106 protein-coding genes (1 of these 106 running past the window's edge) are annotated in these 112403 nt (G+C 73.1%); 64 read left to right on the forward strand and 42 right to left on the reverse strand.

Features of this window, described 5'->3' with window-relative positions; all coding sequences use genetic code 11:
- Positions 1-101 precede the first annotated feature (101 nt).
- The 3 genes from AB0O21_RS14860 to AB0O21_RS14870 all read right to left on the reverse strand — a co-directional run bounded on the left by AB0O21_RS14860 (position 102) and on the right by AB0O21_RS14870 (position 2587).
- Positions 102-596 carry a hypothetical protein gene (locus AB0O21_RS14860; RefSeq protein ID WP_365171010.1) on the reverse strand — a complete coding sequence of 165 codons (495 nt, stop codon included), beginning with the start codon at positions 594-596 and terminating at the stop codon, positions 102-104.
- A 117-nt stretch (positions 597-713) separates the two neighbouring features.
- Entirely contained in the window at positions 714-1343 is a 630-nt protein-coding gene (locus tag AB0O21_RS14865) for a response regulator transcription factor (RefSeq protein ID WP_365171012.1), read from the reverse strand.
- The gene (locus AB0O21_RS14870) at positions 1340-2587 is read right to left on the reverse strand and encodes a sensor histidine kinase (RefSeq protein WP_365171014.1); all 1248 of its coding nucleotides are present in this window, start codon (positions 2585-2587) and stop codon (positions 1340-1342) included. The genes AB0O21_RS14865 and AB0O21_RS14870 overlap by 4 nt, the downstream gene beginning before the upstream one ends.
- 134 nt (positions 2588-2721) lie before the next feature.
- Between AB0O21_RS14870 and AB0O21_RS14875 the strand changes: the two genes are divergently transcribed.
- Both AB0O21_RS14875 and AB0O21_RS14880 read left to right on the forward strand, forming a co-directional pair.
- Positions 2722-3810 carry an ABC transporter permease gene (locus tag AB0O21_RS14875; protein WP_365171016.1) on the forward strand — a complete coding sequence of 363 codons (1089 nt, stop codon included), beginning with the start codon at positions 2722-2724 and terminating at the stop codon, positions 3808-3810.
- Positions 3807-4499 carry an ABC transporter ATP-binding protein gene (locus AB0O21_RS14880; protein ID WP_365171018.1) on the forward strand — a complete coding sequence of 231 codons (693 nt, stop codon included), beginning with the start codon at positions 3807-3809 and terminating at the stop codon, positions 4497-4499. The genes AB0O21_RS14875 and AB0O21_RS14880 overlap by 4 nt, the downstream gene beginning before the upstream one ends.
- Before the next feature lie 98 nt (positions 4500-4597).
- On the opposite strand, the gene AB0O21_RS14885 is transcribed toward AB0O21_RS14880, so the two are convergent.
- Complete coding sequence (locus AB0O21_RS14885; protein WP_365171020.1) at positions 4598-5401, reverse strand: IclR family transcriptional regulator; 804 nt, start codon at positions 5399-5401, stop codon at positions 4598-4600.
- A 326-nt stretch (positions 5402-5727) separates the two neighbouring features.
- On the opposite strand from AB0O21_RS14885, the gene allB reads away from it, so the two are divergent.
- The 3 genes from allB to AB0O21_RS14900 all read left to right on the forward strand — a co-directional run bounded on the left by allB (position 5728) and on the right by AB0O21_RS14900 (position 8917).
- Positions 5728-7071 carry an allantoinase AllB gene (gene allB / locus AB0O21_RS14890; RefSeq protein WP_365171022.1) on the forward strand — a complete coding sequence of 448 codons (1344 nt, stop codon included), beginning with the start codon at positions 5728-5730 and terminating at the stop codon, positions 7069-7071.
- Positions 7072-7073: 2 nt separating this feature from the next.
- A complete protein-coding gene (alc, locus tag AB0O21_RS14895) occupies positions 7074-8192 on the forward strand; it encodes an allantoicase (protein ID WP_365171024.1) in 1119 nt (372 codons plus the stop codon).
- Between the two features lie 191 nt (positions 8193-8383).
- Positions 8384-8917, forward strand: a complete 534-nt coding sequence (locus AB0O21_RS14900; protein ID WP_365171026.1) for a pyridoxamine 5'-phosphate oxidase family protein — start codon at positions 8384-8386, stop codon at positions 8915-8917.
- A 26-nt stretch (positions 8918-8943) separates the two neighbouring features.
- On the opposite strand, the gene AB0O21_RS14905 is transcribed toward AB0O21_RS14900, so the two are convergent.
- A complete protein-coding gene (locus AB0O21_RS14905) occupies positions 8944-10455 on the reverse strand; it encodes an MFS transporter (RefSeq protein WP_365171028.1) in 1512 nt (503 codons plus the stop codon).
- 56 nt (positions 10456-10511) lie between these two features.
- Between AB0O21_RS14905 and AB0O21_RS14910 the strand changes: the two genes are divergently transcribed.
- From AB0O21_RS14910 to AB0O21_RS14920, 3 genes are all read left to right on the forward strand, one after another.
- Positions 10512-11489 (forward strand): MarR family transcriptional regulator, encoded by a 978-nt coding sequence (locus AB0O21_RS14910; protein ID WP_365171030.1) that lies wholly within the window; start codon positions 10512-10514, stop codon positions 11487-11489.
- Between the two features lie 4 nt (positions 11490-11493).
- Positions 11494-12090, forward strand: a complete 597-nt coding sequence (locus tag AB0O21_RS14915) for an HD domain-containing protein (protein ID WP_365171032.1) — start codon at positions 11494-11496, stop codon at positions 12088-12090.
- 126 nt (positions 12091-12216) lie between these two features.
- Positions 12217-12834: a dihydrofolate reductase family protein gene (locus AB0O21_RS14920; protein ID WP_365171034.1), complete on the forward strand. Its 618-nt coding sequence runs from the start codon at positions 12217-12219 to the stop codon at positions 12832-12834.
- A gap of 8 nt (positions 12835-12842) precedes the next feature.
- On the opposite strand, the gene AB0O21_RS14925 is transcribed toward AB0O21_RS14920, so the two are convergent.
- Positions 12843-13211: a hypothetical protein gene (locus tag AB0O21_RS14925; RefSeq protein WP_365171036.1), complete on the reverse strand. Its 369-nt coding sequence runs from the start codon at positions 13209-13211 to the stop codon at positions 12843-12845.
- A 167-nt stretch (positions 13212-13378) separates the two neighbouring features.
- Here AB0O21_RS14925 and AB0O21_RS14930 point away from each other — a divergent pair, with 167 nt between their 5' ends.
- Positions 13379-14290, forward strand: coding sequence for a DMT family transporter (locus AB0O21_RS14930; RefSeq protein ID WP_365171038.1), 912 nt, complete (start codon positions 13379-13381; stop codon positions 14288-14290).
- A gap of 67 nt (positions 14291-14357) precedes the next feature.
- The gene (locus AB0O21_RS14935; protein WP_365171040.1) at positions 14358-15551 is read left to right on the forward strand and encodes a cytochrome P450; all 1194 of its coding nucleotides are present in this window, start codon (positions 14358-14360) and stop codon (positions 15549-15551) included.
- Positions 15552-15572: 21 nt separating this feature from the next.
- On the opposite strand, the gene AB0O21_RS14940 is transcribed toward AB0O21_RS14935, so the two are convergent.
- Entirely contained in the window at positions 15573-16577 is a 1005-nt protein-coding gene (locus AB0O21_RS14940) for a Gfo/Idh/MocA family oxidoreductase (RefSeq protein WP_365171042.1), read from the reverse strand.
- Positions 16578-16728: 151 nt separating this feature from the next.
- Here AB0O21_RS14940 and AB0O21_RS14945 point away from each other — a divergent pair, with 151 nt between their 5' ends.
- The 9 genes from AB0O21_RS14945 to AB0O21_RS14985 all read left to right on the forward strand — a co-directional run bounded on the left by AB0O21_RS14945 (position 16729) and on the right by AB0O21_RS14985 (position 24123).
- Positions 16729-17739, forward strand: a complete 1011-nt coding sequence (locus tag AB0O21_RS14945) for a substrate-binding domain-containing protein (RefSeq protein WP_365171044.1) — start codon at positions 16729-16731, stop codon at positions 17737-17739.
- Entirely contained in the window at positions 17736-18770 is a 1035-nt protein-coding gene (locus AB0O21_RS14950; RefSeq protein WP_365171046.1) for an ABC transporter permease, read from the forward strand. Before AB0O21_RS14945 ends, AB0O21_RS14950 begins: the two co-directional genes overlap by 4 nt.
- Positions 18767-19603, forward strand: a complete 837-nt coding sequence (locus tag AB0O21_RS14955) for an ATP-binding cassette domain-containing protein (RefSeq protein WP_365171048.1) — start codon at positions 18767-18769, stop codon at positions 19601-19603. The genes AB0O21_RS14950 and AB0O21_RS14955 overlap by 4 nt, the downstream gene beginning before the upstream one ends.
- Entirely contained in the window at positions 19600-20817 is a 1218-nt protein-coding gene (locus AB0O21_RS14960; RefSeq protein WP_365171050.1) for an ROK family glucokinase, read from the forward strand. The genes AB0O21_RS14955 and AB0O21_RS14960 overlap by 4 nt, the downstream gene beginning before the upstream one ends.
- Positions 20814-21404 (forward strand): hypothetical protein, encoded by a 591-nt coding sequence (locus tag AB0O21_RS14965; protein ID WP_365171052.1) that lies wholly within the window; start codon positions 20814-20816, stop codon positions 21402-21404. The genes AB0O21_RS14960 and AB0O21_RS14965 overlap by 4 nt, the downstream gene beginning before the upstream one ends.
- A 9-nt stretch (positions 21405-21413) precedes the next feature.
- On the forward strand, positions 21414-22046 hold the full coding sequence (locus tag AB0O21_RS14970; RefSeq protein ID WP_365171054.1) for an MBL fold metallo-hydrolase: 633 nt from the start codon (positions 21414-21416) through the stop codon (positions 22044-22046).
- 29 nt (positions 22047-22075) lie between these two features.
- Positions 22076-22855, forward strand: coding sequence for an exodeoxyribonuclease III (locus AB0O21_RS14975; protein ID WP_365171056.1), 780 nt, complete (start codon positions 22076-22078; stop codon positions 22853-22855).
- Between the two features lie 78 nt (positions 22856-22933).
- The gene (locus AB0O21_RS14980; protein WP_365171058.1) at positions 22934-23374 is read left to right on the forward strand and encodes a DUF6278 family protein; all 441 of its coding nucleotides are present in this window, start codon (positions 22934-22936) and stop codon (positions 23372-23374) included.
- 5 nt (positions 23375-23379) lie between these two features.
- The gene (locus AB0O21_RS14985) at positions 23380-24123 is read left to right on the forward strand and encodes an amino acid ABC transporter ATP-binding protein (RefSeq protein ID WP_365171060.1); all 744 of its coding nucleotides are present in this window, start codon (positions 23380-23382) and stop codon (positions 24121-24123) included.
- A 9-nt stretch (positions 24124-24132) separates the two neighbouring features.
- Here the strand turns inward: AB0O21_RS14985 and AB0O21_RS14990 are convergent, their stop codons facing one another.
- Both AB0O21_RS14990 and AB0O21_RS14995 read right to left on the reverse strand, forming a co-directional pair.
- Positions 24133-25731, reverse strand: a complete 1599-nt coding sequence (locus AB0O21_RS14990; protein WP_365171062.1) for a CocE/NonD family hydrolase — start codon at positions 25729-25731, stop codon at positions 24133-24135.
- A 132-nt stretch (positions 25732-25863) separates the two neighbouring features.
- The gene (locus tag AB0O21_RS14995) at positions 25864-27036 is read right to left on the reverse strand and encodes an Ig-like domain-containing protein (RefSeq protein WP_365171349.1); all 1173 of its coding nucleotides are present in this window, start codon (positions 27034-27036) and stop codon (positions 25864-25866) included.
- A gap of 242 nt (positions 27037-27278) precedes the next feature.
- Here AB0O21_RS14995 and AB0O21_RS15000 point away from each other — a divergent pair, with 242 nt between their 5' ends.
- From AB0O21_RS15000 to AB0O21_RS15025, 6 genes are all read left to right on the forward strand, one after another.
- The gene (locus tag AB0O21_RS15000; RefSeq protein ID WP_365171064.1) at positions 27279-28442 is read left to right on the forward strand and encodes a peptidoglycan bridge formation glycyltransferase FemA/FemB family protein; all 1164 of its coding nucleotides are present in this window, start codon (positions 27279-27281) and stop codon (positions 28440-28442) included.
- Positions 28443-28456: 14 nt separating this feature from the next.
- Entirely contained in the window at positions 28457-30121 is a 1665-nt protein-coding gene (gene murJ, locus AB0O21_RS15005; protein WP_365171351.1) for a murein biosynthesis integral membrane protein MurJ, read from the forward strand.
- A 39-nt stretch (positions 30122-30160) separates the two neighbouring features.
- Entirely contained in the window at positions 30161-30844 is a 684-nt protein-coding gene (locus tag AB0O21_RS15010) for a response regulator transcription factor (RefSeq protein ID WP_365171066.1), read from the forward strand.
- Between the two features lie 9 nt (positions 30845-30853).
- Positions 30854-32311 (forward strand): HAMP domain-containing sensor histidine kinase, encoded by a 1458-nt coding sequence (locus tag AB0O21_RS15015; protein WP_365171068.1) that lies wholly within the window; start codon positions 30854-30856, stop codon positions 32309-32311.
- Entirely contained in the window at positions 32308-32832 is a 525-nt protein-coding gene (locus AB0O21_RS15020; protein WP_365171070.1) for a hypothetical protein, read from the forward strand. Before AB0O21_RS15015 ends, AB0O21_RS15020 begins: the two co-directional genes overlap by 4 nt.
- 200 nt (positions 32833-33032) lie before the next feature.
- On the forward strand, positions 33033-34292 hold the full coding sequence (locus AB0O21_RS15025; protein ID WP_365171072.1) for a cytochrome P450: 1260 nt from the start codon (positions 33033-33035) through the stop codon (positions 34290-34292).
- Here the strand turns inward: AB0O21_RS15025 and AB0O21_RS15030 are convergent.
- Positions 34252-34977, reverse strand: a complete 726-nt coding sequence (locus tag AB0O21_RS15030) for a hypothetical protein (RefSeq protein WP_365171074.1) — start codon at positions 34975-34977, stop codon at positions 34252-34254. The genes AB0O21_RS15025 and AB0O21_RS15030 overlap by 41 nt on opposite strands.
- Positions 34978-35204: 227 nt before the next feature.
- Here AB0O21_RS15030 and ggt point away from each other — a divergent pair, with 227 nt between their 5' ends.
- On the forward strand, positions 35205-37001 hold the full coding sequence (gene ggt, locus AB0O21_RS15035; RefSeq protein ID WP_365171076.1) for a gamma-glutamyltransferase: 1797 nt from the start codon (positions 35205-35207) through the stop codon (positions 36999-37001).
- Positions 37002-37013: 12 nt separating this feature from the next.
- On the opposite strand, the gene map is transcribed toward ggt, so the two are convergent.
- Positions 37014-37781, reverse strand: coding sequence for a type I methionyl aminopeptidase (gene map, locus AB0O21_RS15040; protein ID WP_365171078.1), 768 nt, complete (start codon positions 37779-37781; stop codon positions 37014-37016).
- Between the two features lie 65 nt (positions 37782-37846).
- Between map and AB0O21_RS15045 the strand changes: the two genes are divergently transcribed.
- The 7 genes from AB0O21_RS15045 (at position 37847) to AB0O21_RS15075 (ending at position 45201) form a co-directional block, all read left to right on the forward strand.
- Entirely contained in the window at positions 37847-38098 is a 252-nt protein-coding gene (locus tag AB0O21_RS15045) for a helix-turn-helix transcriptional regulator (protein ID WP_365171080.1), read from the forward strand.
- A gap of 38 nt (positions 38099-38136) precedes the next feature.
- A complete protein-coding gene (locus AB0O21_RS15050) occupies positions 38137-38517 on the forward strand; it encodes a PPOX class F420-dependent oxidoreductase (RefSeq protein WP_365171353.1) in 381 nt (126 codons plus the stop codon).
- 45 nt (positions 38518-38562) lie between these two features.
- Positions 38563-40437 (forward strand): hypothetical protein, encoded by a 1875-nt coding sequence (locus AB0O21_RS15055; protein WP_365171082.1) that lies wholly within the window; start codon positions 38563-38565, stop codon positions 40435-40437.
- A 198-nt stretch (positions 40438-40635) separates the two neighbouring features.
- Entirely contained in the window at positions 40636-41478 is an 843-nt protein-coding gene (locus AB0O21_RS15060) for a nitrilase-related carbon-nitrogen hydrolase (RefSeq protein WP_365171084.1), read from the forward strand.
- A 38-nt stretch (positions 41479-41516) separates the two neighbouring features.
- Positions 41517-42770, forward strand: a complete 1254-nt coding sequence (locus tag AB0O21_RS15065) for an aspartate aminotransferase family protein (RefSeq protein WP_365171355.1) — start codon at positions 41517-41519, stop codon at positions 42768-42770.
- 10 nt (positions 42771-42780) lie between these two features.
- A complete protein-coding gene (gene hydA, locus AB0O21_RS15070) occupies positions 42781-44181 on the forward strand; it encodes a dihydropyrimidinase (protein ID WP_365171086.1) in 1401 nt (466 codons plus the stop codon).
- A gap of 21 nt (positions 44182-44202) precedes the next feature.
- On the forward strand, positions 44203-45201 hold the full coding sequence (locus AB0O21_RS15075) for a TIGR03842 family LLM class F420-dependent oxidoreductase (protein WP_365171088.1): 999 nt from the start codon (positions 44203-44205) through the stop codon (positions 45199-45201).
- Here AB0O21_RS15075 and AB0O21_RS15080 read toward each other — a convergent pair whose 3' ends face one another.
- Genes AB0O21_RS15080 through AB0O21_RS15095 form a run of 4 tightly spaced genes read right to left on the reverse strand, consistent with a single transcriptional unit; the run spans position 45202 to position 49086 of the window.
- Positions 45202-46611 (reverse strand): FAD-dependent oxidoreductase, encoded by a 1410-nt coding sequence (locus tag AB0O21_RS15080; protein ID WP_365171090.1) that lies wholly within the window; start codon positions 46609-46611, stop codon positions 45202-45204. It lies immediately after the preceding gene.
- Positions 46604-47794: an MAB_1171c family putative transporter gene (locus AB0O21_RS15085; RefSeq protein ID WP_365171092.1), complete on the reverse strand. Its 1191-nt coding sequence runs from the start codon at positions 47792-47794 to the stop codon at positions 46604-46606. The genes AB0O21_RS15080 and AB0O21_RS15085 overlap by 8 nt, the downstream gene beginning before the upstream one ends.
- A 54-nt stretch (positions 47795-47848) precedes the next feature.
- Positions 47849-48436, reverse strand: coding sequence for a toxin-antitoxin system, toxin component (locus AB0O21_RS15090; RefSeq protein ID WP_365171094.1), 588 nt, complete (start codon positions 48434-48436; stop codon positions 47849-47851).
- Positions 48437-48453: 17 nt separating this feature from the next.
- Positions 48454-49086 (reverse strand): hypothetical protein, encoded by a 633-nt coding sequence (locus tag AB0O21_RS15095; RefSeq protein WP_365171096.1) that lies wholly within the window; start codon positions 49084-49086, stop codon positions 48454-48456.
- Between the two features lie 260 nt (positions 49087-49346).
- On the opposite strand from AB0O21_RS15095, the gene AB0O21_RS15100 reads away from it, so the two are divergent.
- The 4 genes from AB0O21_RS15100 (at position 49347) to AB0O21_RS15115 (ending at position 53211) form a co-directional block, all read left to right on the forward strand.
- Positions 49347-50195, forward strand: coding sequence for a TfuA-like protein (locus AB0O21_RS15100; RefSeq protein WP_365171098.1), 849 nt, complete (start codon positions 49347-49349; stop codon positions 50193-50195).
- Between the two features lie 123 nt (positions 50196-50318).
- Entirely contained in the window at positions 50319-51143 is an 825-nt protein-coding gene (locus tag AB0O21_RS15105) for an inositol monophosphatase (RefSeq protein ID WP_365171100.1), read from the forward strand.
- Positions 51144-51243: 100 nt separating this feature from the next.
- The gene (locus tag AB0O21_RS15110; protein ID WP_365171102.1) at positions 51244-52662 is read left to right on the forward strand and encodes an NAD(P)/FAD-dependent oxidoreductase; all 1419 of its coding nucleotides are present in this window, start codon (positions 51244-51246) and stop codon (positions 52660-52662) included.
- A gap of 39 nt (positions 52663-52701) precedes the next feature.
- Positions 52702-53211, forward strand: a complete 510-nt coding sequence (locus AB0O21_RS15115; protein ID WP_365171104.1) for an O-acetyl-ADP-ribose deacetylase — start codon at positions 52702-52704, stop codon at positions 53209-53211.
- Between the two features lie 649 nt (positions 53212-53860).
- Here AB0O21_RS15115 and AB0O21_RS15120 read toward each other — a convergent pair.
- Positions 53861-54190, reverse strand: a complete 330-nt coding sequence (locus AB0O21_RS15120) for a TfoX/Sxy family protein (RefSeq protein WP_365171105.1) — start codon at positions 54188-54190, stop codon at positions 53861-53863.
- A 177-nt stretch (positions 54191-54367) separates the two neighbouring features.
- Between AB0O21_RS15120 and AB0O21_RS15125 the strand changes: the two genes are divergently transcribed.
- On the forward strand, positions 54368-55438 hold the full coding sequence (locus AB0O21_RS15125) for an NAD-dependent epimerase/dehydratase family protein (RefSeq protein WP_365171107.1): 1071 nt from the start codon (positions 54368-54370) through the stop codon (positions 55436-55438).
- 180 nt (positions 55439-55618) lie between these two features.
- On the opposite strand, the gene AB0O21_RS15130 is transcribed toward AB0O21_RS15125, so the two are convergent.
- The gene (locus AB0O21_RS15130; protein ID WP_365171109.1) at positions 55619-56728 is read right to left on the reverse strand and encodes a HAMP domain-containing sensor histidine kinase; all 1110 of its coding nucleotides are present in this window, start codon (positions 56726-56728) and stop codon (positions 55619-55621) included.
- Entirely contained in the window at positions 56725-57441 is a 717-nt protein-coding gene (locus AB0O21_RS15135; RefSeq protein WP_365171111.1) for a response regulator transcription factor, read from the reverse strand. The genes AB0O21_RS15130 and AB0O21_RS15135 overlap by 4 nt, the downstream gene beginning before the upstream one ends.
- Before the next feature lie 124 nt (positions 57442-57565).
- Here AB0O21_RS15135 and AB0O21_RS15140 point away from each other — a divergent pair, with 124 nt between their 5' ends.
- The 3 genes from AB0O21_RS15140 to AB0O21_RS15150 are packed head-to-tail and all read left to right on the forward strand — an operon-like array spanning position 57566 to position 59582.
- Positions 57566-58285 (forward strand): glycosyltransferase family 2 protein, encoded by a 720-nt coding sequence (locus AB0O21_RS15140; RefSeq protein ID WP_365171113.1) that lies wholly within the window; start codon positions 57566-57568, stop codon positions 58283-58285.
- Entirely contained in the window at positions 58282-58908 is a 627-nt protein-coding gene (locus tag AB0O21_RS15145) for a DUF2064 domain-containing protein (RefSeq protein ID WP_365171115.1), read from the forward strand. Before AB0O21_RS15140 ends, AB0O21_RS15145 begins: the two co-directional genes overlap by 4 nt.
- Positions 58905-59582, forward strand: coding sequence for a methyltransferase domain-containing protein (locus AB0O21_RS15150; RefSeq protein WP_365171117.1), 678 nt, complete (start codon positions 58905-58907; stop codon positions 59580-59582). The genes AB0O21_RS15145 and AB0O21_RS15150 overlap by 4 nt, the downstream gene beginning before the upstream one ends.
- Here the strand turns inward: AB0O21_RS15150 and AB0O21_RS15155 are convergent.
- Together AB0O21_RS15155 and AB0O21_RS15160 are read right to left on the reverse strand one after the other, a co-directional pair.
- Complete coding sequence (locus tag AB0O21_RS15155; protein WP_365171119.1) at positions 59570-60001, reverse strand: hypothetical protein; 432 nt, start codon at positions 59999-60001, stop codon at positions 59570-59572. The two genes, AB0O21_RS15150 and AB0O21_RS15155, sit on opposite strands and share 13 nt — an antisense overlap.
- A complete protein-coding gene (locus AB0O21_RS15160; protein ID WP_365171121.1) occupies positions 59998-61170 on the reverse strand; it encodes a molybdopterin-dependent oxidoreductase in 1173 nt (390 codons plus the stop codon). The genes AB0O21_RS15155 and AB0O21_RS15160 overlap by 4 nt, the downstream gene beginning before the upstream one ends.
- Positions 61171-61283: 113 nt before the next feature.
- Between AB0O21_RS15160 and AB0O21_RS15165 the strand changes: the two genes are divergently transcribed.
- Positions 61284-62720, forward strand: a complete 1437-nt coding sequence (locus tag AB0O21_RS15165; RefSeq protein WP_365171123.1) for a glycosyltransferase 87 family protein — start codon at positions 61284-61286, stop codon at positions 62718-62720.
- Here the strand turns inward: AB0O21_RS15165 and AB0O21_RS15170 are convergent.
- The gene (locus AB0O21_RS15170; RefSeq protein WP_365171125.1) at positions 62678-63160 is read right to left on the reverse strand and encodes an Lrp/AsnC family transcriptional regulator; all 483 of its coding nucleotides are present in this window, start codon (positions 63158-63160) and stop codon (positions 62678-62680) included. The two genes, AB0O21_RS15165 and AB0O21_RS15170, sit on opposite strands and share 43 nt — an antisense overlap.
- A 168-nt stretch (positions 63161-63328) precedes the next feature.
- Between AB0O21_RS15170 and AB0O21_RS15175 the strand changes: the two genes are divergently transcribed.
- From AB0O21_RS15175 to AB0O21_RS15195, 5 genes are all read left to right on the forward strand, one after another.
- A complete protein-coding gene (locus tag AB0O21_RS15175) occupies positions 63329-64285 on the forward strand; it encodes a DMT family transporter (RefSeq protein WP_365171127.1) in 957 nt (318 codons plus the stop codon).
- Complete coding sequence (locus tag AB0O21_RS15180; protein WP_365171129.1) at positions 64278-65459, forward strand: aromatic amino acid transaminase; 1182 nt, start codon at positions 64278-64280, stop codon at positions 65457-65459. Before AB0O21_RS15175 ends, AB0O21_RS15180 begins: the two co-directional genes overlap by 8 nt.
- A 299-nt stretch (positions 65460-65758) precedes the next feature.
- Positions 65759-66880: a sulfite oxidase gene (locus AB0O21_RS15185; RefSeq protein WP_365171131.1), complete on the forward strand. Its 1122-nt coding sequence runs from the start codon at positions 65759-65761 to the stop codon at positions 66878-66880.
- A 64-nt stretch (positions 66881-66944) separates the two neighbouring features.
- Positions 66945-68306: an MBL fold metallo-hydrolase gene (locus tag AB0O21_RS15190; RefSeq protein ID WP_365171133.1), complete on the forward strand. Its 1362-nt coding sequence runs from the start codon at positions 66945-66947 to the stop codon at positions 68304-68306.
- 21 nt (positions 68307-68327) lie between these two features.
- Positions 68328-69179: a sulfurtransferase gene (locus tag AB0O21_RS15195; protein WP_365171135.1), complete on the forward strand. Its 852-nt coding sequence runs from the start codon at positions 68328-68330 to the stop codon at positions 69177-69179.
- A gap of 21 nt (positions 69180-69200) precedes the next feature.
- Here AB0O21_RS15195 and AB0O21_RS15200 read toward each other — a convergent pair whose 3' ends face one another.
- Both AB0O21_RS15200 and AB0O21_RS15205 read right to left on the reverse strand, forming a co-directional pair.
- The gene (locus AB0O21_RS15200) at positions 69201-70283 is read right to left on the reverse strand and encodes a serine protease (RefSeq protein WP_365171137.1); all 1083 of its coding nucleotides are present in this window, start codon (positions 70281-70283) and stop codon (positions 69201-69203) included.
- Positions 70284-70328: 45 nt separating this feature from the next.
- Positions 70329-71294 carry a hypothetical protein gene (locus tag AB0O21_RS15205; RefSeq protein WP_365171139.1) on the reverse strand — a complete coding sequence of 322 codons (966 nt, stop codon included), beginning with the start codon at positions 71292-71294 and terminating at the stop codon, positions 70329-70331.
- A gap of 164 nt (positions 71295-71458) precedes the next feature.
- Here AB0O21_RS15205 and AB0O21_RS15210 point away from each other — a divergent pair, with 164 nt between their 5' ends.
- Positions 71459-73546 carry a SpoIIE family protein phosphatase gene (locus AB0O21_RS15210; RefSeq protein WP_365171141.1) on the forward strand — a complete coding sequence of 696 codons (2088 nt, stop codon included), beginning with the start codon at positions 71459-71461 and terminating at the stop codon, positions 73544-73546.
- A 43-nt stretch (positions 73547-73589) separates the two neighbouring features.
- On the opposite strand, the gene AB0O21_RS15215 is transcribed toward AB0O21_RS15210, so the two are convergent.
- Both AB0O21_RS15215 and AB0O21_RS15220 read right to left on the reverse strand, forming a co-directional pair.
- Positions 73590-76400 (reverse strand): SpoIIE family protein phosphatase, encoded by a 2811-nt coding sequence (locus AB0O21_RS15215; RefSeq protein WP_365171143.1) that lies wholly within the window; start codon positions 76398-76400, stop codon positions 73590-73592.
- 166 nt (positions 76401-76566) lie between these two features.
- Positions 76567-77715, reverse strand: coding sequence for a glycerate kinase (locus AB0O21_RS15220; RefSeq protein ID WP_365171145.1), 1149 nt, complete (start codon positions 77713-77715; stop codon positions 76567-76569).
- Between the two features lie 144 nt (positions 77716-77859).
- Between AB0O21_RS15220 and AB0O21_RS15225 the strand changes: the two genes are divergently transcribed.
- The 3 genes from AB0O21_RS15225 to AB0O21_RS15235 are packed head-to-tail and all read left to right on the forward strand — an operon-like array spanning position 77860 to position 80576.
- The gene (locus AB0O21_RS15225; RefSeq protein ID WP_365171147.1) at positions 77860-79587 is read left to right on the forward strand and encodes a BCCT family transporter; all 1728 of its coding nucleotides are present in this window, start codon (positions 77860-77862) and stop codon (positions 79585-79587) included.
- 24 nt (positions 79588-79611) lie between these two features.
- Positions 79612-80112: an NUDIX hydrolase gene (locus AB0O21_RS15230; RefSeq protein WP_365171149.1), complete on the forward strand. Its 501-nt coding sequence runs from the start codon at positions 79612-79614 to the stop codon at positions 80110-80112.
- A gap of 35 nt (positions 80113-80147) precedes the next feature.
- The gene (locus tag AB0O21_RS15235; protein ID WP_365171151.1) at positions 80148-80576 is read left to right on the forward strand and encodes a hypothetical protein; all 429 of its coding nucleotides are present in this window, start codon (positions 80148-80150) and stop codon (positions 80574-80576) included.
- Here the strand turns inward: AB0O21_RS15235 and AB0O21_RS15240 are convergent.
- From AB0O21_RS15240 to AB0O21_RS15295, 12 genes are all read right to left on the reverse strand, one after another.
- A complete protein-coding gene (locus tag AB0O21_RS15240) occupies positions 80519-81097 on the reverse strand; it encodes a methylated-DNA--[protein]-cysteine S-methyltransferase (protein ID WP_365171153.1) in 579 nt (192 codons plus the stop codon). The two genes, AB0O21_RS15235 and AB0O21_RS15240, sit on opposite strands and share 58 nt — an antisense overlap.
- A 14-nt stretch (positions 81098-81111) precedes the next feature.
- The gene (locus AB0O21_RS15245) at positions 81112-82587 is read right to left on the reverse strand and encodes an AlkA N-terminal domain-containing protein (RefSeq protein ID WP_365171155.1); all 1476 of its coding nucleotides are present in this window, start codon (positions 82585-82587) and stop codon (positions 81112-81114) included.
- 368 nt (positions 82588-82955) lie between these two features.
- The gene (pssA, locus tag AB0O21_RS15250; RefSeq protein WP_365171157.1) at positions 82956-83813 is read right to left on the reverse strand and encodes a CDP-diacylglycerol--serine O-phosphatidyltransferase; all 858 of its coding nucleotides are present in this window, start codon (positions 83811-83813) and stop codon (positions 82956-82958) included.
- Entirely contained in the window at positions 83806-84462 is a 657-nt protein-coding gene (locus AB0O21_RS15255; protein WP_030010161.1) for a phosphatidylserine decarboxylase, read from the reverse strand. Before AB0O21_RS15255 ends, pssA begins: the two co-directional genes overlap by 8 nt.
- A gap of 186 nt (positions 84463-84648) precedes the next feature.
- On the reverse strand, positions 84649-85854 hold the full coding sequence (locus AB0O21_RS15260) for an acyl-CoA dehydrogenase family protein (protein WP_328928615.1): 1206 nt from the start codon (positions 85852-85854) through the stop codon (positions 84649-84651).
- 2 nt (positions 85855-85856) lie between these two features.
- Positions 85857-86369: a MaoC family dehydratase gene (locus AB0O21_RS15265; RefSeq protein ID WP_030155134.1), complete on the reverse strand. Its 513-nt coding sequence runs from the start codon at positions 86367-86369 to the stop codon at positions 85857-85859.
- A 5-nt stretch (positions 86370-86374) separates the two neighbouring features.
- A complete protein-coding gene (locus AB0O21_RS15270) occupies positions 86375-87349 on the reverse strand; it encodes a CoA ester lyase (RefSeq protein WP_249768874.1) in 975 nt (324 codons plus the stop codon).
- On the reverse strand, positions 87346-89415 hold the full coding sequence (locus AB0O21_RS15275; protein WP_365171161.1) for a protein meaA: 2070 nt from the start codon (positions 89413-89415) through the stop codon (positions 87346-87348). Before AB0O21_RS15275 ends, AB0O21_RS15270 begins: the two co-directional genes overlap by 4 nt.
- A 38-nt stretch (positions 89416-89453) precedes the next feature.
- On the reverse strand, positions 89454-90791 hold the full coding sequence (gene ccrA, locus AB0O21_RS15280; RefSeq protein ID WP_365171163.1) for a crotonyl-CoA carboxylase/reductase: 1338 nt from the start codon (positions 90789-90791) through the stop codon (positions 89454-89456).
- A gap of 396 nt (positions 90792-91187) precedes the next feature.
- Positions 91188-92000, reverse strand: a complete 813-nt coding sequence (locus tag AB0O21_RS15285) for a TetR family transcriptional regulator (protein WP_365171165.1) — start codon at positions 91998-92000, stop codon at positions 91188-91190.
- 166 nt (positions 92001-92166) lie between these two features.
- A complete protein-coding gene (locus tag AB0O21_RS15290) occupies positions 92167-93963 on the reverse strand; it encodes a 3-hydroxyacyl-CoA dehydrogenase family protein (RefSeq protein WP_365171167.1) in 1797 nt (598 codons plus the stop codon).
- A gap of 424 nt (positions 93964-94387) precedes the next feature.
- Positions 94388-95734, reverse strand: a complete 1347-nt coding sequence (locus AB0O21_RS15295; RefSeq protein WP_365171169.1) for a hypothetical protein — start codon at positions 95732-95734, stop codon at positions 94388-94390.
- Positions 95735-95897: 163 nt separating this feature from the next.
- On the opposite strand from AB0O21_RS15295, the gene AB0O21_RS15300 reads away from it, so the two are divergent.
- From AB0O21_RS15300 to AB0O21_RS15310, 3 genes are all read left to right on the forward strand, one after another.
- On the forward strand, positions 95898-96449 hold the full coding sequence (locus AB0O21_RS15300) for an adenylosuccinate lyase (RefSeq protein WP_365171171.1): 552 nt from the start codon (positions 95898-95900) through the stop codon (positions 96447-96449).
- Between the two features lie 13 nt (positions 96450-96462).
- Positions 96463-96882: a RidA family protein gene (locus AB0O21_RS15305; protein WP_365171173.1), complete on the forward strand. Its 420-nt coding sequence runs from the start codon at positions 96463-96465 to the stop codon at positions 96880-96882.
- Between the two features lie 80 nt (positions 96883-96962).
- Entirely contained in the window at positions 96963-97376 is a 414-nt protein-coding gene (locus AB0O21_RS15310) for a hypothetical protein (RefSeq protein WP_365171175.1), read from the forward strand.
- 88 nt (positions 97377-97464) lie between these two features.
- On the opposite strand, the gene AB0O21_RS15315 is transcribed toward AB0O21_RS15310, so the two are convergent.
- Positions 97465-97833 carry a hypothetical protein gene (locus AB0O21_RS15315; RefSeq protein WP_365171177.1) on the reverse strand — a complete coding sequence of 123 codons (369 nt, stop codon included), beginning with the start codon at positions 97831-97833 and terminating at the stop codon, positions 97465-97467.
- 205 nt (positions 97834-98038) lie between these two features.
- Between AB0O21_RS15315 and AB0O21_RS15320 the strand changes: the two genes are divergently transcribed.
- A complete protein-coding gene (locus AB0O21_RS15320; protein ID WP_365171179.1) occupies positions 98039-98431 on the forward strand; it encodes a DUF3592 domain-containing protein in 393 nt (130 codons plus the stop codon).
- 72 nt (positions 98432-98503) lie between these two features.
- Here the strand turns inward: AB0O21_RS15320 and AB0O21_RS15325 are convergent, their stop codons facing one another.
- Together AB0O21_RS15325 and AB0O21_RS15330 are read right to left on the reverse strand one after the other, a co-directional pair.
- Positions 98504-100078, reverse strand: coding sequence for an alpha/beta hydrolase (locus tag AB0O21_RS15325; protein WP_365171181.1), 1575 nt, complete (start codon positions 100076-100078; stop codon positions 98504-98506).
- 113 nt (positions 100079-100191) lie between these two features.
- Entirely contained in the window at positions 100192-101223 is a 1032-nt protein-coding gene (locus AB0O21_RS15330; RefSeq protein ID WP_365171183.1) for an Rv2578c family radical SAM protein, read from the reverse strand.
- A gap of 112 nt (positions 101224-101335) precedes the next feature.
- Between AB0O21_RS15330 and AB0O21_RS15335 the strand changes: the two genes are divergently transcribed.
- From AB0O21_RS15335 to AB0O21_RS15360, 6 genes are all read left to right on the forward strand, one after another.
- On the forward strand, positions 101336-101899 hold the full coding sequence (locus AB0O21_RS15335; protein WP_365171185.1) for a hypothetical protein: 564 nt from the start codon (positions 101336-101338) through the stop codon (positions 101897-101899).
- 75 nt (positions 101900-101974) lie between these two features.
- A complete protein-coding gene (locus AB0O21_RS15340; protein WP_365171187.1) occupies positions 101975-102418 on the forward strand; it encodes an SRPBCC family protein in 444 nt (147 codons plus the stop codon).
- A 469-nt stretch (positions 102419-102887) separates the two neighbouring features.
- Positions 102888-103721 carry a M55 family metallopeptidase gene (locus AB0O21_RS15345; protein ID WP_365171189.1) on the forward strand — a complete coding sequence of 278 codons (834 nt, stop codon included), beginning with the start codon at positions 102888-102890 and terminating at the stop codon, positions 103719-103721.
- A 1-nt stretch (position 103722) separates the two neighbouring features.
- Positions 103723-105066, forward strand: coding sequence for a M20/M25/M40 family metallo-hydrolase (locus tag AB0O21_RS15350; RefSeq protein ID WP_365171191.1), 1344 nt, complete (start codon positions 103723-103725; stop codon positions 105064-105066).
- A gap of 13 nt (positions 105067-105079) precedes the next feature.
- The gene (locus AB0O21_RS15355) at positions 105080-107065 is read left to right on the forward strand and encodes a prolyl oligopeptidase family serine peptidase (protein WP_365171193.1); all 1986 of its coding nucleotides are present in this window, start codon (positions 105080-105082) and stop codon (positions 107063-107065) included.
- Between the two features lie 33 nt (positions 107066-107098).
- Entirely contained in the window at positions 107099-107332 is a 234-nt protein-coding gene (locus AB0O21_RS15360) for a LapA family protein (protein ID WP_365171195.1), read from the forward strand.
- Here the strand turns inward: AB0O21_RS15360 and AB0O21_RS15365 are convergent.
- On the reverse strand, positions 107308-108063 hold the full coding sequence (locus tag AB0O21_RS15365; RefSeq protein WP_365171197.1) for a hypothetical protein: 756 nt from the start codon (positions 108061-108063) through the stop codon (positions 107308-107310). The two genes, AB0O21_RS15360 and AB0O21_RS15365, sit on opposite strands and share 25 nt — an antisense overlap.
- Positions 108064-108097: 34 nt before the next feature.
- Here AB0O21_RS15365 and AB0O21_RS15370 point away from each other — a divergent pair, with 34 nt between their 5' ends.
- From AB0O21_RS15370 to AB0O21_RS15380, 3 genes are all read left to right on the forward strand, one after another.
- The gene (locus AB0O21_RS15370; RefSeq protein WP_365171199.1) at positions 108098-108676 is read left to right on the forward strand and encodes a GNAT family protein; all 579 of its coding nucleotides are present in this window, start codon (positions 108098-108100) and stop codon (positions 108674-108676) included.
- Positions 108677-108680: 4 nt separating this feature from the next.
- Positions 108681-109580 (forward strand): arginase family protein, encoded by a 900-nt coding sequence (locus tag AB0O21_RS15375; protein ID WP_365171201.1) that lies wholly within the window; start codon positions 108681-108683, stop codon positions 109578-109580.
- 64 nt (positions 109581-109644) lie between these two features.
- Positions 109645-111612 (forward strand): DUF5107 domain-containing protein, encoded by a 1968-nt coding sequence (locus AB0O21_RS15380; RefSeq protein ID WP_365171203.1) that lies wholly within the window; start codon positions 109645-109647, stop codon positions 111610-111612.
- Between the two features lie 385 nt (positions 111613-111997).
- Here the strand turns inward: AB0O21_RS15380 and AB0O21_RS15385 are convergent, their stop codons facing one another.
- Positions 111998-112403, reverse strand: partial view of a methyltransferase domain-containing protein gene (locus AB0O21_RS15385; RefSeq protein WP_365171205.1) — the 3' portion only. Its footprint extends 410 nt past the window's final position; only the last 406 of its 816 coding nucleotides appear in the window; its start codon lies beyond the right edge, outside the window; its stop codon occupies positions 111998-112000.

Raw genomic sequence — 112403 nt, forward strand, 5'->3', positions numbered from 1 at the left:
CCTTGCGATGCTTCCCCTAGGCCCTGCGGGCCTGGGGAGGCCCCATGCACCGGACACCGCGACCCGGCAAACCTTTCCGGCCACAGCACTAGGCGTACCGCTCAGGCCCGGGGCCGGAAGTACGCGTTCGCCGCCGGCCCGAACATCAGGGCCACGGCCGTGAGAACCGCCCCCACGTGCACGGCCCGGCTCGCGCCGAAGACCCAGTCGAGGGCCCCCGCCTGGGACAGGGCGGCGGTGAGCGAGCCGCCGTCGGCGAGGTAGCCGAGCGGCTGCACCACCATGGAGGCCGTCCCGAGCACGCCCAGGCCGATCGCGAGGGTGATCCGGGCCCAGCGCGCGCCGCCGCGCATCCTCCGCGCGATCAGCACGGCCGCGGTGAAGACGGTGAGCCGGACGGCCAGGCCCACGCCGATCTCCCCGGCGGACGCCGTCCCGTCGGCGACCATCCGGCCGATCGCGAGCACGGTCTCGAAGGCCCCGGCGGCCACCGCCGTGAGCCAGAGCGCGTAGGCGGTACGGACGGGGGCGGGGGGCGCGGCCCGCGTGGCCGGACGGCTCAAGGCGGTGGTGGCGGTGGTGGCGGTGGTGTGCATCGGGGGCGCTCGCTCTCGGATCGGGAACTCGGTGCCCCGATGCTCCCGCCGCGGCGCCCCGCCGTGCCCGCCTGCCTCCTGGTGTCCCGTTACGGGGGCCAGCCCCACCAAGCCGGGTTACGGGGTGCGGATCAGGCGCCGGGTCGCGGCGGCGGCCACCGCCGAGGTGCGGGAGTCGACGCCGAGCTTGGCGTAGACGTGCACCAGGTGGGACTTGACCGTGGCCTGGCTGAGGAACAGCCGCTTCGAGATCTGCTGGTTGGACAGCCCGTCCGCGACCAGTTGCAGCACCTCCAGCTCCCGCTTCGTCAGCGCCTCCGCCGGCGTCCGCATCCGGTCCATCAGCCGCAGCGCCACCGCCGGGGCCAGGGCCGACTGGCCCGCCGCGGCCGTCCGCACGGCCGCCGCCAGCTCCTCCGGCGGGGCGTCCTTGAGCAGGTAGCCCGAGGCGCCCGCCTCCACCGCCGCCAGGATGTCCGCGTCGGTGTCGTAGGTGGTCAGCACCAGCACCCGCGGGGCGCCCGGGCGGGCCGTGATCAGCGCCGTCGCCGCGGAGCCGTGCATGCCGGGCCCGAACTGGAGGTCCATCAGGACCACGTCCACCTCCTCGGCCGCCGCCAGCTCCACCGCCCGCTCGGCCGTCGCGGCCTCGGCGACGACCGCGAAGTCCGGTTCGGTGTCCAGCACCGCGCGCAGCCCGGCCCGGACCACCGGGTGGTCGTCGGCGAGCAGCAGCCGGATCGTCATCGGGACGCCTCCAGGGGCAGGGGCAGGGTGACGGCCACGGCGGTGCCCTGGCCCGGATCGGACTCGACGGTGAACAGCCCGCCCAGGGTCTCGGCGCGCGAGCGCATCGCGGGCAGCCCGAAGCCGCCGTCGCCGGAAGTGGACGAGGCCGAGGCCGAGGAAGGGTCGAAGCCGTCCCCGTCGTCGACGATGTCCAGGGTCACCGAGGCGTCCATGAAGGTCAGCGTGATCTCGGCGCGGCCCGCCCGCGCGTGGCGCACCACGTTGGCCAGCGCGGACTGCGCGATCCGCAGCAGCGCCACCTCGTAGGGCGTCGGCAGCTCGCGCGGGCTGCCGCTCAGCGAGAACCGCACCCGCGGCCCCGGCGCGCCCGCGCACAGCCGCTCCAGCGCGGCGGCGAGCGACCCGTGCTCCAGGTCCGGCGGGGTGAGGGCCCGTACGAAGCGACGCGCCTCGGCGAGGTTGTCCTGCGCGGCCTCCCGTGCCCGGCCGATGTGCGCCAGGGCCGCCGCCCGCCCGTCGGAAGCCCCGGCCCCGCTCCCGGCCGCCGCGGGGGCCTCGGAGAGGGCCCGCTCCGCCGCCCGCAGCAGCAGCTGGATGGAGGACAGTCCCTGCGCGAGGGTGTCGTGGATCTCCCGGGCGAGGCGCTCCCGCTCGGCCAGGATCCCGGCGCCCCGCTCGGCCGCGGCCAGCTCGGCCCGGGTCGCGATGAGCTCCTCGATCAGCTCCCGCCGCCGCTCGCTCTCCCGGTACAGCGCCTGGTAGCCCAGTACGGTCGCCACCGCCACGGCCCCGCCCAGCAGCGGCCCCAGGAAGGCCCCCGGGGTCACCGCGCTGCTGTGCGCGAGGAAGCCCGCGATGGCGGCGCAGGCCGTCACGGCGACGGCCGCGACGCCCCAGCGCAGCCGCAGCAGGTGCAGCTCCAGGAAGTACAGCGGGAACGCGATCCACAGCCCGTCCGGGGAGACCGCGAGCAGCGCCACCCAGGCGGCGCCCAGCGCGGCCAGCCACAGCGCCGCGGCGCGCGGCGAACTGCCCACCGAGGGGGCCCGTACGCCGCCCGCGTACACGCCGGCCAGCAGCGCGCAGGCGGCGACCATCCAGCCGGCCCGGGGCGCGGAGTCGGCGACGGCCCGGCCCGCGGCCAGCGCGAGCAGCCCGAAGAGCAGCGCGTGCAGGCACAGCCGCAGCACTCGGGAGACGGGGGTGAGGGGGCGCGGGGCGGGGGGATTCACAGCAGGCATGTCCCGACCAGCGTAAGTGGGGCCCGAGCGGCCCCGGTCAACCAAAAGTTTGATGTCGGGACCGACCCTTCGATACCAGGATCGCTACCGTGGCGCGATGCCTTGTGTCCACGCGGACGACCAAGGTGGGGGACATGTTCGTCGCATGGAGAGATCTACGGTTCGCCAAGGGCCGCTTCGCCCTCATGGGCTCGGTCGTACTGCTGATCACGCTGCTGGTCGGCCTGCTGTCCGGGCTCACCTCCGGCCTGGCCCGGGAGAACATCTCGGCCATCACCGGCCTGCCCGCCACGCACCTGGCCTTCGCCGCGCCGGCCGGGGACCAGAAGGTGTCCTTCACCAACTCCCAGGTGCCCGAGAGCGCCTGGCGGGCCTGGCGGGAGACCCCCGGGGTGAGCTCCGCCGAGCCGCTGGGCATCCGCACCACCAATGCCGCCGCGGGTGAGCGCACCGCGGCCGTCTCCGTCTTCGGCGTGGACGCGGCCGGGAAGCTCCCCCCGAAGGGCGCCGGGCTGGGCCGGGGCCGGGTGGTCCTCACCGAGAAGGCCGCCAAGGAACTGGGCGGACTCGCCGCAGGCGGCAAGCTCAGGATCGGCCCGCTCGAACTGACCGTGGCCTCCGTCTCCGGCACCGCCGCCTACAGCCACACGCCCGTCGTGTGGACGGACCTGAACGACTGGCAGCGCATCGGGAACCCCGGCACCTCCATCGACACGCTGGCCACCGTCGTCGCCGTCTCCGCGACCGGGAACGCGGACCTCGCCGCGGCGGACAAGGCGGCCGGCACCAAGGTCCAGACCGTGGACGAGGCACTGGGCGCCATAGGCTCGTACCAGGCCGAGAACGGCTCGCTCCAGCTGATGCGCGGTTTCCTCTTCGCGATCTCCGCGCTCGTCATAGGGGCCTTCTTCACCGTGTGGACGATCCAGCGCAGCGGGGACATCGCCGTCCTCAAGGCACTGGGCGCCTCCACCCCGTACCTCCTCAAGGACGCCCTCGGCCAGGCCGTGGTCATGCTCGCCATCGGCACCGGGCTGGGCACCGCGCTCGCGGCCGGATTCGGCGCGCTGATCAGCGGAGGGGACGTGCCCTTCGTCCTCGACGCCGCCACCGTGCTCGCCCCCGCCGCGATCATGATCGTGCTCGGTGCGCTGGGCGCCGCCCTGTCCATCCGGCGGATCACCGCCGTAGACCCGCTGACCGCCCTCGGGAGCGCCCGATGACCCTGCTCGTCCATGACGTCACGCTCACCTACCCCGACGGCGACGGCAGGCTCACCGCCCTCGACGCGGTCGGCCTGGAGGCCCCCGCGGGCACCCTGACGGCGGTGATCGGGCCCTCCGGCTCCGGCAAGTCCAGCCTGCTCGCGGTCGCCGCCACCCTGGTCACCCCGGACTCCGGCCGGGTCGTGGTCGCGGGTACGGACGTCACCGGGATCGGCGCCGCCGAGAAGGCGGCGCTGCGCCGGGAGAAGATCGGCATCGTCTTCCAGCAGCCGAACCTGCTCGCCTCGCTCACCGCCGCCGAGCAGCTCCAGGTCATGGCGCACCTGTCCGGCCGCCCCTCCCGCGCACTGCGCCGGCGGGCGCTGGAGCTGCTGGACGCGGTGGGCCTCGCCGACAAGGCCGACAAGCGCCCCCACCAGCTCTCCGGCGGCCAGCGCCAGCGGATCAACATCGCCCGCGCCCTGATGAACGAGCCCGCCGTGCTGCTCGTCGACGAGCCGACCAGCGCCCTGGACCACGAGCGCGGCGCGGCCGTCCTCGACCTGCTGGTCACCCTGACCCGGGAGCGCTCCACGGCCACGGTGCTGGTCACGCACGACCACGCCCACCTGGACCGGATGGACCGCACGGCGACCATGACGGACGGCCGCCTGACGCAGGGCGCGGAGCCGGTCCCGGCCTGCTGAGCCGCGTACGCGTCCTGAGCCGCGTACGTACGAAAGCCCCGGTGCCCCTCGCGAGGAGGGGCACCGGGGCTTTCCGCGTACGCGCGTACGACCGGCCGCTACGCGGGGTTCTGGTTGGCGAGCGCCACCGAGAGCTCGGCGGCCACGCCCTGCAGGATCGGGACGAACGACTCGGCCACGGACTCCGTGACGCGGCCCGCCGGGCCCGAGATGGAGATCGCCGCCGCGGTCGGCGAGTTCGGGACGGAGACCGCCAGGCAGCGGACTCCTATCTCCTGCTCGTTGTCGTCGACCGCGTAGCCGACCTTGCGGACCTGCTCCAGGGCGTCCAGGAAGCCCTCGGGCGTGGTGATGGTCTTCTCGGTCGCGGCCGGCATCCCGGTGCGCGAGAGCAGGGCCCGTACCTCTTCGGCGGGGGTGTAGGCGAGGAGCGCCTTGCCCACGCCGGTGGAGTGCGGCAGCACCCGGCGGCCGACCTCGGTGAACATGCGCATGGAGTGCTTGGACGGCACCTGGGCGACGTAGACGATCTCGTCCCCGTCGAGCAGCGCCATGTTGGCCGTCTCGCCGGTCTCCTCGACCAGGCGGGCCAGGTAGGGGCGGGCCCAGGTGCCCAGCAGCCGCGACGCGGACTCGCCCAGGCGGATCAGACGCGGCCCGAGGGAGTAACGTCGGTTGGGCTGCTGGCGGACATAGCCACATGCCACGAGGGTGCGCATGAGACGGTGGATCGTCGGCAGCGGCAGGCCGCTGGCGGCGGAGAGCTCACTGAGGCCGACTTCGCCCCCGGCGTCAGCCATACGTTCGAGCAGGTCGAAGGCGCGCTCAAGGGACTGGACGCCACCGCTGGCGGCGGTGGGCTTGGCGGAAGCGTCGGTGGTGCTGGCGCTGGACGTCGGCACGGCGCGGTCCTTTCGGTGCTGGCAGGCAAGGAAGCAGCCTACCGGTCAGTCGGCGTCGGCCCTAGAGCTGGGGCGATGCCGTCCCCGCCGGTCAGAGGCGGTATGTCCGGGGCCGGACGTCCTCGCGAAGTTACCCGTCCGACCCCCGGTGGCGGTAGCTACATTCTGTATATCGAAATCTTAATTCCATCCTGTGGAAACATCCAATTGCGGCGGTGGCGCGTCAGCGGTCCATCCGGGCACTCTTGACTGGTTCTCCATCGCCGTGAAGACTCCGTCAACAGAACGTTGAATTTCGCTCTGTGGAAGTAGATGGGGAGGTTCCGGTGGCCGACGTGGCTGTGGAACTGGTACTGCGCTCGACGCGCGTCATCACCCCCGAGGGGACGCGCGCCGCCTCGGTGGCCGTCGCCGGCGGGAAGATCACGGCCGTACTGGCCCACGACGCCGAGGTACCGGCCGGAGCCCGGCTGGAGGACTTCGGCGACGACGTCCTGCTCCCCGGCCTGGTCGACACCCACGTCCACGTGAACGACCCGGGCCGCACCGAGTGGGAAGGCTTCTGGACGGCCACCCGCGCCGCCGCTGCCGGCGGCATCACCACGATCCTCGACATGCCGCTGAACTCCCTCCCTCCGACCACCACGGTCGACAACCTGCGCGTCAAGCAGGAGGTCGCCCGCACCAAGGCGCACGTGGACGTCGGCTTCTGGGGCGGTGCCCTGCCGGACAACGTCAAGGACCTGCGCCCCCTGCACGACGCCGGCGTCTACGGCTTCAAGTGCTTCCTCTCGCCCTCCGGCGTCGACGAGTTCCCCCTGCTCGACCAGGAGCAGCTGGCCACCTCGCTCGCCGAGATCACCGGCTTCGGCGGCCTGCTGATCGTGCACGCCGAGGACCCGCACCACCTGGAGTCCGCCCCGCAGAACCCGGGCCCCAAGTACGCCGATTTCCTGGCCTCCCGTCCCCAGGACGCCGAGAACACCGCGATCCAGAACCTGATCGACCAGGCGAAGCGACTGAACGCGCGCGTCCACGTCCTGCACCTGTCCTCCTCCTCCGCGCTGCCGCTGATCGCCGCCGCCAAGGCCGAGGGCGTCCAGATCACGGTCGAGTCCTGCCCGCACTTCCTCACCCTGACGGCCGAGGAAGTCCCGGACGGCGCCACCGAGTTCAAGTGCTGCCCGCCCATCCGCGAGGCCGCCAACCAGGACGTCCTGTGGGACGCGCTCGCCGACGGCACGATCGACTGCATCGTCTCCGACCACTCGCCCTCCACCGCGGACCTGAAGACCGGCGACTTCGCCACCGCGTGGGGCGGCATCTCCTCCCTCCAGCTGGGCCTCCCGGCGATCTGGACCGAGGCGCGCAGGCGCGGACGCACCCTTGAGGACGTCGTCCGCTGGATGTCCGCCGCCCCGGCCGCCCTCGCCGGCCTGGCGCAGAAGGGCGCGATCGAGGCCGGCCGCGACGCCGACTTCGCCGTCCTCGCACCTGAAGAAACGTTCACTGTGGACCCGGCCGAGCTCCACCACCGCAACCAGGTGACGGCGTACGCGGGCAAGACCCTGCACGGCGTCGTCAAGTCCACCTGGCTGCGCGGCACGCAGATCGCCGACCACGGCACCCCGACCGAGCCCACGGGCCTCCTCCTCGAAAGGCAGAACTGACAGTGGCAATCCCCTCTTTCACCGGTAACGCGAACCCGTACGGAGGCGGCGACCCGTACGCGGACTACCGCACCGCGGACTTCCCGTTCACCCAGTACGCGAACCTCGCCGCCCGTGAGCTGGGCGCCGGTGTCATCGCTGCCAACGACGAGTTCTTCGCCCAGCGCGAGAACCTGCTCATCGCCGAGGCCGGGCACTTCGACCCGGAGCACTTCGGCCACAAGGGCAAGATCATGGACGGCTGGGAGACCCGCCGCCGCCGTGGCATCTCCGCCGAGCAGCCCTGGCCGACCGCCGAGGACCACGACTGGGCGCTCGTCCGCCTGGGCGCCCCCGGCGTGATCCGCGGCATCGTCGTCGACACCGCCCACTTCCGCGGCAACATGCCGCAGGCCGTCTCCATCGAGGGCACCAACTGGGAAGGCGCCCTCGCGCCGACCCCGGAGGAGCTCCAGGGCGACGACGTCAAGTGGACGACCCTCGTCGAGCGCACGCCGGTCGGCGGCCACGCGGCCAACGGCTTCGAGGTGAACGTCGAGCAGCGCTTCACGCACCTGCGCGTCAACCAGCACCCGGACGGCGGCATCGCCCGCCTGCGCGTCTACGGCGAGGTCGTGCCGGACCCGAAGTGGCTCGCGGCGCTCGGCTCCTTCGACGTGGTGGCGCTGGAGAACGGCGGCTCGGTCCAGGACGCGTCCAACCGCTTCTACTCCCCGCCGACCAACACCATCAACCCGGGCCGCTCCCGCAAGATGGACGACGGCTGGGAGACCGCCCGTCGCCGTGACAACGGCAACGACTGGATCCGCTACCAGCTCGTCACCGAGTCCGAGATCCGCGCCGTCGAGATCGACACCGCGTACCTCAAGGGCAACTCGGCCGGCTGGGCGTCCCTCTCCGTCAAGACGGGCGAGGAGGGCGAGTGGCAGGAATTCCTCCCCCGCACGCGCCTGCAGCCCGACACCAACCACCGCTTCGTGCTGGACGCCCCGGCGGTCGGCACCCACGTCCGGATCGACATCTTCCCGGACGGCGGCTTCTCCCGCCTGCGCCTCTTCGGCTCGCTGACGGAGAACGGCGCGGCCTCCCTGGCCGCCCGCCACCAGGAGCTGGGCGGCTGACGCCACCCCGATCCAGCCCCGGGGGCCGACACCCCCGGGGCGCGCACGACCCGAAGGGGCGCACCGCACGGCGGCGCGCCCCTTCGGCGTATCTCCGTTCTCCGTACGCATTCCCGTGCGGGTGGGGCACAGTTGGGCCCGGGGGGTCCTGGCACGGGGCCGCCGGGGCCCGAGGACAGGAGCATGCCCGCATGACGGAGAAGCCCGAACAGCGCGAGCAGAGCACCGAAGCCGCTGAATCCGCTGAGGCCGCTCAGGCTGCCGAAGCCGCCGGGGTTGCCGCCCCGCGCGAACGCGCCGTGCGCCTCAAGGACACGCTCGCGCGCCTGGAGCGCGACAACGACGTCTGGGTCGCCACCGCCGACGCGGACGGCTTCCCCTGCATGGTCCCGCTCTCTTTCCTCTGGGACGGCGAGACCTTCCTGGTCTCGACCCGGGCCACCCTGCCCACCGGCCGCAACCTGCTCGCCAACGGCCGGGTCCGCCTCGCCTTCGGGGAGACACGCGACGTGGTCCTGGCGGAGGGCACCGCGACGGCGCTGGACGTCGCGGACCTCGCCCCCGGAGAGCGGGAGGCCTTTGCGGCCCACACCGGCTTCGACCCGGGCGGCCTCGCCGACCCGTACCCCTACTTCCGGATCGTGCCGGTGTGGATCCAGGCCTGGCGCGAGGCCAACGAGATCGCCGGCCGCGACCTGATGAAGGCCGGCCACTGGCTGGCCTGACCGACCCTGCGCGGCGTGGCCGCCGTTCACCGCGAACTCGGCCGTGGTGACGTAGGCGGGAATGCGACCTGGCGTTTCGCGGTGCGTACGCGGCGGGCGGAGTCGATCGCGGGGGCCGTCAGGAGTGCGAGCAGGAGGCAGACCCCGAGCCAGCCGCTGTGGCGGTAGAGCTGCACGCCGAGCCAGGATCCGGCGCTGCCGCCGAGGTAGGCGCACGTCATGTAGGCGGTGTTGAGGGCGCTGCGGGAGTCGCTGCGCGCGGCGTAGAAGCGGGCCTGGTTGGCGATCATGCCGCACTGCATGGCGGTGTCCAGGAGCAGTGTGCCGAGGACGAGCGCGATGAGGCCTGTCGTGCCGCCGAGGGCGCCGGCGGTGAGGACTGCGGCGGCCGCGAGGGTGGCGAGGAAGCAGGTCAGGTTGACCCGGTCGGGGCCGAGGCGGTCCACGATCCGGCCGGCCAGCGGGGTGCACGCCATGGTGATCAGCCCGGTGAGCGCCACGAGCCCGAGGGCCTGCGGGCCGAAGCCGTAGAGCGGGCCGGTGAGCAGCAGTGCCAGGCAGGTCCAGACGGCGGAGAACCCGCCGAAGAGGGCGGCCTGGTAGCCGGCGGAGCGGCGCAGTTCGGGCTCGGCGCGGAGCAGCCGGAGCGGCTGGACGGGTAGCGCGCGGAGGGGGATCCGGGGGGTGGTGCCGGGGACTTCGGTGGCGGGCAGTGCCCGGGCCAGCACCAGTGTGAGGCAGAGCACGACGAGGCCGGCCACCAGGTAGGGGGCCTGCCAGCCGAACTTCTCGCCGAGGGCGCCGCTGAAGGTGCGGGCCAGGAGCATGCCGCCGATGGAACCGCTGAGCAGGGTCCCCATCACCGCCCCGCGTCGGCCCTCCGCGACGAGGCCGACCGTCATCGGGCCGATCAGCTGGGCCGAGGTGGTGGTTACGCCGACGAGGACGCTGGCGAGGACGAGTTGGGGCAGGCTCTGGGCCAGGGCGGCGCCGAGCAGGGCCACGCCGCTGGCCGCGAGCAGGGTGACGAGGAGGCGGCGGTACGGGAGCCGGTCGCCGAGCGGGACCAGCAGGAAGATGCCCGTCGTGTACCCGATCTGGGTGGCGGTGACGACTACGGCCGCCTTGTCGGGGGAGGTGCGGAGGCCTTCGGCAACGAGTGGGCTGACGGCCTGCGGGAAGTAGATGTTGCCGACGGCGATCGCGCAGGTCAGGGAGAGGAGCGCGATGAGCCGCCGGTCGAGGCCGGTGGCGGGGCGGGGGGCGGGTGCGGGGGCCGCCGGCGCCGGTGCCGCCAGGGGTTCCGGGGATGCGGTGGTCGTCGGTGCGGCCGCCTGTGCTTTCGGCGCTGCCGTGGAGGCCGGACCTTCCAGTGCCGCTGTGGCTGCCGGTGCGGTCGTGGCCGCAGGTGCTTCCGGCTTCGCCGTGGCCGACCGGGCCGCCTCGGCCGGCCGGGCCGGCCGGGCCGGCTGGGCCGGCTGGGTCGGGCGTTCGGGGTGTGACCGGTTGGTGGGGGCTGCGGCTGCTCGGGCTGTCATGCCCGGCAGTTCAGTCGACGCGGTGGGGCCCGCCAATGGATGTAGTCTCGGGCTTAATGATCAGCTTCGGGCTCGACGCCGACGACCTCGCCGACACCCGCTTCGCGCTGTCCCCGCTCATGGACACCGTGCTGAGCCTCCGCGTCCTGCGCGAGCCGGGCCTGTCCGCGATCCACGCCCCCTGGCGGCGGTCGGTCGTGGCGCGGGTGGGCGCGCTCGATGCGGCGCTCCTCACCTCGCTGGTCGCGCGGCGCCGTACGACCCCCGACTTCCTGACCCCCCGTCCGGAGCGGTTCTCCGCCACCTTCGCACAGGAGCTGGCCGTCGTACGCCGCACCCCCGCCGCCATCGTCCGCCGCGACCTCATCGACGCGCACGACCCCGACCCCCTCCCCGCCCCCCTGCAAGCAGTGACCGCCGGCGACGGCGCGGTCATCGCCCTGCGCGACGCCATCTGCGAGCTGCTGCACCAGTACTGGCTGCTCGCGATCCAGCCGACCTGGCCGGCGATGCGGCTCGTCCTCGAAGCCGACATGACCTACCGGGCCCGGCAGCTGGCCGTCGGCGGCGCCCGCCGCCTCTTCGCCGACATGCACCCCCACCTCCGCTGGGACGACGGAACTCTGCATATCGACAATGTCCTCGGCCACTTCCACGTACCGGCCGCCGGCCGAGGACTGCTCCTGATCCCCTCCGTCTTCGCCCACAAGCCCGCCCCGCCCGTCACCGCCGACCAGCCTCCCGGCCTGGCCTATCCCAGCCGGGGCGTGGCGACCCTGTGGTCCACCCCGCCTCCGCCCGACCCCACAGCCCTCACCAAACTCCTCGGCGCCCCCAAGGCCACCCTCCTCGCCCTCCTCGACGGCCCCCTGCCCACCATCGAGATCGCCCGCCGCCTCCAGGTGACCCCCAGCGCCGTCTCCCAGCACCTGGCGGTCCTGCACGCCACGGGCCTGGTCGCCCGCACCCGTGACGGTCGCCACGTCCTGTACCGCCGCACCCCGCTCGGCGACGAGCTCCTGTCAGTACCCTGACGCGGTGACGGTCACCACGCTCCTGTCGAGAGCCCTGAGCAGCCCCACCAGTCCCGCCCTGCTCCCGCTGCCGGACGAAGTCGCAGAGCTCCTCTCGGCCCTGGGGGCCCCGCCGCGCCTGGCGGCGCACCTGCGAGCCGTCCATGACGTCGCGCACCAGATCGTCGACTGGGTGGAACGGAGCCACCCCGCCGTGGCCCTCGACCGCGACGCCGTGATCTTCGGGGCGGCCACGCACGACGTGGGGAAGGCCGTCCACGTGGCCGAGCTCTCCGGACCCGGGTCCGCGCACGAGGAGGCCGGGCGAAAGCTCTTGCTCGGCCACGGCGTGAGCCCGGAACGGGCCCGCTTCGCCGCCAACCACGCCTCGTGGGCGGAGCCCGGCATCGGGCTGGAGGACCTGATGGTGAGCCTGGCCGACAAGATCTGGAAGAACAAGCGGGTCCCCGAACTGGAGGACCTCGTCGTGGCCCGGCTGGCCGAGGCCACCGGTCGGGCGGTTTGGGAGGAGTTCATCGCGCTCGACGAACTCCTCACCGGCATCGGTGACGGTGCCGACCAGCGCCTCGCGTTCCAGGCGTCGTTCCCGGTCCACGGCTGAGGACCCGTCCGCGGCAGGCGTGCGAGTGTCGTCCCCGCGTGGCGGAGCGGTGAGGAACCGGCCGGGCGGGAGTCTGAACCGGTGTAGGCCGGTGCACGGCGACGACCGAGCAAGGAGCGCAGAGCCATGGGCAAGCTGACCCTCACCACCTTCCTGACCCTCGACGGGGTGATGCAGGCCCCCGGCGGGCCCGACGAGGACCGCAGCGGGGGGTTCGCGTACGGCGGCTGGGTCGTGCCGTACGCCGACGAGGGGATGGGGGAGTTCGTCAGCGAGGTCTTCGGCCGGGCCGGGGCGTTCCTGCTCGGGCGGCGGACGTACGAGATCTTCGCGGGCTACTGGCCGCAGCACGACGACCCCGCCGACCCCGTCGCCGGGAAGCTGAACCGGCTGCCCAAGTACGTGGCCTCGACCACCCTCAAGGAACCCGCCTGGGGCCCCGCCACCGTGCTCGACGGGGAGCAGCTGCAGAGCGAGATCGTCCGGGTCAAGGACGGGCTGGACGGGGAACTCCAGGTGCACGGCAGCGGACAGCTCGCGCAGTGGCTGCTCGCGCGGGATCTCGTCGACGAGCTGAACCTGCAGGTCTTCCCGGTGTTCCTGGGCGCCGGGCGGCGGCTGTTCCCGACCGGCGGGCTGCCCACGGCCTTCGAGCTGACGGGCTCCCGGACCACGTCCAGTGGCATCGCCATTCACACCTACCAGCTGAAGGGGCGGGCCACCTTCGGGACGTTCATGGACTGAGTGCCGGGTCAGCGCGGGTCCAGGGCCACCTGGACCACGCGGCCCTCGCGCAGGACGAGCAGGTCCGGGGACTCGTGCCCGTGGAAGCGGATCCGGCCGACCGGGCCCGGCGGGCGGATGTGCGGGGCGAGGAGCAGGAGGAGGTCTTCGAGGGCGGGGAGCTGTTCCTCGTGGATCTCCTGGCGGACGGTCAGGGCCCAGCCCGGGCGTGCGGCCGGGGCGAACTCGCCCACGAGCATCCCTCCGATCCGCGCGGCGGGACCCCGCGAGCCGAGCAGCCCGCCGGGCGCGAGCCGGCGCCGGAGCTCCGTGAGGACGGCGTCCGGGGTGGCCTCGACCAGGTCGAACGCGAGGTCCAGGGCGTAGAGATCAGCCATGCGGGCGATGCTACGGGGCAGCACTGACAGAGGCGGAAATCGCTCGACCGGCATGATCGCCTCCGGTACGGTGACCCCACCCCCGTGCGAGCCGCCGAAGTCTCCACCCGTCAGAACCGTTGCAAGCGCTGGAACCGCTGCAACCGTTGGACCGCTGGAGACCTCCGTTGGCCGTCATCGCACCCGCCCTCGAAACGCCCCGCCGAGCCTGGCTCGCGGACCTGCCCGTCCTGGCCGTCGCCGTCGTGTGGGGCGGCAGCTATCTCGCCGCCAAGGGCATCACCACCGCCCACACCGTCATCGCCGTGCTCGTGCTGCGGTTCGCGCTCGTGCTGCCCGTGCTGGCCCTCGCCGGCTGGAGCAGGCTGCGCGCGCTGACCCCCGCGCAGCTGCGCGGGGCCGGGGGACTGGGTCTCGTACTCGGCGGGATCTTCCTGCTGGAGACGTACGGGGTCGTGCACACGTCCGCGACCAACGCCGGGCTGATCATCAGCCTGACCATGATCTTCACGCCGCTGGCCGAGGCCGTGGTGAAGAGGCGGAAGCCCTCCGTCGGGTTCCTCGGGGCGGCCGGCGTCTCCGTCGCCGGCGTCGTGCTGCTGACGCAGGGCGCGGGGTTCACCGCGCCGAGCCTGGGGGACCTGCTGATCCTCGGTGCCGCCCTCGCCCGGACCCTGCACGTGCTGCTCATGGCCCGGGTGAAGGCCGTACAGGACGCGGACTCGCTGTCGCTGACCACCGTGCAGCTCGGTGGGGCCGTGGCCGTGTTCGCGGTGCTGGCGGCCGTGCCGGGGACGGGGGAGAGCCCCTGGGCCGTCGCCGCCGGGTTCGGGGCGGCCGAGTGGGCCGGGCTGGCGTTCCTGTCCGTGTTCTGCACGCTCTTCGCATTCTTCGTGCAGATGTGGGCCGTACGCCGCACCTCGCCCTCCCGCGTCAGCCTGCTCCTCGGCACCGAGCCCCTGTGGGCGGCCGCCGCCGGCATCGCACTGGGCGGCGAGCACCTCGCCCCGCTCGGCTTCGCGGGGGCGGCCCTCGTCCTCGCCGGGACCGCGTGGGGCCGACGCGCCGCCGCCGGCTGAGCGCCCGCTGACCGAGTGTCCGGAAAACGCCGCATCGAGGGGTGAACCGCCGCCGTACTGTGGGCCAATGCCTGTAGTGGACATCAGCGCGAACTCTCCCGACTTCACCGCCGACCCCTACTCGTTCTACGCAGGGCTGCGCGCGACCGGACCGGTCCACAGCGTCGCCGCCCCGGCCCCCGAGTACGAGCCCACCTGGATCGTCGTCGGCCACGCCGAGGCCCGCCAGGCCCTGAACCACCCGGGCCTGGTCAAGGACTGGCGCGGCTCCGGCCGGTTCCCGGACCTCCCGGCCGCGGCCAGCAACGCGAACATGCTGGAGTCCGACGCGCCCCGCCACACCCGGCTGCGCCGCCTGGTCGCCCGCGAGTTCACGGCCCGCCGGATCGAGGCCCTGCGGCCCCGAGTCCAGCAGATCACCGACGACCTCCTCGACGCGATGGCCGCCCGGCCCGAGCGCGCCGCCGACCTGGTCAAGGCCCTCGCCTTCCCGCTGCCGATGACCGTGATCTGCGAGCTCCTCGGCGTCCCCGACCTGGACCGCTACCGGTTCAGCTCCTGGTCCCGCGAGATCGTCGCCCCGAGCACCGCCGCCCCCGACGGCACCGTGCACCGGGAGCTGAGCGGCTACCTCGCCGGGCTGGTCGAGGCCAAGGCGAAGGACCCCGGCGAGGACCTGCTCAGCGCCCTGATCCGCACCCGGGACGACGACGGGGACGCGCTGTCCCCCGACGAGGTGATCGGGATGGCCTTCCTGCTGCTCGTGGCGGGCCACGAGACCACGGTGAACCTGATCGGCAACGGCGTACGCGCCCTCCTCGCCCACCCCGACCAGCTTGCCGACCTGCGCGCGGACTGCGACGGGCTCCTCGACGGCGCCATCGAGGAGATGCTGCGCCACGAAGGCCCCGTCCAGAACGCCACCTACCGCTACGCCCGCGAGGACGTGGACCTCGGCACCGCCGTCATACCGGCCGGCGCCACCGTCCTCGTCTCGCTGGCCGCCGCCGACCGGGACCCGGAAAAGTACGCGGACCCGGACGCCTTCGACATCCGGCGCGCCCCGCAGGGACACCTGGCCTTCGGGCACGGCCCGCACTTCTGCATCGGCGCCCCGCTGGCCCGCATGGAGGGCCGCATCGCGCTCCGGGGCCTGCTGGAGCGCTTCCCCGAGCTGGCGCACGACCCGGCCGGCGGACCGCCGCTCTGGCAGCGCGGGAGCCTGATGCGGGGCGTGACCCGGCTCCCCGTGCGCTGGTAGGCGTACGCGATGGTCCACCCCTTACAAGTCCGGGAGCTCCTCCATCCGCACCCGGCGCCGCTCCCGCCGCGAGCGCTCGCAGGCCTCCGCCACCCGGAGCGCGGCGAGCGCCTCCCGGCCGTCGCACGGATTGGCCCCCTCGCCCCGCACCAGGTGGACGAAGGCCGCCAGCTCGGCCTCGTACGCGGCGGCGAACCGCTCCAGGAAGCCCGTCCACGGCTTGCTCGCCGGGGGCGGACCGTGCGGTTCCGTCGAGGCGATGGGCGTACGGTCGTCCAGCCCCGCGGAGACCTGGTCCAGCTCCCCGGCCAGCTCCATCCGCACGTCGTACCCGGCGCCGTTGCACCGGGTGCCGGTCGAGGTGACGAGCGTCCCGTCGTCCAGGGTGAGGACGGCCGCCGCCGTGTCGATGTCGCCGGTCTCCCGGAACCGCGGCGGCCCCGCGTCCGACCCGGCCGCGTACACCTCGGCCACCTCGCGCCCGGTCACCCAGCGCACCATGTCGAAGTCGTGCACCAGGCAGTCCCGGTACAGCCCGCCGGAAGTCGCCAGGTACGCGGCGCTCGGCGGCGCCGGATCGGCCGTCATCGTCCGTACGGTGTGCAGCCGGCCCAGCGCGCCCGCACGCACCAGTTCCCGCGCCGTGCGGTAGCCCGCGTCGAAGCGCCGCATGAAACCCACCTGGAGCACCCCGCCCGCGGCCGCCACCTCGCGCAGCGCCGCCAGGGTCCGCTCCAGGTCCGGGGCCAGCGGCTTCTCGCAGAACACCGGCAGCCCGCCGCGCACCGCCCGTACGACCAGCTCCGCGTGCGCGTCGGTCGCCGAGGCCACCACGACCGCGTCGACGCCCCAGGTGAAGACCTGCTCCACGGAGGGCGCGGCCGTGGCCCCGAGCCGGTCGGCGAGGCGTGCCGCCCGCGCGGGATCGGCGTCCGCGAGCAGGAGCGAGCCCGCCTCCGGGTGGCGGGCCAGCGCCGCCGCGTGGAAGGAGCCGATCCGGCCCGTCCCGATGAGCCCGATGCGCATGCACTCAACGTGACCCCGTACGGAGGACCTGTCAATCTGCCCGGGCATGCCCCGATGGGCCCGCATGGTCCACTGTGGCGGATACTGAGCGGCTGGAACCGGAATGACCGAATCATGACGGACGACACGGACGAGGGAAGGGCGCGGCGACGTGGCTAGGGTTGGGACAGGGGTACGCGTCGTCGGCGCCGTGCTCGCGGCGGTACTGGGGGCCTCGCTCGCCGGCTGCAGCAGTACGGGCGGCAAGCGCGCCGAGGACCGGGCGAAGGCCGAGGCCCAGGGCCGGCCCGCCGTGTCCACCCCGCGCTGGACCTTCGCGATGGTCACGCACGCGGGCGACGGCGACACCTTCTGGGACATCGTCCAGAAGGGCGCCAAGGAGGCCGCGGCGAAGGACAACATCAACTTCGTCTACGCCCACGACGACCAGGCCCAGCAGCAGGCGCAGTTCGTGCAGAACGCCATCGACCAGAAGGTCGACGGGATCGTCGTCAGCCTCGCCAAGCCCGAGGCGCTCAAGGACGTCATCGCCAAGGCCGTCAAGGCCGGCATCCCGGTGATCACGGTCAACTCCGGATCCGCCCAGTCCGCCGAGTACGGGGCGCTGACCCACATCGGCCAGGACGAGACGATCGCCGGCGAGGCCGTCGGCACCGAGCTGGGCAAACGCGGCCGCAAGAAGGCCGTCTGCGTCCTGCACGAGCAGGGCAACGTCGGCCACGAGCAGCGCTGCGCCGGAGCGAAGAAGACCTTCAGCGGCACCATGGAGAACCTCTACGTCGAGGGCGCCAACATGCCGTCCGTCCAGGCGGCCATCCAGGCCAAGCTCCAGGCCGACCCGTCCGTCGACGCCGTCCTCACCCTCGGCGCGCCCTTCGCCCCCACCGCGATCAAGGCCAAGCAGGCCGCCGCCAGCAAGGCCGAGGTGGACACCTTCGACCTCAACGACGCGGTCGCCCGCGACCTGAAGTCCGGCGCGCTCGGCTTCGCCGTCGACCAGCAGCCCTACCTCCAGGGCTACGAGGCCATCGACCTGCTCTGGCTCTACCGCTACAACGCGGACGTGCTCGGCGGCGGACGCCCGGTGCTCACCGGACCGCAGATCGTCACCGGCGCCGAGGCCGCCGAGCTGGAGGACTACATCAAGCGGGGCAGCCGATGAGCGCCACGGCCGCCGCGGACGAACGGCTCGCGCCGACCTCCCTGGTCCGCAAGCTGCTCGGCCGCCCCGAGCTCGGCTCGGTCGTCGGCGCCGCCGCCGTCTTCGTCTTCTTCTCCTTCGCGGCCGACAGCTTCCTGCAGGCCTCCAGCCTGAGCACGATCCTGTACTCGGCGTCCACCATCGGGATCATGGCGTGCCCGGTGGCCCTGCTGATGATCGGCGGCGAGTTCGACCTCTCCGCCGGCGTCATGGTCACCACCTCGGCCCTGGTGAGCTCGATGTTCAGCTACCAGATGACCGCCAACGTCTGGGTCGGCGTCCTGGTGTCGCTGCTGGTCACCCTGGCCATCGGCTTCTTCAACGGCTTCATGCTGACCCGGACGAAGCTGCCGAGCTTCATCATCACGCTCGGTACCTTCCTGATGCTGACCGGCCTGAACCTCGGCTTCACCAAGCTGATCAGCGGCTCGGTCTCCACCAAGACCATCGCCGACATGGAGGGCTTCCCCTCCGCGCGGGCCCTCTTCGCCTCGCAGTGGACCGTCGGCTCGGTCACCCTCAAGGTCACCATCCTGTGGTGGCTGGCCCTGGTCGCCGTGGCCACCTGGATCCTGCTGCGCACCCGCGCCGGGAACTGGATCTTCGCCGTGGGCGGCGGGGCGGACGCGGCCCGCGCGGTCGGCGTCCCGGTCGTCAAGACCCGTATCGGCCTCTACATGGGCGTGGCCCTGTGCGCCTGGATCTCCGGGCAGCACATCCTCTTCTCGTTCGACGTGGTCCAGTCGGGCGAGGGCGTCGGGAACGAGTTCCTGTACATCATCGCGGCCGTCATCGGCGGCTGCCTGATGACCGGGGGCTACGGCTCCGCCATCGGCTCCGCGGTCGGCGCCTTCATCTTCGGCATGACCAGCAACGGCATCGTCTACGCCCAGTGGAACCCGGACTGGTTCAAGTTCTTCCTCGGCGCGATGCTGCTGCTGGCCACGCTGCTCAACGCCTGGGTGCGCAAGCGGGCGGAGGCCACCAAGTGACGGCTCTCGTGAAGCTGACCGACGTCAGCAAGTACTACGGCAACATCCGCGCCCTCCAGGGGGTCTCCCTGGAGGTCTCGGCGGGCGAGATCACCTGCGTGCTGGGCGACAACGGCGCGGGCAAGTCCACCCTCATCAAGATCATCGCCGGGCTGCACCAGCACGACGCGGGCACCTTCGAGATCGAGGGGCGGGAGACCGTGCTCGCCAACCCGCGCGCCGCCCTCGACCTGGGCATCGCCACCGTCTACCAGGACCTCGCGGTGGTCCCGCTCATGCCCGTCTGGCGCAACTTCTTCCTCGGCTCCGAGCCCACCAGGGGCCGCGGCCCCCTCCGCCGCCTCGACGTGCAGCTCATGCGGGAGACCACCCGCGCCGAGCTGCTGCGCATGGGCATCGACCTGCGCGACGTCGACCAGCCCATCGGGACCCTGTCCGGCGGCGAGCGCCAGTGCGTGGCCATCGCCCGGGCCGTCCACTTCGGCGCGAAGGTCCTCGTACTCGACGAACCCACCGCGGCCCTCGGCGTGAAACAGTCCGGAGTGGTCCTCAAATACGTCGCCGCCGCCCGCGACGCGGGCCTCGGCGTGGTCCTGATCACCCACAACCCGCACCACGCCCACCTGGTCGGGGACCGCTTCGTCCTCCTCAAGCGGGGCACCATGGCGGGCAGCCACACCCGCGATTCGATCACCCTCGACGAGCTCACCCGGCAGATGGCGGGCGGCTCCGAGCTCGACGAACTGAGCCACGAGCTGGAGCGGGTGGCAGAATCGGGGAACACCCGCACCACGGAGATCCACACCACGGACAGGGACGACACGACTCGATGAGCACGTACCGGGACTTCACGCTCTCCCACCGGGGGGCGGCGCGAGGCACCGTCCTGCGGACCATCGGCACCCGTGAGCGCCGCTCCCACCTGACCGCCCCGCGCGTCCCGACCGTCGGCATCGACATCGGCGGCACCAAGGTGATGGCCGGCGTCGTGGACGCGGACGGGATCATCCTGGAGAAGATCCGGACCGAGACCCCCGACAAGTCCAAGAGCCCCAAGGTCGTCGAGGACACCATCGTCGAGCTGGTCCTGGACCTCTCCGACCGGCACGACGTGCACGCGGTGGGCATCGGCGCGGCCGGCTGGGTCGACGCCGACCGGTCCAGGGTGCTGTTCGCCCCGCACCTGGCCTGGCGCGACGAGCCCCTGCGCGACGCCCTCCAGTCCCGGCTCGCGGTCCCCGTCATGGTCGACAACGACGCCAACACCGCCGCCTGGGCGGAATGGCGCTTCGGCGCCGGGCGCGGCGAGGACCACCTCGTCATGATCACGCTCGGCACCGGCATCGGCGGGGCCATCCTCGAAGGCGGCCAGGTCAAGCGCGGCCGCTACGGGGTCGCCGGCGAATTCGGCCACATGCAGGTCGTCCCCGGCGGGCACCGCTGCCCCTGCGGCAACCGCGGCTGCTGGGAGCAGTACAGCTCGGGCAACGCCCTGGTCCGCGAGGCCCGCGAGCTCGCCGCCGCCGACTCCCCGGTCGCGTACAACATCATCGCCAGGGTCGGCGGCAACGTCGCGGAGATCACCGGGCCGCTCATCACCGAGCTGGCCCGCGAGGGCGACGCCATGTGCGTCGAGCTGCTCCAGGACATCGGCCAGTGGCTCGGCGTCGGCATCGCCAACCTCGCTGCCGCCCTCGACCCCTCCTGCTTCGTCATCGGCGGCGGCGTCAGCGCCGCCGACGACCTGCTCATCGGCCCCGCCCGGGACGCCTTCCGCCGCCACCTCACCGGGCGCGGCTACCGCCCCGAGGCCCGGATCGCCAAGGCCCAGCTGGGCCCCGAGGCCGGTATGGTCGGAGCTGCCGACCTCGCCCGGCTCGTCGCACGCCGCTTCCGCCGCGCCACGCGCCGCCGCGTCGAGCGCTACGAACGGTACGAGCGCTACGCGCAGCAGCTGGGCCGGCGCGAAGCCGCCGCCCCCGAGCCGCCAGGCCCCGAGCTGCCCGGCCCCAAGACCCCCGGCCCCGAAAACCTGGACCCGCAGTGAACCCGCCCACCCTGCCCCGCCAGGCCCCTCCCCCCGACGGGGACGCCGCCCCGCACCCCGCCGAGGACAGGCGGCACGTCGTCAGGCGCCGCTGGATCACCGCGATCATCATCGTGCTGCTGATCGGCGTCCCCGCGGGCTACCTGGCGATCTCCACCCAGCAGAGCCGCGAGAGCGGCCGCGACAAGGCCGCCAGGGTCGGCGCCTCCACGGTGCGGCCGGGCTGGCCCTCGAAGGTGCAGCGCAGCATCTACGAGGTCCCCATCCCGCCCAAGGCCTGGCGGGTCGGCTTCCTGGAGACCAACAACTGGCGCACCAGCCGGCTGTTCACCGCGTTCTCGGTCACCCCGGCGGACCTGGACGCCTTCCTCACCTCCGTGGGCACCAGCAGGGACGCCCTGACCCAGGGCGAGATCTCCATCTCCCCGCACGACTCCGAGGTCGCGGGCTGGAGCTGGAGCCCGAAGTCGAACTGGTACGGGACCAGCCTGGACCAGCCGAACCCGCGCCCCACCCGGGACATCATGGTCGACCTCACCGACCCGGAGGTCCCCAAGGTCTACGTGGTGTCCACGACGGTTCCGTAGCCTGGGATCATGAAGCTCACCAAGCGGCTGCACTCCTGCGTCCAGTTGGAGAAGGACGGGCGCGTGCTCGTCATCGACCCGGGCGCCTTCAGCGAATCCGACGCCGGCCTCGGGGCGGACGCCCTGCTGGTCACGCACGAACACCCCGACCACTTCGAAGAGGGCCGGCTGCGGGCCGCCCTCGACGCGAATCCGGCCGCCGAGCTGTGGACCCTGCGCAGCGTGGCGGACAAGATCGCCGCCGCCTACCCGGGGCGCGTGCACACCGTGGGCAACGGGGACGCCTTCACCGCCGCCGGATTCGACGTCCAGGTCCACGGCGAACTGCACGCCGTGATCCACCCGGACATCCCGCGGATCACCAATGTCGGTTTTCTCGTGGACGCTTCGATCTTCCACCCCGGCGACGCCCTGACCGTGCCCGACGCCCCGGTGGAGACGCTGATGCTCCCGGTGCACGCGCCCTGGAACAAGATCGCCGAGGTGATCGACTACGTACGCGAGGTCAAGCCGCGCCAGAGCCTCGCCATCCACGACGCGGGTCTGACCGACCTGGCACTGCCTATCTACGCCACGCAGATCGGGAACCTCGGCGGCGCGGAGTACGGCCGACTCACCGCCGGAGACACCGCCGACCTGTGATGTCGGTGCCGGGCGGTAGGTTGGGACGCATGCGTATCGCCACGTTCAACGTCAACTCCATCACCGCCCGGCTGCCGCGCCTGCTGGCCTGGCTGGAGAGCTCCGGCACGGATGTCCTGTGCATCCAGGAGACCAAGTGCTCCGCGGAGCAGTTCCCGTACGACGAGCTGCGCGAGCTGGGCTACGAGTCGGCCGTCAACGCCACCGGCCGGTGGAACGGCGTGGCCCTGCTCTCCAAGGTCGGCCTGGAGGACGTGGTCACCGGCCTGCCCGGCGGGCCCCTCTACGAGGAGGTCGACGAGCCCCGCGCCATCTCCGCCACCTGCGGCGGGGTCCGCGTCTGGTCGGTCTACGTGCCCAACGGCCGCGAGGTCGAGCACGACCACTACGGCTACAAGCTGGACTGGTTCCGCGCCCTGACCGCGGCCGTCGCCGAGGACGCGGCCGGCGCCCGTCCCTTCGCGGTGCTCGGCGACTTCAACGTGGCCCCGACCGACGAGGACGTCTACGACCCGGCCGTCTTCGCGGGCCTGACCCACGTGACCCCTGCCGAGCGCTCCGCCCTGGAGGCACTGCGGGCGGCCGGACTCTCCGACGTCCTGCCGCGCGCGCTCAAGTACGACCGGCCGTACACCTTCTGGGACTACCGGATGCTGGCCTTCCCCAAGAACAAGGGCATGCGCATCGACCTGGTGTACGGGAACGAGCCCTTCGCCAAGGCCGTCAAGGACGCCTACGTGGACCGCGAGGAGCGCAAGGGCAAGGGCGCCTCCGACCACGCCCCGGTGGTCGTGGACCTGGAGCTGTAGCACGACCCGCGGAACCGTCCGGTTCGATCCAGGCGCGCCCTGTGGCCAGCGGGGGATCCTGGTGCGACGCTGGGCGGTATGAACATCCCTTTCCTGGACAACTGGCTGAACCGACACGAAACGGAACAGCGTGCGGGACTCGCCGCCGCCTTCGCCGACGACCCGGAGGGCGTCGCGGAGTTGTTCTCGGAGTGTGAGATGTTGCGCGTCCAGGCAAGGGCGGCGGGGCTCGAACTCGACGAGAACGTCGCCTCGTTGGAAGCGCTCGACCAGCTGATGCCGCGCTGGCGGCGGGATCCCGAGCTGGTGCCGTGGCTCGGGAACGACGCCGGCTTCTACCTCGGCACCGTGATCATCCGCACGGTCCCCGGGTCCGGCTGGGAGGTCTGGCCGAGCGGCCAGCCGGTGATCCGGCTGGCCTCGGGCCGGGAGCTGAACGTGATCGAGTCGGGGGTGTCCTGGGCGATGACCGGATCCCCCGAGCTCAGCCAGGCCTACGCCGAGGCCTCGGAGGGGTGACCGCCATGGCCGTCGATCCGCTGATCGAGCTGCGGGGGGTCAACAAGCACTTCGGGGACCTCCACGTGCTCCGCGACATCGACCTCACCGTGGGCCGCGGCGAGGTGGTGGTGATCATCGGGCCCTCCGGTTCCGGGAAGTCGACCCTGTGCCGGGCGATCAACCGGCTGGAGACCATCGAATCGGGCACGATCACGCTCGAGGGGAAGCCGCTGCCCGCCGAGGGCAAGGAGCTGGCCCGGCTGCGCGCCGAGGTCGGGATGGTCTTCCAGTCCTTCAACCTCTTCGCGCACAAGACCGTCCTCGCCAATGTCTCCCTCGCCCAGGTGAAGGTCCGCGGACGCAAGAGGGAGGAGGCCGACAAGCGGTCCCGGGAGCTCCTGGACCGCGTCGGCCTCGCCGACCAGGCCCCGAAGTTCCCCGCCCAGCTCTCCGGCGGACAGCAGCAGCGCGTGGCCATCGCCCGCGCCCTCGCCATGGACCCCAAGGCCCTGCTGTTCGACGAGCCCACCTCCGCCCTCGACCCGGAGATGATCAACGAGGTGCTGGAGGTGATGCGGCGGCTGGCCCAGGAGGGGATGACCATGGTCGTGGTCACCCACGAGATGGGCTTCGCCCGGTCCGCCGCCAACCGCGTCGTCTTCATGGCCGACGGGCAGATCGTGGAGGACCGCACTCCGGAGCAGTTCTTCACCGCCCCGGAGAGCGACCGGGCCAAGGACTTCCTCTCGAAGATCCTCAAGCACTGACGGACGGGCTCACTGCTCGCGCAGGGGCACCGACACGTACGAGGGATCGGTGCTCGGCGAGGAGAAGGTCAGCTGCGCGCCGAAGGGGTTGTGCTCGATGTAGAGCGGGTCGACGGTGTCGATGACGAGGGCGAGCCGGTGGCCCGCGGGCACGTCGTAGGCGGTGGAGAACAGCTCCAGGTCGACGCCGAACGCCCGGCTCGGGGTCTTGCCGTGGAAGGTGTACGGGGCGTTGCTGACGAGTTTGCCGACACCGAGCGGGCCGACGTCGTAGAGGTACGCGACGAAGGTGCCGTCGGCCTTGGTCGGCGTGACGGTGGTGTGCACCTTGACCGTGCCGCGGACCCGGCGCTGCTCGTCGTAGCGCTCCGACTGCCAGACGGCGGCGAAGGCGCGGGGGAGGAGCGGGATCGAGGCGGTCGGCGGCGCCTGGACGAACTGGTCGAGGACGCTGGAGAGGAAGATGATCCCGCCGCTGGCCCCGGAGTCCACGTTGGCGAAGACGTGCTCGCTGTCGGAGAGGGCGAGCTTCTGCGTGCCGCCCGCGCCGACCGACTTCCAGTCGGCGTAGCCCTCGTATCCGGCATTGCTGCGGGACTTGATCTGCACCGGGGCCTCGGTGTCGACGCCGTTGCGCTCGCCCTTGAGGTAGCGGTCGAACCAGCGGTGGGCGTTGGCCCAGGTGTCGTTGGGCAGGCCGAGGAGGCCGGTGCCCTCGGCGGTGGCGTGGTCGCCGGGGCGGAACTCCAGGCGCTTGGGGCCGGTCAGCTTCTCGTAGAACTCCGCGTACTGGTTGGGCGGGAAGATGGTGTCGCCCCACGCGTTGCCCAGCATGATCGCGGCGCCGTTGGCGTTGATCCGGTCCACCTGCTCGGCGGCGGAGCGCTTCTTGCCCCAGTCGATCATCGCCTGCTCGTTCTCCAGCTTCGATCCGAGGAAGTCGCCCAGGATCTGCTGGAGTTCGGGCCCGGGGCGGCCGGTGAGGTAGCCGGCGGCGCCGAGCATGGCGGCGGCCTGGAGGTGCTGGGTGCGGCCGGAGTAAATGGACTCGATCAGGTCGGCCCAGCCGCTCATCGCGACCACGGCCTTGACGCGGCTGTCGTGCGCGGAGGCCAGCAGGCTGATGCCGGCGCCGTACGAGACCCCGCCGAGGCCGATCCGGTCCGCGTCGGCGGGGGTGTGGGCGAGGGCCCAGTCGATGACGGCGGAGACGTCGGCGACGTCCGGCGGGCCGGCCACCTCGATCTGCCCGCCGGAGAGCCAGAAGCCCCGGGAGGTGTAACTGACCACGACGTAGCCGGAGTCGGCGAGCTGCTTGGCCTGGACGATGTATTCGATCTGCGGCATGCCCCAGCTGGTGGGCAGCACGATCAGGGGGTACTTCCGGCCGGCCTCGGCTCCGGCCGGGGTGAAGACGTTGCCCTTGAGGGTGATGCCGCCGGAGCCCGGGATGTCGTGGAAGGCCAGCTCCGGCGGAGCCTGCGAGGCGTCGGCGGTGGCCGTCACGGCGGGGGCGGGAGCCGCCTGGGCCTGGTGGGGGGCCAGGCCCAGGGCGGCGGCGGCCAGGAGGGCTGCCACGGCTGCGGCGGCGGTGGTGGTGCGTTGCATCAATCGCTCCTCGCGTGCGCCGGGTTGTCAAAGTGACCCGACGGTAACGGGAGGGGCTTACCGGAAGTAACCCATCAGTAAGTTACGCGGTGGTAACGATTGAACGAAGGTCAGCCGGGGTCGGCCCGCCGGTCAGCCGTTCTGGGGAGCGCCGGACAGGGCGCTCTTGGCCTTCCACTGCTCCCACGACAGGTTCCACTCGCCGTAGCCGTTGCCGAGGTCGGCGTTGCCCTTCGAGCCGTCGCCGACGACCTCGAACGGGTCGCCGACCTGCACCTCGGAGTAGAAGGCGGCTGCGTTCGCGTCGCTCATCCCCACGCAGCCGGAACTGGTGTTGGCGCGGCCGAAGTTCGCGGCGTTCCACGGCGCGGCGTGCGCGTACATGCCCGACCAGGTCAGCCGCATCGAGTAGTCGACCATCTTGTCGTAGGCGTCGCCCAGGCCCACCGTCTGGGAGTCCATCCGGATGGTGCCCTCCTTGGACATCAGCACCATCTTCCCGGACCACGAGGCCTTCTTGCCGCCGGGGGTGCCGGCCGAGATCGGGATCGTCTTCACCGTCTGCCCGTCCTCGGTCACCGTCATCCTCTTGGTGTCGAGGCTGACCTCCATCCGGCGGTCCTTGCCGATCTTGAACTCGGTGTTGTAGTCCCGGGCGAACAGACCGCCGCCCTTGCCGGAGTCGACACCGCCCAGGTTCATGTCGACCTTCACCTCCGTGCCGGACTTCCAGTACTCCTTCGGCCGCCAGTCCACCCGGTCCTTGCCGGAGTAGTCCTTGAACCAACCCCACGACCCCTCGGTGTTGTTCGAGGTGGTGACCTTCAACTGCTTCTCCACCTCGGCCTTGTTGGCCACCGGGTTGTCGAAGACGAGCGAGACGGGCATGGCCACGCCCACCGTGCTGCCCTTCGGGAGGTTGATCGAGACCTTGTTGACCTTGTCGGCCGCACCGGTCTTGAACTGCGCCGTGGCGCTCTGGCTCTCCGTGTTCTGCGCCTCGACCTTGTAGTCCGTGCCCGGGGAGGCGTTGCGCTCCGAGGTCCAGGTCTTGCCGTCGGCGGCTATCTGCCCCGCGAGCTCACCGCCCTTGGCGTCCGTCACCTTCACCTGGGCGAGCTTGCCGTCGGCGATGGTCACCTTCACCGGCTCGCCCGCCTTGACCTGATTGCCCGTGAGGTTCACCGCGATGGCCATGTCCGGCTTCTGCTGCTTCATCTCGGCCTTGCCCGCCGCACCGCTCCCGCCGCCGCTCCCGCCGGAACAGGCGGTCAGGGCGGCAGCCAGGATTGCGGTGCCCGTCATCACGGCGTGGCGCGTGCGTATGCGGCTCAACGAAAACCCCTCCGAAGTATGAACGTCCGCAAAGTAAGAGCGAACGAATCGACTCTAGGTTGCGGAACCCGGCGAAAAGTTCGGCATTTCGGCTGTGACATGGACCGCAGCGAAACGGTCATCGTCCGGTCACAAACGCCGCGCAGTCCGGTCACGGGCGCCTGTGAGAGTCCTGTGAGACACCGCTCCGCACGACAGGAAGGCCAACAGCCGTGTGTGCACTGCTTGTGACCCCCGCCCAGCACGACCAGGACCAGGAGCTCCGGGTGCGCGCCCTGTCCGTCGCCGAGTACCGGGACTTCCTCGCAGGCAACGGCTCGGCGAGCTTCCTCCAGTACCCCTCCTGGGCCGAGGTGAAGGACCTTTGGCGCTCGGAAAGGGTCGGATGGCACTACCCGGACGGGCGGATCCAGGGTGCCGGACTCGTTCTCTATCGCCAATTCCCCGGGACGCGCAAATACTTCGCCTACCTTCCCGAGGGTCCCGTGGCCGACTGGTCCGACCCGCACATCGACCGCTGGCTGACCCCGCTCATGCGCCACCTGAAGGCCGCCGGAGCCTTCGCCGTCCGCATCGGCCCCACCCCCGCCTACCGCCGCTGGGACGCGGCCACCGTCAAGTCCGCCACCGGGCCCGGCCGGCAGCTGTCCGACGTCCTCGCCACCGAGGTCGACCCGGTCGGCGCCGCCCTCGCCGACCGGCTGCGCACCCGCGGCTGGAAGCGCTGCGGCGGCGAGGACGACGGCGACGCCCAGCCCCGCCACGTCTTCCGCGTCCCGCTCGCCGGCCGCTCCCTCGACGACCTGTGGTCGGGCCTGAACCAGGAGTGGCGGCGCAATGTGCGCAAGGCCGGCAAGGCGGGCGTGGAGACGGTCGTCGGCACCGCGGAGGACCTCCCCGAGTTCTACCGGCTGCTGCGGATCACCGAGGAGCGCGACGGCTTCCGGCTCGGCCGCTCCCTCGCGTACTACCAGCGCCAGTACGAGGTCCTGGGCGCCGAGGAGCCCGGCCGGATGCGGCTCTACCTGGGCAAACACCAGGGCGAGATACTCGCCGCCCACACGATGATCGTGGCCGGCAGCCGGGTCTGGTACCAGACCGGGGCCTCCGCCGACCACCGCCGCGAGGTACGGCCCAGCAACGCGCTGCAGTGGCGCATGATGCGCGACGCACACGCCCTCGGAGCGGACGTCTACGACATGCGCGGGGTACCCTCCACCCTTGACCCCGACGAACGTGCTTTCGGGCTGCTGCGCTGGAAGCTCGGCACCGGCGGGCACGTCGTCGAGACGCTCGGCGAGTGGGAGACCCCGATGGACGGCTACGCCAACACGGCGCTCTACAAGGCGTTCCAGGCCTATCTGGCCCGCCGGTGAGCCAGGGCACGGCCGTGCACCGGAGCGGGCCCGCTGCCGACGGCGGAGCCGCCCCCGCGGAGCCGGGGAAGACCTCGGTGCTGCGCAGCGGCGCGCTCATGGCCGCCGGGTCGATCGTCTCCCGCGCCACCGGGTTCGTCCGCTCCGCCGTCGTCGTCGCCGCACTCGGCACCGGACTCCTCGGAGACGGCTACGCCGTCGCCAACACGGTCCCGAACATCCTGTACATCCTGCTCATCGGCGGCGCCCTCAACGCGGTCTTCGTCCCCGAGCTGGTCCGCGCCGCCAAGGAGCACGCGGACGGCGGCGCCGCCTACACCGACCGGCTCCTCACCGTGTGCACGGCCGCGCTGCTGGCCCTCACCGCCGCCGCCGTACTGGCCGCCCCGCTGATCGTCTCGGCGTACACCGGCTACACCGGCGGCCAGCAGTCCACCACCGTCGCCCTGGCCCGCTACTGCCTCCCGCAGATCCTCTTCTACGGGCTGTTCACCCTGCTCGGGCAGATCCTGAACGCCCGCGGCCGGTTCGGCGCGATGATGTGGACCCCGGTCCTCAACAATCTCGTCGTCGTCGCCGTCTTCGGCCTCTTCCTGTATGTGTCGCACGATGCTGCGGACGGACTGACGGCCTCCGAGATACGCCTGCTCGGCATCGGCACCACCGCCGGCATCCTCGTCCAGGCCCTCGCCCTCATCCCCTCGCTGCGCGCCGCCCGCTTCCGCTGGCGCCCCCGCTTCGACTGGCGCGGCAGCGGCCTCGCCCGCCCGCTGCGCAACGCGGGCTGGCTCGTCCTGCTCGTCCTCACCAACCAGCTCGCCTACTGGGTGGTGACCCGGCTCTCCACCGCCACCGGACAGCGGGCCGTCGACGCGGGCCTCGCCGGCGGCGCCGGCTACACCGCCTACAGCAACGCCTACCTGCTGTGGATGGTCCCGCAGGGCATCATCACCGTCTCCCTCGTCACCGCCCTCATGCCCCGGATGAGCGCCGCCGCCACCGACGGCGACCTCGCGGGCGTGCGCAGGGACGTCTCCTACGCGCTGCGCTCCAGCGCGGCCCTCGTCGTCCCGGCCGCCGCGCTCTTCGCCGCCCTCGCCCCCTGGGTGATGGGCAGCGTCTTCGAGTACGGGCGCACCGGCGCGGCCGACATCGCCGTCATGGCCGGCATGCTGGCGGCCTTCGCCCCCGGCCTGGTCGTCTACTCCGCGCAGTACGTGCTCTCCCGCGGCTTCTACGCCCTGTCCGACACCCGCACCCCGTTCTTCCTCAACCTGGTCATCGCCGCCACGAACGCCGGCCTCTCGGCCGCCGCGTACCTCCTGCTGCCGCCGCGCTGGGCGGTCACGGGCATGGCCGCCGCCTGCACGGTCTCCTACTCGGCGGGCGCGGCCGTCACCGCGTACGTCCTGGCCCGGCGGCTCGGCCCGCGCGCGGGAACGCGTACCGGGCCGGGGGCGAGCGCCGTACGGACCCACCTGCGGCTGCTGACCGCCTGCGTGCCCGCGGCCGCCGCCGGGTACGCGGCCGCCCGTGCCGCCGACCCCCTCGGGAACTTCGCCGCCCTCGGGGCGGGAACCACGGCCCTCCTGCTCGTCGTCGTCCTCCTTGCCGGGCCACTGCGCCTGACGGAGATCACCGACCTGCTGGGCTCCCTGCGGCGGAAGATCGGCCGTTAGCGGGAGGCGAAGCCGAGAACCACCTTGGATACTGACCGGATGCCACGCGTACTGCTGATCGAGGACGACCCTTCCATCCGGGAGGGCGTGGGCCTCGGCCTGCGCCGCCGCGGCCACGAGGTGAGCGCGGCCGAGACGGGAGAGGACGGGCTCGCCCTGCTGGCGAGCTTCCGCCCCGAACTGGTCCTGCTCGACCTGATGCTGCCGGGGATCAACGGCGTACAGGTCTGCCGCCGGATCCGCGACACCAGCGAGGTGCCGATCATCATGCTCACCGCGCGCGGCGACGACTTCGACGTGGTCGTCGGCCTGGAGGCCGGAGCCGACGACTACATCGTCAAACCCGCCCGCACCGAGGTCATCGAGGCCCGCATCAAAGCCGTCCTGCGCCGGCTCAGCGACCCCGTGGGCACCCGCCCCGAGATCGAGTTCCACGGCGAACTGGCCGTCGACCGCGGCGGGCTGACCGTCGCCAAGAACGGCGAGCGCGTCCCCCTCGCCCCCAGCGAGCTCAAGCTCCTGCTGCACCTGTCGGCCTCGCCCGAGCAGGTCTTCTCCCGCCAGCAGCTCCTGGAGTACGTCTGGGAGCACAGCTACCACGCCGACGCCCGGCTCGTGGACGCCTGCGTGCGCCGCCTGCGCACCAAGGTCGAGGACCCCGACGCCGCCCCCCGCTACATACAGACCGTGCGCGGCTTCGGCTACCGCTTCGGCCCGCTCTAGGGACACGAGTTGAGACGGATCGCCCCGCTGGGACTGCGCACCCGGCTGATCGCCGCCTTCCTGCTGGTCGCCGCGATCACCGCGCTGAGCACGTCCGCGCTCACCTACCAGAAGGCGCGCAACGCGATCCTCACCCAGACCCAGGACACCGCCGTCTCCACCCTGCGCGACCAGATCGAGCAGCAGCCCCTGCAACTGCCCATGGAGCACCAGGAACTCCAGAGCCGGGTCAGCGACATCGCCAAGCGCGGCAAACCGCACCCCTGGAACGTCTTCGGCGAGTACGGCACCCTGCGGGTCTCCTCCAACATCACCCCGACCACCTCCACCCTGCTCACCGAAGCGCTCCGCGAGAAGGTGGCGGCCAACCCGCACGGGGCCTTCCAGCGCGTCTCGGACCGCTCCGGCAACCCCTACCTCGTCGTCGCCATGCCGGCCGTCTTCTCCCACAACGGGTCCCGCGTGCCCACCGGAGCCGTCTTCTACGCCACCATGCCGCTCGACGCCGAACAGGCCACCGTGAAGGCCATGGTCGACGCCGCCCAGCAGGGCGCCGTACCCGGACTCGCCATCGCCCTGATCCCCGCCCTGCTCGCCGCCCGCAGCGTGCTCCGCCCCGTACGGGACATGCGCCGCGCCGCCCAGCGGCTGGGCCGGGGCCGCCTGGACACCCGTATCGAAGTCCGGGGCGCCGACGAACTCGCCGGACTCGCCCGCACGTTCAACGAGACCGCCCGCGCCCTCGAACAGTCCGTGACCGAACTCCAGGAGGCGGAGGCCCGCGCCCGCCGGTTCGCCGCCGACGTCTCGCACGAACTGCGCACCCCGCTCGCCGGGATGCTCGCCGTCACCGAGGTCCTCGACGAGGACGCGGAACGCCTCGACCCGGACACCGCGAAGGCCCTGCGGCTGATCAGCGCCGAGACCGGGAAGCTCGCCGTCCTCGTCGAGGACCTCATGGAGATCTCCCGCTTCGACGCCCGCGCCGCCGAACTCAACCTGGACGACGTCGACCTGGCCGAAACCGTCGGCAAGACCCTGGAGCGGCGCCACTGGAACGACGGCCGGGTGGTCACCGTCACCGACCTGCCGGACGAGGTCCGCGCCCGGCTCGACCCGCGCCGCTTCGACGTGGTCCTCGCCAACCTCGTCGGCAACGCCCTCAAACACGGGAGCGCGCCCGTGCGGATCACCGTACGGACCGGGCCCGGGCCGGAGGGCGAAGGCGGCCGGCTGCTGATCGAGGTCGCCGACAGCGGACCGGGCATCGCCCCGGAGGTGCTCCCGCACATCTTCGACCGCTTCTTCAAGGCCGACGCGGCCCGCACCCGCTCGTCGGGCAGCGGCCTCGGCCTCGCCATCACCCTGGAGAACGTACGCCTGCACGGCGGCACCCTGAGGGCGGGCAACGGGCCCGCCGGGGGAGCCGTCTTCACCCTCGACATGCCCCTGGAGGCCCGCGCATGACCCGCCTACGGGCAGTGGCCGCCGGCGCGGCGCTGCTGAGCCCGCTGCTGCTCACCGGATGCGGGATCAAACCCACGGGGCCCGTCGACAGCGGCGCGGCCGCCACCGTGGCCGTGATCGTTCCCGAGGACTTCTCGGTGCTGTACTTCCTCTCGCCGGAGGGCCGGCTCGTGCCGTCCCCGCAGCGCGACATACCCCGGGTGACACCGATCCAGGTGCTCACCCGGCTGCTGGACGGGCCCGGGCAGCGGGAGCTGGAGGCCGGCCTCGCCACCGAAGTGCCCTCCGTCCACGGCAAGCGGCTGGACCCCTCGGTGATCTCGATGTCGGGGCGGGACGCGATGACCGTCCGCCTGCCGTTCGCGGTCCAGGACCTGACGCCGACCGCCCGCCGCCAACTGGTGTGCAGCCTCGCCTCCACCGGCAGTTCGGGGAACCGGTACACGGTCGCGCTGCAGGGGACCGACACCACCCTGGCGGCGGAAGCCTGCGACGACGCCGCCGAGCGCCCCTCCGCCTAGTGCTGTGGCCGGAAAGGTTTGCCGGGTCGCGGTGTCCGGTGCGGTGCATCGCAAGGCGGAGGGCCGCGGCTCGTACTGGACGTACTTGCGCGGTCCGACAACGCAGCGAGGTGCCGTGCCGGGCGCCGTGACCCGGTGAACCTTGCCGGTCACAGCACTAGTGCTTGCGCGGAGTGCTCCGGAGCCGCCACCGTGGCCCCATGGATCACGGTGCGGACGTCCCCGACGTCTTCGACCCCCGCGTCTACGCCGAGGGCGTCCCCCACGAGCGCTACCGGCTGCTGCGCGAGCGGCACCCCGTGGCCTGGCAGGAGGAGCCGGAGGTCCAGGGCTGGCCCGCCGGTCCCGGCTTCTGGGCCGTCACCCGGCACGCCGATGTCGTACGGGTCCTGCGAGAGCACCGGACGTACTCCTCCTGGCTGGGCGCCACCCAGATCCGCGACCCCGACCCGGCCGACCTGCCGTTCCTGCGCCGCACCATGCTCAACCAGGACCCTCCCGAACACGGCGGGCTGCGCCGGCTCGTCGCCCGCGCCTTCACCCCAGCCCGCGTCGACGCCTTCGCGGGCCGGGTGCGGGACCGCGCCCGCTCCCTGCTCGCCGCCGCCCGGGAGGGCGCCGAGGACGGGGCCGCCGACCTGGTGCGCACGGTCACCGACGAGTACGCCCTGCTGAACCTCACCGACCTGCTGGGCGTCCCGGCCTCCGACCGCGCCCTGCTGCTGGAGTGGACCGTACGGATCATCGGCTACCAGGACCCCGAGGACGCCCCGGCGCCGAAGCTCGGCCCTGACGGCAAGCCGCTGAACCCGCGCTCCCCGGCGCTGCTCGGCGAGATGTTCGCGTACGCCCGCGAACTCGCCGCCCACAAGCGGGCGCATCCCGGCGACGACGTGATGACGGCCCTGGCGCTGGCCGGACTCGACCCGGCCGAACTGGAGATGTTCTTCTTCCTGCTGACCGTCGCGGGCAACGACACCGTGCGCAGCGCCGCCCCCGGCGGCCTGCTGGCGCTGGCCCGCGACCCGGACGCGTACGCGGCACTCGCCGAGGGGCGCGTCCCGAAGGACCGGGCCGTGGACGAACTCCTGCGCGTCCACCCCCCGGTGCTCAGCTTCCGCCGCACCGCCGCCGTGGACACCGAGCTCGCCGGGCAGCCGATCCGGGCCGGGGACAAGGTGGTGGTCTTCCACGCCTCCGCCAACCACGACGAGCGCGTCTTCACCGACCCCGGCCGCCTCGACCTGGCCCGCACGCCCAACCCGCACGTGTCCTTCGGCGACGGCCCGCACGTCTGCCTGGGCGCCCACTTCGCCAGGCTCCAGCTGCGGACCTTCTACGAGGAGTGGTGCGCGGCCATGCCCGTGCCGGAACTCGCGGGCCCGCCACGGCGGTTGGTGTCGAACTTCATCAACGGGATCACGCGGCTGCCGCTACGGGTGTCCGGGCCGCCGAAGTGACGTCCGCGACCAGCTCCGTCACGTCCGGTCCGTAGGCGTCGGAGTTGATGACCTTGAGCAGGACGCAGAAGGAGTCCCCGCCGTACTTGCGCGCGAGCGCCCGGTGGTCCTTGGCGAGGTAGCGGGCGGCGGCTTGGTTGCTGATGGCGGTCTGCCCCGACAACAGGAAGACCGGCCGGGAGCCCTGCCCGGTGGTCAGCCGTGCCAGCAGCACGTACTCGACCTGGCCCTTTTCCCAGCGGTACGTCTCACCGCCGACGGTGATGGCTCCACGGTCCGGTCCGGATTCGGTATTGATGAGGATCCGCACTCCGGGGAGCATGGAGGCCAGGTGCGCCACGGTACGGGCGTTGGAGGAGGGCCCGCCGACGCAGAACTCGGCCCGTTCGCCGAAGCCCTGGCGGGCGGTGTCGTGGGTGACGATCTGGACGTTCGCCCCGCAGTCCTTGATCAGCGCGGATATCTCCAGCAGCGCGAAGGCGTCGTTGCGGTGCAGCGACGAATCGGTGCCGCCCATCTGCCGGTTGACCACGAACAGGCAGTCCGACCCGGTGGGCAGTCCCAGGAAGGCCTGCTTGCGGCGGAGCGCGCGGCGCCACAGATAGGTCCGGGCGAACCAGCCGAACCCGCCGCTGAGCGCGGTGGCCACCACCCCGAGCACGATGTTGCGCACGTCGTCGTTCATGCGCGGGATGCTAAGGCATCCGGCGGCGGGGCTCACGGCCGGTGCGGCCCCTGCGGAACGCCGCTGTGCGGCGGGATCCACGCGGCGGGGTGCACAGCCGGGGTCCGCGGCCCCGCCCACCGCGCCGCACCCGGGCACCGAGCGGCGAACCGGGCGGCCGCGCAGATGCCCTGACGGGGCCACAGGCGGGCCGCTAGGCTCGGCGCACGCTGCCACTGGAGGTCCGGATGCACCGCTTCCTCGCCCGCCCGTTACCGCTGATGGCCCTCGCGGCCGCCCTCGTGTCGACCGGCGCCGCAGCCCCGCCCGGGGTGGCCACCCCCGCCAAGGTGCCCGTCGCGACGGGCTACGGCGGGGCCGTCGCCAGTGTCGACGCGGACGCCTCGGCCGCCGGCATCGCCGTCCTGCGCTCCGGCGGCAACGCCGTGGACGCGGCCGTCGCGACCGCCGCCGCGCTCGGGGTCACCGAGCCCTATTCGGCGGGCATCGGCGGAGGCGGCTACTTCGTCTACTACGACGCCCGCTCCCGCCGGGTGCACACCATCGACGGCCGCGAGACCGCCCCCGCGACGGCCACTTCCGCACTGTTCCAGGAGAACGGCCTCCCGATCCCCTTCGCGGAGGGCCAGACCAGCGGCCTCGGAGTCGGCGTCCCCGGCACCCCCGCCACCTGGAAGAGCGCCCTCGCCGCCTGGGGCACCCGCCCCCTCGGCCAACTCCTGCGGCCCGCCGAGAAGCTGGCCCGCGACGGCTTCACCGTGGACGCCACCTTCCGCGCCCAGACCGCCGCCAACGAGGCCCGGTTCAGGGACTTCCCGGACACCTCGAAGCTCTTCCTGCCCGGCGGCGCCCTGCCCGTGGTCGGCTCCACCTTCAAGAACCCGGACCTGGCCGCCACGTACGCGGAACTCGCCCGCAAGGGGACCGGCGCGCTCTACCGGGGCCCGATCGCCGAGGACATCGTCCGGGCCGTCCGCACGCCCCCGGTCGACCCGGCCGCCACGCGCAAAGTCCGGCCCGGCGACCTGACCAGTGGGGACCTGCGCGCGTACGAGACCAAGAGCCAGGCCCCGACCCGGGTCGGCTACCGAGGGCTGGACGTCTACAGCATGGCGCCCTCCTCCTCCGGCGGAACCACGGTCGGCGAGGCCCTGAACATCCTGGAGGGCAGCGACCTGTCGGCGCTCTCCGAGAGCCAGTACCTGCACCGCTTCATCGAGGCCTCCCGGATCTCCTTCGCCGACCGGGGCCGCTGGGTCGGCGACCCGGCCGCGCAGGACGTTCCGACGAAGCAGCTCCTCTCCCAGGCGTACGCGGACTCGCGCGCCTGCCTGATCAAGCCCGACTCCACCCTGACCAGCCCGCTCGCCCCCGGCGACCCGCGCAACCCCGCACCCTGCGCCACCACCGGACAGGCCGCCCCGACCACCTACGAGGGCGAGAACACCACCCACCTGACGGTCGCCGACCGCTGGGGCAACGTGGTCTCCTACACCCTGACCATCGAGTCGACCGGCGGCAGCGCGATCACCGTGCCGGGCCGCGGCTTCCTGCTCAACAACGAGCTGACGGACTTCTCCTTCGCCCCGGCCGCCCCCGGCGTCCCGGACCCGAACCTGCCCGGCCCCGGCAAGCGGCCGCGGTCCTCGATGTCCCCGACCATCGTCCTGGACGACGGCCGGCCGGTGCTGGCCGTCGGCTCCCCGGGCGGCGCCACCATCATCACCACCGTCCTGCAGACCCTGACCGGCCACCTGGACCGGGGCCTGCCGCTCGTCGCCGCGATCGCCGCGCCGCGCGCCAGCCAGCGCAACCAGACCACCACCGAGCTGGAACCCGGCCTGTGGAACAGCCCGCTGCGCGCGGAACTGGAGGCGCTCGGCCAGGGCTTCCGGCAGAACCCGGAGATCGGAGCCGCCACGGGCGTGCAGCGGCTCCCGGACGGCCGCTGGCTCGCGGCCGCCGAAACCACCCGCCGCGGCGGCGGCTCGGCGATGGTCGTCCACCCGCACGGCAAGCCGTAGCGCCCCGGCCGGCTACAGGGCGGTCAGGATCCTTGGGCCGTCGGCGGTGATCGCGACCGTGTGCTCCGCGTGCGCGGCGCGGCTGCCGTCGACGGTGCGCAGGGTCCAGCCGTCCCCGTCGCAGGCGTAGTCGTCCGTGCCGCCCGCGATCAGCATCGGCTCGATCGCCAGGACCATGCCGGGGCGCAGCCGCATGCCGCGCCCCGGCGGGCCCTCGTTGGGCACGCCCGGGTCCTCGTGCATGGCGCGTCCCACGCCGTGGCCGCCGAAGCCGTCCGGGATCCCGTACCCCGCGCCCCGGCACACCGTGCCGATCGCGTGGGCGATGTCGCCGATCCGGTTGCCCGGCACGGCGGCGGCGATGCCGGCCGCGAGGGCCGCCTCCGCGGCCTGGATCAGCCGGAGGTCGGCGGGGCGGGCCCGGCCGACCGTGAAGCTGACGGCCGCGTCCCCGACCCAGCCGCCCAGCTTCGCGCCGCAGTCGATGCTGACCAGGTCCCCGTCGCGCAGCCGGTAGCCGCCCGGGACGCCGTGCACGATCGCGTCGTTGACCGAGGCGCAGATCACCCCGGGGAAGGGCACCGGGGCGAAGTGCGGCCGGTAGCCGAGGAAGGGCGAGGAGGCGCCGGCCTCGCGCAGCACTGCGCGCGCCACCCGGTCCAGCTCTTGCAGGGACACCCCGACCCGCGCGCTCTCGCGCACCGCGGCCAGGGCGTGCGCGACCACCCTGCCGGCGGCGCGCATCTCGTCGATCGACCGGTCCGTCTTCAGTTCCACCATGCCAATAACTATACCGGTATAACTTTACCGGGATAGTTATTGGGGTGACGGGGTAGGATGGCCGCATGGTCCGCACCCCCCTGACCCCGGAAGAGCGCGAGCGCGGCGAGCGGCTGGGCGCGCTCCTGCGCGAAGCCCGCGCCGGGCGCAGCATGGTCGAGGTCGCGGCCAGCGCCGGACTGTCCGCGGAGACCCTCCGCAAGATCGAGACAGGCCGGGCACCCACCCCCGCCTTCTTCACCGTCGCGGCCCTCGCCGAGGCCCTCGGGCTCTCCCTGGACGACGTGATGCGCCGCTGCGCACTCGTCAGCGCCTGACCGACTCCAGCGGCCGGGGCTAGGCTCCGGCCATGACTCTGACACTCGACGACCTCAACCGGGGCAGGTACGTCAGCCTCACCACCTTCCGCAAGGACGGCACGCCCGTCGCCACGCCGGTGTGGGCCGTGGCGGACGGTGGTGAGCTGTACGTGTGGACGCGCACGGACACCTGGAAGGTGAAGCGGATCCGCAACAACGGGCGGGTCACCGTCGCGGCGTGCGACGTGAAGGGCCGGGTGGCGGCGGGGGCGCCCGTGCTGGAGGGCGAGGCGCGGCTGCTGGACGAGGCGGGGCTGAAGCGGGTGCGGAGGCTGATGTCGCGGAAGTACACCTGGCAGTTCTGGGCGGTGGACCTGCCCGGCACGCTGGTCCGGCTCGGGAAGCGGCCGCACACCGGGATCGCCGTCAAGGTTTGAAGTGGGCGTAGCCCGCCCGTAACACTGGTGGGATCCAATGCGGTCATGGAGACCGCGACTTCGCTGGTGATCAATCAACTCGCCGAATACCTGCGGGGGTTGACGCAGAGGCTGGATTCCGGAGCGGGCTGGTACGGGGAGTTCCTGCGCCGGGACCCGGAGGGCGTGCGGGCCTGCATCGAGGGGCGCGCGATGGTTCCGTGGGACGTGCTGGAGTCCCTGCTGGGGGACCTGGCGGCGGCCAGGGGAGCGGAGTTCGCGGAGCGGGAGACCGTATACGCGGCCCGGCTGCGGGCGGCGGCCGTCACGGCGTGGGACCGGCTGCCGGGCGGCGAGGCCGAACTGCGGTCCCTGCTCGCGGCGTCGACGGTCCAGCGCGCGGACTCGGAGGCGGCCGTACGCCACCTCGCGGCGCGGCTGTCCTCCACCGCCGACCCCGCGGAGGCGGACGCGCTGTCCCTCGAACTCTCCTGGACCCGGGACGACGCCACCCGGGCCGCGTCCCGCCAAGCCGACCTGACGACCCGCCTGTCCGCCGTGTCCCCTCCCGGGGAGGCGCACCGGATCCCTGCGGGCGCCCCGGCCGGAGGGGCCCGCCCGGGCCCCGCGGCACCCGGGCCCGTCGGGCCCCGGGCGCCCGGCCCCGGCCCTGCGGGTCACCCGGTGCCGGGGTGGGAGGGGCCGGTGGGTGCGGGGTTCCCCGGCAGGCCGCCGGAGGCTCCGGCGCCCGGGCCTGCGGCCCCGCTGGGCGCGGGGGCCGCGGGGGAGGCCGGGCCCGAAGGTGCGGGGGACCGGGGGCCCGAGGGCGGCTCGCGGGCGCCGGCGGGGGAGCCCCTGCCCGGCGTGCCGCGGCAGCGGGCGCACGAGGCGGAGCGGCCCGTCGGGCGGGCCGAGGGGCGGTGGCTGCGGGGCGGACGGCGGTCCGGGGGCGCCCGGTACGCGGGCTCGGCGGCCCCCGAGCCCCCGGCCCCCACCCTGCCGGACCTCGGACGCCCCGCTCGGGGAGCCGAACCGGAGTCGGGCCTGCCGGCCCCGCGCGGAGCGCGCTTCGGACGCGCGGCGGACCCGGCCCCCCAGGGCGCCCGGCCGCGGCCGGAGCCGGCACCCGCCCCGCAGACCGGGACCCACCCGGCGCCCCACGACCCGGCCCGCGGCACCGGAGCCCCGGCTCCCGCCGCGTCCCCGTACGGGCCGGGCGGTTCGGCGGCGGGCCGGTACCCCGAGCCCCCGGCAGGGGCCCCGGCTCCCGACGGGTTCCGTCACGGGCCGGGCGGTTCGGCGGCGGGTCAGTACCCCGAGCCGCCCGCAGGGGCCCCGGCTCCCGCCGCGTCCCCGTACGGGCCCGGCGGGCCGGCCGCGGGGCAGTACCCCGAGCCCCCCGCAGGGGGCGCGGAGGCCGACCCGGTGCGGGGGGTCGTGGGGCGGTTGCTCGCGCTGCGGGCGCACCACCGCACCGGCGAGGCGCACGCGCTGCTGTGCGAGGCCGCGGCCTGGCCCGCCGAGCGGCTGCCCGGGCTGGCCGCCGAGCTGAACCGCGCCGGGCTCGCGGCCGACTGGGCCACGCTGCTCTGGGAGGCGGCCTCGCTCCCGCCCGAGCGGCTCGCCGCCCTCGCCGCGGCCCTCGACGAGGCCGGCCGGGAGGCCGACTGCGACCGGCTGCTGCGCCAGGGCATGGCCCGCCCCGCCGCCGAGATCGCCGACGCCGCCCTCGCCCTCGGGCAGGCCGGCCGGGACCGGGAGGCCGGCGTGCTCCTCGCCGCCTTCGTCGACGTCCGCACCGCCGAGGAGGCCGCCGCCCTGGCCCGCCGCGCCCCGCAGTGGTTCGCGCCCCGTCTCCTCCGGGCGGCCCGCACCCTGCCGGGGGCCCGGCACCGGGATCTGGTCCACGCCCTCCGCGTGGCCGGAGTCGCCACGGCGTAGGCGGCAGGCGGCAGGCGGCGCAAGCGGCGTAAACCGCCCGTCCCCTGACCGGAATCGACCGCGCGGCGACGTAACGTGATCGACTACTCCAACCGCGCAACGCGGTCTTGCCCCACGCTGTGCCGAGGCCTACGTTCTACTCCCTACGTACACCGTCTACGTGCGTAGAACCGGCGTTCCCGTCGCGAGGAGCAGCTCATGGCCCAAGTCGTCCGCGCCGCGCTGGTCCAGGCCACCTGGACCGGAGACACCGAATCGATGATCGCCAAACACGAGGAGCACGCCCGCCGCGCCGCCGCGCAGGGCGCGCAGATCATCGGCTTCCAGGAGGTGTTCAACGCCCCCTACTTCTGCCAGGTCCAGGAGCCCGAGCACTACCGCTGGGCCGAGGCCGTCCCCGACGGCCCGACCGTCCGCCGCATGCAGGACCTCGCCCGCGAGACCGGCATGGTCATCGTCGTCCCGGTCTTCGAGCTCGAAAGCGCCGGCTTCTACTACAACACCGCCGCCGTCATCGACGCCGACGGCAGCTACCTCGGCAAGTACCGCAAGCACCACATCCCGCAGGTCAAGGGTTTCTGGGAGAAGTACTACTTCCGCCCGGGCAACCTCGGCTGGCCCGTCTTCGACACCGCCGTCGGCAAGGTCGGCGTGTACATCTGCTACGACCGCCACTTCCCCGAGGGCTGGCGCCAACTGGGCCTCGCCGGAGCCCAGTTGGTCTACAACCCGTCCGCCACCTCCCGCGGCCTCTCCGCCTACCTGTGGCAGCTGGAACAGCCCGCGTCAGCCGTCGCCAACGAGTACTTCGTCGCCGCCATCAACCGCGTCGGCCAAGAGGAGTACGGCGACAACGACTTCTACGGCACCAGCTACTTCGTCGACCCGCGCGGCCAGTTCGTCGGCGAGGTCGCCAGCGACAAGGAGGAGGAACTCCTCATCCGCGACCTCGACTTCGGCCTCATCGAAGAGGTCCGCACCCAGTGGGCGTTCTACCGCGACCGCCGCCCCGACGCCTACGGAGGGCTCGTACAGCCGTGACCAACCCCACCCCGCTCCACAGCCGCCACCGCACCGTCATGCCCGACTGGCTCGCGCTCTACTACAAGCACCCCATCGAGCTCACCCACGGCGAGGGCCGCCACGTCTGGGACTCCGAAGGCAACCGCTACCTCGACTTCTTCGGCGGCATCCTCACCACGATGACCGCCCACGCCCTGCCCGAGGTCACCAAGGCCGTCGCCGAACAGGCCGGGCGGATCATCCACTCCTCCACGCTCTACCTCAACCGGCCGATGATCGAGCTGGCCGAGCGGGTCGCCGCCCTGTCCGGCATCCCCGACGCCCGGGTCTTCTTCACCACCTCCGGCACCGAGGCCAACGACACCGCGCTGCTGCTCGCCACGGCGTACCGCCGCTCCAACCAGATCCTGGCGATGCGCAACAGCTACCACGGCCGGTCCTTCTCCACCGTCTCGATCACCGGCAACCGAGGCTGGTCTCCGACCAGCCTCTCGCCGCTCCAGACGTACTACGTCCAGGGCGCGGTCCGCACCCGCGGCCCCCTCGCCCACCTCGACGACGCCGCCTTCACCGCGGCCGCCGTCGCCGACCTGGAAGACGTACTGGGCCAGGCCCGCGGGGGAGTTGCCGCCCTCATCGCCGAGCCGATCCAGGGCGTCGGCGGCTTCACCTCCCCGCCCGACGGCCTGTACGGGGCCTTCCGCCAGGTCCTCGACCGGCACGGCATCCTGTGGATCAGCGACGAGGTGCAGACCGGCTGGGGCCGTACGGGCGACCACTTCTGGGGCTGGCAGGCCCACGCCCAGAACGGCCCGCCGGACATCCTCACCTTCGCCAAGGGCATCGGCAACGGCATGTCCATCGGCGGGGTCGTGGCCCGCGCCGAGGTGATGAACTGCATCGACGCCAACTCCATCTCCACCTTCGGCGGTTCCCCCGTCACCATGGCCGCGGGCGTCGCCAACCTCGCCTACCTCCTCGAACACGACCTCCAGGGCAACGCCCGCCGCGTCGGCGGCCTCCTCCTGGAACGGCTGCGCGCCATCGCCGCCCACGTGCCCGCCGTACGGGAAGTCCGCGGCCGGGGCCTGATGGCCGGTCTGGAGATCACCGAGCCGGGCACCGACCGGGCCGACCCCGACGCGGCCGCCGCCGTACAGGAAGCCGCCCGCGAACGCGGCCTGCTGATCGGCAAGGGCGGCGGTCACGACACCAGCGTGCTGCGCATCGCGCCGCCGCTCTCCCTCACCGTCGCCGAGGCGGAAGAGGGCGCCGAGATCCTCGAACAGGCCTTGCGCACCATCCAGTAGGGGGACGCACATGAGCATCCGCACCCTGATCCGCGGCGGCCTCGTCGTCACCGCCGCCGACGAACTGCACGCGGACGTCCTCATCGAGGACGGCCGCGTGGCGGCCCTCGCCGCACACGGCTCGGCGGCCGCCGAGGCCTGGACGGCCGACCGTACGATCGACGCGAGCGGGAAGTACGTCATCCCGGGCGGGGTCGACGCCCACACCCACATGGAACTGCCCTTCGGCGGCACCTCCGCCTCGGACACCTTCGAGACGGGAACCAGGGCCGCCGCCTGGGGCGGCACCACCACCATCGTCGACTTCGCGGTGCAGAGCGTGGGCCACGCCCTGCGCGAGGGGCTCGACGCCTGGTACGACAAGGCCGACGGGCAGTGCGCGATCGACTACGCCTTCCACATGATCCTCTCGGACGTCAACGAGGGGACCCTGAAGGAGATGGACCTCCTCATCGGCGAGGGCGTCACCTCCTTCAAGCTGTTCATGGCGTATCCGGGGGTCTTCTATTCGGACGACGGACAGATCCTGCGGGCCATGCAGCGGGCCTCCGGCAACGGCGGGCTGATCATGATGCACGCCGAGAACGGCATCGCGATCGACGTCCTCGTCGAACAGGCCCTGGCGCGCGGGGAGACCGACCCCCGCCACCACGGCGAGGTCCGCAAGGTGCTCCTCGAAGCCGAGGCCACCCATCGCGCCATCCAGCTCGCGAGGGTGGCCGGATCGCCCCTCTACGTGGTCCACGTCTCGGCGGAGGAAGCGGTCGCGGAGCTGGCGCTCGCCCGGGACAAGGGCCTGCCGGTCTTCGGCGAGACCTGCCCGCAGTACCTGTTCCTGTCCACCGACAACCTCGCGGAGCCCGACTTCCAGGGCGCCAAGTACGTCTGCTCCACCCCGCTGCGGCCGCGCGAGCACCAGGCGGCCCTCTGGCGCGGCCTGCGCACGAACGACCTCCAGGTGGTCTCCACCGACCACTGCCCCTTCTGCTTCCGCGGCCAGAAGGAACTGGGCCGCGGGGACTTCTCCAAGATCCCCAACGGCCTGCCCGGGGTGGAGAACCGCATGGACCTGCTCCACCAGGCCGTCCTGGACGGGCACATCAGCCGCCGCCGCTGGATCGAGATCGCCTGCGCGACCCCGGCCCGGATGTTCGGCCTCTACCCGCAGAAGGGCACCATCGCGCCCGGCTCCGACGCCGACATCGTCCTCTACGATCCGCACGCCGAGCAGGTCATCTCCGCCGAGACCCACCACATGAACGTGGACTACTCGGCGTACGAGGGCAGGCGGATCACCGGACGCGTCGACACCGTCCTCTCCCGCGGCGAACTCGTCATCGACCGGCGCGAGTTCACCGGCCGGGCCGGCCACGGGGTGTACATCCCCCGCTCCACCTGCCAGTACCTGTAAGCGCACGCAAGGAGCCGCCCCATGGACTTCGGCCTCGTCCTGCAAACCGACCCGCCCGCCTCCCAGGTCATCAGCCTCATGAAGCGCGCCGAGCGCAACGGCTTCCGCTACGGCTGGACCTTCGACTCGGCCGTCCTGTGGCAGGAACCGTTCGTCATCTACAGCCAGATCCTCGCCAACACCCGGAAGCTGCACATCGGCCCCATGGTCACCAACCCCGGCACCCGCACCTGGGAGGTGACCGCCTCCACCTTCGCCACCCTCAACGACATGTACGGCAACCGCACCGTCTGCGGCATCGGCCGCGGCGACTCCGCCATGCGCGTCGCCGGCCGCAAACCCAACACCCTGGCCCGGCTCGGCGAGGCCATCGACGTCATCCGCGACCTGGCCGAAGGCCGCGAGGCCCTCGTCGACGGCAACCCGATCCGCATCCCCTGGATCCGCGAAGGCAAACTCCCCGTCTGGATGGCCGCGTACGGACCCAGGGCCCTCGCCCTCGCCGGGCAGAAGGCGGACGGCTTCATCCTCCAGCTCGCCGACCTCTACCTCACGGAATGGATGATCAAGGCGGTCCGCGAGGCCGCCGCCGAGGCCGGCCGCGACCCGGCCGCGATCACCATCTGCGTGGCGGCCCCCGCGTACGTGAGCGAGGACCTCGCGCACGCCCGCGACCAGTGCCGCTGGTTCGGCGGCATGGTGGGCAACCACGTCGCCGACCTCGTCGGCCGCTACGGCGAGCACTCCTCGATGGTCCCGGACGAGCTCACCGAGTACATCAAGGCCCGCGAGGGCTACGACTACAGCCACCACGGCCGCGCCGGGAACCCCTCCACCGACTTCGTCCCCGACGAGATCGTCGACCGCTTCTGCCTGCTCGGCCCGGCGGAGGCCCACATCGAGAAGCTCCAGGCCCTGCGCGCCCTCGGCGTCGACCAGTTCGCCGTGTACGACATGCACGACGCGCGGGAGGCGACCATCGACGCGTACGGCTCCGACATCATCCCCGCCGTCGGCTGATCACCGGACGGGCAGGCCGTTCAGGAGGCCGCGTTCGGACGGGGTGAACGGCGGGTGGTCGAGCTGGGGGCGCGACGGGCCCAGCAAGGCGGTCAGCAGCACGCGGGGACTGACGAGGGACGTGGGGGGTGCCTGAAGGGCCAGGACGTCGGTCAGAGCCGTAGCCGCGTGGAAGGATCCGGTCGCGGTCCGGGACAGGCGGCTGACGTAGCGGTGCAGGAGGCGGTCCGCCAGGGTGGGCCGCTTCCCCTTGGTGGAGGAGAAGTGGATGTCCTGACCGACGGCGAGGGCCCAGGCGATGTCGACGGGCCGGGCGATGGCGCGCTGAGCACGGAGGGCCAGGCCGGGGGCGGCCGGGCGGTGCGACAGCACGTCGCGCAGGGCCAGGGCGCCCAGCGCGGCCACCGACATGCCCTGCGCGTACACGGGGTTGAACGTGGCGACGGAATCCCCGAGGGCCACCAGGCCTTCTGGCCACCGGCGCAGCCGTTCGTAGTAGTGGCGCCGGTTCGCCGTGCTGCGGCTGACGCTGACGTCCGTGAGCGGTTCGGCGTGCTTCAGCAGGTCCGCCATGACGGGGTGGCGCAGCGTCCGGGCGAAGGGTACGAAGTCCGCCGCGTCCCGGGTGGGCAGTGCCCCCGGGGCGCCCATCAGACTGGCGTGCCAGCGGTCGCCCTCGATCGGCAGGATGCCGCCGGCCTTGGCGGGTTCCGGCAGGCGCGGGTCGGCCTGAACCCCCACCACGGGCCAGCCGCGGGTGGGGACCGGTGCGCGGTAGATCCGGCTGGCGTAGGCCAGGCCGGACTCGATGCGGTCCTGGGCGAGGCCGGTGACACCCAGCTCCCCGAGCCATTCGGGCAGCCGGGAGGACCGGCCGGAGGCGTCGATGACCAGGTCGGCGCGCAGTTCCGTTTCCGTGCCGTCGGCTCCGCGCAGCCGGATCCCCGTGACGGCGCCGCCGGCGCCGAGCAGCCCGACGGCCTTGGTCCGGGAACGCACGCTGACCCGGGGGTCCGAGAGGACCTGCCGGCGGATGACGGAGTCGGTCAGGTCCCGGCTGGCGGTGATCACGCAATGGGTGGCGCGCTGCCAGCGGCGGTACCAGCCCTCAGGGGCGTGGATGACCATGTCGGTGGTCACGGGTATGCGGTGGGCGCCCGCGGCCGTCAGCCGGTCGATGGTGCCGGGGAGCAGGGAGTCGATCGCCTGCGCTCCGCCGCCCTGCAGCCAGTGGATGTGGGCCGCCTGGGGGACGCCGGTACGCGGTTCGGGCCCGACGGGCAGCTCGTGCGCCTCGATGACTTCGACGCTGTCGACGTGGTCCTTGACGGCGGCCGCCGCGAGCATGCCGGCGATGCTGCCCCCGATGACGACGACGTGCCCGGGGGACCGGTGCGTGGCTTCACTCATGACGGGCTGCTTTCTCCAGGGGCACGTGGTGGTCGCGGCCGTCCTGGGCCGTCCAGGAGGCGAGTGCCAGGGACAGGGGCACCAGGTCCTGCCCGCGTAGCGTCGATGTCTGTGCGACGTGGTCCAGCCGGCCGGGATCGGTGCGCTGCTGCTCCACGGCGTCGAGGATCATGACCGCGTCCGCGGCGACCGCGGCGGAGGACTCGTCCTCGCCCCTGAGGAGGGCCGCGTGGTAGGCCGTCGCGCGGACATCGGGATCGCAGTAGGGGGTCAGCGCGAGGAGGGCGTCGTACAGGGCCGTCTTGCGTCCGGTGAGGAGGACGGTCGGCGGAGTCCGCCACCACGGCAGTGAGGTGCGGACGGCGCTCTGAGCGGGCACCTGCCTGAGGGTCCGCCACAGGGGTGCGAGCAGCCGCAGCTGCCGGACGGCGTGCACCGTGCCGGCCAGGCGCGGGCCCACGAGCGGGACGGTGAACCCGACGGCACCGAGGACCGAGGTCGGAGCGGCGAGGAGGGGGGACACCTCGTCGACGAGGAAGTCCAGGTCGTGCCCCGTCCACCGGGCAGCCACCGCGACCAGCCTCATGACGTCGTAACACGCGTTGATCAGGTAGGCGGGGGCGAGGATGCGCAGCCCCGCCCGCAGCGACCCGCGGACCTCTCCGGACCACCGCCAGCACAGGATGCTCGCGGCGATCATCGCCACGCCCTGTGCGACCAGATAGGTGACGATCATTTCCCTGATGTAGGGCGTGTTCGCGTAATGGGCGTCGAAGAGGGTCACTTGCTCGACGGGAGCGTCCCCGGCCCAGAAGAAGCCGACGACGGCAATGGTCGCCAGGGTGTAGGCGTACACGCACAGGCGCGAGAAGCGGTGCGTCCCGTCCGGGGCCGCCGGCCTCCAGTTGATGATCAGCAGGAGGCTCGCCCCGGCGAACGCGGTCATGGTCGCGTACACCACGGGGGCGGCGAAATTGGGGATGCCGGTGAACCCGTTGAGCGCGACGATCGAGGCCGGAGCGGCGAAGATCATCAGGCAGCCCGCCGCGAAGAGCAGCAGACAGGCCGCGCGGAGCAGCGTGTCGTGCCGCCGGCGGAGCAGGGCGGGGACTTTCAGGGCGCAGACCAGCAGCAGCATGATCCCGCAGATGTAGAAGCTGAGACTGCTGGTTCCGGATGCCACCTTGCTGCCTGTCCTCGATGCGGGTGTGGTGAGAGAGAAGCCTGAGGTGAACGCTCAGGCCCGTGGGAAGCGGTGTGCCATGGAGCTCTGGATGCGCCCGGCGAGGTTCTGCGGATCAGTGGCACCGCAGGCCCCTGCCAGGGCCGCTTTCACGTCCGTGGCGAACCGGATGCCGAAGTGCTCGGCCTCTTCTTCCTCACGTGCTTCGGGGGTGTCGGCCCGAGAGGCCAGGTGGATCGCGATGTCCGTCCGTTCGGCCTGGGGCAGCTCGCTGCCGTCGGCATCGGCGACGCGCGCGACGAACTCCGCCAGCGCTCGGCCTGCCGGCGGCCCTCCGGAGCGGGTCGCGGCGGGGCCGTGGTCATGGCCGGAGCGTCCGTGGCCTTGGAACATGTGCCACGCCTCGTGGCCGATGATCACGAGTTGGTGCTCGGGATCGGTGTTCTCCTCGTAGACGATCAGGTCGTGACTCGCGCGGTCGATCCACAGTCCGCTGGCGGTCGCGGGCGGGAACGCCGCCTCGCGCAGCCGGACGGGCCGTCCTCGTAACTCGCTGAGGACCCGGCCGATCGAGGGTACGAGGAGAGCCTCGTCCGCCGGCGGCACCAGGTTCCGCACGATGTGCGTACTGAGCTTCCGCATCGCTCTGGGCCCGGTCCTCATTGCTCACCTTCACGCTCGTCGAGCTCCAGCAGGGCGTTCAAGGTCGCGCTGAGCACGTGCCACCGCTCCTCCGGCAGATCGTGCGCGCGCCGCAGGGCGAGGCCCCGGATGTCGCCGTGTTCCGACCGCACGGCTGCCAGCGGGCCGGCGCCGGACGGCAGCGCCGCCTGCGCCGGTTGCAGTGAAGCGAGGAGGGGCAGCAGCGCGCGGTTGAGGGCCTCGGCGGGCGGGACGGTGAAGAAGGCCTCCCCTCCCGCGACGTCGAAGAAGTCCACCAGTGCGTGCAGGAACTCGACGCTGGGCACCTTTTCGCCACTGCACACCTGCCGTGCCCAGAACCCGGAGACCCCCGACTGCCGGGAAATCCTCCCGGCAAGCTCCGACATGCGCACTCCCGTACGTGCCAGATAGGCGTCCGCCAGCGTGCTGATCCGGGCGCGGACGCGGTCGTTGACCGTGTCGGCCGGCGGTTCGCCGCCCTGGAGCAGGGTGCGAATCGTTTCTTCCGGCAGTGCCGTCCTGGCTGCCAGTTCCTCCGGGTCCAGCAGTTCCGAGCGCTCCAGGCGCCGCTCCCGGATGAGGGCCTCGAGGCGGTCGAGTGTCTCCGGCAGAGACGGATTGGGGTCCACCTGGGTACTCCTGCGGGGCGCAGCGGATCGAAGTCGGTATGCGCAGGTGAGCCTAGCCCGCATCCAAAGCCGCCTCAACGATCGTTTGCGGCCACGAGGCGATCGCTGATGCGTCGCGCAACTGATCGTATCGGCGCGAGGGTTGAAAGGCAGTCAATGATCATTTACTGACTGGAATCGATCGTTGACGCCGAGCAGCCGGGTGCATCAGCATCGGGGCGTGCCCTTCGCCGGGGAACGGGGGAGTGATGGGGGAGGCCATGGAGGCGGCTGGAATGGCGGGCGGGAAGGCGGGCGGCAAGGCGGGCGGGAAGGCGGTCGTGTTCCTGGGGCCGACCCTGGGCCGGAACGAGGCCGCGGCGCTCTGCCCTTCCGCGCTCATCCGGCCGCCCGCCCGCAAGGGCGACCTGATCTCCGCGATGCTGTACGACGACGTCCGCGTCGTGGGGCTGGTCGACGGGGAGTCCGCCCAGCCGCTCCCCGTCTGGCACAGGGAGATCCTGTGCGTCATGGAAGCCGGCGTGATCGTGCTGGGTTCGTCGAGCGTGGGGGCCCTGTGCGCCGCAGAGCTGCACCCCTGGGGCATGCGCGGCGTCGGGGGTGTCTTCCGGGCGTATGCCGACGGCCGGCTGGGCGGCGATGACGAAGTCGCCCTGGCGTACGCGGAGTCGGACGGCCGCTACCAGAAGTCATCGGAGCCGATGGTCAACATCCGGGCGTCCTGCCGTGCGGCCGCCTCGGCGGGTGTGGTGGACTCCGGGGTCGCCGACCGGGCCATCGCCCTGGCCGAACAGCTCTGCTACCCGGAGCGTTCGTACCGGCGGATCCTCCAGCTCCTGGAGGGCGAGGGAGCGCCCCCCGAGCAGACCGTCGCCCTGCGCGCCCATCTGGCCGAGCACGCCGTCGACGTGAAGGGTGACGACGCCCGGGAGCTGCTGCGCCTGTTGGAGACCGGTGCACCGCTCGGGGCGGACACCAGGAGTGCGCCCGTGCCGTGGCGTTCGCCACGGTGCTCCGCCGCGGCCGGACGGCTGTCGCGGTGGCTGAGGACGCCGACCGGCTGCGCACCGAGGCGCCGGACGGTACGTCCGCCCACGAGGTGGCGCTGACCCGCGGACCGCCCTCGAAGGAGGCCCCGCACCGGGCCGGTTCACCTCGGGTACACCTGGTGTCCGGGCTGCCGTCCCGGACCGTCGGTGGGGTTTGTCGGTCGGGCGTGCTTTGCTGGGGGCATGATCAATGAGTTCCTGGCCAAGGGCCTGCCCGATGTCGAAGAAGCCGTCCGCAAGGCGGCGGCGGTCGAGATCATGCCGAGGTTCCGGCAGCTGGCCGAGCACGAGGTCGACGAGAAGAGCGGCCCGCACGACCTGGTGACCGTCGCCGACCGCAAGGCCGAGGAGCACCTGACGGCCTCCCTCACCCGGCTGCTGCCCGGCTCCGCCGTGGTCGGCGAGGAGGCCGTGCACGCCGACCCGACGGTGTACGGGGCGCTGCGCGGGGACGCCCCGGTGTGGATCGTCGACCCGGTCGACGGCACCCGGCAGTTCGTCGCCGGCGACCCGGCCTTCTGCACCCTGGTGGCGCTGGCCCACCACGGGGAGATCCTCGCCTCCTGGACCTTCGCGCCCGCCCTGGACGAGCTGGCCACCGCCGTGCGGGGGGAGGGCGCGTACGTCAACGGCGAGCGGATCCAGTGCGGTTCGCCCGAGGCGGGCGCCGACCTGCGCGTCGCCATCGCCCACCCGCTGTACACCTCCGACGAGCACAAGCGCGTCCTGGGCCGGCTGGAGGTGCCCGGGGTCGCTGCCCGGCCCTGCGGTTCGGCGGGCCTGGAGTACCTGAAGGTGGCCCGCGGCGAGATGGACGGCCTGGCCTTCACCTGGCCCTCCGCCTGGGACCACGCGGCGGGTCTGCTGCTGGTCACCGAGGCGGGCGGCGCGCACAGCACCGTCGACGGGGTCCCCTTCCGGGTGGACCGGGACAACGCGCTGCCGTTCGCGGTCGGCCGTGACGAGCCCACCACCGTACGGATCCGGGACCTGCTGCGCGGCGCGTAGGCAGAGCCCACGCCCGCCCGCCACGGCCGCATCCGTGCGGGCGGACGGTGAGGGCGCAATATCCTGGAGGCGCAGGCGCCGCCGGACGAAGGAGTCGCAAGTGCCGTCGATTCTCGATGCGGTCGTGGTGGGGGCGGGGCCCAACGGGCTGACGGCCGCCGTGGAACTGGCCCGGCGCGGCTTCTCCGTTGCCGTTTTCGAGGCCGGGGAGACGGTCGGCGGCGGGGCCAGGACCGAGGAGCTCACCCTCCCGGGCTTCCGGCACGATCCGTGTTCGGCCGTGCACCCGCTCGGCATCGGCTCGCCGGTCTTCGCGACGATGCCGCTGAAGCGGTACGGGCTGGAGTGGCTGCACGCCCCGCTGCCCATGGCGCACCCCTTCGACGACGGCACGGCCGCCGTGCTGTCCCGCTCGGTCGCGGAGACCGCGGCGTCCTTCGGGCCGCGCGACGCGGGCACGTACCGGCGCCTCGTCGAGCCCTTCCTCGGCAAGTGGGACACCCTCGCCCGGGACTTCATGTCCCTGCCGAGCACCGCGCTGCCCCGGGACCCCCTCACCCTGGCCCGCTTCGGGCTCGCCGGGCTGCCGCCCGCCACCTGGCTGCTGCGCCGCTTCCGGGACGACCGGGCGCGGGCGCTGTTCGCCGGGCTCGTCGCGCACGTCATCGCCCCGCTCGGCGGGGTCGCCACCGGGGCCGTGGGCCTGGTCTTCGCCCTCGCCGCGCACGCGAACGGCTGGCCCGTGCCGCGCGGCGGCTCGCAGTCGATCTCCGACGCGCTCGCCGCGTACCTGCGCGACCTCGGCGGCACCATCCACACCGGCTTCGAGGTCAAGCGGCTCGACGACCTCCCGCCGGCCCGGGCGTACGTCTTCGACACCTCGCCGACCGCGCTGGCCAGGATCGCCCGCCTGGGGCGCGCGTACGACGGCTACAAGTACGGCGCCTCCGTGTTCAAGATCGACTACGCGCTGGACGGCCCCGTCCCGTGGACCGCCGAGGAGCCGCGCCGGGCCGGCACCGTCCAGATCGGCCCGGGTACCCGGGACATCGACGCGGCCCTCCAGCTCGCCTCCGGCGGCCGGGCCCCGCGCAACCCCTTCCTCATCACGGCGCAGCCCAGCCTCGTCGACCCGGGCCGGGCCCCCGACGGCAAGCACGTGCTCTGGGCGTACGGACACGTCCCCGCGGGCTGGGACGGCGACCTCACCGAAGCCGTCGAACGCCAACTGGAGCGCTTCGCCCCGGGCTTCCGCGACCTGGTCCTGGCTCGCGCCACGGCCGGCCCGCCCCAGCTCGCCGCCCGCAACCCCAACTACGTCGGCGGGGACATCGCGTGCGGCTCCGCCGCCGGACTCCAGCTCCTGCTGCGGCCGAAGCTGTCCCTCACCCCGTACGCGACGGCCCACCCGGCGGTCTTCCTGTGCTCCTCCGCGACCCCGCCGGGTCCGGGCGTCCACGGGATGTCCGGCCACAACGCGGCCAAGGCGGTCTGGCGCCGGCTGCGCGCCGCCTCCTGAGGTGCCGACGAGACGACCACGAACGAGAGAGGCCCGATCATGGTGCGAGTGACCCTGGTTCAGGGGGACATCACGACCCAGCACGTGGACGCGATCGTCAATGCTGCGAACTCCTCACTCCTCGGCGGAGGGGGAGTGGACGGCGCCATCCACCGCCGCGGCGGCCCGGAGATCCTCGCCGCCTGCCAGGACCTGCGCCGCTCGCACTACGGCAAGGGCCTCCCGACCGGCCGCGCCGTCGCCACCACCGCGGGCCGGCTCTCGGCCCGCTGGGTGATCCACACCGTCGGGCCGGTCTGGTCGCGGGACGAGGACCGCTCGGAGCTGCTGGCTTCCTGCTACCGGGAGTCGCTCCGGGTGGCGGACGAGCTGGGCGCCCGTACGGTGGCCTTCCCGGCCGTGTCCACGGGCGTCTACGGCTGGCCGATGGACGACGGGGCCCGCATCGCGGTGGAAACGGTCCGGGCCGCCGCCACGTCGGTCGAAGAGGTGTACTTCGTCCTCTACGACCCGGTGGCGTACGAGACCTTCGCAACCGCCCTGGGCTGACCGCGCCGGCCGGCCCACGCACCCGCCCGCCGTGGTCTCCAGCGGCCCCAGCCGGCCGGCGTGCCCGCAGCGGGCCGGGCGGCCCCGCCACCGGCCGCCACGGCCGGCCGCTGCGCCCCTCGGCCGATACGGCCGACGGGCATGCGCGGCCTGCGCCGCACGTGCCCGTCGACGCGACTTCGGTTACCGGTCCAGCCGGCACTGTCCGAAGCGGGGGCCCTGGACGAGGGTGGCCGTCTGGGTGAGGGACGGCAGCGATGCCCGGTACGGCCATGGCCATCAGTGCGCCGATGACCAGCGTCTTCCCGGCGGCGGGACGCCGCAGGAGCGTCTTTCGCATCGGATTCCCTCTTTCGGAAGTGGGTCTGCCCGGCCTGGGGCGGCGGGGCAGCGGAAGCGGCGGCAGTGGCGGATCCAGGTCGTGGAGGGCCGTGCCGCGAGGAGAGGGGCGGATTGCGCTTGCGGAATGTATCAGTCAGATAAGCGTGCAAGTAAGGGGGAAATCCTGGAATTGCCTGGCAAATGCGGTACTGGCGGGTAGGGGTGGGGTGGCTGCGGACGTGTGCGGCGGAGGGCGCGCGGGCATGCCGGTGGGCGGACCGCCGGAGGGCGGCCCGCTGCGGGCCGGTGTGCGGGGTGTGGCCGGGTGCTACTTGGGTGGAAGGGTCGCGGCGAACGCGACGCCCCGGTCGATCCACTCGCCGAGCGCCGAGTCCTCGGCGAGGCCCTCCGGCGCGACGGTGACCCAGCCGCGCATCGGACGGCCGGAGAAGTCGAACACCCGGGCGCCCGGCCGGTCGAGGGCGGCGTCCGTGGCCTCGGGGCCGACGCGGACGATCAGCTCGTCCCCGATCACGCCGACGGCCATGTTCCCGTGCAGGAGCAGGGCCAGCCCGCCGAACATGCGCTTCTCCGTGAGGCCCGCCCCGGCGCCCAGGTGTTCCCGGATGCGCTGGGCCAGGCCCTCGTCGTACGTCATGGCGCCCCTCGACGAAGCCGGTGTGGTCGAACCGTACGACGGTTCCGCCCCCGGGGTGCTCTTCCGGCGCGCGGACGGCCCCCGTGTCGTCGCGGGGTGGCTCCGGCCGGTGACGGAAGTCTTACGTGACGGCGTGGAACGGGGCGCGCGGGCGGGCGTCTGCGTAACGTCCGCGGGATGCGAGTACTGGTCACGGGAGGCGCCGGGTTCATCGGCGCGCACATCGTCACGGCACTGAACGGGCGCGGGCACCAGCCGGTGGTGCTCGACGCGTTGCTGCCCGCCGCCCACCCCGGGCCGCCGCGGTTGCCCGACGCGGAGCTGGTACGCGCGGACGTGCGCGACGCGGAGGCCGTACGGGCCGCACTGCGCGGCGTCGACGCGGTGTGCCACCAGGCCGCGATGGTCGGGCTCGGCAAGGACTTCGCGGACGCGCCCGCGTACGTCGGCTGCAACGACCTCGGTACGGCGGTGCTGCTGGCGGGCATGGCGGAGGCGGGCATCGGCCGGCTGGTGCTGGCCGGGTCGATGGTCGTGTACGGGGAGGGGCGGTACGAGTGCCCGCGCGACGGCGTCGTACGGCCCGGGCCGCGGGAGGTCGCGGACCTGGAGGCGGGGCGGTTCGAGCCGCGCTGCCCGAAGTGCGGGGCGGAGCTGGTCCCGGGGCTGGTGGACGAGGACGCCCCGGTGGATCCGCGCAACGTGTACGCGACGACGAAGCTGGCGCAGGAGCACCTGGCCGCCTCCTGGGCGCGGTGCGTGGACGGCCGGGCGGTGGCCCTGCGCTACCACAACGTGTACGGGCCGGGGATGCCGAGGGACACCCCGTACGCCGGGGTGGCCTCCTTCTTCCGCTCGGCGCTGGCCCGCGGGGAGGCGCCGCGGGTGTTCGAGGACGGGGGCCAGCGGCGGGACTTCGTCCACGTACGGGACGTGGCCGCGGCCAATGCGGTGGCGCTGGAGGGGGTCGGCGGCCGGGCGGCCGGCTCGCTGGTCGCGTACAACACGGGCAGCGGCGAGCCGCAGACCATCGGGGAGATGGCGCGGGCGCTCGCGGGTGCCCACGGGGGGCCCGCCCCGGTGGTCACGGGGGAGTACCGGCTGGGCGACGTACGGCACATCACGGCGGACTCGCGCCGTCTGCGCACGGAACTGGGGTGGCGGCCGGAGGTCGCCTTCGCGGAGGGCATGCGGGAGTTCGCCCACGCGGAACAGCGGGCGTCGGCGGCTTCGGCGCAGCCGGCGTAGGGGGGGCGCGGGGTCCGGGGCGGAGCCCCAGGTCTTTCAGGCCGGGCCGCACCCTCCAGCCCGTCCGGCGTTTGAGGACCGGGGTCTGGGGCGGAGCCCCGGTTTCGGGAAGGGGCGGGGTGGGGGAAGGCCCCGCGCAGCGGCCCGCACCCAGGGGGCCGCCGGGGCCGGGCGCGCGCCCTACGCAGGCAGCGGCAGGGTTACCTCGAAGCGGCAGCCGCCCGGGACGTTGTGGACGTGGGTGTGGCCCGCGTGGGCCTCGACGATGCCGCGGACGATGGCGAGGCCCAGGCCGGCTCCCGCCGGGGGTGTGCGGGCGGCGGTGCCGCGCCAGCCGGTGTCGAAGACGCGGGGGAGGTCCTCGTCCGGGATGCCGCCGCAGCCGTCCGTGACGGACAGGACGACCGTGGTGAGGCGGCGTTCGGCCGCGATGGCCACGGTGCCGTCGGCCGGCGTGTGGCGGATGGCGTTGACCAGCAGGTTGGCGAGGACCCGGGTCATCTCCTTGCCGTCCACCTCCACCGGTACTGATTCGACCCGGCCTCCCACCAGGCGGACCCCGTGCTCGTCGGCGAGCGCGTGCGCGCCGGACAGCGCGTCGCCCACCAGGTCGTAGACCGACATCCGGGTCGGGGCGAGGGTGAGCGCGCCCGCGTGGATGCGGGACAGCTCGAAGAGGTCTCCGACCATGGTGTTCAGCCGCTCGACCTCGGTACGGATCTGCCGGTGGTAGCGGGCCGGGTCCGCGGCCATGCCGTCCTCCAGCGCCTCCGACATGGCGCGCAGCCCGGCCAGCGGGGTGCGCAGGTCGTGGGAGATCCAGGCGACGAGCTCGCGGCGCGAGGTCTCCAGGGCCCGCTCGCGTTCCCGGGAGGCGGCCAGTTTGGCGCTGGTGGCCGCCAACTCCCGGGAGAGGCCCGCGAGTTCGGCGGTGGCCGGGACGGCCGGCGCCGCGAAGCTGCCCCCGTCCCCGAACTCGCGGGCGGCGAGCGTGAGATCGCGGCTGCGGGCCACGACCCAGCGTCCCAGGAGGAGTGCGGTGGCCAGCGAGACCACGGCGGCCATCGCCACGACGAGCGTGACCACGGTGAGGTCGTGCGGGGAGAGGAACATCGCCCGGGCGACGGACAGGGTGCCGGCCAGCATGGCGGTCGTCGCGACCGCGGCCACCACGGTGAGGGCGACCGTGACCGAGCGGTGGCGCAGCAGGCGGAGGGCGAGGGCGCCGAGGAGGCCGGCGCAGCCGGCCCCGCCGAGGGCGAACGCCGCGATCAGCAGGAGGTCGTTCATGAGGGATCGAAGCGGTAGCCGACGCCCCACACGGTCTGGATGAGCCGCGGCGCGGCCGGATCCTCCTCGACCTTGGCGCGCAGCCGGCGCACGTGGACGGTGACGGTGGACAGGTCGCCGAAGTCCCAGCCCCACACGTCCCGCATCAGCTGCTCACGGCCGAGGGCGAGCCCCGGGTGGCGCAGGAAGTGCGCGAGGAGGTCGAACTCGCGGAGGGTGAGCGCGAGTTCCCGCCCGTGCTTGGAGGCCCGGCGGGGGCCCGGGTCGAGGGTCAGGCCGCCGCCGTTCAGCGTGCGCTGCCCCGCGGGAGTGGCCGCGGGGAGTGCGCGTCCGCGGCGCAGTACGGACTCGACGCGCAGGACGAGCTCGCGCGGGCTGAAGGGCTTGGTGACGTAGTCGTCGGCGCCCAGTTCCAGTCCGGCGATCCGGTCGTCCTCGTCGCCGCGCGCGGTCAGCATCACCACCGGCACGGGCGCGAGGGCGCGGAGCCTGCGGCACACCTCCAGCCCGTCGAGGCCCGGCAGCATCAGGTCCAGGACGACGAGGTCCGGCCAGGTGCGCTGCGCGACCGCGAGGGCGGTGAGGCCGTCCGCGGCGTGCTCCACGGTGTAGCCGGCCCGCTCCAGGTATCCGGTGACGACCTCGGCGACCGTCGGGTCGTCGTCGACGACCAGGACGCGGCCTGCGGGGGAGGGAGGGGGTTGCACGCTCATGGCACACAGCGTCCCATCCGGCGCGGCGGCCGTGGTGGCGGGGCGGCCGCGGGGAGGGTGACGTCCGCGTTTCGTAAGGAGTCGAAGGGCCCTCGGCCTCGGCCGGATCCATACGGTGAAACCCGTGACCGTAGACGTCGTACTTCCCTGTCTGAACGAGGCCGGGGCGCTGCCCTGGGTGCTCGCCCGCATCCCCGCCGGCTGGCGGGCCGTCGTGGTCGACAACGGCTCCGACGACGGGTCCGCCGCCATCGCGCGGGACCTCGGCGCGACCGTCGTGCACGAAGCGCGCCGCGGGTTCGGCGCGGCCTGCCACGCGGGGCTGCTGGCGGCGGAGGCGGACACCGTCTGCTTCTGCGACTGCGACGCCTCCCTCGACCCCGGGCTGCTGGAGCGGTTCGTGTCGATCGTGGAGGGCGGCGGGGCCGACCTCGTGCTGGGCCGCCGCCGGCCGCAGGGGCGGGGCGCCTGGCCGGCCCACGCGCGGGCCGGGAACCTGGCGGTCGCGCGCATGCTGCGGCGCCGCACCGGGCTGCGCCTGCACGACATCGGCCCGATGCGGGCGGCCCGGCGCGAGGCACTGCTCGCGCTGGGCCTGACCGACCGGCGCAGCGGCTACCCGCTGCAGATGGTCGTACGGGCCGCCGACGCCGGATGGCGGGTACGCGAGGTGGACGTCCCGTACCTGCCCCGCGCGGGCAAGTCCAAGGTCACCGGCACCTGGCGGGGCACCTGGCAGGCCGTGCGCGACATGAGCCGCGTACTGGCCGAACCGGCCGCCGCGGCCCGGGTGGCGCCCGAGCGCGGCCGGGTGTCCGGTCCCGAGAGCGGGGGGACGGCGTGACCACGCTGCTCGTCATCGCCAAGGAGCCCCTGCCGGGGCGGGTGAAGACGCGGCTGACCCCGCCGTTCACCCCGGAAGAGGCCGCCTCCCTGGCCGGGGCCGCGCTCGCCGACACCCTCGCGGCCGTCGCCGCCACCCCGGCCGCGCGGCGCGTCCTGGTGCTCGACGGGCGGCCCGGCCCCTGGCTGCCGGCCGGCTTCGAGGTGGTCCCGCAGTGCGGCGGCGGCCTCGACGAGCGGCTCGCCGACGCCTTCGCCGGGTGCACCGGCCCGGCCCTGCTCATCGGCATGGACACCCCGCAGGTCACCCCCGGGCTGCTGGCCCCGCCCGACTGGGAGGCGTACGACGCCTGGTTCGGCCCGGCCGTCGACGGCGGCTTCTGGGCACTGGGCCTGGCGCGGCCCGACCCCGCGCTGCTGCGCGGCGTACCCATGTCCGTACCCGGGACCGGCGCCGCGCAGTACGCGCGGCTGGCGGACGCCGGGTTGCGCATCGGCCGGCTGCCGCTGCTGCGGGACGTGGACACCGCAGAGGACGCGCGGCTGGTGGCCGCCGAAGCCCCCGGCGGGCGCTTCGCGGCCCTGCACGCGCGGCTGACCGGCGAGGGGGCCGTACGCGTATGACCGCCCTCGGCCGCGCCCCCGCGGAACCCACCGCCTGGCGGGCGGACCCGTACGCCGACGCGCTGCGCACCGGACGAGGCCCGCTCTACCTGCGCCGCACCGATGGCTGGCTGCTGCCGCTGGAGGTGGAGCGCTGGTGCGCCGCCCCGGACGCCGCGGACCTCAGCGTCCTCGGCCGGTGCCGGGGCGCGGTGCTCGACATCGGATGCGGCCCCGGCCGGCTGGTCGCCGCCCTCGCGGCCCGCGGCCACCGCGCCCTGGGCATCGACGTGAGCCCGGAAGCGGTGGCCCACACCGGACGCCTCGGCGGGCTCGCCCTGTGCCGCTCCGTGTTCGAGCCGCTGCCCGGCGAGGGGCGCTGGGACACGACGCTGCTCATGGACGGCAACATCGGCATCGGCGGAGACCCGGCCGCCCTGCTGCGGCGGCTGGACGAACTGACCGGCCCCGGCGCGGCCGTCATCGCGGAATGCCTGGCGGTGGACGTGGACGACACCTGCGAGGTCCGCCTCGACGACGGCCGCGGCCGCCTCGGCGCGCCCTTCCCGTGGGCCCGGGTCGGCGCCCGGGCCCTGCGCCGGCACGCCGGGGCGGCCGGCTGGGCGTGCCCGGGGCAGTGGTCGGTGGCGGGGCGGGTCTTCGTCGCGCTGACCCGGGCGCCTCAGCCGGCCTGAGTGCCGGCGCTGCCGCCTCGGCGCGGGCGGCGGCGCCACCACCCCAGGAGCACCGCCGCGGCCGCCACCACCGCGACCGCGCCGAGCACGAGCAGCAGGTTGCGGGCGTACGGCAGCGGCAGCGCCGACGGGTTGGCCGGTGCGCCCGGCCGTACCAGCAGCGGCAGCGTGATCAGCAGCAGTGAGCCTCCCGTGACGAGGGCCCCTCGCAGCACCCCCCGGGCGGGCCCGGCGGCGATCAGGAGGCCGACGGCCAGGACCAGCGGCGCGATCAGCCCGTCGTGCAGGACGAGCGCGCCGACCAGCCAGACGCCCACGTCCCCGGGGGCCGGCAGCCGTGAGAGCTGCCATCCGCCGATCCCGATCAGCAGCAGGCCCGCAGCGCCCAGCGACCACCGCAGCACGTCCGACGCCTTCACAGCACCTCCAGCCGGGTGACCCACTTCGTCTGCAGTACGCCCGGCCGGTTCGGCGCGATGATCCGCGCCGGGTAGCCGTGATCGGGCTCCAGCACCTGCCCGTTCAGGGTGAGGGCCAGCAGGGTCAGCGGGTCGCGTACGTACTCCGCCCCCATTTCCATCACCCGGTAGGCGCCGGCCACTTCGAGGGAGACCACCCGCACCCCGCACCCGGGCCGCCCGCCGGCCCGCGCCACCAGGTCCCGTACGGGCACCCCCGCCCAGCGGGCCTCCACGCTCCAGCCCTCCACGCAGGAGATCGGCAGCCGGGCGTGCGTCTGCGGCAGCGCCCGCAGCTGATCCAGCGTCAGGGTGTAGGGGTGCGGGCCGGCCACCTCCAGCCGCCAGTCGCGCAGCGCCGCCTGTGTCACGCCGGCCGCGGCCACCGTGCGGTTGACCGGCAGGCCCTGCGGCCCGATGTCGGGATGGCGCGGCGCCAGCAGGTCCAGCCGCTTCAGCGGGGTGAAGGCCTGCCCCACGGTGGTCAGGGTCACCGCGCCCACCGCCGCGCCGACCCCCAGCAGCAGCGCGCGCCGGTCCGGGGCGTCCTCGGCGGGCAGGGCCAGGGTGCCGGCCGAGCGGCGGCTCCAATGCGCCCGGATCTCACGGGCCTTGACCGCGACGTGCAGCAGGATCGAGCCCGCCACCACCCACGCCACCGCGAAGTGCGTCTGGACGAACGGGAACGGCCACGGATACCACTCGACGATGTTCAGCAGCCCGGTGAACACCTGGAAGACGGCCGTCGCCACCAGCACCGCCACCGAGAGCCGCTCCAGCGCGTGCCGCACGGACCGCACCGGCGGCCAGACGAACAGCCTCGGATAGACCGCCCACAGTTTGGCGAGCAGCAGCACGATCGCCGCCAGCCCCGAGGCGACGTGCAGCCCCTGGGTGAGCCGGTACCCCCACACCGGCCGGCCGGGCAGGCCGTTCGCGAGCCAGCCGGGCGGATGCTGGAGGTAGTGGCTGATCAGCCCGGTCACGAAGCACACCGCGAAGGCGGCGCCCAGCCACCGTCCGACGGCGGTCGCGGTACGGGCGTCGTGCAGGCGGCCTCCGAACGAGGGCGGTCTGACGGACGGAAGGGCGCGCGGGAGGGCGGGGCGCCGACGGGCTCGCTTGGTCATGGCGTCCATCACAGCGCCGTCCGGAGCCGAGCGGTGGATCCGACACCTTACGGATCGCGGACACCGGGCCGTGCCGGGCCGCTCCGCCGGTGTACAGGTGCCAGGCTCTTGCCATGCAGAGCCTCCGCCCCGGGGCCGGCCCGCGGATCGGCACGAGGACCGGCACCGGCCCGAACCCGCGCCCGCGCTCCCGTACGGCCGTCCCGGCCGTCCTCCTGGCCGCCCTGGCCGCCGTCCTGGTGTGCACGGTCCGCAAGGACGGCTACTTCACGGACCCGGCCGGGCTGTCCTGGTGGTACGCGGCCTGCTGGGCGCTGTTCGCCGCGGCCGTGTGGGCGCTGCGGGCGGTGCCCGCGCGCCACGTCGTCCCGCTGGTGCTGGCCGGCTCCGTGGTGGTGGCCGCCACCGGGCTGGTCGCGGCCCCCCGCACCAGCACCGACTCCTTCCGCTACGCCTGGGACGGCCGGGTCCAGGCGGCGGGGATCTCCCCGTACGACCACGCCCCGGCCGATCCCGAGCTGCTGGCGCTGCGGGACCGCTGGCTCTTCCCGCAGGGGGCCGCCGCCTGCGCCGGTCCGGACCTGGCGCCCGTCTCCCCCGGGGTGTGCACGCGGATCAACCGGCCGCAGGTGCACACCGTCTACCCGCCCGTGGCCGAGGGGTACTTCCTCCTCGTCCACGGCCTCTCGCCGGATGGTGGGCACCTGGGGCCCCTGCAGGCCGGCGCGGCCCTGCTGTCCGTGGCCACGGCGGGCGCGCTCGTGCTGATCCTGCGCCGGCGCGGTGATCCGCGTACCGCCGCCTACTGGGCCTGGTGCCCGGCCGTGCCCGTCGAGGCGGTGAACAACGCCCATGTCGACGTGCTCGCCGTCCTGCTGTCCGTCGCCGCCCTCGGGGTGGTCGTCCGGCACCGGGCGGCGGGCGGCGCGCTGTTCGGGCTGGCGGTCGCCGCGAAGCTGCTGCCCGCGGTGCTGCTGCCCGGCGCCCTGTCCGGGGTGCGGCGGATCCGCGACGCGGCCGCCGTCCTGCTGCCCGCGGCCGCCGTCGTCGGCCTGGTGTACCTGCCGTACGTCCTCGGCTCGCACTCCTCCGTCCTCGGCTACCTGGGCGGCTACGCCGAGGAGGAGGGCTACGAGGACGCGTCGGCGCGCGGCCGGTACGCCCTGCTGCGGCTGGTCTTCCCCGACTCCTGGGCGCTGCCGCTCGTGGCCCTCGTCATGGCGGCGGTGGTCGCGTACGTCATCCGGCGCGGCGACCCGGAGCGCCCCTGGAGCGGGGCGCTGCTGGTGACCGGGTCCGCGTTCCTGCTCATGACGCCCGGCTACTCCTGGTACGCGCTCCTGCTGATCGCCCTGGTGGCCCTCGACGGCCGCTGGGAATGGCTCGCCACCGCCCTCGCGGGTGCCGCCGCGTACGTCACCGGCCGGGCCCTCGGCGAGGCGACGGGCACGGTCGCCTACGGGCTCGCGGCCGCCGCCGTGCTCGCCGGCCAGATGCTGCGGCGGCCTCAGACGCGGCGGGCCGAGGCGCCCGGGGTGGGGCGCGGGTAGGTACGGGACTGCTTGACGCTGCCGTAGGCGAAACTCGACTCGATCGAGGCGATGCCGGGGATGGCGTGGATCCGGTCGCGCACCAGGGATTCGTAGGCCTCCAGGTCCTCGATGACCACCCGGAGCAGGTAGTCGCTGCTGCCCGCCATCAGGTAGCAGTCCTGGATGTGCTCGATGACCTGGACGTGCTCCTCGAAGGTGCGGACCGCGTCCGCCGTGTGGCGTTCCAGGCGGATCCGGACGAACACGGTGATCGGCAGCCCGTAGGAGACCTGGTCGACGACGGCCGTGTAGCCGCGGATGAGGCCCGCCTCCTCCAGGCGCCGGACCCGCCGCAGGCAGGGCGAGGGGGAGAGGCGGACGCGGTCGGCGAGGTCCTGGTTGGACAGCCGCCCGTCGGCCTGCAATTCCCGGATGATCTGCAGATCGACCGCGTCCATGGCCACTCCTCGGCACTCCTTGGCAGATTCTGCCCCAAACGTATGTCCGGGAGGCAGAACTGGCAATCGACTGCCCCGGCCCAGGCCCTACGGTTGCGGGTGTACGGAATCCCGTACGCGTGTACGAGTCCCGGAACCCGCGGGCCCCGGAAGCTGGAGCCACCACCCTTGGTAGCCATCGACACCACGGCCGCCGCCGCACACCCCGCGGCGGCCGGCCGGCACCGGCTCTCCCCGCAGACCCAGGGGATGGCCGCCCTGCTGGTGACCGTGGCGATCTGGGCCGCCTTCGCGCTCAGCGCCCGCGCGCTCAGCGCCTCCTCCCTGCTGCCGGCCGACGCCGCCCTGCTGCGCTTCGGCGTCCCCCTCGTCGTGCTCGCCCCCGCCCTGTGGCGGCGCCGCCACCGCATCGCCGCGGTCCGGCCGGGCGCCGCGATCAAGATCGTGTGCGGCGCCGGAGTGCCGTTCTTCCTCGCGGCGATGCACGGCGGCGCCCTGACCTCCGCCGCCTTCGTCGGCTCGATCGTCCCCGGCATGGTCCCGCTCTTCGTCTCCGCGCTGATGGTCGCCCGCGGGCACCGCGCGCCCCGCGGCACGCAGGCGGCCGGGCTCGCGCTGATCGCGGTCGGCGTGGCCGCCCTCGTCTGGCGCTACGTGGTCCCCGTGGACACCGGCGTACTGGCGGGCGCGGGCACGCTGCTGGTGGCCAGCGGGCTGTGGGCGCTGTACACGGTCGGGCTCAAGGAGGTCGACCTCGATCCCGTCGGGTCGATCGGCCTGCTCTGCCTGCCCTCCTTCGCGGTCATCGGACTCCTCGTCCTGACCGGGGTGCTCCCGACGGGCCTCGCACGGGCGGCCGGCTCCGACATCGCGCTGTTCCTGGTCGTGCAGGGGCTCGGGGTCGGACTGTGCGCCGGCCTGCTGTACGCCTTCGCCATCCGCCGGCTGGGCGCAGAGCGCAGCTCCGTCGTCGGCAGCCTCAGCCCCGTGGCCGTGGTCCTGCTCGCCATCCCCGTACTCGGCGAGTCGCCGACCCTCGCCGTCCTCGTCGGCGTCCCCCTCATCACCGCCGGCGTCGTCCTCGCCAACCGACGCCCCCGACCCAAGGTGCCCGCAGATGCTTGAGCTCCTCCCGCCGCCGCCCGCCGACCCGTTGTGGGTCCTGACCGACGAGTTCGGCGCCGACCCGCGCACCGAACGCCTCAACCTCGTCCTCGGCGTCTACCGCGACGAATCGGGCCGCACCCCCGTCATGACCGCCGTGCGGGAGGCCGAGATCCGGCTGGCGGAGCGCTCCGAGTCCAAGGAGTACCGGGGCCTGTCCGGCAACACCGCCTTCAACAAGGCCCTGCTGACGATGGTCCTGGGCGCCGGCGGCCCCTCGGAGCGGGCCGCGGCCGTCCAGACCGTCGCGGGCTCCGGCGCGCTGCGCCTGCTGGCCGACCTGATCTGCCGGACCCGGCCGGGCACCACGGTGTGGATCAGCGACCCCGCCTACGTCAACCACCGCCCCATCCTGGAGGCGGCCGGGCTGAAGGTGCGTACCTACGGCTGGCGCGACGCCCGGGGCCGCTTCGACACCGAGGGCGTACTGCGGGAGCTCGGCGCCGCGGGGCGCGACGACGTGGTCCTGCTCCAGGGCTGCTGCCACAACCCCACCGGGGTCGACCCGCTGCTGGACGACTGGGAGGCGCTCGCCGAGTCGGCCGTCACCCGCGGCTGGGTGCCCTTCGTGGACCTCGCCTACCACGGGCTCGGCGACGGCCTGGAGGCCGACCTGCTGCCCACCCGGATGCTGGCGGCGCGCGTGCCCGAGATGCTGATCGCGGTCAGCTGCTCGAAGAACTTCGGCCTCTACAGCGACCGCGTCGGCTGCGCCATCGTGCTCGGCGCCTCGGCCGGCGCCGCACGGCACGCCGAGACGGCCCTCCAGAACGCCGCCCGCACCCAGTACTCGATGCCGCCCGAGCACGGCGCCGCAGTGGTGACGACGATCCTGGAGGACGCCGGGCTGCGGGCCGCCTGGCGGGCCGAACTCGACCTCATGCGGGGCCGGATCACGGCCAACCGGGCCGTGCTGACCGCCCACCTGACCGCGCTGGGCTGCGAGGCGCAGGCACGGGTGCTGGCCGGGCAGAAGGGCATGTTCTCGATGCTGCCGCTCGCGGCGCCGCAGATGCTCGCGCTGCGCAGGGAGTTCGCGATCTACGGCACGGCCTCGGGGCGGGTCAACATCGCGGGCATCCCGGGGGACCGGATCCCGTGTCTCGCACGGGGCATCGCCGCGGTGATGGGCTGAGCCCGTCGGGCACGCGGCCGCGGACAAGACAGTCCCCGGCAGTCCCGTCGATGCCACGAGCCATCCGCCGTCGCAGGTGGCTCCCATGGTCGAACGCGGTCTGCCGGGGGCCTGGCCAGAGCCTGGACAAGGGTCACGCGGGCCTCTGAACGTCTTCAGAGGGCGGCTGCGGCTCTTTCCGGTGATCCGGTGTAAAGATGAGTTTCCTCCCAATTCGTCCAGAGTCAAGAGGTTCCCGGACGTAAGCTGAAAGGGATCTGCGTCGTGCTCGGCAGCGAGCCCGAACGAAGGTGGGAGCCATGACCGCATGGTCGATCTCACGCGGACCCGGAGCCACGGCCTGGGCACCCGACACGGTCACGTCCGACCCGTACAACGCGCAGACGCCGCCGGCCGCCCTGGTCGAGCCGGTGACGCCCGTGGGGGCCTTCTTCGTACGCGACCACTTCGGCATCCCGCAGACCACACCCCAGTTGTGGCGCCTGCGGCTCGGCGGCGCCGTCGCCGCCCCCTTCGACATCGGCTACGAGGAGCTCCTCGGGCTGGAGCGGAGGGAACTCGACTGCGTCCTGGAATGCGCGGGCAACGGCCGCGCCATGATGACCCCCCGCCCACCGGGCCTGCCCTGGACCCAGGGAGCCGTGGGCTGCGCGCACTTCGCGGGCGTCCCGTTCCGCGCCCTCGCCGCCCGCGCCGGGATCCGGCCGGCCGCCCTGGAGATCGTCTTCACCGGGGCGGACTCCGGCACCGTGCACGGCCTGCCCACCGCCTTCGAGCGCAGCCTCCCCCTCTCCGCCGCCCTCCACCCCGACACCCTCCTCGCCACCCACATGAACGGCGAGCCCCTCGCCCCCGAGCACGGGGCCCCGGTCCGCCTGGTGGTACCCGGCCGGTACGCCGTTGCCGACGTGAAGTGGCTGGTGGAGGCCCGGGCCGTGACCGAGCCGTTCACCGGGGTCTTCCAGGCCGAGGAGTACGTCTACACCGCCTCGCGCGGCACCCCCGAAGGGCCCGTGACCACGGTCAGGGTCAAGTCGCTCATCACCGAGCCCGAGCCGGACACCGCCGTCCGCCGCGGCCACGAGACCCTCGTCCGGGGCCGGGCATGGTCCGGCGACGGGGTGCCCGTACGGCGGGTCGAGATCAGGGCCTCGTACGAGGGCGACGACGCCCAGGCGGACCGGGGCGACCTCGGCAGGCTCGGCGACCGGGACTGGACCGACGCCGTACTGGAACCCCCGCCCGGGCCCTACGCCTGGACCGGCTGGTCCTACCGGTGGACGCCCACGCGCCCCGGCCCGTACCGGCTCCTGGCCCGCGCGACCGACGAACACGGCGACACCCAGCCGCCGCGGGCGCCCTGGAACGCCCGGGGCTACGGCTGCAACCCGGTGTCCGCGGTCGAGGTGGTCGTCGTCTGAGCCACGTCGAACGGGGCACCCCCGATCAGGGGCCGAACACGCCGGTCCCGGGGCGGTGAGGGAAATGAGCGAGATCGAAGTCATGACCACCGCGTCGCTCGGCGACACCAGCTACCTGCTCGTCAGCGGCGACGAGGCAGCCCTGGTCGACCCCCAACGGGACAGCTGGGAACTGCTGGAGTCCTGTACGTCCAGGGGGGTGCGGATCCGGTACGTGCTGGAGACCCACGTGCACAACGACTACGTCTCCGGCGCCCTGGAAGTCCGCGCGGCGACCGGCGCCACCGTGGCCGGCCCGGCCCGCGCACCGTACGCCTTCGACCACCTGCCGCTGGCCGAGGACGACGAGATCTCCGTCGGCGACGTGACCGTGCGGGCCATGGAGACCCCCGGCCACACCGCCGAACACACCTCGTACCTCGTCTTCGACGACGGCGACGGGTCGCCGACCGCCGTCTTCACCGGAGGCAGCCTCCTCGTCGGCACCGCGGGCCGCACCGACCTCTCCGGCCCCGGGCGTACGGAGGAACTCGCGCGGGCCCAGTTCCGCACGCTCCGGCGCCTCGCGCTGCTGCCCGACGCCACCCGGGTGCTGCCCACGCACGGCGCGGGCAGCTCCTGTGCGGCCGGCCCGGCGGCGGGCGAGCGGACCAGCACCGTGGGCGCGGAGCGGCGCACCAACCCCGCGCTGACCGGCGGCGACGAGGCGGAGTTCGTACAAGGGCGGCTGATGGGGCTGCCGCCGTACCCCGCCTACTACCACCACATGGCGCCGATCAACCGGAAGGGGCCCCGCGTGCTCGGCGGCCCGCCCGCCCTCCGGCCGCTCACCCCGGCCGTGGTGGAAGGGCTGGCCGGGGGCGGCGCGCAGGTCGTCGACGGGCGCGGGCGCGCCGAGTTCGCGGCCGCCCACCTGCCCGACTCGCTCTGCGACGAGCTCGACGAGCGCTTCGCTGCCCTGGTCGGCGAGATCGTGCCCTTCGGCACCCGCCTGGTCCTGGTGCTGCCGCAGCCGGAGGAGGACGCCGCCCGCGAGGCGGTGACCCAGCTCCTGCGGATCGGCTACGAGGACATCGCCGGCTACCTGGCGGGAGGCGTCGGCGCCTGGGCCGCCGCCGGCCGCCCGCTGCGCTCCTTCCGCACCGCGGACGTCTCCGAACTGGCCGGGCACCTCGACGGCCGGCGGGTGCTCGACGTCCGACCGCAGAGTCCGGCGGGCCCGGAGGACTCCGTCCCCGGCACGCTCCGCGTACCGCTCGCCGAACTGCCCCACCGGATCGGCGAGGTGCCCCGGGACGGGGAGCTCTGGGTGGTGTGCGGCAGCGGCCGCCGGGCGACGATCGCGGCCGGGCTGCTCGACCGCGCGGGGATCCCCGTGACGGCGGTGATCCGGGGCGGAGCACGTGAACTGATGGCACAGGCATGACGACGACGAGAGGAGCGGATCATGAGCGGCAACGGATACGCCCATCCGGAGACACTGGTCGACACCGAGTGGCTGGCCGCGCACCTGGACGACGGGACGGTACGCGTCATCGACGTGGACGAGGACACCACCGCCTACGAGCAGGGCCACATACCCGGCGCCGTGGGCTGGAACTGGACCACCGACCTGCACGCCCCCGTGGGGCGGGACTACCTGGACCGCGAGGCTCTCGGGCGGCTGCTCGCCGAGGCGGGAGTCGGCTACGACACCACGGTGATCCTCTACGGCGGCAACAACAACTGGTTCGCCGCGTACGCCTACTGGATCCTGCGGCTGCGCGGGTTCAACCGGGTCAAGCTGCTCGACGGCGGCCGCAAGAAGTGGGAGCTGGAGAGCCGGGAGATGACACTGGACGTCCGGCGGTACGAGCGCACCGACTTCACGGTGACGGGTCAGGAGAACCCGCAGTTCCGCGCGCTGCGCCCCGAGGTGCTGGAGAACGTGGGCCACGGGATCCACATGGTCGACGTCCGCTCGCCCGAGGAGTACCGGGGCGAGAAGCTGGCGCCCCCGCACCTCCCGCAGGAACAGGCCCAGGTGCCCGGGCACATCCCCGGTGCGGCCAACGTCCCCTGGGCGCAGGCGGCCAACGACGACGGCACCTTCAAGTCCGCCGACGAGCTGCGGATGCTGTACCTGGGCAAGGGCATCACGCCCGACCGGGAGGTCATCGCCTACTGCCGCATCGGCGAGCGCTCCTCGCACACCTGGTTCGCGCTCCACGAACTGCTCGGCTACCCGGACGTCAAGAACTACGACGGCTCCTGGACCGAGTACGGCTCCCTGGTCGGCGCCCCCGTCGCCCTGGGCTGAGCCGGCCGGCGGCCGCCGTCCTCACACCCAGTTGACCTCCGCCCGCTCCAGCAGCGGGTCGTCCGTCAGCTCGAACAGCGGCACCGCGTAGTTGGCGGAGCCGAACCTCCCGCCGAAGTGCAGGCCGAGCACCCGGTGGTCGGCGAGGTCGAAGACGGGGGAGCCGCTGTTGCCGCCGAGGGTGGAGCAGTCGTGGGTCATCGTGAACCCGGCCCCGGCCCCGTCTTCCTCGGGGAGGAGGGCGGTCGCCGTGCCCGGCTGGAGCCGCTTCACGTTGTAGACGTCCATGAAGATGCGGCTCATGGCCGCCGGTTCGCCCCGCCGCCCGTCCGCCGCCGGGTAGCCGACGACGTACACGGGCCGGCCGGCCAGATCCGGCGGCGCGTCGGCCGCGAGCGCGAGCGGGGAGGGCAGCTCGCCCCCGCCGCTGCTCGCCGGGGAGACCCGCAGCAGCGCCATGTCGACGTCCTGGTGCATGCCGAGCACCTCGGTGACGTCGAACTCGAACGAGCCGTCGGCGGCGGGCGCCCCCAGTTCCTCCGCGGTGTCGATCCGCGCGCCCATGCCCTGCCGGAAGACGAAACCGCCCGCGCTGTCCGCGCGGGCGAACTCGGCGGCCACGTGCCGGTTGGTCATCACGGCGAACGGCGAGACCAGGAAGCCCGCGCCCAGCCAGTCCAGTTCCGCGTGCCCGGACACCTCCACCCGGCCGACCCGGGCGATCGACTGCCGGATGGCGTCCCGCTGGCCGTCCAGCAGCGCCCAGTCGCCCTGCTGGGCGGCGAAGTCCTGGCCCTGGACGAGAATGGCCGGCCTGCCCTCCAGGAGCACGATCGCCTCGACGCCGAAGTACTCGTCGTCGTCGACGTCGCCCGAGCGCCCCGCGGCCAGCTTCTCCAGCCCGCGCACCCCCGCCCGGAGCACCTTCGCCCGCTCGTCCCGGGCCGCCCGGCCGATCCGCGCGGCCGCCTCCCGCGTGGGCAGTTCCTCCCCGGACTCGGGGACCTCCGCGTCCAGCCGCTCGCGCACCCGCGCCGCGACCTCCAGCAGATCCTCCGTGAAGACCTGCTCGGGCCCGGTCGCCACCGGTGATCCACCGCGCATCTCTCACACCTCCGGTCCCGGTGTGCACCCGCCGAACCGATGGTTTCACCCGCCCCCGCCGGTCGCAAGGCGGCCGAACAGGGCCCTGACCTGGCTGCGGACGGGCTCGCAGGCCAGGTACTGGCGGATGCCGTGGTGGTTGTCGCTGTCGTTGCGCACCAGATGGTCGGTGACGAGGGCGGGCGGACCGTACTCGGGCCGCAGCCAGTGGTCGAGCGCCACCAGGTCCCGCAGGTCCGAGGCGTTGCACCAGGCCGCCACCCCCGCCGGTACCGCCGTGGGCCGGGCGAGGAGGTCCTGGATCTCGGTGATGCCGAGCGGGCAGCCCACCGTGACGAACAGGCTGACGTCCCGGCGCGCCTCGCGCAGCACCTCGTACGCGACGATCGAGCCGAGGCTGTGCCCGACCACGACCAGCGGCCCCTCGCCCACGTCCGCCAGCTCGGCGCGCACGACGTCCCGCATGGCCTCGCCGAGCCCGCCGAAGAAGTACGCGTGGACGTCCTTGAAGGTGTGGCCGACCAGCTTCTCGAAGACCGGCGAACGCAGGAAGCCCGGCAGCGGCAGTGCCTCGCGCACGTCCGCCGGGGCCCGGCCGGCCGGGCCGTCCCACGACCGGTCGAGGGTCTCCGCCGAGTAGGTCATCTTCGCCAGCCACCGGGCCAGCCCCTCGTCGCGGGCCGGCCCCCCGTCGCCGGCCTGCGCCGACCGGCCCCCGGCCGCCGGGCCGGATTCCCGGCGCGCCTCCGCGAGGGTCCGCTCGATGAACTCCTCGGGGGTCCGCGCCGCACCGGCGGCGAGCAGTTCCTCCACCGGGGCCGGGCCGCCGGCCAGGGGGTCGGGCTCGTCGTCCGGCAGCGGGTCCTCGTACCGCAGCGGGGCCCAGTAGGCCATCCGGGAGGCGGACCCCAGGTCCGTACCGAACAGCGTCCTGTCCCACTGGGACTTGAGCAGCTCCTTGCGGACCTTGTTCCCGTTGCCGTGGACGTAGACGATCGTGGCGTCGGTCATGACAGGGACATACCGCATTGGGGGCCTTCTGCCCCGGCGTGCCGCGCCGAGGCACCCGAACAGCGGCCCCGCGCGGGAAGGGCCGCCGGACGCAGAGCCGCGCGCCCAGGCCTCGGATAGGGTGAATCGGTAGGTATCAGGCCCCCCGGGGTGAGGTCGGTGCAGTGGACACGTACCAGTCGACGAGCGAGGTGCCGGACCGGCCGGTGCCGGCCGTCGGGTACGCGGGCGTGCTCCGCGAGCTGCTGCCGATCGCCCTGTGGCGCGAGGACGCCGACGGACGGGTCGTGGAGTGGTCCCTGGCCGCCCAGGAACTGCTCGGCCACCGCCCCGAGGACATCATCGGGCGCATCGGCGCCGAGGTGCTCGTCCCCGAGACCAACCACGAGCTCGCCGGTCAGCTGACCCGGCGCGTCCAGGCCGGTGAGACGGTCATCGGCACCCTGCCCGTGCGCCACCGCGACGGACACCGCGTCCCGATGGAGATGTGGATCGTTCCCGCCGCCGACCCGCAAGGGCGTACGGGGGCCATGCTCGTCGCCGTGGAGACCTCCGAGGTCCTCCACATGCGCGACTCCCTCGCCGCGCTCCAGAGCCTCTTCACCCAGTCGCCCATCGGCCTCGCCACCCTCGGCCCCGACCTGCGCTTCCTCCGGGTCAACGACGCCCTCGCCCGGATGAACGGCGTCCCCGCCGCCGAGCACCTCGGCAGACGCCTCAGCGAGGTCGTACCCGGCGTCAACGCGACCGCGCTGGAGGCGACCATGCGGCAGGTCCTCGACCGCGGCACCGCCGTCGTCGACGTACGCCGCACCGGGCGCACCCCCGCCGACCCCGACCACGACCACACCTGGTCCTGCTCCTACGCCCCCCTGCTCGACGGCTCCGGCCGCCCCCTCGGCCTGATCGCCTCCCTCATCGACATCACCGAGGGCCAGCGCGCCCAGGCCGCCGCCGAACGGGCCCGGCACCGCTTCGCCCTCCTCGCGGAGGCCGGCACGCGCATCGGCAGCACCCTCGACCTGCACCGTACCGCCCAGGAGATCGTGGAGGTCCTGGTACCGCAGCTCGCCGACTCGGCCGACGTCCAGCTGCTGGATTCGGTACTGAACCCCGATGACACGGCCGCCGCCGGCTCCGCCCGGGGCGTCCTGCGCCGACTCGCCGCGACCTTCCCCGAGCCGGACGCGCCCACCGCGAAACTGGCCGCCGGGCAGACCTTCCAGCTGCCCGTCGGGAGCGTGTACGAGCAGGTCATCACCGACGGCCGGCCCATGAACCTGTACGTCTCCGACATCCCCGCGCTGATCACCGACCCCCGCGCGGACGCCCTGCGCGGCTACCTGGCCACCCTCGGCTCCGCCCGGATGGTCCCGCTCGTCGCCCGCGGCAAGGTGCTCGGCGCCGTCGCCGTGACCCGGCTGCGCACCCGCGAGCCCTTCGACGAGGAGGACTGCGTACTCATCGACGAGCTCGTCGCGCGCGCCGCCCTCAACATCGACAACGCCCGCATGTTCACCGCCCAGCGCCGGGCCGCCCTCACCCTCCAGCGCAGCCTCACCAACAGCGCGCTGCCCCGGGTCACCGGCCTCGAACTCACCGGGCGCTACCTGCCCGCCAGCGACCACGACGTCGGCGGCGACTGGTACGACGTCATCCAGCTTCCCGGCGGGCGCACCGGCCTGGTCATCGGCGACGTCATGGGCCACGGCATCCACGCGGCCGCCGTCATGGGCCAGCTGCGCACGGCCGTACGGACCCTCGCCCGCCTCGACGTGCCCCCGGACAAGATGCTGCGCTCCCTCGACGCCGTCGTGGCCGACCTCGGCGAGGACGAGATGGCCACCTGCGTCTACGCCGTGCACGACCCGGCCACCGGCAGCTGCGTGATCGCCCGGGCCGGCCACCCGCCGCCGGCCGTGGTCGCCGCGGACGGGACCATCACCTTCCTCGACGGCCCGCCCGGCACCCCCCTGGGCACGGGCCCCGGCCCCGGTTCGGGGCCGGGCACCGGGGAGTTCCCCACCGAGCAGGTACTGCTGCCCCCCGGGACCCTGCTCGTGCTCTACACCGACGGCCTCATCGAGGCCCGCGACCGGGACCTCGACCAGGGCCTGGACCAGCTCGCGCAGGCCCTGCGCGGCTTCCGGCAGCCACTGGAGGAGCTCTGCGACGGGATCCTGGCCAGACTGCTGCCCGTGGCCCCGCAGGACGACGTGGCGGTCCTGCTGGCCCGCACCTCCCCGCTGTGACCGCTGGGCCGCCTCTTCCGGACCTGGCCGGGGGGCGGGCGCGTCACCAGGCCAGGTCCTCCAGGGCGTCCAGGTCCAGCGGCACCGCCGCCGGCGGCTCCTTGCCCCCGGTCAGCGGCAGCTCCGCCCAGATCACCTTGCCCCGGTCGGTGTAGCGGGTGCCCCACCGCTCGGCGTACTGCGCGACGAGGAACAGCCCGCGCCCGCCCTCGTCGGTGGTCGCCGCGTACCGCAGGTGCGGAGAGGTGCTGCTGCCGTCGGAGACCTCGCAGATCAGGCTGCGGTCGCGCAGCAGGCGCACCCGCACCGGCGCGCTCCCGTGCCGGATGGCGTTGGTGATCAGCTCGCTGAGGATCAGCTCGGTGGTGAAGGAGAGGTCCTCCAGGTCCCACGCGGCGAGCTGCGCGGCGCCCGCGTTGCGCACCCGGGAGACGGCCGAGGCCTCGCCCGGCACCTCCCATTCGGCGATCCGGTCCGCCTCCAGCCGCCGGGTGTCCGCGATCAGCAGGGCGATGTCGTCGCTCGGCACCGGGAACAGCAGCGCGGCCAGCACGTCGGAGCAGGCCTGGTCGGGGCTGCGGCCGGGCTGGGAGAGGGTCTCGCCCAGCAGCCGCAGGCCGCTGTCGAAGTCCCGGTCGCGGTCCTCCACGAGGCCGTCGGTGAAGAGCACGAGCCGGCTCCCCTCGGGCAGCCGCAGCTCGGTGGTCTCGAAGGGCATGCCGCCCACGCCGAGCGGGAGCCCGGCGGGCAGCTCGGGGAACTCCACCCGCCCGTCGGGGCCGACCAGCGCGGGCCCGGGGTGTCCGGCGCTGGCCATCACGCACCGGCTGGAGACCGGGTCGTAGACCGCGTACAGGCAGGTCGCGCCGGTGACCCCGGCCGGCTCGCCCATCCCGTCGCCGTCGCCGTCGCCGTCACCGTCGCCGTCCGCGGGCCGGTCCTCGCCGCCGCCGTTGTCGATCTGGTCGATCCGGTTGATCAGCTCGTCCAGGTGGCCGAGCAGCTCGTCGGGCGGCAGGTCCAGGGTGGAGAAGTTGTGCACGGCGGTCCGCAGCCGTCCCATCGTCGCGGCCGCGTGCACCCCGTGCCCGACGACGTCGCCGACCACCAGGGCCACCCGGGCCCCGGGCAGCGGGATCACGTCGAACCAGTCCCCGCCCACCCCCGCCTTCGCGGGCAGGTAGCGGAAGGCCACGTCCACGGCGCTCAGGTCGGGCAGCACCCGGGGCAGCAGGCTGCGCTGGAGCGTCACGGCCGTCGCGTGCTCCCGGGTGAAGCGGCGGGCGTTGTCGATGGAGACGGCCGCACGGGCCCCCAGCTCCTCGGCGAAGGACAGGTCCTCCTCGTCGAAGGCGTCCGGGGTGTCCGCCGCCCGCCAGAAGTTCGCCATGCCGAGGACCACGCCACGCGCCTGGAGCGGTACGGAGATCAGGGAGTGGAGCCCGTAGTCCAGAGCCACCCGGGTCCCGGCCGTGTCATCGGCCCGCCAGCCCATCGCGGCCTGCAGGTCGCCCGCGAGCACCCCGTGCCCCGCGTCCAGCGCCGCGGCCATCGGGGCGGTCGGCACCACGAACCGGATGACGTCGCCGACCGGCTGGAGCGGGGAGTCGGTCCGCACCCCGGTGATGGCGGCCCGGCGCATCTCCGTGTAGAGGCCCGCGGCCAGCGGCTCGTCACCGCGCAGCACCGGCTCCAGCAGCTCCACCGTGACGAAGTCCGCGAAGCGGGGGACGGCCACCTCGGACAGCTCCTCCGCGGTGCGCACCACGTCCAGGGTGGTCCCGATCCGCACCCCCGCGTCGTACAGCAGCTGGAGCCTGCTGCGGGCCTCCTCGGCCCGCCCGGAGAGGGCGGCGAGCTCGGTGGAGTCGCGCAGGGTCATGACGGTGCCGGAGGGCTCGCCGGAGAACGCCTTGGTGGGCCGTACGTTGACGGCGAGCAGCCGGTCGCCCGCCCGGTGCACCTCGTCCGTCGCCGCCCGCCCGGAGGCCAGCAGCTCGGCGATCTGCGGGTCCAGGCCGAGGTCGGCCACGTGCCGTCCCTCGGCGTCGGGCGCCAGGTCGAGGAGGCGGCGGGCCTCGTCGTTGGCGAGGGCGAGCCGGTGGTCGGCGCCGATGATCAGCACGCCCTCGCGGACGGCGTGCAGGACGGCCTCGTGGTGCTCGTTCATCCGGGTCATCTCGGCGGCGCCCAGCCCGCGGGTCTGGCGCCGCAGCCGCCGGCTGACCAGGGCCGCGCCGACCGTGCCGAGCAGCAGGGCGCCGGCCGCCGCGCCGAGCAGCAGCGGCAGCTGGTCCTCGACCACGTCGGACACGTTCTCCACCTCGATGCCGGTGCCCACCAGCCCGATCACGGCCCCGCTGGCGTCCCGCACCGGGACGACCGCGCGGACGGCGTCGCTGGGCTCGCCCCGGAACGTCTCGGTGAAGGACTCCCCGGCGGCGGCGCGGGCGATGTCACCGACCGCGCGCTGCCCGATCAGCTCGGGCCGCGAGTCGGTGTAGCGGATCCCGTCCGTGGTCATCACGGCGATGAAGTCCACGCCCGAAGCCACCCGGGCGGCATCGGCCAGCGGCTGGAGCGCGGCGGTCGGATCGGCCGACTTCAGGGCGGCCGGGAGGCCGGGGGCGTGCGCGAAGGCCTCGGCGGCGGCGAGGGAGCGGTCGCCGGCGTTGCGTTCGCTGTCGTACCGGGCCTGGACCACCAGCGCCAGCGCGGCGGCGGCGATCAGCAGCAGCACGATCACCGCCTGGAGGGCGAAGACCTGACCGGCGACGCTGTGCGCCCACTGGGACAGGCGCGCGAACAGGCGCGAGCCCCACCCGGTCGGCTGGCGACCAAAACGTCCGGTCATGAGCCCTTTCTAACACTGTCGCGGGGGTTTGGAGCGGCCGCTGCGGCAACGGAGGCCCCATAGCGGAAACGCCGGCGGGGCTGAGGCGCGCGTAGCGCAAACTCAGCCCCGCCGGCGTTTGAGGCGCGGGGTCCGGGGCGGAGCCCCGGCAACGGCGCCGCAGCCGTCAGAGAACGTCGGCGGCGATGTTCTCCGCGACGCGCTCCAGCAGGGGACCCGCGTTCGGGATGGACTTGGCCGGGTCGGGCTCCAGGTCCGTCAGGGGGTACGCCTTGCGGATGCCCGCGGCCTCCAGGGCCTCCTGGCCCAGCAGCAGACGACCGCAGACCGCCACCACCGGCTTGCCCGCGGCACGCGCCGCCGCGGCGACGCCGGCCGGGGCCTTGCCGTGCAGGGTCTGCTCGTCCAGCGAGCCCTCACCCGTAATGACCAGCGTGGCCCGCTCCAGCGCCGGCGCGAAGCCCAGCACCTCCAGCATCAGCTCGATGCCGGGACGGAAGCTCGCACCGAGCAGCAGGGCCCCGTAGCCGATGCCGCCCGCGCCGCCCGCGCCCGGGGAGGCCGCGAGCTCGGCGGCCTTCGTGCCGATCGACTTCTCCAGCACCACCGCGAAGTGCGCCAGCGCCGCGTCGAGCGTCGCCACGTCCTGCGGCGTCGCACCCTTCTGCGGACCGTAGACCGCCGCGCAGCCCTTCGGGCCGGTCAGCGGGTTGTCCACGTCGCTGGCCAGCACGAAGTCGACCTCCGCGAAGCGCGGGTCGATCCCCGACAGGTCGGCCGAGGCCAGCCCGGCCAGCGCGCCGCCGCCCGGACCGACCGGTTCGCCGTTCGCGTCCAGGAACACCGCGCCCAGCGCGGCCAGCATGCCGGCGCCGCCGTCGGTGGTGGCGCTGCCGCCCACGCCGAAGACGATCGAGCGGGCGCCCGCGTCCAGCGCGGCCTTCAGCACCTCGCCCGAGCCGTACGTGGTGGCGGTCAGCGGGGCGAAGGTGCCCGCCGGCAGCAGCTGGAGCCCGGAGGCCTCCGCCATCTCGACCACCGCCGTGCCCTCGCGCAGAGCGAAGGCGGCCGTGACCTGGTCGCCGAGGGGCCCGGTGACCCGTACCTCCCGGCGTTCGAAACCGGCCGCCACGGCGGCCGCGACCGTACCGTCGCCGCCGTCCGCGACGGGGAGGGTCTCGATCTCCACGTCCGGTACGGCCTTGCGAAGGCCGGCCGTCACCCGCTCCGCGACCTGAACGGCCGTGAGCGAGCCCTTGAATTTGTCCGCGGCGATGAGCACGCGCGCGGCCTCAGTTACTGCTCCGTCCGTCACCTTGCTTATTCCCTTGCTATCGAACAGTGCAGTCGCGCCTCCATGAGCTTATCCGGAGGATCCTCCTATGCCCATGAGTGGCCTGGGACACACACGGCGCGCCATGCCCCTAAATACGGATATACGCCCGCATAGTGTGGCCGCATGAGCGCGGAATCACTGGAACAGGCACGTCCGGATGCCCCCGCCGGGGGGACCGAGGGTCCCCCGGACGGCACACCCGACCGGCAGGTCGTCACCATCGGGGTGATCGCCGTGCTGGCCGTCGTCGCCTGGGCGGCCCTGGCCAAGGGTTCGTTCGACACGGCGTCGAGCACCGCGCTCGCCTGGGTGCTGGACAACTTCGCCTGGCTGTTCGTGATCGCCGCCGACGTCTTCCTGGTGATGTGCGTCGTGCTCGCCATCAGCCGCTTCGGCCGGATCCGCCTCGGCCGGGACGACTCCGAGCCGGAGTTCACCAACCTCGCGTGGATCGCGATGATGTTCAGCGCCGGCATGGGCATCGGCCTGATGTTCTACGGGGTGGGGGAGCCGCTCACCCACTACCTGAACCCGCCCCCGGCCACCGGGGCCGCCCCCGGCACGGGCGGCGCCGCCCTCGCGGCCATGGAGTACTCCTTCTTCCACTGGACGCTCACCCCGTGGGCGATCTACGGCATCGCCGGCCTCGCCCTCGCCTACGCGACCTTCCGCAAGGGCCGCGGCAACCGCCTCAGCTCCGCCTTCGTGCCCCTGATGGGCGAGGAGCGGGCCAACGGCTGGGCGGGCAAGGCCATCGACCTGCTGGCCGTCTTCGCCACCGTCTTCGGCACCGCGACCAGCCTCGGGCTCGGCGCGCTCCAGGTCTCCAAGGGCCTGGGCATCACCACCGGCATCGAGGACTCGACCTCCGTAGAGCTGATCATCATCGTCTCGCTCTCGGCGGCCTTCGTCCTCTCGGCCTTCTCCGGCCTGCACAAGGGCGTGAAGTGGCTCAGCACCATCAACATCGTGCTCGCCGCCACCCTCATGCTCTTCGTCTTCGTGCTCGGCCCCACCGTCTACGTCCTCGACGTGATCCCCTCCAGCGTCGGCGGCTACCTGCACGACCTGCTGCCGATGGCCAGCCGCACCGGTGCCTTCACCGACTCCGAGTGGCTCGGCGCGTGGACGATCTTCTACTGGGCCTGGTGGCTCTCCTGGGCGCCCTTCGTCGGCACCTTCATCGCCCGCATCTCGCGCGGCCGGACCATCCGCGAGTTCCTCGTCGGCGTGCTGCTCGTCCCCAGCGGGGCCACCGTCATCTGGTTCTGCGTGATGGGCGGCACCGCCATCCGCCTCGACTCCACGGGTGCCGTCGACTTCGCCGCCAAGATCAAGGACGGTACGGAGGCCTCGCTCTTCGCGATGCTGGACGCGCTCCCGCTCGGCACCCTCACCTCCTGGGTCGCCATGCTCCTGGTCATGACCTACTTCGTCACCAGCGCCGACTCGGCGTCCCTGGTGATGGGTTCGCTGACCAGCCGCGGCTCGCTCCACCCGCCCACCTGGCTGGTCGTCACCTGGGGCGTGCTGATGGCCGCCGTCGCCGCGGTCCTGCTCGTCGCGGGCGGCCTGAAGTCCCTGCAGACCGCCACCATCCTGGTCGCGCTGCCGTTCGCCGTCGTGATGCTCGTGCTCTGCTGGGCCCTGCTGAAGGAGCTCCGCGAGGACCCGGGCGCCGGACCCGCCCGCCACCACGCCCTGCACGGGATGCGGGACGCGGTCCGGGCCATGGTCGGCGACGCCATCACCGAACAGGGCCAGGCCCGCCACCCCAGACTCCGCCGCGTCGCAGAATCCAAGGGCCGCGACCGCGAGGACGGCCCGGGCGCGGGGTCCTCGGGGGTGTGAGGCGCTCCCGGATAGGGTGGCGCGGTGACCACCACGGATGACTACGCCACCTACATCGCGAGCCTGCCCAAGGTGCTGGCCGGCGCGGCCGCCCTCTACCGGGACGCCGAGGGCCGGGTGCTGCTCGTCGAGCCCAACTACCGCGAGGGCTGGGCCCTCCCCGGCGGCACCATCGAGTCCGACCGGGGAGAGTCCCCGCGCGCGGCCGCCCGCCGCGAGAGCGCCGAGGAGATCGGCATCGACGTGCCGCTCGGCCGGCTGCTCGCCGTCGACTGGTCGCTGGGCCCGGACCGCCCGCCGCTCGTCGCGTACCTCTACGACGGCGGAGTGCTGGACGCGGCGCAGCTGGCCTCCATCAAGCTCCAGGAGGAAGAGCTGATCTCCTGGAAGCTCGTCGAGCCCGCCGAACTCACCACGTACCTCATCGGATCGCTCGGACCGCGCACCCAGGAGGCCTGCCGGGTCCTGGAATCGGGCGAGGGAGTGGTGGAGCTGGAGAACGGCCGGCGCCCGTCCTCGTCGTAACACGGCGCTTACTTCAGGCAGGACAGAATCAGCTGATGATCACGATGTACGCCTGGCCCAGCACCGCCGACGGGCCCGACGCCCTGCCCATGGTCCACTTCACGACCGACCAGCAGGAAGGCGGGGAGGTCACCCCCGAGGGAACGCCGGTCTGGCTGTTCGACACCGCGATACGCGAGGGCGGCTGGGCCCGGTTCACCGACTTCGAGGGCTGGTCCGTGCCCGCGGCCGGGTGGGAGGCCCTCTACCGCCGCGAGGACGACCTCTTCGCGGTCAGCGGCCCCGGCGCCTGCGAGGGCTGGTACCAGGGCAACCTCGGCGCCGACGCCGACTGGGTGGCGGCGGCCGCCGCCCAGCAGAGCGTGGTCCTCCTCGCCGCCCCCGTCCAGCACCCCTCCCTGTACGGCTACGCCGTGGAGGCGGGCGCCGGGTTCGCGCTGCTGGTCCCGCTGATGGTGGTCTGAGCCACCCCGGCCGCGGAGCCGGCGGCCTCGAACTCCAACAGCCGCACCTTGCGTTCGACGCCGCCGCCGTAGCCGGTCATCCCGCCCGAGGCGCCGATCACGCGGTGGCACGGGACGATGATCCCGACCGGGTTCTTGCCGTTCGCCAGGCCCACCGCGCGCGAGGCGTTCGGCTTGCCCAGGTTGGCCGCGAGCTCGCCGTACGACCACGTCTCGCCGTAGGGGATCCGTACGAGCTGGTCCCAGACGCTGCGCTGGAAGTCCGTGCCCTCCAGCCGCAGCGGCAGGTCGAAGACGGTGAGCTCCCCGGCGAAGTACGCGGCCAACTGCCGCACCACCTCGGGGAACGGCTCCTCCGTGGCGGCGACCCGCTCCCCGAAGGACTCCTCGGCCGGCCGGTGGCGCTGCCCGGTCATGTAGAGGCCGCACAGGACGCCGTCCGCGGCGACCAGGGTCAGCGGACCGTAGGGGCTGTCGACGACGGCGTGCTGCTTGGCGGTCTTGACGGTCTTGACGGTCATGATGACGGTGCTCCTCAGACGGGCAGGTGGTTGATGGGGTGGGCGTCCGTGGCCCACAAGTACTGGACGGCATAAGCCCGCCAGGGCCGCCAGCCGGCCGCCCTGGCGGTCAGCGCGGCGGGGGTGGACGGCAGCCCGAGCCCCTGCGCGGCCCGCCGTACGCCCAGGTCGGACGGAAGGAACGCGTCCGGGTCGCCGAGCGCCCGCATCGCGATCACCTCGGTGGTCCACGGACCGAACCCGGGCAGCGCGTTCAGCCGTACGCGGGCCGCCTCCCAGTCGCTGTCGATGCCGAGCGGAAGCGAACCGTCGGCGAGCGCCGAGACCAGCGTGGTGAGCGTGGCGCGGCGGCTGCGCGGCAGGGCCAGGGACTCCGGATCCAGCCCGGCCAGCGCCTGCGGGGAGGGGAAGAGGTGGGTCAGCCCGCCCAGCGGGTCCTCGACCCGCTCCCCGTGCGCGGTGACCAGCCGGGCCGCGTGCGTGCGCGCCGCCGCCGTGGACACCTGCTGGCCGAGCACCGCCCGTACGGCGAACTCCGCCGCGTCGACGGTACGCGGAACCCGCCGCCCGGGGGCCTTGTCCACGAGCGGGGCCAGCAGCGGGTCGGTGCGCAGCTGCTCGTCGACCGCCTCGGGATCGGCGTCCAGGTCGAGCATCCAGCGGCAGCGGCTGATCGCGATGGTCAGGTCCCGCAGGTCCGTCAGGGCCAGCCGGCAGCCGATGTGGTCGGGACCCGGGGTGAGCGCGACGACCCCGGTCCCGTACGGGAGCCGCAGCGTGCGCCGGTACGCCCCGTCCCGCCACTCCTCCACGCCGGGGACGGCGGTCGCGGCGAGGTGCCCGAAGAGGTTGTCGGGGTTCAGGGGAGCCCGGTAGGGCAGCCGCAGCGCGATCGTGCCGGGGATCCGGGGCTGGTTCCGGTTGGCTTTCTCGGAGCGCTGCCGCAACTCGCTGGGGGAGAGGGCGAAGACCTCGCGGACGGTGTCGTTGAAGGTACGGATCGAGGAGAACCCGGCGGCGAAGGCCACGTCGCCCATCGGGAGCTCGGAGGTCTCGATGAGCAGCCGGGCGGTCTGGGCGCGCTGGGCCCGCGCGAGGGCGAGCGGCCCGGCACCCAGCTCCGCGTTGAGCTGCCGCTCCACCTGCCGGGTGGAGTACCCGAGCCGGGTGGCCAGCCCGGGGACCCCCTCGCGGTCCACCACCCCGTCCTGGATCAGCCGCATCGCGCGTGCGACGGCGTCGGCGCGGGCGTTCCACTCGGGAGACCCGGGGCTGGTGTCGGGCCGGCACCGCTTGCAGGCCCGGAACCCGGCCTGCTGGCAGGCGGCGGCGCTGGGCAGGAAGGTCATGTTCTCGACCTTGGGCGGCACGGCGGGGCAGCTGGGCCGGCAGTAGATCCGGGTGGTCAGGACGGCGGTGAAGAACCAGCCGTCGAAGCGGGCGTCCTTCGACTGCACGGCCCTTACGCAGCGCTCGGTGTCGGTGTGCATGCCCCTAGGATCCCGGCCCCGGTCCCTCCGGGCTGGCGGTTTTCCGACACCAAGCCTACGGGCCTCCAGGCGGGTGCGGCGGGTGCGGTGGAGTGCGCGCGCCCCGCTCCGCTGCTGGGGCTCCGCCCCAGACCCCGCGCCTCAAACGCCGGCGGGGCTGGATGTGGCTGCTGCTGCCTGCCAGGTGCGCCCGCCGAGGAATGACGGCGCCACTGGGCGGAAACCAGCCCCTCCGGCGTTTGAGGAGCGGGGTCTGGGGCGGAGCCCCAGGGGCCCGGGCGCAGCCCGGGGGCGCTTGCGCGGCGGCGCACATGACGAGAGGGCCCCGGATGCCATCGGCATCCGGGGCCCTCTCACACGTACCGAGCTCAGCGCACAGAGGTGGCGCGAGCCTCCCGCCGGTTGTGCCGGAAGGTGTTCGCCCGCCGCGTCGTCGCGAACAGCGGGATCGTCGCCGCCAGAGCGATCTGCAGCGCGCAGCCCGTCTGCAGCAGCAGCTGCCCGCCCGGGGCGTCGAACGCCCACGCCGCCAGCAGACCCATCGCGCCGACGATCCAGCTCAGCATCGCCACCGCGAGGACACCCCGCGGCTTGGGGTACTCGACCCGGCTCACCATCAGCCAGGCCACCCCGATGATCGCCAGCAGCGTCGGGACGAACGGCAGCTCCAGCAGCACGATCGAGACGACCGTCAGCGCGCCGAAGGGGCTCGGCATGCCCTGGAACATGCCGTCCTTCATCGTCACGCAGCTGAATCTCGCCAGGCGGAGCACTACCGCCAGCAACACCACGATCGCGGCCAGTGCCGACATCTTCTGGTGCGCGTCGTCGGCGACCATGCCGTAGACCAGCACGAAGTACGCCGGCGCGAGGCCGAAGCTGATCAGGTCGGACAGGTTGTCCAGCTCGGCGCCCATCGGCGAGCTGCGCAGCTTGCGGGCCACGATCCCGTCGAAGAGGTCGAAGACCGCCGCGAGCAGCATCAGTATCACCGCGGTCGCCGCGCTGTGCCGGGCCATGCCCGACTCGCCGCTGCCGGTGAGGTGCGGGATGAGGATTCCGGTGGTGGTGAAGTACACCGCCATGAATCCGCAGGTCGCGTTGCCGAGGGTGAGGGTGTCCGCTATCGACAGCCGCAGCGAGAGCGGCATGTCGTCCTCGGCGGACTCCTCCTCGGCGGCGGACTCCGGAACCCAGCCTGTGGCAGGAGTCTCAGGGTCAGTCACGGTCAATTCGGGTCACCCCCGCGGTGGTGGCCTGACCGACCTCGACCGCGACTTCGACACCTTCGGGAAGGTAGATGTCGACGCGGGAGCCGAAGCGGATCAGACCGATGCGTTCGCCCTGCTCCACCTTGGTACCGGCCGGCAGGTACGGGACGATGCGTCGCGCGACGGCGCCGGCGATCTGCACCATCTCGATGTCACCGAGCTCGGTGTCGAAGTGCCAGACGACGCGCTCGTTGTTCTCGCTCTCCTTGTTGAACGCCGGGACGAATCCGCCGGGGATGTGCTCCACGGACGTCACCGTGCCCGCGAGGGGCGCGCGGTTGACGTGGACGTTCAGAGGGCTCATGAAGATCGCGACCCGGGTCCGTCCGTCCTTCCACGGCATGATGCTCTGCACCACACCGTCGGCGGGGGAGATGACACGGCCCTGGGCGATCTCACGCTCGGGGTCGCGGAAGAACCACAGCATGCCCGCGGCGAGCGCGGTGGCGGGCACGGCCGCCGCGGCCCAGCGTCCGGACTTGCGGGCCCGGGTGAGGCTGAGTGCCGCGGTGGCGACGGTCGGCAGAAGCCACGGCGATGCTCCGCGCGCGAGGCGTACGCCAAGGAGGCTGTCGCGAGGTGCAGAGGTTTGGCTGTGGGGCATGGATGACCTTCGTAGCGGGTGATTGCCGCGCCGCAAACGGGGGGACGGGACGGCGGCTTTACTGGAATGCTATCGGTTGCGCGCAACAACTGGGCAAGCCAGAAGCCGAGTCGATGGCCGTCAGCCAGTGACCGCAAGTGACACTTCTGCGGCGAATCACTGGATGATTCGCCGCAAAAGGGACTTTCAGCCCTGGAGTCGGTACTCCTCGAGCAGGCGTCGCCCGATGATCATTTTCTGGATCTCGGCAGTACCTTCACCGATCAGCAGCATCGGGGCCTCCCGGTAGAGGCGCTCGATCTCGTACTCCTTCGAGAACCCGTAGCCGCCATGGATACGGAAGGCGTCCTCGACCACCTCTTTGCAGTATTCGGAGGCGAGGTACTTCGCCATCCCTGCTTCGAGGTCGTTTCGTTCCCCGGAGTCCTTTTTGCGTGCTGCATTGACCATCATCGCATGGGCGGCTTCGACCTTGGTAGCCATCTCGGCCAGCTTGAACTGGATCGCCTGGTGTTCGGCGATGGCCTTGCCGAAAGTGTGACGTTGCTGGGCATACGAGACACCCAGCTCGAACGCACGCTGAGCGACGCCGCAGCCACGCGCCGCCACGTTGACGCGGCCGACCTCGACCCCGTCCATCATTTGGTAAAACCCTCGGCCCGTCTGGCCGCCGAGTACCCGATTGGCCGGAATGCGCAGTCCGTCCATGATGAGTTCGGTCGTGTCGACGCCCTTGTAACCCATCTTGTCGATCTTGCCCGGGATGGTCAGGCCCGGACGGACCTCCCCGAAGCCCGGCTCCTTCTCGACGAGGAAGGTCGTCATCGACTTGTGGGGCGCCGTGCCCTCCGGGTGTCCTTCGTCACTTCGGACGAGAACGGCCACCAGCGTCGAGGATCCGCCGTTCGTCAGCCACATCTTCTGGCCGTTCAGGACGTACTCGTCGCCGTCCTTCACCGCCTTCGACGTGATGGCCGACACATCGGAGCCCAGCCCCGGCTCGGACATCGAGAACGCGCCGCGCACCTCGCCCAGCGCCATGCGGGGGAGGAAGTAGTCCTTCTGCTCCTGCGTGCCGTGCTGCTTGAGCATGTACGCCACGATGAAGTGGGTGTTGATGATGCCCGAGACGGACATCCAGCCGCGGGCTATCTCCTCGACGCACAGCGCGTAGGTGAGAAGGGACTCACCCAGGCCGCCGTACTCCTCGGGGATCATCAGGCCGAAGAGGCCGAGCTCCTTGAGGCCGTCGACGATGTCCTGCGGGTACTCGTCGCGGTGCTCCAGCTCGGTCGCGACCGGGATGATCTCCTTGTCGACGAATTCGCGGACGGTCTTGAGGATCTCCCGCTGGACGTCGGTCAGCCCGGCGGTCTGGGCGAGTCGGGCCATGGCTACTTCCCCTGTTCCTTCAGCTGCGGGCGGCCGGGCTGCTCGCCGCCGCGCTCCTTGATGTACGTCTCGGTCGGGACCATCACCTTGCGCCGGAAGACGCAGACGAGGGTGCCGTCCTGCTTGTAGCCCTTGGTCTCGACGTAGACGATGCCGCGGTCGTTCTTCGACTTCGACGGGGTCTTGTCGAGGACCGTGGTCTCGCCGTAGATCGTGTCGCCGTGGAAGGTCGGCGCCACGTGCCGGAGGGACTCGATCTCCAGGTTGGCGATGGCCTTCCCGGAGACGTCCGGGACGGACATGCCCAGCAGCAGCGAGTAGATGTAGTTGCCCACGACGACGTTCTTGCCGAAGTCGGTCGTGTTCTCCGCGTAATTGCTGTCCATGTGCAGCGGGTGGTGGTTCATGGTCAGCAGGCAGAAGAGGTGGTCGTCGTACTCGGTGACCGTCTTTCCCGGCCAGTGCTTGTAGACCGCGCCGACCTCGAACTCTTCGTAAGTGCGTCCGAACTGCATGCTGCTCAGGCCTCCGGGATTTCGAACTTGCTGGTGCGCTGCATGCCCGCGGCACGGCCCTTGCCCGCGATGACCAGGGCCATCTTGCGGCTGGCCTCGTCGATCATCTCGTCGCCGAGCATCGCGGAGCCCTTCTTGCCGCCGGCCTCCGAGGTGCACCAGTCGTAGGCGTCGAGGATCAGCTCGGCGTGGTCGTAGTCCTCCTGGGAGGGGGAGAAGACCTCGTTGGCCGCGTCGACCTGGCCCGGGTGCAGCACCCACTTGCCGTCGAAGCCCAGCGCCGCCGCGCGCCCCGCCACCTCGCGGTAGGCGTCCACGTCGCGGATCTGGAGGAAGGGGCCGTCGATCGCCTGGAGGTTGTGCATGCGGGCCGCCATCAGGATCCGCATCAGGATGTAGTGGTAGGCGTCCGCACCGTAGCCGGGCGGCTGCATGCCCACGACCAGGGACTTCATGTTGATCGAGGCCATGAAGTCGGCCGGGCCGAAGATGATGGTCTCCAGGCGGGGCGAGGCGGCGGCGATCTCGTCGACGTTCACCAGGCCCTTCGCGTTCTCGATCTGCGCCTCGATGCCGATCTTGCCGACCTCGAAGCCCATCGTCTTCTCGATCTGGGTCAGGAGCAGGTCGAGGGCGACGACCTGCTGGGCGTCCTGGACCTTCGGCAGCATGATGCAGTCGAGGTTCTGGCCGGCGCCCTCGACGACCGTGATGACGTCGCGGTACGTCCAGTGGGTCGTCCAGTCGTTGACGCGCACGACGCGGGTCTTGCCCGTCCAGTCGCCGTTGTTCAGCGCGTCCACGATGGTGTGGCGGGCGCCTTCCTTGGCGAGCGGAGCGCAGGCGTCCTCCAGGTCGAGGAAGACCTGGTCGGCCGGCAGGCCCTGGGCCTTCTCGAGGAACCGCGGGTTCGAGCCGGGCACCGCGAGGCAGGAGCGACGCGGGCGAAGGCGGTTCACCGGGTGGACTGGCGTGGTCATGCGGGGACCTCCGTGCTTGCAACGATGTCGAGAGGGTGGAGCTTGTTGGCCTTGCGGATCTCGTCGACGATACGGCCGATGATCTCCGTGATGCCGAAGTCCTTCGGGGTGAAGACGGCGGCGACCCCGGCCGCCTTCAGCGCCACGGCGTCGGCGTTCGGAATGATGCCTCCGACGATGACGGGGATGTCTCCCGCCCCCGCCAGGCGGAGGCGTTCGAGGACATCCGGGACGAGTGCGCTGTGCGAGCCGGACAGGATGGACAGTCCCACGCAGTGCACGTCCTCGGCCAGTGCCGCCGAGGAGATCTCCTCGGGTGTCAGCCGGATGCCCTGGTAGACCACCTCGAAGCCCGCGTCGCGGGCCCGGACGGCGATCTGCTCGGCGCCGTTGGAGTGCCCGTCCAGGCCGGGCTTGCCGACCAGCAGGCGCAGCCGGCCCGAGCCGAGCTCGTCGGCCGTGCGGGAGACCTTCTCGCGGACCTCGTGCATCGGCGTGCCGGGCTCCGCGGTGACCGCCACCGGCGCCGAGGAGACCCCGGTCGGGGCGCGGAACTCGCCGAACACCTCGCGCAGCGCGCTCGCCCACTCGCCGGTGGTGACGCCCGCCCGGGCGCACTCCAGGGTGGCCTCCATCAGGTTCTCCGTGCCGGCGGCGGCCTCCTTGAGGCGCTCCAGGGCCTGCCGGGTGGTGGGGAAGACGAACGGGTCGCCGTTCCCCTGCCGGTCCGAGGACTCCTCGCGCTCGGCGCGCCAGCGGCCGATGCGCTCGACGGTGAGCGCCTCCACCGCCCCGTCCACCGTCATGATGGCGCCGTCCAGGTCGGCGGTGAGCGGGTTCTCCTCGGTCTGCTGGAAGCAGTTGACGCCGACGATCTTGTCCTCGCCGGCCTCGATCCGGGCGCGGCGCTCGGCGTGCGAGGAGACCAGCTGGGACTTCAGGTACCCGGACTCGACGGCGGCCATGGCGCCGCCCATCTCCTGGATCCGGTCGATCTCGGCCAGGCAGTCGGCGACCAGGGAGTCGACTTTGGCCTCGATGACGTGGGAGCCGGCGAAGATGTCCTCGTACTCCAGCAGGTCGCTCTCGTGGGCGAGGACCTGCTGGATGCGCAGCGACCACTGCTGGTCCCAGGGCCGGGGCAGGCCCAGCGCCTCGTTCCAGGCGGGCAGCTGCACGGCGCGGGCGCGGGCGTCCTTGGAGAGGGTGACCGCCAGCATCTCGAGGACGATGCGCTGGACGTTGTTCTCCGGCTGCGCCTCGGTCAGGCCGAGGGAGTTGACCTGGACGCCGTAGCGGAAGCGGCGCTGCTTGGCGTTCTCGATGCCGTAGCGCTCCTTGGTGACCTGGTCCCAGATGCGGCCGAAGGCGCGCATCTTGCACATCTCCTCGATGAAGCGGACGCCCGCGTTCACGAAGAAGGAGATGCGGGCGACGACCTCGCCGAAGCGCTCCTCGGGCACCTGCCCCGAGTCGCGCACCGAGTCCAGGACGGCGATCGCCGTCGACATCGCGTACGAGATCTCCTGGACCGGCGTGGCCCCGGCCTCCTGCAGGTGGTAGCTGCAGATGTTGATCGGGTTCCACTTCGGGATGTGGTTGACCGTGTACGCGATCATGTCCGTCGTCAGGCGGAGCGAGGGACCGGGCGGGAAGACGTGCGTCCCGCGCGAGAGGTACTCCTTGACGATGTCGTTCTGGGTGGTGCCCTGGAGCTGGGAGATGTCCGCGCCCTGCTCCTCGGCGGCCACCTGGTAGAGCGCCAGCAGCCACATGGCGGTGGCGTTGATCGTCATCGAGGTGTTCATCTGCTCCAGGGGTATGTCCTGGAACAGCCGCCGCATGTCGCCGAGGTGGGAGACCGGGACCCCGACCCGGCCGACCTCGCCGCGGGCGAGGATGTGGTCGGGGTCGTAGCCGGTCTGCGTCGGGAGGTCGAACGCGACCGACAGGCCGGTCTGGCCCTTGGCGAGGTTGCGGCGGTACAGCTCGTTGGACGCCTCGGCCGTGGAGTGGCCGGCGTACGTCCGCATGAGCCACGGACGGTCCTTCTGGCGCTCTGTCATCTCAGGCGATCCTTATGGCCTTTGAGTGGACTTCAGACTCAGACGTTGCGGAAGCGGTTGATCGCGTCGAGGTGCTGGGCGCGCATCTCGTGGTCGCGGACGCCGAGGCCCTCCTCGGGGGCGAGCGCGAGGACGCCGACCTTGCCCTGGTGGAGGTTGCGGTGGACGTCGTAGGCGGCCTGGCCGGTCTCCTCCAGGGAGTAGACCTTCGACAGGGTGGGGTGGATCTTGCCCTTGGCGATCAGGCGGTTGGCCTCCCACGCCTCGCGGTAGTTGGCGAAGTGCGAGCCGACGATCTTCTTCAGCGACATCCACAGGTAGCGGTTGTCGTACTGGTGCATGTAGCCCGAGGTCGAGGCGCAGGTGGTGATGGTGCCGCCCTTGCGGGTGACGTAGACCGAGGCGCCGAAGGTCTCGCGGCCCGGGTGCTCGAAGACGATGTCGATGTCCTCGCCGCCGGTCAGCTCGCGGATCTTGGAGCCGAAGCGCTTCCACTCGCGCGGGTCCTGGGTGTTCTCGTCCTTCCAGAACTTGTAGCCCTCGGCGTTGCGGTCGATGACCGCGGTGGCGCCCATGGAGCGGCAGATGTCGGCCTTCTCCGGGGAGGAGACGACACAGATCGGGTTGGCGCCGCCGGCCAGTGCGAACTGGGTGGCGTAGGAGCCGAGGCCGCCGCTGGCGCCCCAGATCAGGACGTTGTCGCCCTGCTTCATGCCGGCGCCGTTGTTGGAGACCAGCTGGCGGTAGGCGGTGGAGTTGACCAGGCCGGGGGAGGCGGCCTCCTCCCAGCTCAGGTGGGCCGGCTTCGGCATCAGCTGGTTCGACTTGACGAGCGCGATCTCCGCCAGGCCGCCGAAGTTGGTCTCGAAGCCCCAGATGCGCTGCTCGGGGTCGAGCATCGTGTCGTTGTGGCCGTCCGAGGACTCAAGCTCGACCGAGAGGCAGTGCGCGACGACCTCGTCGCCCGGGTTCCAGGCGTTGACGCCGGGGCCGGTGCGCAGGACGACGCCCGCGAGGTCGGAGCCGATGACGTGGTACGGGAGGTCGTGGCGCTTGGTGAGCTCCGACAGGCGCCCGTAGCGCTCCAGGAAGTTGAAGGTGGACACCGGCTCGAAGATCGAGGTCCACACCGAGTTGTAGTTGACCGAGGAGGCCATGACGGCCACCAGGGCCTCGCCCGGGCCCAGCTCCGGCACCGGGACCTGGTCCAGGTGCAGGGACTTGCGCGGGTCCTTCTCGCGGGTGGTGAGCCCGGCGAACATCTCCGCCTCGTCCTTGTGCACGGTGATCGCGCGGTACGAGTCGGGGAGCGGCAGGGCCGCGAAATCGGCGGCGGTGGCGGACTGCGACTGAATCGCGTCCAGGATGTCCTTCACGGTAGAGCCTCCGGCTAGCGCTGATGAGGGTGCGCTGAGTTGAGCGGGGGGTGCGTAAAGCGTGTGGGTGTGCCGTCGGTCCGGCTGAGCGGTGGTGCGGCGCCGCCCGTGGTGGGGCGTGCGGGGGCCTGGTGACGCAGGCATCCGGGGCGCGGTTCGTGCCGAGTGGGCGTGTTCCGCGGGGACGTCCGGACGAGATTCAACGTATGGCACCCCGTGTCACTCAGCAAGGCACCGCGTGCCAAAACTTTCTCTCATTTGCCGATTGACCTGCGCGGATGAGCGATGATCGATCAGAGTTACCCGTGAGTAGGGGCAAGCCGGACAAAGCAAAAGGCCGCCCCCGTTGCCGGGGGCGGCCAGTGTGACGAGCGTCGCGCGTGGTGCGCTTTTCGACTACTTGTTGCGCAGGGCCTCTTCGATGGTCCGCATGACCTCGTCCAGCGGGGCGTCGGTACGCGCCACCGCCACGAGCACCTCGCCCTGCGTGCGCACCTCCGCCGGGGCGGGCGGCACAGCGGCCGGGGTGCGGCCGGCGCCGATGCCCGTGCCGAAGGTCCGCCGCACGATCGAGAAGGCGTGGTCCAGCTGCGCCTCCACGTCGCCCTGGCCGCCCGCCCGCAGCCAGCGCCGCAGCACGTGGTTGTGGGCGGTCACCACCGCCGAGGCGGCCACCTCGGCCAGCAGCGGATCGTCGTTGCCGTCGTGGTGGTCGGTCTCGTCGAAGTGGGCCAGCAGATAGCGCGTGAACAGCCGCTCGTACCGGGCCACCGAGGCGATCTCCCGCTCCCGCAGCGCCGGCACCTCACGGGTCAGCCGGTAGCGCTCCACCGACACCGCCGGCGAGGCGGCGTACATCTTCATGACCTCCTTGATCCCGCGGCACACCGTGTCGAGCGGGTGCTCGTGTGCCGGGGCCACGTCGAGGACGGCCTCGGCGCGGGTCAGGGTGTCGTCGTGATCGGGGAAGATCGCCTCTTCCTTGGAGCGGAAGTGCCGGAAGAACGTCCGGCGGGCCACCCCGGCGGTCGCGGCGATCTCGTCGACCGTCGTCGCCTCGTACCCCTTGGTCGCGAACAGCTCCATGGCCGCCGCGGCGAGCTCGCGGCGCATCTTGAGCCGCTGAGCGGCCGCTTTGGTGCCGGCCGCGCTCTCCGGCGCGTCGGATGCCGTGGCGGCACGGGGTGAGGTCTTGGCGGGCTGGGACATAGAGCGAAAGTACTTCATTCGTGCAGGGGAGCGCGCCTGCGGGGGGTGTGACAGGGGTGGATGCGGGGGAGAGCCCGCACTGGGCTCGGGAGGGTATGTCCGCCGTGAGGGTCCGGCGGACCCGAGCAGCCCTCCCCACGCATCCTGCTCTTGGGCCGGCCGGTTCTTACCGACGGGCGTACTCACGGAATCCGCGGCCGGTCTTCCGGCCCAGGCAGCCCGCCGCCACCAGGTGCTCCAGCAGCGGGGACGGGGCCAGACCGGGGTCTCGGAACTCCTTGTGCAGGACCTTCTCGATGGCCAGCGACACATCGAGACCGACCACGTCGAGGAGCTCGAACGGCCCCATCGGGTACCCGCCGCCCAGCTTCATCGCCGCGTCGATCTGGTCGAGGGTCGCGTAGTGCTGCTCGACCATCTTGATCGCGTTGTTGAGGTACGGGAACAGCAGCGCGTTCACGATGAAACCGGCCCGGTCCCCGCAGTCCACCGGGTGCTTGCGCACCTTGGCGCAGATCTCGCGGACCGTGGCGTGCACGTCGTCGGCGGTCAGCACGGTCCGGACCACCTCGACCAGCTTCATCGCCGGCGCCGGGTTGAAGAAGTGCATGCCGATCACGTCCTGCGGGCGCGAGGTCACCCGGGCGACCGCGATCACCGGCAGCGAGGAGGTGGTGGTGGCCAGCACCGCACCCGGCTTGCAGACCTTGTCCAGGGCCGCGAACAGCTCCTGCTTGACCGCGAGGTCCTCGGCGACGGCCTCCACGGCCAGGTCCACCTCGGCGAAGGCGTCCAGCGAACCGGCCGGGGTGATCAGCGCCAGGGTCTGCGCCGCGCCCTCCTCCGTCAGCCGCCCCTTGGCCACCGCACGGCCCAGCGACTTGCCGATGGCGGCCTTCGCCGCGTCCGCCTTCTCCTGGCTGCGGGCGGCGAGGACCACCTGGAAGCCGGCCTGCGCGAAGACCTGCGCGATGCCGCTCGCCATGGTGCCCGAGCCGGCCACGCCGACCGAGGTGACCGGACGGCCCTCGCCGAGGCGGGACCCGTCCGCCGGGGTCTGCGCGTCACGGACCACCGCGGAGCTGCCCGGGGCCTCGTACGTGTAGAAGCCGCGCCCGGCCTTCTGCCCGGTCAGCCCCGCCTCGGCGAGCTGCCCCAGGATCGGGGCCGGGGCGTGCAGCCGGTCGCCGGAGGAGGCGTACATGGCCTCCAGGACGGTGCGGGCGGTGTCCACGCCGATCAGGTCGAGCAGCGCGAGCGGGCCCATGGGCAGGCCGCAGCCGAGCCGCATCGCCGCGTCGATGTCCTCGCGGGAGGCGTAGCGCGACTCGTACATCGCGGCGGCCTGGTTGAGGTAGCCGAAGAGCAGGCCGTCGGCGACGAAACCGGGCCGGTCGCCGACCGCCACGGGCTCCTTGCCCAGCTCGCGGGCCAGCTCGGTGACCGCCTCGACGGCCGGCGGGGCGGTCAGCACGCAGGAGACGACCTCGACCAGCTTCATCGCCGGCGCCGGGTTGAAGAAGTGCAGGCCCAGCACCCGCTCGGGGCGCTGCGACTCGGCGGCCATGCGGGTCACCGACAGGGCGTTGGTGCCGGTCGCAAGGATCGTGTCGGGCCGGACGATCGCGTCGAGCTCGCGGAACACCTGCTGCTTGATCTCGTAGTTCTCCGGGACGACCTCGATGACGAGATCGGCGTCGGCGGCGGCGCCCAGGTCGGAGTAGGTGCGGAAGCGGGCGAGCACGTCCGAGCGCTCCTGCTCGGTGAGCCGCTCCTTGGCGACGGAGCGCGCGGTGGCGGCGGCGAGGGAGTCCGAGGCCCGGCGGGCGGCGGTCTCGCTGGTGTCGATGCCGATGACCTCGCGGCCGGCGCGGGCGAGGACTTCGGCGATGCCGGTGCCCATCGTGCCGAGGCCGACGACGGCGATGGTCTGGAGGGCGGGCTGACTGGACGGACGGTCCATCGAGGGACTCCAGTGGAAGAGGGTGACGACTGAGGGGCGCGCGCGGCGCACGGTGCGCGCGGAGTGCCGTGTCCCGGCGTGCGGTGGGCGGCGCGGGATGACGGTGCGAAACGCGGTGTTGGGAAACCCGAGGGCGGCAACCCGGTGGGGGCGGGCCCGGAGGGCGGAAGCGGCACGACCCTGTCCCGGGGCCACGCCGTGAAGTCGTGCAGAACCGACTGGCACGAGGCGGCTGCGTCACCAGGCCGCTCTCGTACGTATGCAAGGACATTAACCCGCTGGTAACTCGTGCGCCAGAGCGCGGAGATGTGACCTGTACCGCCCAAATGTACCGATCATCGATCATCGATCAACGCGCCTGAAACGGACGGACCGGATCGGCCTGGCAGCGGCACGATCCGGTCCTGAAAAACAGCTCGGTGGCTCAGTGGTGGGTGGCCAGGCTGTGGTCCCCGCCCGCGGCCACCGCGATCACTCCGCCCAGAGGTTGTGAGCAGGGCGCGGTCTGCCTCACCGCGCAGACCTGGACCGGCGTGCTCCGGTCGGCCGTCGTGCCGTCGCCGATCTGGCCGCTGAAGTTGTGGCCCCAGCCTTTCAGCGTGAGGTCCGACTGCAGTGCGAGGGTGTGATAGCCGCCGGCGGCGAACCCGATCACCCCGGTGAGGAAGGCGCCGCAGGGTGCGGTCTGCCCCGCGGCGCAGGTCTGGACCGGCGTACTCCGGTGGGCCGTCGTGCCGTCCCCGAGCTGACCGAAGCCGTTGTCCCCCCAGGCGCGGACCGTTCCGTCCGTGGGCAGCGCGAGACTGTAGTCGGCGCCCGCGGCGACTTCGTTCACCCCGGTGAGGAAGGCGGCGCAGGGGGCGGTCTGCCCCTGCGCGCAGACCTGGACAGGGAGATTGGTACTGGTGGTCGTGCCGTTGCCGAGCTGGCCGAAACCGTTGAAGCCCCAGCTGCGGACCGTGCTGTCGGTCATGTGCGCGAGGCTGTGGTACCGGCCCGCCGCCACGTTCCCGGGCGCGCCGGTGAGGGCTGCCTGGACGGGCGTGGTGCTGTTGAACACGTTGCTGCCGTCGCCGAGCTGGCCGGAGGAGTTCAGGCCCCAGCTGTGCAGGGTCCCGCCGGATTGGACGGCCAGGTTGTGCCAGTATCCGGCGTCGAAGTTGGTGATGCCGGTGAGGAAGCTGCTGCACGGGGCGGTCTGGCCCGGCGCGCACACCTGGACGGGCGTGCTCCTGTCCGTGCTGGTGGCGTCGCCGAGCTGACCGTATTCGTTGCCGCCCCAGGCGACGACGGTGCCGTCGGACCGCAGAGCGAGCGTGTGGGAGGCGCCGGCCGAGACGGCGACCACGTCGGTGAGGGGCCTCGAGCAGGGCGCGGTCTGTCCCGGTGCGCACACCCGTACGGGCCTGTCGGCGCTGCGCGTCGTGCCGTTGCCCAGCTGGCCGCGGTCGTTGAGACCCCAGGTCCACACGGTGCCGTCCGTGCGAAGGGACACGGTGTGGCCGGCTCCGCCGTCAAGGTCGATGACCTGGCGGACGCGCGAGGTGCGGACCGGGACGGGACTGCTGCTGGTGCCGCCGTTGCCCAGCTGGCCGAGAGTGCCGTTGCCCCACGCGACCACGGGGCCGGGGGTGATGGCTCTCGTGTGGTCCACGCGCGCGGCGAGCCCGGTGCCCGAGGAGATGGCGCTCGTCAGCAGCGCCGCGATGCAGACGGCCGCAGCTCGTCTCCGGACTGTCCGCACAGAGCTGCCGGGGCGTAGGAATCGCATGGGCCGTCCTCCCGTAGGTGTACTTACGGCCTGGGGCGCAATCCAGGGCCTCCGAGGCCGATCCACGGGCACTGAGCATGACGCGGAACATCAGAGCTCTTGATTCCGACACGCATCCGGATACGGCATTCGGCGGACTGGCCCACTCCTCTAGGGTGTTGGGGTGAACGACGTACTGGAGCGCCTGCGGGCGGAGGCCGGGCAGTCGCCCGAGTACGAGGTGCTGCTCACGGCCGGCGCCGACGACCTGGCCGCCTCCCTGACCTCGGCCGGGCTGCCGCTGTGGGCCCGCGAACTGGCCGCGTACCGGCTCGGCCTCGCCGGAGACCGGCGCGCCTTCGAGTCCCTGGTGCTGCTGCTGAACCACCGCGACCCGCCCCGCTGCGCCGCCGCCGCCGAGGCACTCGCCGTCCTCGGCGACCCGCGCACCGCCCGCGCCGCCGCCGCCCTCGCCACCAACACCCTGCGCACCGCCTACGCCCTCCAGCCCGTCCGGCTGCTCACCGCCCTGCGCGCCCCGGAATCGGCCCCCGCCCTGATGGCGACCCTGTCCGGGCTGCTGTCCCCGAACGACCCCTACTGGCGGGTGGCCCTCGCCTGCGTCGAGGGGCTCGGCGCCCTCGCCGACCCCCGGGCCCGGGAACTTCTCACCCGCGCCCAGTCGCACCCCCGGCTCGCGGTGGCGGCGACGGCGGCGCTGCGCGCGCTCGGCTGACAAGATCGCCCGCATGACCACGAATGAACGCGACACCGACCACCTCACCCGCATAGCCGCCCCCGAAGGCGTCAGCCCCGGAACCGGCTACCACCACGTCGTCTGGGGCACGGGACGGTTCATCGCCGTCTCCGGGCAGTGCGCCTTCGACGAGAAGGGCGCGATCGTCGGCGAGGGCGACCCGGCCGCGCAGGCCCGCCAGGTCTTCGAGAACCTGCGGCGCTGCCTGGCCGCCGCGGGGGCCGGCTTCGACGACGTGGTGAAGCTGACCTACTTCGTCACCGACGTCGCGCACCTCCCGGCGGTCCGGGAGGCGCGCGACGCCGTCATCCCCGCCGACCGGCTCCCGGCCTCGTCGGCCGTCCAGGTCGCGGCCCTGTTCCGACCCGAACTCCTCCTGGAGATCGAGGCGTTCGCGGTCCTGCCGGATTGAACTGGTTCAATTGAACTGGTTCAAACGGTGCCCCGGTGGGGAGGAAGCCCGTAAGGGCGGGACTACGTCAGGGGGCGCCGATGATGTTCGGGTATTCGGACGAATGGTGGGTGGTGCTGTTCATCCCCGTCGTGCTGTGGCTCTACTTCGGGGTGTTCGTGATGGCCGCCCTGGGGGTGTGGTGCGCCCGCCGGCCGGGCCTGTGGCCGCGGCTGTTGTCGTGGCTGCTGCCGGCGCTGCCGGTCGGGGTGCTGGGGACGGCGATGGTGCTGCCCCTGGAGTCCGTGGGGCGGGAGCGCTGGCTGGAGGACTTCCTCGGCTTCCTCGCCGTGTACGTGGGCGGCATCACGCTGCTGCCGTGGCTGCTCGGCTACGGCATCACCCGGCTGATCCGCGCCGTACGAGCCCGCCGGCGTCGCGCCGGGCCGGGTGGGCGGGCGGCGCCGGGTGGGCCGGGTGAGTCGGGCGGGCCGGCCGCGGTCGACGCGGTTTAGCCTCCGGGGCGCTTGAGGCGGGCGCGCCGCTGCCCGGCGCGGGCGGGGTCCTCCTGGACCGGATCGCTCGCCGCCGCCGCGTGGCGACTCAGGCTTCCTCACTCGGGCGGCGGCCGGCCACGGCGCGGGGTTCGGCGCCGGCCCGGGCGTCGGCCCCGGCCAGGGCGTCGGCCCCGGCCCACCGGTCCGTCTGTGCCGTCAGCCGCCGCAGCAGCGTCCGCGCGGCCGCGAGGTCGGCCTCCGCGATCCCTTCCCCCATCGCCCGGTGCGCGGCGTCGGCGCGCCGGGTGATCGCCTCCAGTGCCCGCCGGCCGGCCGGGGTCAGGGCGAGCAGGGGTGAGGTGCGGTGGTCGGGGTTGTCCCGGAACTCCGCGAGGCCGTCGCGGGAGACGACGTTCCCCGAGGTCGTCCGCGGCTGCTGGGACGCCGGCATCGTCTGGTACGACGTCGACACCACGGCCCGCACCTGCACCTACTACGGCGCCGCCGGAGACTCCTACTCCGAGGAGTACCCGGCGGTCACCCTGCCCTGAGCCCGGGCGGTCGTCCGGCCCCGCGCACCTTCGTGAACCTTTGCGCCGGGTGCCGCGTCATCTTGGTGTGCGGCCCGTGCCGGGTCGGGCCAGGTGAGGGAGGGCAGGGGACGGGTGACGACAGGTGAAGTGATCGGTTTCGTGCTGGCCGTGACGGGGGGCCTGCTGTGCCTGTGGGGCGGTGTGCGGGAGACGCGGTTGCAGGCGCGGCTGCGTCGATACGGAGTGCGCACCGAGGGGGTGGTGGTGGACCAGAAGACGGAGCCGGCGGACGACTATCCGACGCCCGTCATCGAGTTCACCGACGGCCGCGGACTGCCCGTCAGGTTCATGCCCGTGTCGACGGGGACGGGGATGGGGATGGGGATGGATCTCGGAACCCGTGTGCGGGTCGTCTATCTGCCCGAACAGCCCCAGAACGCACGGGTGTCCACCAGGAAGCACCGCCGGGCTCACGTCAGCCTGTTTGCCGGAAGCGCGCTCTTCCTCGGCAGCGCGGTCTGGGTGTGGCTCACCCGCTGAGCCTGACAGGGGAGGGCGCCCGCCCTCCCCAGCCGGATGGATCTTGCAGGTGAGCGATCCGCCGGACAGGCCCTAGCCCCGGAAGCCCAGCAGGCCGTGGAGGGCCGCGCCGCCCGCGGAGGCGGGGACGGCGCGGGTTGCCGCGGCCGGGGTCGGGGCGGGCTGGGCCGGGCAGGTGGCGTCCGTGGCCGTGCCCGTGCTCAGGTACGCCGACACCTTCTCGTCCAGGCACTTGTTGCCGGCCAGCGAGATGCCGTGGTTGCCGCCGCCCTCCTCGACCACCAGGGCCGCGCCCTTCAGCTTGTCCCGCATGCTGAGCCCTCCTCCGAAGGGGGTCGCCGCGTCCTCCGTGGCCTGGAGGAGGAGGGCGGGCGGGAGGGCCGCGTTGGTCACGTCCGGGGCCTGGAGCGGCTGCGTCGGCCAGAAGGCGCAGGGGGCGTTGTACCAGGCGTTGTTCCAGGTCATGAACGGCGCCTCGGCGTGCGTCCGCCACATGTCGGCGCGCCACACGTTCCAGTCCCGGGGCCACGCCGAGTCCCGGCACTGCACCGCCGTGTACACGCTGTACGCGTTGCCCGCGGAGGGCTCCACCGCGCCGAACCGCTCGTACGCCGCCACGAGCGGCTTCGGGTCCTTGCCGACCGCGTACGCAGAGAAGGCTGCGGCGAGGTTCGGCCAGTAGCCGTTGTAGTACGCGCCCGGCATGAAGGTGTCCTCCAGCTCGGACGGGCCCACCTTGCCGCCCGCCGGGGTCGCCCGCAGCGCCGCGCGCATCTCGTACCAGCGCTTCTCGACCACCGCCGGGTCGGTGCCGAGCCGGTACGTGGCGTCGTACTTGGACACCCAGGCCAGGAAGGCCTTGTGGCGGGCGTCGAAGGCCCGGTCCTGGGCGAGGTTGTCCTCGTACCAGACCCCGCTCGGGTCGACCACGGAGTCCAGGACGAGCCGGTGCACGCGGGTGGGGTGGAGCTTGGCGTACACGGCGCCCAGGTAGGTCCCGTACGAGTAGCCGAAGTAGCTGATCCGCTCCGCGCCGAGCGCACCGCGCAGCACCTCGATGTCGCGGGCGGCCGAGACGGTGCCGACGTACGGGAGCACGTCCGCGTGCTTGTCCCGGCAGGACACCGCGAAGGACCGCACCCGCTGCAGGTTGGCCCGCTCGGTCGCCCCGTCGCGCGGTACGGAGTCCGGGCGCACGGGGGTGAAGTGGCCGGCCCCGCAGTCGAGCGCGGGCTCGCTCTTGCCGACGCCGCGGGGGTCGAAGCCGATCACGTCGTACTGGGCGGCCACCTCCTTCGGCAGGGCGGAGGCGACGAACCCGGCCAGGCCGCGGCCGCTGCCGCCCGGGCCGCCGGGGTTGACCAGCAGCGGCCCCTGGGAGGTGGCGGCGGTGTGCGGGACCCGGGTCAGGGCGAGGGAGATCTGCCGCCCGCCGGGCCGGTCGTGGTCGAGGGGGACCTTGAGGGAGGCGCACTGCAGCGTCGGGTAGCGCGAGGTCGCGCAGCCGGTCCAGCGCAGGTCGGCCGCGGCCTCCTGCCGGGGCGCGGGCGCGGGCGCGGCCGTCACCGGGCTCGCCAGGGCGGCGGCGGCGACCGCGGTGGAAATCGACATCAGGACGGCGGCGCGCTTCTTCAAGGGGTGGAGCATGGGGCCTCCCAGCCAGGGGTTCTGGGCGGAATCGTCCCGGAAACCGTGCCCGGAAGAGGGGAATCGGGCTGCTTATTGGCCCGATGTGATGAGGCTTCAGGGGCCGTACGAGTTCACAGCAGGCTCAGCTGGGTCCCCCCGGCCGCCACCGCCCCGGCGGGCCGCTCCGGTACGAGCACGGCGCGCGCCGCCCGGCGGCCGCCGGGCCCGATGCCGAATTCGGCCGCGAGTTCGTGGACTTGGCGGGTGATCTGCCGCTGGTACCAGGTCGGCGCGTACGAGCCGCCCGCGTACATCCGCTCGTACCGGGCGACGAGGTGCGGGTGGTGCTCGCCCAGCCAGGCCGCGAACCACTCGCGCGCCCCCGGCCGCAGATGGAGTACCAGGGGTGTCACGGAGGTCGCGCCGGACTCGGCGACGGCCCTGACCGTGTCCCGCAGCTGCTCCGGCGCGTCCCCGAGGAAGGGGATCACCGGGGCCATCAGCACCCCGCACTCGATCCCGGCGTCGGTCAGCGCCCGCACGGCGGCCAGCCGGGCGGCGGGGGAGGGCGTGCCGGGCTCGACGGTCCGCCAGAGGCCGGGGTCGGTGAAGCCGACGGAGACGGAGATCCCTACGTCGGCGACCTCGGCGGCCTGTCGGAGGAGCGGGAGGTCACGCAGGATCAGCGTGCCCTTGGTGAGGATCGAGAAGGGGTTGGCGTGGTCGCGCAGCGCCTCGATGATCCCGGGCATCAGCCGGTAGCGGCCCTCGGCGCGCTGGTAGCAGTCCACGTTGGTGCCCATGGCGATGTGCGCGCCCGTCCAGCGGCGCGAGCCGAGCTCGCGGCGCAGCAGCTCGGGGGCGTTGGTCTTGACGACGATCTGCGAGTCGAAGCCGATGCCGGTGTCGAGGTCGAGGTAGCTGTGCGTCTTGCGGGCGAAGCAGTACACACAGGCGTGGGAGCAGCCCCGGTACGGGTTGACGGTCCATTCGAACGGCATCCGGGAGGCGCCGGGCACCCGGTTGACGATCGAACGGGCCCGTACCTCGTGGAAGGTGATCCCCCGGAACTCGGGGGTGTCGACCGTGCGGGTCACGACGGCATCGGCCCCGAAGAGCGCGGCCGGGCCCGCGGGGCCCTCGGTCAGGTTCTCCCAGCGCATGGTGCGTCTCCCTCGCTAGCTCTGCCGAGAGAATAGAACAAACGTTCCCATGATCGTGCGGACCTGGAAACCCGCTGGTCAGAGTGGTGCAAGAGGTGCGAGGCTGCGCCTCATGGCCGGATACAGGCTTACGGTGTGCCTTCCGGGTGCGGCCCGGGACCGGCTGGAGGGGTCGCGTCCGTACTCCGACGACCCGTGGATCTGGGATCACTGGCGGATCGGGGGCAGCGCCAACGGTCGCGGCTACCGCATCCGGCCGGGCCACGAGACGGATCCCCGGCTCATCCACGACCAGCCGCTCCCGGACGGCTCCCGGGAGCCGAGCCTGCCCGGCCGGCCTTGGGGGGACTTCTGCCCGGAGTGGCTGCCCGGAACCGACTACGAGTACCTCGCGCAGACGCCCGTCGCGGCCTTCGCGCGATGGGCGGACGGGCTGCGCCTCGATCCCAGCGAGGAGTACGTCAGGACCGAGGCGCGCCGCGCCGACTGGCCGGGCAGCCTCCTCACCCCCGACGGCGGGTGGTGGGAGGAGGGGGACCGCCCCCTGCACGGCGCCTGCGACGACCCCGGCACCTGCCCGCACACCCCGCCGACGACGGACGAGTACGGCGGCCCCGGCTATCTGGCCGGGCTGCCGGACGACACGCTCCTCGTAGGCGTCCGCTGTCACGTCTGACCCGGATTTGGGCCCCCGCCCCGGAGGTGATTGGCTTCGCGGTGACGAGCGATCACAACTGTTGGAGGAACAGCTATGGCGCAGGTCGAGGCCACCACGGAGCGGATCATCGCGGCAGACGCGGAGACCGTGTTCGACGCGCTGGCGGACTACACCGGGACCCGGGGCAAGCTGCTGCCCGAGCACTTCAGCGAGTACGAGGTGCGCGAGGGCGGCGACGGCGAGGGCACCCTCGTGCACTGGAAGCTCCAGGCCACCAGCAAGCGCGTACGGGACTGCCTGCTGGAGGTCACCGAACCCACCGACGGGCAGCTGGTGGAGAAGGACCGCAACTCCTCCATGGTCACCACCTGGGTGGTCACCCCGGCCGGCGAGGGCAAGTCCAAGGCCGTGGTCACCACCGTGTGGAACGGCGCGGGCGGCATCGGCGGCTTCTTCGAGCGCACCTTCGCGCCCAAGGGCCTCGGCCGGATCTACGACTCCGTGCTGGCGAACCTGGCCGCCGAAGTCGAGGCCTGAGCGAGGCGGGGCTCACCGGATCGGGTGGATTCCGCGGGTCCCGCGCCGCCGGGGTCGGGTGTGCGGTGGGGCGCCCCCGCAGGGCTCCGAACTGGGCCGCCCTCGGCCCTCCGGCCCCTGGAAACGTTCGGAGCCCGAGGAGGTGCCCCGCCGCGCGCCCGGCCCCGGCGGCCCCCTGGGTGCGGGCCGCTGCGCGGGGCCTTCCCCCCCGCCCCTTCCCGGCGTACCGAATATGCGACTCCGCCGCGTGGGGGGGCTCCGCCCCCAGACCCCCGGTCCTCAAACGCCGGACGGGCTGAAGGGTGCGGACGGGCTGGAGGGTGCGGCCCGGCCGGAAAGGCCTGGGGCTCCGCCAATGCGGCGAGGCGCGGCGCGGGTCGGGCGGGATCCGGACCGGACGGCCTAGGCTGGGTCCCTCGCGTGCCGCCCGAGTCGCGCGGGACCGCGCAACCGACCGCCCGGGGGCCCGATGAAGATCCTCATCTCCGCCGACATGGAGGGCGCCACCGGCGTCACCTGGCCCGCCGACGTGCTGCCCGGCACGCCGCAGTGGGAGCGCTGCCGGGGGCTGTTCACCTCCGACGTGAACGCCGCCGTACTCGGCTTCTTCGACGGCGGGGCCGAGCAGGTCGTCATCAACGAGGCGCACTGGACCATGCGCAACCTGCTGCTGGAGCGCCTCGACGCCCGCGCCGAGATGCTCACCGGCCGCCACAAGTCCCTCTCCATGGTCGAGGGGGTCCAGCACGGGGACGTCGACGGCATCGCCTTCGTCGGCTACCACACGGGCGCCGGCTCCGAGGGCGTGCTCGCCCACACCTACCTCGCCAACTCCATCACCGGCGTCTGGCTCAACGGGATCCGCGCGAGCGAGGGACTGCTCAACGCGCACGTCGTCGCCGAGTACGGAGTCCCCGTCATCCTGGTCACCGGCGACGACCTGACCTGCCTGGACGCCGCCGGATACGCCCCGGACGCGGTCACCGTCGCCGTCAAGGACCACGTCTCGCGCTACGCCGCCGTCTGCCGGACCCCCGCCCGCACCGCCGCCGACATCCGGGCCGCCGCCAAGGAGGCCACGGCCCTGGCCGGCCGACGCGATCCCGTGCTCCGCGGGCCGTACACCGTGGAGCTGGAGTTCGACGCCGAGCACCTGGCCATGGCCGCCACGGTGGTCCCGGGAGCGGAACGGTCCGGGGAGCGCAGGGTCGCGTACAGCACCGAGACGATGTACGAGGGGATCCGCACCTTCAAGGCCGTCACGACGGTCGTCTCGGCGGCGGTGGAGGAGCAGTATGGCTGACATGCACGCAATCAACAGCGAGGACACCTCCGTCGACCAGGTGGCCCTCGACGAGGTCGTCGAGTTCACCTCCGACCTCATCCGCATCGACACCACCAACCGGGGCGGCGGCGACTGCCGCGAGCGCCCCGCCGCCGAGTACGTCGCGGAGCGCCTCGCCGCCGTCGGCCTGGAGCCGGTGCTGCTGGAACGCACCCCGGGCCGCACCAACGTGGTCGCCCGGATCGAGGGCACCGACCCCACCGCCGAGGCCCTCCTCGTCCACGGGCACCTCGACGTCGTCCCGGCCGAGGCCGCCGACTGGAGCGTGGACCCCTTCTCCGGCGAGGTCCGCGACGGAGTGGTGTGGGGGCGCGGCGCCGTCGACATGAAGAACATGGACGCGATGGTGCTGGCCGCCGTACGGGCCTGGGCGCGCGCCGGCGTGCGGCCGCGCCGGGACATCGTGATCGCCTACACCGCCGACGAGGAGGACAGCGCCGTCGACGGCTCGGGATTCCTCGCCGACGAGCACCCGCATCTCTTCGAGGGCTGTACGGAGGGCATCAGCGAATCCGGCGCCTTCACCGTCCACCCCAATCCGGGCCAGGTCATCTACCCGATCGCAGCGGGGGAACGCGGCACGGCCTGGCTGAAGCTGACCGCGCACGGCACCGCCGGGCACGGCTCCAAGCCCAACCGCGCCAATGCCGTCAGCCGGCTCGCCGCCGCCGTGGCGCGGATCGGCGAGTACGAGTGGCCGGTCCGGCTCACCGACACCGTCACCGCCTGCATCACCGAACTCGCCGCCCTGCAGGGCCTGTCGGTGGACCCGCGCCGGCCGGACTTCGACCTCGACGAGGTCCTCGGCAAGCTCGGCCCGGCCGGCCTCCTGGTCGACGCGACCGTGCGCAACAGCGCCAACCCGACGATGCTGAACGCCGGTTACAAGCTCAATGTGATCCCCGAGCACGCCACCGCATACGTGGACGGCCGGATCGTGCCCGGCGGCGAGGCCGAGTTCATCGCCACCCTGAACGAGCTCACCGGACCCGACGTGCGGTGGGAGTTCCACCACCGGGAGGTGGCCCTCCAAGCCCCCGTGGACGGGCGGACGTTCGCGATCCTGCGCGAATCCGTCGAGCGGTTCGACCCGGAGGGGCGCGTCGTGCCCTTCTGCATGGCGGGCGGCACCGACGCCAAGCAGTTCTCCCGGCTCGGCATCACCGGCTACGGCTTCTCCCCGCTGAAGCTGCCGCCCGGCTTCGACTACTGGGCCCTCTTCCACGGCGTGGACGAGCGGGTCCCCGTCGACGCCCTGCACTTCGGCGTCCGCGTCCTCGACCGCGCGCTGCGGACCCTGTGAGCAGGGCCCGGTGATGGCGGCGCCGACCAGGCCCTACGGCAGCTGGCCCTCGCCCATCGACGCCGCCCTCGCCGCCTCGCTCGACGGGCGCCCCGAGTACCTCGGCGCGGTCGGGCCCGAGGTGTGGTGGACCGAGCCCCGGCCGCGGGAGGCCGGCCGCCGGACCCTCGTGCGCCGCCGCGTCACCGACGGGGGCCCCGAGATCACGGAGCTGCCCGCCCCGTGGAACGTGCGCAGCCGGGTCACCGAGTACGGCGGGCTGCCCTGGGCCGGAGCCGAACGGGAGTCGGGCGGCCCCCTGCTGGTCTTCGTACACTTCGCCGACCAGCGGCTGTACGCGTACGAACCGGACGCGCCCGGCAGCCCCGGACCCCGCCCGCTCACCCCCGTCTCCGCCGTCGGCGGCGGGCTGCGCTGGGCCGATCCGGTGCTGCGCGGAGGCGAGGTCTGGTGCGTGCTGGAGGAGTTCACCGGGCCCGCCCCCACCGACGTGCGCCGCGTCCTGGCCGCCGTGCCGCTGGACGGGGCGGCGGCGGAAGACCGTACCGCCGTACGGGAGTTGACGGACGACCGGCACCGGTTCAGCACCGGCCCCCGGATCTCCCCGGACGGGCGGCACGCGGCCTGGCTGGTGTGGGACCACCCCCGGATGCCCTGGGACGGCACCGAGCTGAAGCTGGCCGACGTCGAACAGGACGCCCTCGTGCGGGCCCGGACGGTGCTCGGCGGCCCCGAGGAGGCCGTCGCGCAGGCCGAGTGGACGGCCGGCGGAACCCTCCTCGCGGTGAGCGACCGGGCCGGCTGGTGGAACCCGTACCGCGTCGACCCGGAGAGCGGCGGGGCGGTCAACCTGTGCCCCCGCGAAGAGGAGTTCGGCGGCCCGCTGTGGAAGCCGGGGCTGCGCTGGATCGCCGCGCTCCCCGAGGGCCTGGTCGCCGTCCTGCACGGGGAGGGCTCCTCCGTGCTCGGCGTCCTGGACCCGGACAGCGGCGACCTCGTGGACGCGGCCGGACCGTGGACGGCCTGGCAGCCCACCCTCGCCGTGAGCGGCACCCGGGTCTACGGGGTCGCCGCCAGCCCGCGCAGCGCGTACGAGGTCGTGGAACTGGACACCGCCACCGGGCACGCCCGGGCGGTGGGGGCGCGGGCGGCGGACCCGGTGGACCCGGCCTACTACCCGGAACCGCAGAGCCGCACCTTCCTCGGCCCCGACAACCGGGAGATCCACGCGCACGTCTACCCGCCGCACCACCCGGCCTGCCGGGCCGCCGCCGACGAACTGCCCCCGTACGTGGTGTGGGCGCACGGCGGACCCACCGACCACGTCCCGCCCGTACTCGACCTGCACATCGCCTACTTCACCTCGCGCGGCATCGGCGTCGTCGAGGTGAACTACGGCGGCTCCACCGGCTACGGCCGCGCCTACCGCGAGCGGCTGCGCGAGCAGTGGGGCGTGGTCGACGTGGAGGACTGCGCGGCGGTGGCCCGGGCGCTGGCCGCCGAGGGCACGGCCGACCCGCGCCGGCTCGCCATCCGCGGCGCCAGCGCGGGCGGCTGGACGGCGGCCGCCTCGCTGGCCGCCACCGACCTGTACGCCTGCGCCGCGGTCATCTACCCCGTACTGGACCTGCTCGGCTTCGCCGAGGAGACCCACGACCTGGAGTCCCGGTACATCGACGGGCTGGCCGGACCGCCGGGGACCCTGCCCGTGCTGTGCCGCGAGCGCTCTCCGGTGGCCCGCGCCGACCGGATCACGGCCCCGTTCGTGCTGCTCCAGGGCCTGGACGACCCGGTCTGCCCGCCGGCCCAGGCGGAGCGCCTGCTGGCCGCCATGCGCGGCCGGTCGGTGCCGCACGCCTACGTGGCCTTCGAGGGCGAGGGCCACGGCTTCCGGCGGGCGGAGACGATGGTCCGGGCACTGGAGGCGGAACTCTCCCTGTACGCCCAGGTCTTCGGGATCGAGCGCGCGGACATCCCCCGTCTGGCCCTGCACGACTGAGCCCGCGTGCCGCCGCGGGCGGATCATGGAGCCATGACCTCGCACACCGCCAAGGGCGGCACCGGGCTCCACGGGCTGCTGACCCCGGGCCGCATCGCCATCGCCGTGCTCGCGGTGCTCACCCTGGTGTTCATCTTCGAGAACACCAGGTCGACCACGATCCGGCTGTGGATCCCGCAGGTGACGATGCCCCTCTACGTCGCCCTGCTGATCGCCGCCGTGCTGGGCGGGCTGTGCGGGGCCTACTTCTCCCGACGGCGCAGGTAGCGGGTCTTCTCGCTCGTGCGCAGCCACACGCGCAGCGGGCCGATCTCCCGGAAGCCGTGCCGGGCCGCCGTGGCGAGGTCGTCCCCGGCCTCGTAGCCGACCACGTCGTGCTCCGGCCAGCGGGCGGCGGCCGCGGTCAGGGCGCCGGTCCAGGCGGCGTCGGTGTCGGCCTCGTCGTGGGCGAACAGGTTGGACACGCCCACGACCCCCGCGGCCGCGTTCACCACGGCCCCGGCGACGATCCGGCCGTCGCGGCGGCCCGCCAGGAAGGCGATCTCCCCGCCGAGCAGGTCCGGGCGGAACAGGCCCGTGCTCTCCTCGCCGTCCCAGGCGGCCTCCCAGACCGCCAGCTCCCCGGCGTCGGCGACCTCGCCCCACACCAGGCCGGACGGCGTGCCGACCGCCGCCGGGGCGCCCGCCGCCCGGTGGATCCACCGGGCGTCGAAGAGCACCTCGAAGCCGTCCCCCTCCAGGTCCAGGGTGGCGAAGCTGTCCTTCACCGAGCAGCCCGGGCTGTCCGTGTCCATCCGCTGCAGCAGGCTCTCCGCTCCCGTGTCCGGGCTCAGGGTCACCGCGTCGGGGTAGAGCGGCGGGGTCCGGCTGGTGCTGAGCCAGTAGCGCTCGCCGTCGAAGGCGGCCGGCAGGTCGTGCGCCCGGCAGACGGCATCGCAGAAAGCGGCGTTGTTCAGCACCGCAGAGCGGAGCGCGTCATCGAGATCATCCTTGGTCACGCCGGTGATGGTGCCATACAAGTAGCCTGGCCCCGTGACCTTTTCCCCCTACCTCCGCGAGGGCGCCCACGTGGGCCTGCGGCCTTTCCGGCAGGCCGACGGGCCCGAGTTCACCGCGCGTGCGCACGAGAGCCGGGAGCTCCACCGGCCGTGGCTGTTCCCGCCCGTCACCATCGAGGAGTACGAGCCCTACGCCGCCCGGCTGGCCGGCGGCGAGGGCCGCGCCGGGTTCCTCGTGTGCGAGCGGGAGACCGGGGCCATCGCCGGCTTCGTCAACGTCAACAACATCGTCCGCGGGGCCTTCCAGTGCGGGGCCCTCGGCTACGGCGCCTTCGCCCACGCCGCCGGGCGCGGGCTCATGCGGGAGGCCCTGGGCCTGGTCCTCGCGCACGCCTTCGCCCCACAGGACGGGCACGGCCTCGGGCTGCACCGCCTGGAGGCCAACATCCAGCCGGGCAACACCGCCTCGATCGCCCTGGTCAGGGGCGCGGGCTTCCGGCTGGAGGGGCTCTCCCCGGACTTCCTGTACGTGGACGGCGCCTGGCGCGACCACGAACGCTGGGCCGTGACGGCCGAAATGAAGGTCCCCGGGGGCGCGCGTCGCACAGGATGAAGGCATGCGAACCCTCGTGCTCCTCGACGCCCCGTCCAACCTCGGCCTGCGCCCGCCCGCGCCCGGCACCGTGCCGGGCGTCTACAAGCTCGCCGGGGCCCTGCGCGAACAGGGCCTCCTCGCCCGGCTCGGCGCGCGCGAGGGCGGGGTGGTGGTCCCGCCGCGCTACGACCGCGGCGACTGGAAGGAGGGCGACGGCGTCTTCCACGCCGCCGCCCTGGCCGCGTACACCGTCACCCTCGCCGACCGGATCGAACGGCACCTGCGCGCGGGGGAGTTCCCCGTCGTGCTCGGCGGCGACTGCTCGATCCAGCTGGGCGCCTCCCTCGCCATGCGCCGGCTCGGACGGTACGGACTGGCCGCGATCGACGGCTCCGCCGACTTCCGCCACCCCGGCAACGAGGCCGTGAACGGACCCGTGGGCGCGGCCGCCGGCGAGGAACTGGCCCTGGCCACCGGGCGCGGCCAGTCCGGCCTCACCGACCTGGAAGGGCTGGCGCCCTACCTGCGGGACGAGGACGTACGGATCTTCGGGCTGCGGGACGGGGACCCGGACCTCACCGAGCTGCGGGAGGCGGGGATCCGCGCGGCCACCGTGGGGGAGATCCGCGAGCGGGGGGCCGGTCTGGTGGCACGGGCGGCCCTGGACGGGCTGCACCCGCCGGTCACCGACGGCTTCTGGGTGCACCTGGACGCGGACGTACTGGACCCGGGCGTCATGCCGGCCGTGGACAGCCCCGACCCGGGCGGCCTGATCCCGGACGAACTCGCCGAACTGCTGGGCGTGTTGGTGAGCTCGCCGCGCTGCGTCGGGCTGAACGTCACCGTCTACGACCCGGATCTGGACCCGGACGGGCACGCGGGCGTCCTGCTGGCCGATCTGGTCGCGGGGGCCTTTGCGTAATCCTGACCGGTGGTGATGAGCGGAACCCCTGTGCACCGGCCGCCGCGGCGTGTTCCATTTCCCCATGGCCACCACCGTCCGACGCGCCGTACTGACCCTCCCCGCCGCCCCGTTGGGTCCCGACAACCCGCTGCCCGCCCTGCGCCCCGCCGACGAGGTACACGTACTCGACGAGCGCTCGCGCGAGGGGATGCCCCGCGACATGGCACGCCAGCTCGGGTACGAGCCGCTGCGCTCGCTGCTGCCCGTCCGGGTCCGGGACGGGTACCGGCGGGAGCGGGCCGAGGCGGAGTTCGAGTCGATCGTCATCGAGAACGAACACCTGCGGGCCACCGTGCTCCCGGGGCTCGGCGGGCGGATCCACTCGCTCGTCCACCTGCCGAGCGGGCGCGAACTGCTCTACTGCAACCCGGTGTTCCAGCCCGCGAACTTCGCCCTGAACGGGGCCTGGTTCTCCGGCGGCATCGAGTGGAACATCGGCGCCACCGGCCACACCACGCTCTCCTGCGAGCCGCTGCACGCCGCGCTCGTGCCCGCCCCGGACGGGGGCGTGATGGTCAGGCTGTGGGAATGGGAGCGGCTGCGCGACCTGCCGTTCCAGGTGGACCTGTGGCTGCCCGAGGACTCGGAGTACCTGTACGTGGGCGTCCGCGTGCGCAACCCGCACGAGCGGCCGGCGCCCGTGTACTGGTGGTCCAACATCGCCGTCCCCGAGGACGCGGGCACCCGGGTCCTCGCCCCCGCAGACGAGGCCTGGCACTTCGGGTACGAGCGCTCGCTGCGGCGGATCCCCGTACCGCAGTGGGAGGGCGCGGACCGCACGTACCCGCTGCGCAGCGAGTACCCGGCCGACTTCTTCTACGAGGTCGAGGACGGGACCCGGCCCTGGATCGCCTCGCTGGACGCCGAAGGGCACGGGCTGGTGCAGACCTCCACCGGGCGGCTGCGCGGGCGCAAGCTGTTCGTGTGGGGCGCGGGCCGGGGCGGGCGGCGCTGGCAGGAATGGCTCACCGAACCGGGCACGGGCGGGTACGCGGAGATCCAGGCGGGGCTGGCCCGGACCCAGCTGGAACACGTACGGCTGGACGGCGGGGCGGAGTTCAGCTGGCTGGAGGCGTACGGACCGCTGGCGGCGGAGCCGGCGGCCGTGCACGGCGCGGACTGGGCGGCGGCGCGCGGCGCGGCTGAGGCCGCACTGTCCCGGGCGCTGCCGGACGAGCGCGTGCAGGCGGCGTACAAGGCGTGGCGCGAGTGCGCGGACACCGAGCCGGGGGAGCGGCTCGCCGCCGGATCGGGCTGGGGTGCGCTGGAGGTGATGTGCGGGGGCTTCCGGCTGCCGGGCACCCCGTTCGAGGAAGCCGGGCTGGGCGAGGCGCAGGCCCCGTGGGTGGAGCTGTGGCGCACGGGCGTCTTCCCCGCCCCGCGGCGGGTGGCGCCGCCGGGGCCGAGCCTGGTGGCCGCGCACTGGCGGGACATGCTGGAGACCGCCCCGGCGGATCCGCTGACGGAGTACCACCTGGGCGTGGCGCAGTGGCACGCGGGGGACGTGGCGCAGGCCGTACGGAGCTGGGAGCGCGGGCTGGCGCTGGCACCGTCGAGATGGCCGCTGCTGCGCTGCCTGGCGGCGGCGGACGCGCTGGCCGGCGGGGTGGAGCGGGCCGCCGACGGGTACGCGGCGGCCTTCGAGGACCTGGCGGCCGAGAGCCGGGGCGGCGAGGCGTGGGCGGCCGCGGAGTCGGCGCTGGGGCGGGAGGCGATGACGGCGCTGCTCGCCGCGGGGCGCCTCGCGGGGGCGCGGTCCGTCTGGGACCGGCTCCGGCCGGCCCTGCGCGAACAGGGCCGCTTCCGGCTCCTCGCTGCGCGGCTCCTGGTGGCGGAGGGGCACGTGGCGGCGGCCCGGCGGGTCTTCGACGAGGGCTTCACGGTCGCGGACCTCCGCGAGGGGGAGGAGACCCTGGGGGAGGTCTGGGCGACCCTCGCGAACTGCCCGCTCCCGGCCGCGTACGACTTCCGCATGCGGCCGCCGGTGTAACCCGCCCGAGCCGAGCCGGCGCCGCGCCACTGCCGGGGCTCCGCCCCAGCCCCCGCGCCTCAAACGCCGGCGGGGCTGGAGGTGGCTGATGCCGGCTGCCTGTGCGGCTCAAAGATCCGGGGCTCTGCCCCGGACCCCGCGCCTCAAACGCCGGCGGGGCTGGAGGTGGCGGATGTCCGCTGCCCGGTGAGGCTCAATGCCCGGGGCTCCGCCCCGGACCCGCTCCTCAAACGCCGGAGGGGCTGGATTTCGCTGCCGTGAGCCGCCAGGCTCGGCTGGATTGCCCGGAGGGCAATTTCAGCCTCGCCGGCGTTTGAGGCGCGGGGTCCGGGGCGGAGCCCCGGCAGCGGCGCCGCAGTCGAGCCTGCCTACCTCCCCGGAGGGGTCAGGCTCGGCAGAGGATTTCGCCGTTCGGGACCGAGAACCACGCGTCCGCGTCCGCGCCCCACGCGTGCCACGCGGTGGCGATGTCCGACAGGGTCTCGGGGGTCGCGTGCCCGCCCCCGGTGGCGATGGCCGCGTACGACGAGGCCGTCGTGCGGTCCGCCCACAGGGACGACCACCAGGCCGCCTCCTCCGGGGTCGCGTACACCCAGTTCGTGACGGTGGACGCCACCTCCGTGAAGCCCGCCTCCCGCGCCCAGGCGTGCAGCATGCGGCCCGCGTTCGGTTCGCCGCCGTTGGCGCGGGCCACCCGCTGGTACAGGTCCTGCCACCGGTCCAGGCCGGGCGCCGCCGGGTACCAGGTCATCGCCGCGTAGTCGGCGTCCCGCGCCGCCACGATCCCGCCC

The organism is Streptomyces sp. NPDC091371, from assembly GCF_040684275.1.
Lineage (GTDB): Bacteria > Actinomycetota > Actinomycetes > Streptomycetales > Streptomycetaceae > Streptomyces.

Coding starts and splice junctions, on each gene's coding strand:
- AB0O21_RS15090 (WP_365171094.1), bottom strand. CDS start 48,436: ATGCGGAAGCTCAGTACGCACATCGTGCGGAACCTGGTGCCGCCGGCG.
- AB0O21_RS15185 (WP_365171131.1), top strand. CDS start 65,759: ATGACCGCATGGTCGATCTCACGCGGACCCGGAGCCACGGCCTGGGCA.
- AB0O21_RS15240 (WP_365171153.1), bottom strand. CDS start 81,097: ATGACCGTCAAGACCGTCAAGACCGCCAAGCAGCACGCCGTCGTCGAC.
- AB0O21_RS15205 (WP_365171139.1), bottom strand. CDS start 71,294: ATGACCGACGCCACGATCGTCTACGTCCACGGCAACGGGAACAAGGTC.
- map (WP_365171078.1), bottom strand. CDS start 37,781: ATGGTGGAACTGAAGACGGACCGGTCGATCGACGAGATGCGCGCCGCC.
- AB0O21_RS15030 (WP_365171074.1), bottom strand. CDS start 34,977: ATGAACGACGACGTGCGCAACATCGTGCTCGGGGTGGTGGCCACCGCG.
- AB0O21_RS15045 (WP_365171080.1), top strand. CDS start 37,847: ATGGTCCGCACCCCCCTGACCCCGGAAGAGCGCGAGCGCGGCGAGCGG.
- AB0O21_RS15105 (WP_365171100.1), top strand. CDS start 50,319: ATGATCAATGAGTTCCTGGCCAAGGGCCTGCCCGATGTCGAAGAAGCC.
- AB0O21_RS15060 (WP_365171084.1), top strand. CDS start 40,636: ATGGCCCAAGTCGTCCGCGCCGCGCTGGTCCAGGCCACCTGGACCGGA.
- AB0O21_RS15020 (WP_365171070.1), top strand. CDS start 32,308: ATGACCCGCCTACGGGCAGTGGCCGCCGGCGCGGCGCTGCTGAGCCCG.
- AB0O21_RS15200 (WP_365171137.1), bottom strand. CDS start 70,283: ATGCGCGGTGGATCACCGGTGGCGACCGGGCCCGAGCAGGTCTTCACG.
- AB0O21_RS15305 (WP_365171173.1), top strand. CDS start 96,463: ATGACCACGAATGAACGCGACACCGACCACCTCACCCGCATAGCCGCC.
- AB0O21_RS15295 (WP_365171169.1), bottom strand. CDS start 95,734: ATGCGATTCCTACGCCCCGGCAGCTCTGTGCGGACAGTCCGGAGACGA.
- AB0O21_RS14995 (WP_365171349.1), bottom strand. CDS start 27,036: ATGACGGGCACCGCAATCCTGGCTGCCGCCCTGACCGCCTGTTCCGGC.
- AB0O21_RS14905 (WP_365171028.1), bottom strand. CDS start 10,455: ATGACAGCCCGAGCAGCCGCAGCCCCCACCAACCGGTCACACCCCGAA.
- AB0O21_RS15010 (WP_365171066.1), top strand. CDS start 30,161: ATGCCACGCGTACTGCTGATCGAGGACGACCCTTCCATCCGGGAGGGC.
- AB0O21_RS14870 (WP_365171014.1), bottom strand. CDS start 2,587: ATGCCTGCTGTGAATCCCCCCGCCCCGCGCCCCCTCACCCCCGTCTCC.
- AB0O21_RS15195 (WP_365171135.1), top strand. CDS start 68,328: ATGAGCGGCAACGGATACGCCCATCCGGAGACACTGGTCGACACCGAG.
- AB0O21_RS15350 (WP_365171191.1), top strand. CDS start 103,723: ATGCACGCAATCAACAGCGAGGACACCTCCGTCGACCAGGTGGCCCTC.
- AB0O21_RS15170 (WP_365171125.1), bottom strand. CDS start 63,160: ATGGACGCGGTCGATCTGCAGATCATCCGGGAATTGCAGGCCGACGGG.
- AB0O21_RS15360 (WP_365171195.1), top strand. CDS start 107,099: ATGACCTCGCACACCGCCAAGGGCGGCACCGGGCTCCACGGGCTGCTG.
- AB0O21_RS15165 (WP_365171123.1), top strand. CDS start 61,284: ATGCAGAGCCTCCGCCCCGGGGCCGGCCCGCGGATCGGCACGAGGACC.
- AB0O21_RS15180 (WP_365171129.1), top strand. CDS start 64,278: ATGCTTGAGCTCCTCCCGCCGCCGCCCGCCGACCCGTTGTGGGTCCTG.
- AB0O21_RS15355 (WP_365171193.1), top strand. CDS start 105,080: ATGGCGGCGCCGACCAGGCCCTACGGCAGCTGGCCCTCGCCCATCGAC.
- AB0O21_RS15130 (WP_365171109.1), bottom strand. CDS start 56,728: ATGAACGACCTCCTGCTGATCGCGGCGTTCGCCCTCGGCGGGGCCGGC.
- AB0O21_RS15080 (WP_365171090.1), bottom strand. CDS start 46,611: ATGAGTGAAGCCACGCACCGGTCCCCCGGGCACGTCGTCGTCATCGGG.
- AB0O21_RS14980 (WP_365171058.1), top strand. CDS start 22,934: ATGAACATCCCTTTCCTGGACAACTGGCTGAACCGACACGAAACGGAA.
- AB0O21_RS14975 (WP_365171056.1), top strand. CDS start 22,076: ATGCGTATCGCCACGTTCAACGTCAACTCCATCACCGCCCGGCTGCCG.
- ggt (WP_365171076.1), top strand. CDS start 35,205: ATGCACCGCTTCCTCGCCCGCCCGTTACCGCTGATGGCCCTCGCGGCC.
- AB0O21_RS15310 (WP_365171175.1), top strand. CDS start 96,963: ATGATGTTCGGGTATTCGGACGAATGGTGGGTGGTGCTGTTCATCCCC.
- AB0O21_RS15245 (WP_365171155.1), bottom strand. CDS start 82,587: ATGCACACCGACACCGAGCGCTGCGTAAGGGCCGTGCAGTCGAAGGAC.
- AB0O21_RS15075 (WP_365171088.1), top strand. CDS start 44,203: ATGGACTTCGGCCTCGTCCTGCAAACCGACCCGCCCGCCTCCCAGGTC.
- AB0O21_RS14920 (WP_365171034.1), top strand. CDS start 12,217: ATGGGCAAGCTGACCCTCACCACCTTCCTGACCCTCGACGGGGTGATG.
- AB0O21_RS15255 (WP_030010161.1), bottom strand. CDS start 84,462: ATGCCCCACAGCCAAACCTCTGCACCTCGCGACAGCCTCCTTGGCGTA.
- AB0O21_RS15215 (WP_365171143.1), bottom strand. CDS start 76,400: ATGACCGGACGTTTTGGTCGCCAGCCGACCGGGTGGGGCTCGCGCCTG.
- AB0O21_RS14940 (WP_365171042.1), bottom strand. CDS start 16,577: ATGCGCATCGGGCTCATCGGGACGGGCCGGATCGGCTCCTTCCACGCG.
- AB0O21_RS14985 (WP_365171060.1), top strand. CDS start 23,380: ATGGCCGTCGATCCGCTGATCGAGCTGCGGGGGGTCAACAAGCACTTC.
- AB0O21_RS15025 (WP_365171072.1), top strand. CDS start 33,033: ATGGATCACGGTGCGGACGTCCCCGACGTCTTCGACCCCCGCGTCTAC.
- AB0O21_RS15290 (WP_365171167.1), bottom strand. CDS start 93,963: ATGGACCGTCCGTCCAGTCAGCCCGCCCTCCAGACCATCGCCGTCGTC.
- AB0O21_RS15190 (WP_365171133.1), top strand. CDS start 66,945: ATGAGCGAGATCGAAGTCATGACCACCGCGTCGCTCGGCGACACCAGC.
- AB0O21_RS14865 (WP_365171012.1), bottom strand. CDS start 1,343: ATGACGATCCGGCTGCTGCTCGCCGACGACCACCCGGTGGTCCGGGCC.
- AB0O21_RS14935 (WP_365171040.1), top strand. CDS start 14,358: ATGCCTGTAGTGGACATCAGCGCGAACTCTCCCGACTTCACCGCCGAC.
- AB0O21_RS15115 (WP_365171104.1), top strand. CDS start 52,702: ATGGTGCGAGTGACCCTGGTTCAGGGGGACATCACGACCCAGCACGTG.
- AB0O21_RS15235 (WP_365171151.1), top strand. CDS start 80,148: ATGATCACGATGTACGCCTGGCCCAGCACCGCCGACGGGCCCGACGCC.
- AB0O21_RS14925 (WP_365171036.1), bottom strand. CDS start 13,211: ATGGCTGATCTCTACGCCCTGGACCTCGCGTTCGACCTGGTCGAGGCC.
- AB0O21_RS15120 (WP_365171105.1), bottom strand. CDS start 54,190: ATGACGTACGACGAGGGCCTGGCCCAGCGCATCCGGGAACACCTGGGC.
- AB0O21_RS15260 (WP_328928615.1), bottom strand. CDS start 85,854: ATGGCCCGACTCGCCCAGACCGCCGGGCTGACCGACGTCCAGCGGGAG.
- AB0O21_RS15225 (WP_365171147.1), top strand. CDS start 77,860: ATGAGCGCGGAATCACTGGAACAGGCACGTCCGGATGCCCCCGCCGGG.
- hydA (WP_365171086.1), top strand. CDS start 42,781: ATGAGCATCCGCACCCTGATCCGCGGCGGCCTCGTCGTCACCGCCGCC.
- AB0O21_RS15335 (WP_365171185.1), top strand. CDS start 101,336: ATGGCCGGATACAGGCTTACGGTGTGCCTTCCGGGTGCGGCCCGGGAC.
- AB0O21_RS14960 (WP_365171050.1), top strand. CDS start 19,600: ATGAGCACGTACCGGGACTTCACGCTCTCCCACCGGGGGGCGGCGCGA.
- AB0O21_RS15055 (WP_365171082.1), top strand. CDS start 38,563: ATGGAGACCGCGACTTCGCTGGTGATCAATCAACTCGCCGAATACCTG.
- AB0O21_RS14860 (WP_365171010.1), bottom strand. CDS start 596: ATGCACACCACCGCCACCACCGCCACCACCGCCTTGAGCCGTCCGGCC.
- AB0O21_RS14880 (WP_365171018.1), top strand. CDS start 3,807: ATGACCCTGCTCGTCCATGACGTCACGCTCACCTACCCCGACGGCGAC.
- AB0O21_RS14950 (WP_365171046.1), top strand. CDS start 17,736: ATGAGCGCCACGGCCGCCGCGGACGAACGGCTCGCGCCGACCTCCCTG.
- AB0O21_RS14910 (WP_365171030.1), top strand. CDS start 10,512: ATGATCAGCTTCGGGCTCGACGCCGACGACCTCGCCGACACCCGCTTC.
- AB0O21_RS15285 (WP_365171165.1), bottom strand. CDS start 92,000: ATGTCCCAGCCCGCCAAGACCTCACCCCGTGCCGCCACGGCATCCGAC.
- AB0O21_RS15340 (WP_365171187.1), top strand. CDS start 101,975: ATGGCGCAGGTCGAGGCCACCACGGAGCGGATCATCGCGGCAGACGCG.
- AB0O21_RS15375 (WP_365171201.1), top strand. CDS start 108,681: ATGCGAACCCTCGTGCTCCTCGACGCCCCGTCCAACCTCGGCCTGCGC.
- AB0O21_RS14875 (WP_365171016.1), top strand. CDS start 2,722: ATGTTCGTCGCATGGAGAGATCTACGGTTCGCCAAGGGCCGCTTCGCC.
- AB0O21_RS14990 (WP_365171062.1), bottom strand. CDS start 25,731: ATGCAACGCACCACCACCGCCGCCGCAGCCGTGGCAGCCCTCCTGGCC.
- AB0O21_RS15270 (WP_249768874.1), bottom strand. CDS start 87,349: ATGACCACGCCAGTCCACCCGGTGAACCGCCTTCGCCCGCGTCGCTCC.
- AB0O21_RS15275 (WP_365171161.1), bottom strand. CDS start 89,415: ATGACAGAGCGCCAGAAGGACCGTCCGTGGCTCATGCGGACGTACGCC.
- AB0O21_RS15160 (WP_365171121.1), bottom strand. CDS start 61,170: ATGACCAAGCGAGCCCGTCGGCGCCCCGCCCTCCCGCGCGCCCTTCCG.
- AB0O21_RS15330 (WP_365171183.1), bottom strand. CDS start 101,223: ATGCGCTGGGAGAACCTGACCGAGGGCCCCGCGGGCCCGGCCGCGCTC.
- AB0O21_RS15325 (WP_365171181.1), bottom strand. CDS start 100,078: ATGCTCCACCCCTTGAAGAAGCGCGCCGCCGTCCTGATGTCGATTTCC.
- AB0O21_RS15150 (WP_365171117.1), top strand. CDS start 58,905: ATGACCGCCCTCGGCCGCGCCCCCGCGGAACCCACCGCCTGGCGGGCG.
- AB0O21_RS15065 (WP_365171355.1), top strand. CDS start 41,517: ATGCCCGACTGGCTCGCGCTCTACTACAAGCACCCCATCGAGCTCACC.
- AB0O21_RS15380 (WP_365171203.1), top strand. CDS start 109,645: ATGGCCACCACCGTCCGACGCGCCGTACTGACCCTCCCCGCCGCCCCG.
- AB0O21_RS15345 (WP_365171189.1), top strand. CDS start 102,888: ATGAAGATCCTCATCTCCGCCGACATGGAGGGCGCCACCGGCGTCACC.
- AB0O21_RS14970 (WP_365171054.1), top strand. CDS start 21,414: ATGAAGCTCACCAAGCGGCTGCACTCCTGCGTCCAGTTGGAGAAGGAC.
- AB0O21_RS14900 (WP_365171026.1), top strand. CDS start 8,384: ATGACGGAGAAGCCCGAACAGCGCGAGCAGAGCACCGAAGCCGCTGAA.
- AB0O21_RS15125 (WP_365171107.1), top strand. CDS start 54,368: ATGCGAGTACTGGTCACGGGAGGCGCCGGGTTCATCGGCGCGCACATC.
- AB0O21_RS15135 (WP_365171111.1), bottom strand. CDS start 57,441: ATGAGCGTGCAACCCCCTCCCTCCCCCGCAGGCCGCGTCCTGGTCGTC.
- AB0O21_RS15100 (WP_365171098.1), top strand. CDS start 49,347: ATGGAGGCGGCTGGAATGGCGGGCGGGAAGGCGGGCGGCAAGGCGGGC.
- AB0O21_RS15265 (WP_030155134.1), bottom strand. CDS start 86,369: ATGCAGTTCGGACGCACTTACGAAGAGTTCGAGGTCGGCGCGGTCTAC.